This window comes from Pseudomonas sp. NPDC087626 (genome assembly GCF_044743405.1).
GTDB lineage: Bacteria > Pseudomonadota > Gammaproteobacteria > Pseudomonadales > Pseudomonadaceae > Aquipseudomonas.
The window spans coordinates 11,143-98,050 of record NZ_JBIUWJ010000022.1 but is presented as its reverse complement, the minus strand read 5'-3'; the positions used below and the strand labels follow the sequence as shown (position 1 = coordinate 98,050).

General features: G+C 61.8%; 85 protein-coding genes and 4 pseudogenes. 47 read left to right on the top strand and 42 right to left on the bottom strand.

Translation table 11 applies throughout. The features are described 5' to 3' along the window. Positions 1 to 217 precede the first annotated feature (217 nt). The 6 genes from ACIOVD_RS18770 to arcD (ACIOVD_RS18745) form a co-directional block, all read right to left on the bottom strand. The gene (locus ACIOVD_RS18770; protein WP_095169845.1) at positions 218 to 1,726 is read right to left on the bottom strand and encodes a sigma-54-dependent transcriptional regulator; all 1,509 of its coding nucleotides are present in this window, start codon (positions 1,724 to 1,726) and stop codon (positions 218 to 220) included. A 123-nt stretch (positions 1,727 to 1,849) separates the two neighbouring features. After that, positions 1,850 to 2,212, bottom strand: coding sequence for a DUF5064 family protein (locus tag ACIOVD_RS18765; RefSeq protein WP_095169844.1), 363 nt, complete (start codon positions 2,210 to 2,212; stop codon positions 1,850 to 1,852). Between the two features lie 12 nt (positions 2,213 to 2,224). After that, entirely contained in the window at positions 2,225 to 3,154 is a 930-nt protein-coding gene (gene arcC, locus ACIOVD_RS18760) for a carbamate kinase (RefSeq protein ID WP_095169843.1), read from the bottom strand. Positions 3,155 to 3,322: 168 nt separating this feature from the next. After that, the gene (locus ACIOVD_RS18755; RefSeq protein WP_095169842.1) at positions 3,323 to 4,333 is read right to left on the bottom strand and encodes an ornithine carbamoyltransferase; all 1,011 of its coding nucleotides are present in this window, start codon (positions 4,331 to 4,333) and stop codon (positions 3,323 to 3,325) included. A 68-nt stretch (positions 4,334 to 4,401) separates the two neighbouring features. Further along, complete coding sequence (gene arcA / locus ACIOVD_RS18750; protein WP_095169841.1) at positions 4,402 to 5,658, bottom strand: arginine deiminase; 1,257 nt, start codon at positions 5,656 to 5,658, stop codon at positions 4,402 to 4,404. A 37-nt stretch (positions 5,659 to 5,695) separates the two neighbouring features. Beyond that, complete coding sequence (arcD, locus tag ACIOVD_RS18745; RefSeq protein WP_095169840.1) at positions 5,696 to 7,123, bottom strand: arginine-ornithine antiporter; 1,428 nt, start codon at positions 7,121 to 7,123, stop codon at positions 5,696 to 5,698. Between the two features lie 434 nt (positions 7,124 to 7,557). Here arcD (ACIOVD_RS18745) and arcD (ACIOVD_RS18740) point away from each other — a divergent pair, with 434 nt between their 5' ends. Together arcD (ACIOVD_RS18740) and ACIOVD_RS18735 are read left to right on the top strand one after the other, a co-directional pair. Further along, positions 7,558 to 8,985, top strand: a complete 1,428-nt coding sequence (gene arcD / locus ACIOVD_RS18740; RefSeq protein WP_401129562.1) for an arginine-ornithine antiporter — start codon at positions 7,558 to 7,560, stop codon at positions 8,983 to 8,985. Next, the gene (locus ACIOVD_RS18735; RefSeq protein ID WP_401129560.1) at positions 8,982 to 9,860 is read left to right on the top strand and encodes a DNA-3-methyladenine glycosylase family protein; all 879 of its coding nucleotides are present in this window, start codon (positions 8,982 to 8,984) and stop codon (positions 9,858 to 9,860) included. Before arcD (ACIOVD_RS18740) ends, ACIOVD_RS18735 begins: the two co-directional genes overlap by 4 nt. 176 nt (positions 9,861 to 10,036) lie before the next feature. On the opposite strand, the gene ACIOVD_RS18730 is transcribed toward ACIOVD_RS18735, so the two are convergent. The 10 genes and pseudogenes from ACIOVD_RS18730 to gap all read right to left on the bottom strand — a co-directional run bounded on the left by ACIOVD_RS18730 (position 10,037) and on the right by gap (position 20,859). Continuing rightward, the gene (locus ACIOVD_RS18730; protein ID WP_401129558.1) at positions 10,037 to 11,383 is read right to left on the bottom strand and encodes a CoA transferase; all 1,347 of its coding nucleotides are present in this window, start codon (positions 11,381 to 11,383) and stop codon (positions 10,037 to 10,039) included. A 56-nt stretch (positions 11,384 to 11,439) separates the two neighbouring features. After that, positions 11,440 to 11,970: pseudogene (locus ACIOVD_RS18725) on the bottom strand (methyl-accepting chemotaxis protein); the annotation flags it as partial. 375 nt (positions 11,971 to 12,345) lie between these two features. Then, positions 12,346 to 13,437 (bottom strand): annotated as a pseudogene (locus tag ACIOVD_RS18720) (chemotaxis protein); the annotation flags it as partial. Positions 13,438 to 13,733: 296 nt separating this feature from the next. After that, complete coding sequence (locus ACIOVD_RS18715) at positions 13,734 to 14,129, bottom strand: YbaN family protein (protein WP_095169835.1); 396 nt, start codon at positions 14,127 to 14,129, stop codon at positions 13,734 to 13,736. Between the two features lie 81 nt (positions 14,130 to 14,210). Beyond that, positions 14,211 to 14,819, bottom strand: coding sequence for a biliverdin-producing heme oxygenase (locus ACIOVD_RS18710; RefSeq protein ID WP_159997611.1), 609 nt, complete (start codon positions 14,817 to 14,819; stop codon positions 14,211 to 14,213). A 122-nt stretch (positions 14,820 to 14,941) separates the two neighbouring features. Continuing rightward, on the bottom strand, positions 14,942 to 17,530 hold the full coding sequence (locus tag ACIOVD_RS18705; RefSeq protein ID WP_401129555.1) for a TonB-dependent receptor: 2,589 nt from the start codon (positions 17,528 to 17,530) through the stop codon (positions 14,942 to 14,944). A 120-nt stretch (positions 17,531 to 17,650) separates the two neighbouring features. After that, a complete protein-coding gene (locus ACIOVD_RS18700; protein WP_401129553.1) occupies positions 17,651 to 18,622 on the bottom strand; it encodes a FecR family protein in 972 nt (323 codons plus the stop codon). 119 nt (positions 18,623 to 18,741) lie between these two features. Then, positions 18,742 to 19,260, bottom strand: coding sequence for an RNA polymerase sigma factor (locus tag ACIOVD_RS18695; protein ID WP_095169831.1), 519 nt, complete (start codon positions 19,258 to 19,260; stop codon positions 18,742 to 18,744). A 78-nt stretch (positions 19,261 to 19,338) separates the two neighbouring features. Next, positions 19,339 to 19,803: a methylglyoxal synthase gene (locus ACIOVD_RS18690; RefSeq protein ID WP_401129551.1), complete on the bottom strand. Its 465-nt coding sequence runs from the start codon at positions 19,801 to 19,803 to the stop codon at positions 19,339 to 19,341. 54 nt (positions 19,804 to 19,857) lie between these two features. Next, on the bottom strand, positions 19,858 to 20,859 hold the full coding sequence (gene gap, locus ACIOVD_RS18685) for a type I glyceraldehyde-3-phosphate dehydrogenase (RefSeq protein ID WP_159997601.1): 1,002 nt from the start codon (positions 20,857 to 20,859) through the stop codon (positions 19,858 to 19,860). 224 nt (positions 20,860 to 21,083) lie between these two features. On the opposite strand from gap, the gene edd reads away from it, so the two are divergent. The 11 genes from edd to ACIOVD_RS18630 all read left to right on the top strand — a co-directional run bounded on the left by edd (position 21,084) and on the right by ACIOVD_RS18630 (position 34,537). Then, positions 21,084 to 22,910 carry a phosphogluconate dehydratase gene (gene edd, locus ACIOVD_RS18680; protein ID WP_095169828.1) on the top strand — a complete coding sequence of 609 codons (1,827 nt, stop codon included), beginning with the start codon at positions 21,084 to 21,086 and terminating at the stop codon, positions 22,908 to 22,910. Beyond that, positions 22,907 to 23,857, top strand: a complete 951-nt coding sequence (locus ACIOVD_RS18675; protein ID WP_095169827.1) for a glucokinase — start codon at positions 22,907 to 22,909, stop codon at positions 23,855 to 23,857. Before edd ends, ACIOVD_RS18675 begins: the two co-directional genes overlap by 4 nt. 33 nt (positions 23,858 to 23,890) lie before the next feature. Beyond that, positions 23,891 to 24,622, top strand: coding sequence for a response regulator (locus ACIOVD_RS18670; protein WP_095169826.1), 732 nt, complete (start codon positions 23,891 to 23,893; stop codon positions 24,620 to 24,622). After that, positions 24,612 to 26,081 carry an ATP-binding protein gene (locus tag ACIOVD_RS18665; RefSeq protein ID WP_095169825.1) on the top strand — a complete coding sequence of 490 codons (1,470 nt, stop codon included), beginning with the start codon at positions 24,612 to 24,614 and terminating at the stop codon, positions 26,079 to 26,081. Before ACIOVD_RS18670 ends, ACIOVD_RS18665 begins: the two co-directional genes overlap by 11 nt. A gap of 203 nt (positions 26,082 to 26,284) precedes the next feature. Continuing rightward, positions 26,285 to 27,511 carry an AGE family epimerase/isomerase gene (locus ACIOVD_RS18660; RefSeq protein WP_401129547.1) on the top strand — a complete coding sequence of 409 codons (1,227 nt, stop codon included), beginning with the start codon at positions 26,285 to 26,287 and terminating at the stop codon, positions 27,509 to 27,511. Between the two features lie 116 nt (positions 27,512 to 27,627). After that, positions 27,628 to 28,920: an ABC transporter substrate-binding protein gene (locus tag ACIOVD_RS18655; protein ID WP_401129545.1), complete on the top strand. Its 1,293-nt coding sequence runs from the start codon at positions 27,628 to 27,630 to the stop codon at positions 28,918 to 28,920. A 159-nt stretch (positions 28,921 to 29,079) separates the two neighbouring features. Further along, entirely contained in the window at positions 29,080 to 29,988 is a 909-nt protein-coding gene (locus tag ACIOVD_RS18650) for a carbohydrate ABC transporter permease (RefSeq protein ID WP_095169822.1), read from the top strand. Further along, entirely contained in the window at positions 29,981 to 30,826 is an 846-nt protein-coding gene (locus ACIOVD_RS18645) for a carbohydrate ABC transporter permease (protein ID WP_095169821.1), read from the top strand. The genes ACIOVD_RS18650 and ACIOVD_RS18645 overlap by 8 nt, the downstream gene beginning before the upstream one ends. Positions 30,827 to 30,829: 3 nt before the next feature. After that, complete coding sequence (locus ACIOVD_RS18640; RefSeq protein WP_159997595.1) at positions 30,830 to 31,990, top strand: ABC transporter ATP-binding protein; 1,161 nt, start codon at positions 30,830 to 30,832, stop codon at positions 31,988 to 31,990. Between the two features lie 230 nt (positions 31,991 to 32,220). Continuing rightward, the gene (locus ACIOVD_RS18635) at positions 32,221 to 33,567 is read left to right on the top strand and encodes a carbohydrate porin (protein ID WP_095169819.1); all 1,347 of its coding nucleotides are present in this window, start codon (positions 32,221 to 32,223) and stop codon (positions 33,565 to 33,567) included. 115 nt (positions 33,568 to 33,682) lie between these two features. Continuing rightward, positions 33,683 to 34,537 carry a D-hexose-6-phosphate mutarotase gene (locus tag ACIOVD_RS18630; RefSeq protein WP_095169818.1) on the top strand — a complete coding sequence of 285 codons (855 nt, stop codon included), beginning with the start codon at positions 33,683 to 33,685 and terminating at the stop codon, positions 34,535 to 34,537. Positions 34,538 to 34,691: 154 nt separating this feature from the next. Here ACIOVD_RS18630 and ACIOVD_RS18625 read toward each other — a convergent pair whose 3' ends face one another. Beyond that, positions 34,692 to 35,552 carry a MurR/RpiR family transcriptional regulator gene (locus ACIOVD_RS18625; protein ID WP_174244630.1) on the bottom strand — a complete coding sequence of 287 codons (861 nt, stop codon included), beginning with the start codon at positions 35,550 to 35,552 and terminating at the stop codon, positions 34,692 to 34,694. Between the two features lie 228 nt (positions 35,553 to 35,780). On the opposite strand from ACIOVD_RS18625, the gene zwf reads away from it, so the two are divergent. From zwf to ACIOVD_RS18610, 3 genes are read left to right on the top strand one after another with little or no spacing between them, the layout of a single operon-like run. Next, positions 35,781 to 37,250, top strand: coding sequence for a glucose-6-phosphate dehydrogenase (gene zwf, locus ACIOVD_RS18620; RefSeq protein WP_401129541.1), 1,470 nt, complete (start codon positions 35,781 to 35,783; stop codon positions 37,248 to 37,250). Then, entirely contained in the window at positions 37,237 to 37,950 is a 714-nt protein-coding gene (pgl, locus tag ACIOVD_RS18615) for a 6-phosphogluconolactonase (RefSeq protein WP_095169815.1), read from the top strand. Before zwf ends, pgl begins: the two co-directional genes overlap by 14 nt. 17 nt (positions 37,951 to 37,967) lie before the next feature. Beyond that, positions 37,968 to 38,633 (top strand): bifunctional 4-hydroxy-2-oxoglutarate aldolase/2-dehydro-3-deoxy-phosphogluconate aldolase, encoded by a 666-nt coding sequence (locus tag ACIOVD_RS18610; protein WP_095169814.1) that lies wholly within the window; start codon positions 37,968 to 37,970, stop codon positions 38,631 to 38,633. A gap of 92 nt (positions 38,634 to 38,725) precedes the next feature. On the opposite strand, the gene ACIOVD_RS18605 is transcribed toward ACIOVD_RS18610, so the two are convergent. Then, positions 38,726 to 39,907 carry an aminotransferase class V-fold PLP-dependent enzyme gene (locus tag ACIOVD_RS18605; protein WP_401129538.1) on the bottom strand — a complete coding sequence of 394 codons (1,182 nt, stop codon included), beginning with the start codon at positions 39,905 to 39,907 and terminating at the stop codon, positions 38,726 to 38,728. Positions 39,908 to 39,934: 27 nt separating this feature from the next. Further along, complete coding sequence (locus ACIOVD_RS18600) at positions 39,935 to 40,171, bottom strand: DUF3820 family protein (protein WP_095169812.1); 237 nt, start codon at positions 40,169 to 40,171, stop codon at positions 39,935 to 39,937. 203 nt (positions 40,172 to 40,374) lie between these two features. Here ACIOVD_RS18600 and ACIOVD_RS18595 point away from each other — a divergent pair, with 203 nt between their 5' ends. Continuing rightward, complete coding sequence (locus tag ACIOVD_RS18595) at positions 40,375 to 40,842, top strand: PA2169 family four-helix-bundle protein (protein ID WP_095169811.1); 468 nt, start codon at positions 40,375 to 40,377, stop codon at positions 40,840 to 40,842. Positions 40,843 to 41,226: 384 nt separating this feature from the next. Here ACIOVD_RS18595 and ACIOVD_RS18590 read toward each other — a convergent pair whose 3' ends face one another. Next, positions 41,227 to 41,697 carry a MaoC family dehydratase gene (locus ACIOVD_RS18590; RefSeq protein ID WP_338522905.1) on the bottom strand — a complete coding sequence of 157 codons (471 nt, stop codon included), beginning with the start codon at positions 41,695 to 41,697 and terminating at the stop codon, positions 41,227 to 41,229. A 43-nt stretch (positions 41,698 to 41,740) separates the two neighbouring features. Continuing rightward, positions 41,741 to 42,685: a lysophospholipase gene (locus ACIOVD_RS18585; protein WP_401129535.1), complete on the bottom strand. Its 945-nt coding sequence runs from the start codon at positions 42,683 to 42,685 to the stop codon at positions 41,741 to 41,743. A 197-nt stretch (positions 42,686 to 42,882) separates the two neighbouring features. Here ACIOVD_RS18585 and fadD2 point away from each other — a divergent pair, with 197 nt between their 5' ends. Further along, the gene (gene fadD2, locus ACIOVD_RS18580) at positions 42,883 to 44,571 is read left to right on the top strand and encodes a long-chain-fatty-acid--CoA ligase FadD2 (RefSeq protein WP_401129533.1); all 1,689 of its coding nucleotides are present in this window, start codon (positions 42,883 to 42,885) and stop codon (positions 44,569 to 44,571) included. A gap of 330 nt (positions 44,572 to 44,901) precedes the next feature. Continuing rightward, a complete protein-coding gene (fadD1, locus tag ACIOVD_RS18575) occupies positions 44,902 to 46,602 on the top strand; it encodes a long-chain-fatty-acid--CoA ligase FadD1 (RefSeq protein WP_095169808.1) in 1,701 nt (566 codons plus the stop codon). 45 nt (positions 46,603 to 46,647) lie between these two features. Here fadD1 and ACIOVD_RS18570 read toward each other — a convergent pair whose 3' ends face one another. After that, the gene (locus tag ACIOVD_RS18570) at positions 46,648 to 47,025 is read right to left on the bottom strand and encodes a hypothetical protein (RefSeq protein WP_095169807.1); all 378 of its coding nucleotides are present in this window, start codon (positions 47,023 to 47,025) and stop codon (positions 46,648 to 46,650) included. A 199-nt stretch (positions 47,026 to 47,224) separates the two neighbouring features. On the opposite strand from ACIOVD_RS18570, the gene ACIOVD_RS18565 reads away from it, so the two are divergent. From ACIOVD_RS18565 to def, 3 genes are all read left to right on the top strand, one after another. Then, a complete protein-coding gene (locus tag ACIOVD_RS18565) occupies positions 47,225 to 47,416 on the top strand; it encodes a CsbD family protein (protein ID WP_095169806.1) in 192 nt (63 codons plus the stop codon). A 168-nt stretch (positions 47,417 to 47,584) separates the two neighbouring features. Further along, the gene (locus ACIOVD_RS18560; RefSeq protein ID WP_159997587.1) at positions 47,585 to 48,535 is read left to right on the top strand and encodes a YihY/virulence factor BrkB family protein; all 951 of its coding nucleotides are present in this window, start codon (positions 47,585 to 47,587) and stop codon (positions 48,533 to 48,535) included. Between the two features lie 2 nt (positions 48,536 to 48,537). Beyond that, complete coding sequence (gene def, locus ACIOVD_RS18555; RefSeq protein ID WP_095169804.1) at positions 48,538 to 49,077, top strand: peptide deformylase; 540 nt, start codon at positions 48,538 to 48,540, stop codon at positions 49,075 to 49,077. Positions 49,078 to 49,083: 6 nt separating this feature from the next. Here the strand turns inward: def and ACIOVD_RS18550 are convergent, their stop codons facing one another. Next, positions 49,084 to 49,491 (bottom strand): GNAT family N-acetyltransferase, encoded by a 408-nt coding sequence (locus ACIOVD_RS18550; protein WP_401129529.1) that lies wholly within the window; start codon positions 49,489 to 49,491, stop codon positions 49,084 to 49,086. Positions 49,492 to 50,073: 582 nt separating this feature from the next. Between ACIOVD_RS18550 and ACIOVD_RS18545 the strand changes: the two are divergent. Both ACIOVD_RS18545 and ACIOVD_RS18540 read left to right on the top strand, forming a co-directional pair. Next, positions 50,074 to 50,856 (top strand): annotated as a pseudogene (locus ACIOVD_RS18545) (PAS domain-containing protein); the annotation flags it as partial. A 3-nt stretch (positions 50,857 to 50,859) separates the two neighbouring features. Continuing rightward, positions 50,860 to 51,399 carry a methyl-accepting chemotaxis protein gene (locus ACIOVD_RS18540; protein ID WP_371917601.1) on the top strand — a complete coding sequence of 180 codons (540 nt, stop codon included), beginning with the start codon at positions 50,860 to 50,862 and terminating at the stop codon, positions 51,397 to 51,399. A gap of 58 nt (positions 51,400 to 51,457) precedes the next feature. Here the strand turns inward: ACIOVD_RS18540 and ACIOVD_RS18535 are convergent, their stop codons facing one another. Continuing rightward, a complete protein-coding gene (locus ACIOVD_RS18535; protein WP_401129527.1) occupies positions 51,458 to 51,889 on the bottom strand; it encodes a PACE efflux transporter in 432 nt (143 codons plus the stop codon). 120 nt (positions 51,890 to 52,009) lie between these two features. Between ACIOVD_RS18535 and ACIOVD_RS18530 the strand changes: the two genes are divergently transcribed. After that, on the top strand, positions 52,010 to 52,888 hold the full coding sequence (locus ACIOVD_RS18530; protein WP_401129525.1) for a LysR family transcriptional regulator: 879 nt from the start codon (positions 52,010 to 52,012) through the stop codon (positions 52,886 to 52,888). A gap of 9 nt (positions 52,889 to 52,897) precedes the next feature. Here the strand turns inward: ACIOVD_RS18530 and ACIOVD_RS18525 are convergent, their stop codons facing one another. Further along, entirely contained in the window at positions 52,898 to 53,929 is a 1,032-nt protein-coding gene (locus ACIOVD_RS18525) for a LacI family DNA-binding transcriptional regulator (RefSeq protein ID WP_095169801.1), read from the bottom strand. Positions 53,930 to 54,144: 215 nt separating this feature from the next. Here ACIOVD_RS18525 and ACIOVD_RS18520 point away from each other — a divergent pair, with 215 nt between their 5' ends. Continuing rightward, positions 54,145 to 54,678, top strand: a complete 534-nt coding sequence (locus tag ACIOVD_RS18520; RefSeq protein WP_095169800.1) for a gluconokinase — start codon at positions 54,145 to 54,147, stop codon at positions 54,676 to 54,678. Positions 54,679 to 54,760: 82 nt separating this feature from the next. After that, positions 54,761 to 56,113 (top strand): GntP family permease, encoded by a 1,353-nt coding sequence (locus ACIOVD_RS18515; protein WP_095169799.1) that lies wholly within the window; start codon positions 54,761 to 54,763, stop codon positions 56,111 to 56,113. Between the two features lie 56 nt (positions 56,114 to 56,169). Here the strand turns inward: ACIOVD_RS18515 and alaC are convergent, their stop codons facing one another. After that, positions 56,170 to 57,378, bottom strand: a complete 1,209-nt coding sequence (gene alaC, locus ACIOVD_RS18510) for an alanine transaminase (protein ID WP_095169798.1) — start codon at positions 57,376 to 57,378, stop codon at positions 56,170 to 56,172. 150 nt (positions 57,379 to 57,528) lie between these two features. On the opposite strand from alaC, the gene ACIOVD_RS18505 reads away from it, so the two are divergent. From ACIOVD_RS18505 to ACIOVD_RS18495, 3 genes are all read left to right on the top strand, one after another. After that, a complete protein-coding gene (locus ACIOVD_RS18505; RefSeq protein ID WP_401129522.1) occupies positions 57,529 to 58,191 on the top strand; it encodes a LysE family translocator in 663 nt (220 codons plus the stop codon). A 67-nt stretch (positions 58,192 to 58,258) separates the two neighbouring features. Further along, the gene (locus tag ACIOVD_RS18500) at positions 58,259 to 58,747 is read left to right on the top strand and encodes a GyrI-like domain-containing protein (RefSeq protein WP_401129520.1); all 489 of its coding nucleotides are present in this window, start codon (positions 58,259 to 58,261) and stop codon (positions 58,745 to 58,747) included. Between the two features lie 87 nt (positions 58,748 to 58,834). Beyond that, positions 58,835 to 59,332: a GNAT family N-acetyltransferase gene (locus tag ACIOVD_RS18495; RefSeq protein ID WP_095169795.1), complete on the top strand. Its 498-nt coding sequence runs from the start codon at positions 58,835 to 58,837 to the stop codon at positions 59,330 to 59,332. A 43-nt stretch (positions 59,333 to 59,375) separates the two neighbouring features. Here the strand turns inward: ACIOVD_RS18495 and ACIOVD_RS18490 are convergent, their stop codons facing one another. Then, the gene (locus ACIOVD_RS18490; protein ID WP_095169794.1) at positions 59,376 to 59,861 is read right to left on the bottom strand and encodes an N-acetyltransferase; all 486 of its coding nucleotides are present in this window, start codon (positions 59,859 to 59,861) and stop codon (positions 59,376 to 59,378) included. Between the two features lie 141 nt (positions 59,862 to 60,002). Between ACIOVD_RS18490 and ACIOVD_RS18485 the strand changes: the two genes are divergently transcribed. From ACIOVD_RS18485 to ACIOVD_RS18470, 4 genes are all read left to right on the top strand, one after another. Further along, positions 60,003 to 60,437 carry a YybH family protein gene (locus ACIOVD_RS18485; protein ID WP_401129517.1) on the top strand — a complete coding sequence of 145 codons (435 nt, stop codon included), beginning with the start codon at positions 60,003 to 60,005 and terminating at the stop codon, positions 60,435 to 60,437. 67 nt (positions 60,438 to 60,504) lie between these two features. Beyond that, complete coding sequence (locus ACIOVD_RS18480) at positions 60,505 to 60,849, top strand: YciI family protein (protein WP_159997554.1); 345 nt, start codon at positions 60,505 to 60,507, stop codon at positions 60,847 to 60,849. A 39-nt stretch (positions 60,850 to 60,888) separates the two neighbouring features. Beyond that, the gene (locus ACIOVD_RS18475; RefSeq protein ID WP_095169792.1) at positions 60,889 to 61,380 is read left to right on the top strand and encodes an SRPBCC family protein; all 492 of its coding nucleotides are present in this window, start codon (positions 60,889 to 60,891) and stop codon (positions 61,378 to 61,380) included. Continuing rightward, a complete protein-coding gene (locus ACIOVD_RS18470; protein WP_401129514.1) occupies positions 61,380 to 62,621 on the top strand; it encodes an RNA polymerase sigma factor in 1,242 nt (413 codons plus the stop codon). Before ACIOVD_RS18475 ends, ACIOVD_RS18470 begins: the two co-directional genes overlap by 1 nt. A gap of 8 nt (positions 62,622 to 62,629) precedes the next feature. Here the strand turns inward: ACIOVD_RS18470 and ACIOVD_RS18465 are convergent, their stop codons facing one another. Continuing rightward, positions 62,630 to 63,484 (bottom strand): LysR family transcriptional regulator, encoded by an 855-nt coding sequence (locus ACIOVD_RS18465; protein ID WP_401129512.1) that lies wholly within the window; start codon positions 63,482 to 63,484, stop codon positions 62,630 to 62,632. Between the two features lie 89 nt (positions 63,485 to 63,573). On the opposite strand from ACIOVD_RS18465, the gene ACIOVD_RS18460 reads away from it, so the two are divergent. Beyond that, positions 63,574 to 64,008: a multidrug/biocide efflux PACE transporter gene (locus ACIOVD_RS18460; RefSeq protein WP_095169789.1), complete on the top strand. Its 435-nt coding sequence runs from the start codon at positions 63,574 to 63,576 to the stop codon at positions 64,006 to 64,008. 29 nt (positions 64,009 to 64,037) lie between these two features. Here ACIOVD_RS18460 and ACIOVD_RS18455 read toward each other — a convergent pair whose 3' ends face one another. Next, positions 64,038 to 64,955, bottom strand: coding sequence for a LysR family transcriptional regulator (locus ACIOVD_RS18455; protein ID WP_401129510.1), 918 nt, complete (start codon positions 64,953 to 64,955; stop codon positions 64,038 to 64,040). Positions 64,956 to 65,080: 125 nt separating this feature from the next. On the opposite strand from ACIOVD_RS18455, the gene ACIOVD_RS18450 reads away from it, so the two are divergent. The 6 genes from ACIOVD_RS18450 to ACIOVD_RS18425 all read left to right on the top strand — a co-directional run bounded on the left by ACIOVD_RS18450 (position 65,081) and on the right by ACIOVD_RS18425 (position 70,839). Then, on the top strand, positions 65,081 to 65,839 hold the full coding sequence (locus tag ACIOVD_RS18450; RefSeq protein WP_095169787.1) for a 5-oxoprolinase subunit PxpA: 759 nt from the start codon (positions 65,081 to 65,083) through the stop codon (positions 65,837 to 65,839). Positions 65,840 to 65,932: 93 nt separating this feature from the next. Next, positions 65,933 to 66,178 carry an acetyl-CoA carboxylase gene (locus ACIOVD_RS18445; protein WP_095079351.1) on the top strand — a complete coding sequence of 82 codons (246 nt, stop codon included), beginning with the start codon at positions 65,933 to 65,935 and terminating at the stop codon, positions 66,176 to 66,178. 10 nt (positions 66,179 to 66,188) lie between these two features. Then, positions 66,189 to 67,562, top strand: coding sequence for an acetyl-CoA carboxylase biotin carboxylase subunit (locus ACIOVD_RS18440; RefSeq protein ID WP_401129507.1), 1,374 nt, complete (start codon positions 66,189 to 66,191; stop codon positions 67,560 to 67,562). After that, on the top strand, positions 67,559 to 68,431 hold the full coding sequence (locus ACIOVD_RS18435) for an allophanate hydrolase subunit 1 (protein WP_095169784.1): 873 nt from the start codon (positions 67,559 to 67,561) through the stop codon (positions 68,429 to 68,431). Before ACIOVD_RS18440 ends, ACIOVD_RS18435 begins: the two co-directional genes overlap by 4 nt. Continuing rightward, positions 68,428 to 69,402 carry a biotin-dependent carboxyltransferase family protein gene (locus ACIOVD_RS18430; RefSeq protein WP_401129505.1) on the top strand — a complete coding sequence of 325 codons (975 nt, stop codon included), beginning with the start codon at positions 68,428 to 68,430 and terminating at the stop codon, positions 69,400 to 69,402. The genes ACIOVD_RS18435 and ACIOVD_RS18430 overlap by 4 nt, the downstream gene beginning before the upstream one ends. Positions 69,403 to 69,585: 183 nt before the next feature. Further along, entirely contained in the window at positions 69,586 to 70,839 is a 1,254-nt protein-coding gene (locus ACIOVD_RS18425; RefSeq protein WP_401129503.1) for a purine-cytosine permease family protein, read from the top strand. Between the two features lie 48 nt (positions 70,840 to 70,887). Here ACIOVD_RS18425 and ACIOVD_RS18420 read toward each other — a convergent pair whose 3' ends face one another. Beyond that, a complete protein-coding gene (locus tag ACIOVD_RS18420; RefSeq protein WP_401129501.1) occupies positions 70,888 to 71,910 on the bottom strand; it encodes a transporter in 1,023 nt (340 codons plus the stop codon). A gap of 195 nt (positions 71,911 to 72,105) precedes the next feature. On the opposite strand from ACIOVD_RS18420, the pseudogene ACIOVD_RS18415 reads away from it, so the two are divergent. Both ACIOVD_RS18415 and ACIOVD_RS18410 read left to right on the top strand, forming a co-directional pair. Beyond that, positions 72,106 to 72,813 (top strand): annotated as a pseudogene (locus ACIOVD_RS18415) (methyl-accepting chemotaxis protein); the annotation flags it as partial. Positions 72,814 to 72,978: 165 nt separating this feature from the next. Further along, positions 72,979 to 73,746 (top strand): methyl-accepting chemotaxis protein, encoded by a 768-nt coding sequence (locus tag ACIOVD_RS18410; RefSeq protein ID WP_371917600.1) that lies wholly within the window; start codon positions 72,979 to 72,981, stop codon positions 73,744 to 73,746. Between the two features lie 12 nt (positions 73,747 to 73,758). On the opposite strand, the gene ACIOVD_RS18405 is transcribed toward ACIOVD_RS18410, so the two are convergent. Then, positions 73,759 to 74,943, bottom strand: coding sequence for an ATP-binding protein (locus tag ACIOVD_RS18405; RefSeq protein WP_401129499.1), 1,185 nt, complete (start codon positions 74,941 to 74,943; stop codon positions 73,759 to 73,761). A gap of 142 nt (positions 74,944 to 75,085) precedes the next feature. Beyond that, positions 75,086 to 75,406, bottom strand: coding sequence for a PepSY domain-containing protein (locus ACIOVD_RS18400; RefSeq protein ID WP_401129497.1), 321 nt, complete (start codon positions 75,404 to 75,406; stop codon positions 75,086 to 75,088). A gap of 153 nt (positions 75,407 to 75,559) precedes the next feature. Between ACIOVD_RS18400 and ACIOVD_RS18395 the strand changes: the two genes are divergently transcribed. Further along, positions 75,560 to 76,447 (top strand): sterol desaturase family protein, encoded by an 888-nt coding sequence (locus tag ACIOVD_RS18395; protein WP_401129495.1) that lies wholly within the window; start codon positions 75,560 to 75,562, stop codon positions 76,445 to 76,447. Between the two features lie 4 nt (positions 76,448 to 76,451). Here ACIOVD_RS18395 and ACIOVD_RS18390 read toward each other — a convergent pair whose 3' ends face one another. Further along, positions 76,452 to 77,135: a helix-turn-helix domain-containing protein gene (locus ACIOVD_RS18390; RefSeq protein WP_401129493.1), complete on the bottom strand. Its 684-nt coding sequence runs from the start codon at positions 77,133 to 77,135 to the stop codon at positions 76,452 to 76,454. Next, on the bottom strand, positions 77,136 to 78,263 hold the full coding sequence (locus ACIOVD_RS18385; protein ID WP_401129491.1) for a glycerophosphodiester phosphodiesterase: 1,128 nt from the start codon (positions 78,261 to 78,263) through the stop codon (positions 77,136 to 77,138). It lies immediately after the preceding gene. A 236-nt stretch (positions 78,264 to 78,499) separates the two neighbouring features. On the opposite strand from ACIOVD_RS18385, the gene ACIOVD_RS18380 reads away from it, so the two are divergent. Next, positions 78,500 to 78,826, top strand: coding sequence for a DUF2025 family protein (locus ACIOVD_RS18380; protein WP_095169774.1), 327 nt, complete (start codon positions 78,500 to 78,502; stop codon positions 78,824 to 78,826). Here ACIOVD_RS18380 and ACIOVD_RS18375 read toward each other — a convergent pair. Both ACIOVD_RS18375 and ACIOVD_RS18370 read right to left on the bottom strand, forming a co-directional pair. Continuing rightward, entirely contained in the window at positions 78,823 to 79,146 is a 324-nt protein-coding gene (locus ACIOVD_RS18375; protein WP_095169773.1) for an antibiotic biosynthesis monooxygenase, read from the bottom strand. The two genes, ACIOVD_RS18380 and ACIOVD_RS18375, sit on opposite strands and share 4 nt — an antisense overlap. Then, complete coding sequence (locus ACIOVD_RS18370) at positions 79,143 to 79,853, bottom strand: CTP synthase (RefSeq protein ID WP_401129488.1); 711 nt, start codon at positions 79,851 to 79,853, stop codon at positions 79,143 to 79,145. The genes ACIOVD_RS18375 and ACIOVD_RS18370 overlap by 4 nt, the downstream gene beginning before the upstream one ends. 14 nt (positions 79,854 to 79,867) lie before the next feature. On the opposite strand from ACIOVD_RS18370, the gene ACIOVD_RS18365 reads away from it, so the two are divergent. Continuing rightward, entirely contained in the window at positions 79,868 to 80,818 is a 951-nt protein-coding gene (locus tag ACIOVD_RS18365; protein ID WP_401129486.1) for a LysR family transcriptional regulator, read from the top strand. 7 nt (positions 80,819 to 80,825) lie between these two features. Here ACIOVD_RS18365 and ACIOVD_RS18360 read toward each other — a convergent pair whose 3' ends face one another. The 3 genes from ACIOVD_RS18360 to ACIOVD_RS18350 all read right to left on the bottom strand — a co-directional run bounded on the left by ACIOVD_RS18360 (position 80,826) and on the right by ACIOVD_RS18350 (position 83,279). Further along, a complete protein-coding gene (locus ACIOVD_RS18360) occupies positions 80,826 to 81,365 on the bottom strand; it encodes a DUF1003 domain-containing protein (protein ID WP_401129484.1) in 540 nt (179 codons plus the stop codon). A 58-nt stretch (positions 81,366 to 81,423) separates the two neighbouring features. Further along, positions 81,424 to 82,482, bottom strand: a complete 1,059-nt coding sequence (locus ACIOVD_RS18355) for a diguanylate cyclase (protein WP_095169769.1) — start codon at positions 82,480 to 82,482, stop codon at positions 81,424 to 81,426. Between the two features lie 188 nt (positions 82,483 to 82,670). Continuing rightward, positions 82,671 to 83,279, bottom strand: a complete 609-nt coding sequence (locus ACIOVD_RS18350; protein WP_401129481.1) for a TetR/AcrR family transcriptional regulator — start codon at positions 83,277 to 83,279, stop codon at positions 82,671 to 82,673. Positions 83,280 to 83,481: 202 nt separating this feature from the next. Between ACIOVD_RS18350 and ACIOVD_RS18345 the strand changes: the two genes are divergently transcribed. Then, entirely contained in the window at positions 83,482 to 84,537 is a 1,056-nt protein-coding gene (locus ACIOVD_RS18345) for an MBL fold metallo-hydrolase (RefSeq protein WP_401129479.1), read from the top strand. 21 nt (positions 84,538 to 84,558) lie between these two features. Here the strand turns inward: ACIOVD_RS18345 and ACIOVD_RS18340 are convergent, their stop codons facing one another. The 3 genes from ACIOVD_RS18340 to ACIOVD_RS18330 all read right to left on the bottom strand — a co-directional run. Beyond that, positions 84,559 to 84,876: a helix-turn-helix transcriptional regulator gene (locus ACIOVD_RS18340; protein WP_095169766.1), complete on the bottom strand. Its 318-nt coding sequence runs from the start codon at positions 84,874 to 84,876 to the stop codon at positions 84,559 to 84,561. A 166-nt stretch (positions 84,877 to 85,042) separates the two neighbouring features. After that, positions 85,043 to 86,002, bottom strand: a complete 960-nt coding sequence (locus ACIOVD_RS18335) for a hypothetical protein (protein WP_401129477.1) — start codon at positions 86,000 to 86,002, stop codon at positions 85,043 to 85,045. A 206-nt stretch (positions 86,003 to 86,208) separates the two neighbouring features. Continuing rightward, on the bottom strand, positions 86,209 to 86,908 hold a 700-nt coding region (locus ACIOVD_RS18330), incomplete at its 5' end, for a ribonucleotide-diphosphate reductase subunit beta (protein ID WP_401129475.1).

The window sequence follows — 86,908 nt, the reverse complement described above, 5'->3', positions numbered from 1 at the left end:
GGGGCAAGAGCCTTTTGCTTACTTTTGGGCTCCTCCAAAAGTGAGCCGCTGTAAAAGCGGAACCATAGGAGGCCGTTACCGCAAAAATGGATATGCACGCGGTCTAATCCAACATCCCTGACGGCCCACAGGTGCAACGTCGCACCACAGTGGTGTAGATACCTATGCCGCGATGAGGCAGTCCAACATTTGCGGCAGTTCAGATAAGGAGTTGTATTCAGGCCTTGCCGGGAATCCCGTACTTGCGCAGCCGATGGGCGATGGCGGTGTGGGAGGTCTGCAGGCGGCTGGCCAGTTGGCGGGTCGAGGGATAGTTGACGTAGAGCTTTTCCAGCAGGCATTTCTCGAAGCTTTCCATGGCCTGCTCCAGGCTGTCGACCTCGCTGTCGCTCTGGCGCGCCACTGAGGTGCCGGCGATGTCCAGGTCGCCGATGTCCACCAGGCTGCTTTCGCAAATGGCCGCGGCGCGGAAGATCACGTTCTGCAACTGGCGCACATTCCCTGGCCAACGATTACCGAGCAGGGCCGGGTAGGTACCGGGCGCCAGGCGGCAGACCGGACGCTGGATCTGCGCACAGGCCTGCTGCATGAAGTAGCGAGCCAGCAGCAGAATGTCCTGGCCGCGCTCGCGCAATGGCGGGACTTCGACGTTGAGCACATTGAGGCGGTAGAACAGGTCTTCGCGAAAGGTCCCCTCGCTGACCATCTTCTCCAGGTCGCGGTGGGTCGCGCTGAGGATCCGCACGTTGACCTTGACCTCACGGTCCCCGCCCACCCGGCGAAAGCTGCCATCGTTGAGAAACCGCAGGAGCTTGGCCTGCAGATACGGCGACATCTCGCCAATCTCGTCGAGAAACACCGTGCCCTGGTTGGCCAGTTCCATCAGCCCCGGCTTACCACCGCGCTGGGCGCCGGTAAAGGCACCGGGGGCGTAGCCGAACAGTTCGCTTTCGGCGAGGTTTTCCGGCAAGGCCGCACAGTTCAACGCCAGGAACGGCGCGCTGTGGCGGGCGCTGATGGCATGGCAGGCGCGGGCCACCAGTTCCTTGCCGGTGCCGGTTTCACCCTGGATCAACAGTGGCGCGTCGAGGGCGGCTACCCGCTGCGCACGGGCCTTGAGTGTGCGGATCGCCGGCGACTCGCCGAGCAAGGCATCAAAACCTTCGGCGTGATCGTGATGCAGTGCCGAGAGCTGTTCGCCGATCCGGTTGGGTGGATACAGGGTCAGCAGGGCGCCAGCGTCGGTGATCGGCGTGGCGCCCAGCAACAAGGTCTGGCCGTTGACCGTGATTTCCCGCAGCGGCAAGCGAAACCCGTGCTCCAGCAAGGTTTCCAGCAGGGCTGGGTCGGCAAACAGTTCGGCGACGTTTTCCCCGGCCGGTTCGCGGCCGTACAGGGCGATCAACGCCGGGTTGGCCAACAGAATGGTGCCGGCACTGTCGAGGGCCAGCACCGGGTCGGTCATGGCGGCCAGCAGGGCATCCAGTTGCAGGTGGCGGCGTTGTCCGGGAAGGATGTCGACCACGGTCACCGCTTGCACACCACGTACGCTGAACAAGGCATCGCGCAGTTCTTCGAGCACTTGCGGGCTCAAGGTCGGGGCGTCGATGTAGACGTTCGGCGGGACCATTTCCACCGCATCCAGGTTGAGGTTGCGCCCACCGAGCAAGGCCAGGACTTCCTGGGTGATGCCGACGCGGTCGATGAAACTGACGTGGATACGCATGGGGCGTTTGTTGGTTCTGAGGTGCGGAGGGGGGCAAGTATGCCTTGGGGCGGGCGAATGGTGAAAGCCTGCTCGCGATAGCGCTGTGTCAGTCGACAGCGCGCCATCGCGAGCGGGATGGGATTACTCGAAGTGTTCGATATTCACCGGGTCGCCGGATTTCATGTTCAGTTGCACCCGGATGTCTTCAAACATCAGGTCGTAATGCTTGTGCACCGAGCCGATCTGGCTGTGGGTCTTTGGAATGCCGTACTTCTCGGCGATCTTCGTCACGTTGTTGGCAAAGTTGTAGGCCTCCTCCTTGGGCAGGAAGAACGTCTCGCTCATGTCCTTGCCCTGAATGTTGCCATGCATGGTGAACTGGATGCCCTTGTCGCCCTTGGGGCTCTTGCTGACTTCGTAGTCGAGGTGCACGTTGTAGCTGACATCATCCGGGGTCAGTGCATGACGCTCGATGTGCAAATGACCTGGCTCAAACTTTGCCATAGACGTCTCTCCTTACAGGTAAGTAATGCCAGGTTTGGACGTGCTGATTCGGGTGCCGGCCTTGCCCTGGACGATCGCTTCGATGTCCGAGAGTGAACCGATCACCGCGACTTTTCCAGTGTTGCGCGCGAAGTCGCAGGCGGCCTGGACTTTCGGCCCCATGGAGCCTGCGGCGAAGCCGAGTTTTTCCATTTCGTCTGGGTGCGCCTGGGCGATGGCTTTCTGGGTGGGCTTGCCGAAGTCGATGAACGCCGCGCTGACGTCGGTGGCAATCACCAGCAAGTCACCTTCCAGCTGTTCGGCCAGCAGCGCCGAGCACAGGTCCTTGTCGATCACCGCTTCGATGCCCTTGAGCTTGTGGTTCTCGTCGTACATGGTCGGGATCCCGCCACCCCCGGCGCAGATCACGATGCTGCCCTTTTCCAGCAACCACTTGATCGGGCGGATTTCGAAAATACGCTTGGGTTTCGGGCTGGCCACCACGCGGCGGAACTTGTCGCCATCGGGGGCGATGGCCCAGCCTTTTTCCGCCGCCAGCGCTTGGGCTTCAGCCTTGCTGTAGACCGGGCCGATCGGCTTGGTCGGGTTCTTGAACGCCGGGTCGTTGGCGTCGACTTCAACCTGGGTCAACAGGGTTGCGAACGGCACCTCGAAGTCCAGCAGATTGCCCAGTTCCTGTTCGATGATGTAGCCGATCATGCCTTCGGTTTCGGCACCGAGCACGTCCAGCGGGTAGGGGGAAACGGAGGTGTAGGCGGCTGCCTGCAGCGACAGCAGGCCGACTTGCGGGCCATTGCCGTGAGCGATCACCAGTTGATTGCCGGGGTGGATCTTGGCGATCTGTTCGGTGGCGATCCGGATGTTGGCGCGTTGATTGTCTGCCGTCATGGGTTCACCACGACGTAGGAGGGCGTTACCGCCCAGAGCAACGACGATACGCATAATGCAGTCCTTCTTCGAAGAGATATAAGCCGGTACGCGGTCCCCTGTAGGAGCGAGCTCGCTCGCGATAGCATCACCACGGTCTGTCAGAAGCACCGGGGTGCTGCCATCGCAGGCAAGCCAGCTCCCACATTGACTGTGTCCAGTCAGTGGGAGCCGAGTGAGCTGTTACAGATCAGCCAGGGTCGATACCAGGATCGCCTTGATCGTGTGCATGCGGTTTTCCGCTTGCTCGAAGGCGATGCAGGCTGGCGACTCGAACACGTCATCGGTCACTTCGATGCCATTGGCCAGGTGCGGATACTGCTCGGCAATCTGCTTGCCGATCTTGGTATCGCTGTTGTGGAAGGCTGGCAGGCAGTGCATGAACTTGGTGCGTGGGTTGCCGGTGGCTTTCATCAGCTCGGCGTTGACCTGGTACGGCAGCAGTTGCTGGATCCGTTCGGCCCAGGCTTCGACAGGCTCGCCCATCGATACCCAGACGTCGGTGTGGATGAAGTCCACGCCCTTGACCGCGGCTTTCGGGTCTTCGGTCAGGGTGATGCGGGCGCCACTTTCTTCCGCGTATTTTTTGCAGCGAGCCACCAGGTCGTCGAGAGGCCACAGGGCTTTGGGTGCGCAGATGCGTACGTCCATGCCCAGCTTGGCGCCGACCAGCAGCAGCGAGTTGCCCATGTTGTTGCGCGCGTCGCCCAGGTAGGCGTAGCTGATCTCGTGGATCGGCTTGTCGGCGTGTTCACGCATGGTCAGCACGTCGGCGATCATCTGAGTCGGGTGGTATTCATCGGTCAGGCCGTTGAACACCGGTACGCCGGCGAACTTCGCCAGTTCTTCGACGATTTCCTGCTTGAAGCCACGGTATTCGATGGCGTCGTACATGCGCCCCAGTACGCGGGCGGTGTCCTTCATGCTTTCTTTGTGGCCGATCTGCGAGGAGTTCGGGTCGATGTAGGTGACGTTGGCGCCCTGGTCATAAGCGGCCACTTCGAACGCGCAGCGGGTGCGGGTCGAGGTTTTTTCGAAGATCAGCGCGATGTTGTTGCCTTTGAGGTGCTGCTGCTCGGTACCGGTGTACTTGGCGCGCTTGAGGTCGCGGGACAGGTCGAGCAGATAACGCAATTCGCGAGGGGTGTGGTGTTCCAGGCTCAGCAGATTGCGGTTATGAATGTTAAAAGCCATTTTGGATCTCCTTGGGTTTCGGTTATCCCCCTGGCCGCACTCGATAAGTGTCGGCCAGGGTTTATAGGTTAGTAGTCGATAGGGTCGCGGATGATCGGGCAGGTCATGCAGTGGCCGCCGCCACGGCCGCGACCGAGCTCGCCGGCGCTGATGGTGATGACCTCGATCCCGGCCTTGCGCAGCAGGGTGTTGGTGTAGGTGTTGCGGTCGTAGCCGATGACCACGCCTGGCTCCACGGCGACCACGTTGTTGCCGTCGTCCCACTGCTCGCGTTCGGCGGCGAAGCTGTTGCCGCCGGTTTCCACCACGCGCAACGCCTTGAGGTTGAGGGCCTTGGCCACGGTGTCGAGGAAGCTGGTTTCCTCGCGGCGGATGTCGATGCCGCCCTGTTTGCTTTCGTCAGGTCGCAGGGTGAAGGCAACGATCTGATTCACCACTTCCGGGAAGACCGTGACCAGGTCGCGGTCGCAGAAGCTGAACACGGTGTCCAGGTGCATGGCTGCGCGGGACTTCGGCAGGCCGGCAACGATCACTTTCTCGACGGCTTTGTTCTTGAACAGGTTCAGTGCCAGTTGGCCGATGGCCTGGCGGGACGAGCGCTCGCCCATGCCGATCAGGACCACACCGTTGCCGATCGGCATGACGTCGCCACCTTCAAGGGTGGAGCTGCCGTGATCCAGGTCCGGGTCGCCGTACCAGATCTCGAAGTCGGCGTTGGTGAACTGAGGGTGGAACTTGTAGATGGCGGTGGTCAGCAGGGTTTCCTGGCGACGGGCCGGCCAGTACATCGGGTTCAGCGTCACGCCACCGTAGATCCAGCAGGTGGTGTCGCGGGTGAACTGGGTGTTGGGCAGCGGTGGCAGGATGAAGCTGGTGTGGCCGAGGAAGTCGCGGAACATCTGGATGGTCTTGCCACCGAAGCTGTCCGGCAGATCATCGGCGGACACGCCACCGATCAGGTACTCGGCGATGTGCCGTGGCTCCAGGCTGCGCAGCCAGGATTTCACTTCGTTGATCAGGCCCAGGCCCACCGAGTCGGCGGTGACCTTGCGTTCCAGGATCCAGTCCAGCGCTTCGGGGATGGCAACGATGTCGGTCAGCAGGTTGTGCATTTCCAGCACGTCGATCCCGCGTTCGCGCATCTTGGTAACGAAGTCGAAATGGTCACGCTTGGCTTGGGCAACCCACAGCACATCATCGAAAAGCAGTTCGTCACAGTTGTTCGGGGTCAGCCGCTGGTGGGCCAGGCCGGGGGAGCAAACCATGACTTTGCGCAGTTTGCCGGCTTCGGAATGTACGCCGTACTTAACTTTTTCCGTGGTCATTACAGTGATCCTCCAGATGACAATACAAACTTGAGTGTTACAGGGTCAGGAAGCCGTCGTAGAGCCCATAGGCCGCTACCAGCGCACCTATGACTACCGCGGCGAAAATCAGCTTCTCGACGTTGGTGAAAATCGGTTTGCCCAACTCGCGCTTGGCCTTGGCGAACAGAATCACGCCAGGGGCATAGAGCAGGGCAGAGAGCAGCAGGTACTTCAGGCCGCCGGCGTAAATCAGCCAGACCGCATAGATCAGGGCTACGGCGCCGATGAACAGGTCTTTCTTGCGTTCGGCCAGGGCGTTCTCGTAAGTCTCGCCGCGCACTGCCAACAGCAGGGCGTAGGCCGCCGACCAGAGGTAAGGCACCAGGATCATCGAGGTGGCGAGGTAGATCAGCGACAGGTAGGTACTGGCCGAGAACAGGGTGATGATCAGGAAGATCTGCACCATGGCGTTGGTCAGCCACAGGGCGTTGACCGGTACGTGGTTCTCGTTTTCCTTGCGCAGGAACTCCGGCATGGTGTGGTCTTTGGCGGCGGCGAACATGATCTCCGCACACAGCAGGACCCACGATAGCAGGGCGCCCAGCAGGGAGATGATCAAACCAACGCTGATCAGCACCGCACCCCAGTGACCCACCACGTGCTCAAGCACGGCGGCCATCGACGGGTTCTGCAGCTTGGCCAGTTCCGGTTGAGTCATGATCCCCAGCGAGAGGACGTTCACCAGCACCAGGAACAGCAGCACGGTAATGAAGCCGATCACCGTGGCTTTACCCACGTCCGAGCGTTTTTCCGCACGGGAGGAGAAGATGCTCGCGCCCTCGATACCGATGAACACCCAGACGGTGACCAGCATCATGTTGCGCACCTGGTCCATCACGCTGCCCAGGTCCGGGTTCTTGATCCCCCAGATATCGGCAGTGAAGATGTCCAGTTTGAAGGCGAAAATGGCGATCAGGACAAACAGCAGCAGCGGTACAACCTTGGCCACCGTGGTCACCAGGTTGATGAACGCTGCTTCCTTGATCCCGCGCAGGACCAGGAAGTGCACCGCCCACAACAGCACAGACGCACCGATGACGGCGGCGACGGTGTTGCCTTCGCCGAAAATCGGGAAGAAGTAACCCAGGGTGCTGAACAGCAATACGAAGTAACCGACGTTCCCCAACCAGGCACTGATCCAGTAGCCCCAGGCCGAGGAGAAACCCATGTAGTCGCCGAAACCGGCCTTGGCATAGGCGTAGACCCCGCCATCCAGATTCGGCTTGCGATTGGCCAGGGTCTGGAAGACAAAGGCCAGGGTCAACATACCGACAGCAGTGATGGCCCAGCCGATCAAAACAGCGCCGACATCGGCACTGGCGGCCATGTTCTGGGGCAAGGAAAAGATCCCGCCGCCAATCATGGAGCCGACCACAAGCGCGACCAGGGCACCTAGTCGTAGTTTTCCGGGAGATTCTGACATTGCATGACTCCAATGCAGGAGAAGTGAGTTCGCAGAGTAAATCCGCTGACGTTTCAAACAGCTGACTTAGATCAGTTCATTGCCACATTCCATTGTTGATGAATGACTTTCGCCGGTTTGTTAACGCGCTGAGAGGCCTCTCCTAGAGGCTTCCAGGTGGAATTAAAGATAATGCATCGTATTGCAGCAAGGTATGAAGCTAGTTGGTTTTTCAGAATGTGCAAATTTTTACCGGCGGTTCTCAGTACAGAATGGATTTATCGGAAATGCTTCACAAAACTGGCAAAATCTCCCGGCGGCATAGATGAGACAGTTCTAAGCGAAGTCTGATTTTTATCCTTTACTGATAAACGTGTGGCTGCGCTGGATATTTAATTGAGTGAACACTTGTTATGGTTCGCAAACATGACAAAACGTCGATTTGAGAGGTAACGATGTCGCAACCGGCGCAAAAGCTCCGACTCAGTGCCTTGATCGCCTTGGTGGTCGGCTCGATGATTGGCGGCGGGATCTTTTCCTTGCCGCAGAACATGGCCGCCCGCGCCGATGCCGGGGCCGTATTGATCGGCTGGGCCATCACCGCGGTGGGCATGCTGACCCTGGCCTTTGTGTTCCAGACCCTGGCCAACCGCAAGCCTGAACTGGACTCGGGGGTGTACGCCTACGCCAAGGCCGGGTTTGGCGACTACATGGGGTTCTCCTCGGCCTGGGGCTACTGGATCAGTGCCTGGCTGGGCAACGTTGGCTATTTCGTGCTGCTGTTCAGCACCCTGGGTTACTTCTTTCCGGTGTTTGGCCAGGGCAATACGCCGATTGCCATCGGCTGCGCCTCGGTGCTGCTGTGGGCGGTGCATTTCCTGGTGATGCGCGGGATCAAGGAGGCGGCGTTCATCAACCAGGTGACCACGGTGGCCAAGATCGTGCCGCTGGTGATGTTCATCGTGATTGCCGCCGTTGCGTTCAAGGCTGACATCTTTACCCGGGATATCTGGGGTCGCAGCAACCCGAACTTCGGCAGCGTGATGGACCAGGTGCGCAACATGATGCTGGTCACGGTATTCGTGTTTATCGGCATCGAAGGCGCGAGCGTGTATTCGGCCCGCGCGGAAAAACGCTCCGACGTGGGCCGGGCCACCGTCATTGGCTTTATCGGGGTGCTGGCGCTGTTGGTGCTGGTGAACGTGCTGTCACTGGGGATCATGAGTCAGCCGGAGCTGGCCAACCTGCAGAACCCTTCGCTGGCGGCGGTGCTGGAGCACATTGTCGGGCCGTGGGGCGCTTTGCTGATCAGCGTCGGCCTGGCCATTTCGTTGCTTGGGGCATTGCTATCCTGGGCGCTGCTGTGTGCCGAAATCCTGTTTGCCACGGCCCGGGACAAGACCATGCCGGCGTTCCTGAAAAAGGAAAACGCCAACCATGTACCGGTCAACGCGCTGTGGCTGACCAACGTGATGATCCAGCTGTTTCTGCTGATCACCCTGTTTTCTGCTGGTACCTACACCAGCCTGATCTACCTCGCCTCGTCGATGATCCTGGTGCCTTACTTGTGGTCGGCGGCTTACGCGGTGCTGTTGAGCGGGCGCGGTGAAACCTATGAAAACGCCTCGGGCGAGCGCACCAAGGATTTGCTGATTGGCGCGATCGCCCTGGTTTATGCGGTCTGGCTGCTGTATGCCGGTGGGGTCAAGTACCTGCTGCTGTCGGCGCTGCTGTATGCACCGGGGGTGATTCTGTTCGCCAAGGCCAAGCATGAGCAGGGCCAGCCGTTGTTCACCCATATCGAAAAAGGCATTTTCGCCTGCGTGGTTGTCGGTGCGTTGGTGGCGGCCTATGGCTTGTACAGCGGCGTGCTGAGTTTGTGAGGCTGACGCTCGACTATCAGGGGGCCTACGATTGGCCGGCGATGCTCGACTTCCTGGCGGCGCGGGCCATCGATGGGCTCGAGGTGGTTCGCTCCGGGTCGTACGCCCGCAGCTTCTGCCTGCACGGTTTGCAGGGCACGTTTGTCATCAGCCAGGCGCCGGGTCACGGCCTGGCGGTAGAGCTGACCTATGCCGATTCGGCGGCGTTGCCGCAGATTGTGGCGCGCTTGCGGCGGATGTTCGACCTCGATGCGGACTTGCCGGCCATCCACCGGCACCTGGCCACAGACCCGCTGCTGGCGCCGTTGATTGCCCGGCGCCCGGGCTTGCGTGTGCCGGGCACCTGGGACGGCCTGGAGTTGGCGATGCGGGCGGTGCTGGGGCAGCAGATCAGTGTGGCAGCGGCGATCAGGCTAGCGGGCAAGCTGGTGGCGCAATACGGCGCGCCGCTGGTGGGGCCCGAGCCGTGGTTGCCGGGCCTGAGGCAGGTGTTTCCCGAGGCACAGGTGTTGGCTTCGGCGGATCTGGCCACGCTGGGCATGCCCCGCAGCCGTGGGCGCACTTTGTCGGGTGTGGCCCAGGCGTTGCTGGAGAACCCTGGGCTGTTCGACACGCGCGCGAACTTACCGGCGTCTGTGGCGCCGTTGCTGGCGTTATGGGGCGTGGGTGACTGGACGGCCCAGTACATCGCCTTGCGCCAGATGCGCGAGGCGGATGCCTTTCCGCCGGGGGATGTGGGGCTGCTCAAGGCGCTGGCCGCCCTCGAAGGCCAGCCAGTCAGCGCCCAGCACCTGTTGGCCCGGGCAGAAAGCTGGCGACCATACCGGGGTTATGCGGCGCAAGTGTTGTGGACGTCCTTGAGTCGGGGGGATTGAGGTGTAGCAAAGACCGGCTTCGCCGGATTGTGTGGGAGCGGGCTTGCCCGCGATGGACGTCAACGATAACGCGCAGATTCAGGATCAACGCAGCGCTCTTGAGACCATCGCGGGCAAGCCCGCTCCCACAGGATTTTTGGCTGCCAGCAGATTTTGCGGGCACCATCGCTGCCTGTTCACCACCGTGCCCGATGGGCGCCCAGTTCCCCGGCCGGCAGTGACCACTGCAGGGGCGTGCCGCTGATGGTTAGTGGTACCTGCAGCCGATTGGCCGGTCCCCAGGTTGTTTGTTCCAGCACGAGTCCCTGATCGCTGGCCTCTTCGGCACGCAGCGCCGGTTGTGGTGTGGCGGGCTGTTGCAGCAGCAGCTTCGCCGTGCGCGCCAATGACAGGCGGGCGGAGCCGCCGCAGCCGCTGGCCAGGCGCTCGGTCAACAGCTTGAGACAGCTGGCCGCCATCAGGTACCCGGTGGCGTGGTCCAGGGCCTGCACCGGCAGGGGCGTCGGTTGGTCGCTGTGCTGCCAGGCCATGCCGGCTTCGGCGATGCCGGTGCTCATCTGCACCAGGCTGTCGAAGCCCCGGCGATTCTGCCAGGGACCGCTCCAGCCATAGGCATTGAGGCTGACGTCGATCAGCCCCGGCGCCAGCGCCTGGCGTGCCCGGGTGCCGTAGCCGAGGTTTTCCAGGGCGTCGGCGCGGTAGCCATGGAGCAGGATGTCGGCGTCCTTGAGCAGGGCTTCAAACACCTGGCGGTCGCTGCGTTGGTGCAGGTCAAGGTGGGCGCAGCGTTTGCCCAGGGTCATTTCCGCGACCACGCCCGGCTCGTGCCAGTGGGGTGGGTCGATGCGCAGCACATCGGCGCCCAGGCCGGCGAGAAAACGACTGGCTGCGGGGCCGGCAAGGACCCGGGTCAGGTCCAGCACCCTGAGCCCCGCCAGCGGCCTCGCGACTGATCCCGACCAGGCCTGCCGGCGTTGATCCTCAAGGGGCGCCAAGTGCACCAGCGGCTCGGCATTGACCGCCAGCCCCTGGGGATGGACCTGCCATTGCTGCCAGGAGCGCATGACCGCCGCGCAGCCCCCGGCGTCGACCACCGCCTGTTCCAGATCCTCCTTGGCCCACGACGCAACCTTGGCGGCCATCGCGCTGCGGTCGCGGCAGGCACCCAGTACTTTTTCGGCGGCGCGTCGATGATGGGCAGCATTGGTGTGCAAGCGGATCCAGCCATCGCCCGTGGCATAGTCACCGGCGAGCGGATCCCACATCGGCGGCACCTTCCAGCCCAGCGGGCGCAAGGAGGTGGCGAACCAGAAGGAGGCAAGTCGGCGATCAACTTCGAGGGTCGGTAAACGGCCGGTCTGTTGCTGCAGCAGTTCGCTGAGGGCCTGGCCGGCCACCGCAATACTGGCGCTGGCCAGCTCGGTGACGGCAAACGCCGAGGGCAGGGCGCCCTCGGCGGTGAACCGGATGGCAGTTTTCTGCAAGCCCAATGCGGCTTGCAGGGCAGTCAGCAAAGTAGTCATCGAGAGCCCTCCGAAAGAGGGCTCGAGCATAGAACAAAAGCGCTGTGGTGGAGGGCCTAAACCCGGAACTGGTCCATCAGTTTCATCTGGTGGGTGGCCAGGGAGTTGAGCTGGCTACTGATCTGCGCCGACTCGGTGGCTTGCTCGGTCAGGGTCTCGGTGACCGTGCGGATCGCCGAAACGTTGCGGTTGACCTCTTCGGCCACGGCGCTCTGCTGCTCGGCGGCACTGGCGATCTGCAGGTTCATGTCGCTGATCACCGTGACTGCCTCGCTGATCTTGCCCAGGGCCTGTACCGCTTGCTGGATCTGCCCGGCGTTGTTGTGCGCCTGGGTCTGGCTCGAATGCATGGTGGCGACCACGCCGCGGGTGCCGGTCTGGATCCGCTCGATCACCAGGCGGATCTCCTCGACCGAATCCTGGGTACGTTTGGCCAGGTTGCGCACTTCATCGGCGACCACCGCAAAGCCGCGTCCGCTTTCGCCGGCGCGAGCCGCCTCGATCGCGGCGTTGAGGGCCAGCAGGTTGGTCTGTTCGGCGATGCTACGGATCACTTCCAGCACCGAGCCGATCTGCTCGCTGTTGACGGCCAGCGCTTCGACTTCGGTCACTGCCTTGCTGACTTCTTCGGCCAGTTGATTGATGTCGCGGGTGCTGCGTTCGATGATCGACATCCCGTCCCGCGCCGACTGGTCCGCGCCCCTGGCGGCGCTGGCGGCATTCGAGGCGCTGTTGGCGACGTCATGGGCGGTGGCGCTCATTTCGTTGGAGGCGGTGGCGACCTGGTCGATTTCGCGGAACTGCACCTGCATGCCTTCGCTGGTCTGGCGGGCGATTGCCGAGGACTGGTCGGCGGTGCCACGGGCGTCGGTGATGCTTTGCTTGATCTGTGCGATGGTCGGCTGCAGTTTGTCGAGGAAGCGGTTGAACCAGCTCACCAGCTCGCCCAACTCGTCTTGCTTGCTGTAGTTCAGGCGTTGGGTGAGGTCGCCGTCGCCGCTGGCAATCGCCTTGAGCATGGTCGCCACGCTGTTGATTGGCCGGGTCACGCCGGAGGCAGTCAACCACATCAGCAGCAGGCCCAGCAGGCCGGCGCCGATGGCCACGGCCAGGGTCTTGTAGGTGCCAAGGTCCTGCGCCTCATCGAGCACCGTTTGCAGTTTCAGCGAGTCGGCCAGCAGCACTTGCCGGGGCAGGTCGATCACTACCCCCCAAGGCTTGGTGTCGGCAATCGGGCTGACCGGCAACACCGCGCGGATCAGGTCGCCGTGCTGGAGAATCTTCGCGGTGTTGGCGTTGATCAGTTGCAGCACTTCCTTGCCATCGTTGCCCAGGGCCTCGACCAGGTTTTTCCCCAGTTTGCTGGCGTCGACGCTGTAGCCGGCCAGCGCACCGCTGCCAGACACGATCAGCATGTGCCCGGCACCGTTGAACAAGTCCCGCTGGGAGCTGAGGGCGGCGGCTTGCAGGGCGTCGAGGGAGATGTCGATACCGACCACGCCGATGGCCTTGCCATTGACCAGCAACGGCACGGAAATACTGGTCATCAGCATTTCCTTGCCGGCGACGGTGTCGGCATAGGGGTCGAGCAGGCAGGTACGCTTGCTGTCGCGGGGGCAGGTGTACCAGCTGTTGTACGGGGTGCCACTGAGATTGAGGGTGGTCTTGGTCATGTCCTCTTCGGTCATGATGGTGTTTTCCCCGGTCCCTGCGGCACGGCTCCAGTAACTGGCGAATCGCCCGGCTTCGTTGGACAGGCGAGCGGCGTCGTCGACGAAGCCCTGGTCCTGGCCGTCCAGGCCATTGGGTTCGAATGCCAGCCAGATTCCCAGGACCCCGGTGTTGCGCTCGAAAGCGCTCTTCAGGCTCTGGTTCAACTCCTCGCGCAGCGCGCCGGGATCCAGGGCGCGCTTGCCGGCCAGACGACGCAGATCAGCGATCTGGTCGGCCAGGGCGGTCACTACCAGCAGGCTTTCGCCGAAGGTTTTCTGCACCCGCACCGCCTGCTCGGCAGCCTTGGCCTGCAGCAGGTTCTCGACGCTGGCCGTGAGCATCCGGGTGCTGGAGGCGCTGACCAGTTGATCGTTCTGATTGGTCTGGTAGATGTTCATGCCGACGATCAGGCCCACCACGCCCAACAGGCACAGTCCGGACAACAGCACGATTTTCAGGCGGATGGAAAGAGAGTCGAACATGGGGCGATCTCGCGAAGGGATGACTGGTGGGCTGAGGGTCATGAGCGACCCGCTCGCCAAATCCATTCAGCGCCATGTGTGACACATCGGCTTACAAGAGCTGGGCATGAGCGACAGCCGACGAACGGTCGCTGGCGCGGCAGGGACTGGAGATATCAGGAGGCTTGAGGCAGGGACTCCGGGCGCGACCAGATCCACAGGTTGCCCAGGCTCATGCCGGCGATGGCGAGGTAGATCGGCCAGCCGTGGTCGAGCATCACCAGCATCAGGCCGGCACACAGCAGCATGCTCGCGGTGGCGCTGATCTTGGCTCTTCGCGCGACAATCTTGCCGTTGCGCCAGTTTTTCAGGATCGGCCCGAACAGCCGATGGTTTTCCAGCCAGGCACTCAGGCGCGGCGAACTCTTGGTCGCCGCCCAGGCGGCCAACAGGATGAATTCGGTGGTCGGCAACCCCGGCACGACAATGGCGATCAGGCCAATGCCCAGGCTGACGTAGGCCAGCAGGCCGAAGAGGATGCGCGCGAGTTTGGAGGAGGCGAGGCGAGACATGGGTTATTCAGAGGTTGACCGCGAGGTTGGATCGCAAGGCTACAGGTTTGCCCTGCCCAACCAGGTTGGGCAGGGGGTCGGTCAGGCCAGTTCAGGCTCGGTGGCGTAAGCCTGTTCCAGCAATACGGTGAAGCGGTTGAAGGCGTCGATGGCACCTTTATCGACCGCGGCTTCTTCTTCGGCGCTGAATGCCAGGCCGTCGAGGGTCCTGACGAAGTTTTTCCAGCCTTCGGCGCGACCACCGGCCGGCTCGCCCAGGTGGCGGGCACCGAAGGTTTCGCTCAGGCCCAGGCCTACGGCACGCTTGATCAAGAACGCGGCACCGAGTTTCGAGCCTTCGGAAACGAACAGCCAGCCCAGGGCTTCAGCCTTGCTCGGCTGTTGCACGGCGCCTGCCACCGGGGCCGGGACCTGGGTGTCGAGGTCGGCCAGGTCGGCCTTGGCGGCTTCGGCGCGGCAGCGCTCTGCCAGGTCGGGGACGATGGCGATCAGCTTGGGATCGTTGTACAGCGACACCAGTTCCGACTGGAACAGGTACTGGGCCACCACAAAACGGGCGAAGTTGGCCTGGGTTTCAAACGGCGCATGGGCCTTGACCAGGGCGTCGAGCTTGGCATGGGGCTCGTGGGTGATCTGGTTCAGGCGTTGGGAACGCAGGCTCGGGCGTTGAGTAGGATCGGCAGCGGTCATGAAGAAGTCCTTGAGAATGAGATGCGCTTGGTAACTAGACGAACCAGCAGGCGCAGCACAGTAAAAAATCCTCGCTGCGCCTGGGAAAAAGGCGCAACGAGATTTCCATTAGCGGGTAACGATCAGATATCCCAGATCAGGTTGATCGCGAAGTTGCGGCCTGGCTCGGTCAGGCGATCGAGGTTGGCCGGGCTGAGCACGGCGGCCTCGCCGACGCTGTCGTAACCGCGCACGTTGTCCCACTGCCAGTATTTCTTGTCCGCCAGGTTGTACACGCCGGCGCTGAGGGTCACGTCGTCGCTGACCTTGTAGAAACCGGCCAGGTCGAGCACGCCATAGCCTGGGGTCTTGAACTGGCTGCTGACGCCGTCCGGCGACTTGAAGCTGCTGTCGTCCACCAGGTTTTTCTTCTGCACCAGGGTCCAGCTGAGCAAGGCGCCGTAGCTGTCCTGGTCATAGCCCAGGCCGAACACGCCGGTCAGCGGGTTGATCGAGTTGAGTGGCTCGCCAGTGTCATTGTTGCGACCGTGGGCGTAGGCGATCGAACCCTTGGTGTAGAGGCCCTGTGGTGCGCCGAAGGTATCGAGGTTCAGGCGACCCTTGAGCTCCACGCCTTTGATGGTGGCGTGCTTGATGTTGTTGCTCTGGAACGTCAGCTCGTTGTAGCCGGGGGTCACGGCGTCTTCGTTGATGAAGTCGCGGTACTTGTTATAGAACACCACCATGTCGAAGTTGCCCGCCTCGAAGTTGCCGCGCAGGCCAGTCTCGTAGGTTTTGCTTTTTTCCGGTTCCAGGTCCGGGTTCGGCGCCACGCTGTAGCCCGGGTTGACGTTTTCGAAACGACCGTACAAGGCCTTGGCGGTCGGCGTCCGGAAACCTTCGCCGTACTGGCCGAACCAGGTGTAGTTGTCGTCCAGGGCGTAGGTCAGGCCGAACTTGGGCGAGAGCCGATGCCAGGTCTTGTTCTCGTCGCTGACCGTACCCAGGCCATCAGGCGCTACGGTGTTGAGGAACTCCTGGGTGACATGGGGCTTGAGCTTGGTGTAGTCGTAGCGCAGGCCCGGGATGAAGGTCCAGTCGTTCCAGGTGATCTGGTCCTGGGCGAACAGGCTGTAGGTGTCGATGGTCGGGTCCGGGAAGTCGCTGGATTTTTTCAGCACATCGCTGGGGCTGATGGCACCCACGGCGCTGCAACCACGACCTACCGCCAGGCAGGTGCCGCTGCCGGTGCGCGAGCCGGTGACTTTCTGGTGTTTGAGGGTGGTGCCGTAGGTCAGCACATGGCCGGTCTCGCCGATGGCGAATGCCTTGTCCAGTTGTGCGTCGAACACCCACTGCTTTTCCTCGTAGAGGGTTTCGCGCGAGCGCATCACGTTGCGGCTGAACGGGAAGTAGTTTTCCAGGGTGGATTGGCCAGTCTTGGCGATCTGGTAGTTCAGGCTCCACTTCAGGTTGTCCACCAGCAGGGCATCGACGGCGAAGCTGTTTTCCAGGCCAAAACGTTCGCGGCTGACGGTCTCTTCACCGGTGCGCGAGCGGTACATGCCCAGGGGCTGGCCATTGTTGAACGGGCCGCCGACGGCGCTTTGCAGGTCGGCGTCGCGGTGGTCCTTGTACTTCTCGTAGGTCAGGCCCAGGCGGGCGTCTTCGGCGTAGTTCCAGCCAGCCTTGGCCAGCACGTTAGTGGTGCGCACGTCTTCCGGGTTGGCCGCGGTGCGATCCAGGCCGGTGCCGTTGTTTTGGCCGTAGGATTCGGTTTCGTGACCGTCGCGCTGGCTGAAGTGCAGCAAGCCATCGAACTGATCGGCGCGTCCGGCGACGGTGGCGGATTTCAGCCAGCTGTCATCGGCGGAGCTGTAACCGGTTTTCAGGCGGGCGCCGACATCCTGGCCGGGCTTGATGATGTCTTCCGGGTCAAGGGTGAAGTAGCTCACCGCGCCGCCGATAGCGTTGCTGCCGTACAGCACCGAGGCCGGGCCGCGGAGGATTTCCACGCGCTTGACGATTTCCGGGTCAACGTAGTTGCGTTGGGTCTTGGCATACGGGCCGTTGAAGAAGCCGTTGGGAATCTCGACGCCATCGACCTGGGTCAGGATCCGGTCGCCGTCGATGCCGCGAATGTTGTAGCCGCTGATGCCGCCCCGGGTGCCGGTACCGCCGACCGATACGCCTGGCTCATAGCGCACCAGGTCCTTGATGGTGTTGACGTTGTTGCGATCCAGCTCTTCGCGGGTGTGCACGGTCACGGTGCTGGGCACGCTGTCGACGCTCTGCTCCTGGCGCGTGGCGCTGATGGTCATCTGCTGCAGTGCGAGGGTGCCGCCGGCGGTGCGTTTTTCCAGCGCAATGTTGTTGCTGCCCAGCTTGCGATAGCTCAGGTTGGTCCCCACCAACAGGCGATCCAGGGCTTTTTCCGGGCTCAGTGCGCCGTGCACGCCTGGCGAGGCCACGCCTTCTGCCAGTTCTGCCGGCAAGCCGACCTGCCATCCGGTGACGGCGGTGAACTCGTTGAGCGCCGAGACCAGTGGCTGCTGGACAATGGCGAAGCTGTAGTCGCCCATCTGGCGGCTTGGCTGTTGGGCCGGGGTGGCGGCCATCACAGGCGCAGCCTGGGTGCCGGCCAGCAGCATGGCGGCGGTCAGCAAGGACAGCGTGCAGTTGTGCACGCGGGCGGATGGTGAAGAGGACTGGCGGGTAAGGCGAGAGGACATCGATAGCGCTCCGTGTCGCACGAATCTTATAGGTGCAGATTGGCATCAAGGATGCGAATCAATTGCATTGGCTATAACGAGACGTACGGCGAATGACTATCGAGTAAAAATAATTCTCATTCAGTTCAAAATCACCAGCGCCGGGAACTCCTGGAGCTTGGCGGAGGTGATGTGAGCCAGCGACCGGACCACGTCCAGCGGCTGGTCGAGGCGGTAGTTACCGGTGACCGAAACGTTGGCCAACTGTTCGTTGTTGTTGATGATCCAGCCCGGGTAGTAGCGGCGCAACTCGGCCAGGACCTGGTTCAGCGGGCAGTTTTCGAACACCAGGCGGCCCTGGACCCACGCCAGGTCTGTCGCCGGATCGAGGCGGGCCGGTTGATCGAAACCATTGGGCCCGATACGGATACTTTCGCCTGCGCTCAAGCGCACCCGTGCATCGCTGTGGGCGCTGCGCAGGTCGACATCGCCGCGCTGCACCCGCACCTGGGCGACGCCGTCCAGGTAACGCACGGCGAAGGAGGTATCGCGCACGCTGGCGGTGACCGGCCCGGCATCGATTTCCAGGGGCAGGCCACGATTGGCGGCTACCTCGAAATAGGCTTCGCCCTGGAACAGGCGAGCCACGCGTTGTTGATCATTGATGGTGCTGGAGAAGGCCGAGTTGGTGTTGAGCAGGACTTTCGAGCCGTCCTCCAGTTGCAGGCGCTGGCGCTCGCCGACCACGGTCAGGTGATCGGCCTGCAGGCGCATGGGCAGGTTGCTGAAACTGAACAGGCCGAGCAGCAGCACTGCCGCGCTGGCCAGGGGTTTCCAGTGTGGGCGCAAGCGCCCGAGCACGCTGACCTTGCGCTTGGCGCTGTCCAGGGTCTGCGCGCACTGTGCTACTTGCGGGCCGTCCCAGACGGCCTGGGCCATGGCGAAGGCTTCGGCGTTGTGTGGGTCGGCGGCGAGCCAGGCGTGAAATTCACGGCTTTGCTCCTCGCTCGGACTGTCCAGCACGATCAGCCAGTCCAGGGCTTGATCCATCGCCGAGGTGCTGGCTGAATCCCGCGCCGGGGTTGGCGGGTGGGAGTGGTGGCTGTCCGTCACGGGTGTTCCTCGGCCACGTCTGCGCGCGGCTGGTTTTGGATAAGAGTGCTACAAACCTCGGCTAAGGGTAACAAAGCCGACGCCCTGACGCAGGTGTGCAAAACAATGGACCGAGCGACTCATCGGCCGTTGAGACGATCGGCGACACCGACACAGATCGCCATGATCAGCTTCAGGTCCTTTTGCACGGTGCTCAGGGACACGCTGAGTTTCTCGGCGATCTCCAGGTAGCTGTGGCCATGCAGACGGCTGAGGATGAAAATCTGTTGTTGGCGCGCAGTCAGTTGGTTGAGGCTGATGTTCAAGCGTTCGAGCATCTGTTCGGCATGGGCGGCGTCCTCGGCACTGCTCAGCGGCGCGGCAACGTTCTGCACCACCTCCAGCGGTACGTCCTCGAGCATCGTGCGTGACTGGATACGGCGGGCGCGCAGGTGGTCCAGCGCCAGGTTGCGGGCAGTTTGAAAGACGAAGGGTTCCAGGTGGTCGATGGCCCGCTCACTCAACGCCCGGGTCACGCGCAGGTAGGTTTCCTGCAACAGGTCCTCGGCGGTGCTGTGGTTATTGACCATCCGCTCCAATGTGCGCAGCAGCGAGACGCGCTGAGCGAGGAAGACGTGGTTGAAGTGCGCTTGACTCACAGTAGGACCTGATCGATTTCAAGCGAATGATAATGCTTATCATCTATGTCAAAGGTCAAGCGCTTCTTTCTGTAGGAATTATCGGCGACCTTGTAGGTAGGCCGGGTAATCAGGGATCCGGTGGGCGTGTGGCTGATCCAGCAGCGGGCTGCTGAGCAGGTAGTCGGCGCTGCATTCGTTGCAGGCCACTGGAATGTTCCAGACGGCCGCTACTCGCAGCAGTGCCTTGATGTCCGGGTCGTGGGGTTGTGGTTCGAAGGGATCCCAGAAGAACACCAGCAGGTCTACGCGTTGCTCGGCGATTTGCGCCCCGAGCTGCTGATCGCCACCCAGTGGGCCGCTGATCATGCTTTCCACGGGCAGGTCCAGGTGTTGGCTGAGCAACAGGCCGGTGGTGCCGGTGGCGACCAGTTGGTGTTGGGCGAGCTTGTGCTTCTGGCGCTCGGCCCAGTCGAGCAGGAACACCTTGCAGTGGTCATGGGCGACCAGGGCGATACGCTTGCGCGCCGCCATGGTTTTTTCGGTGAAGGTGATGCCGATCATCGGTGGGCTCCAACAAAACCAGAGGGGAGCTGCCGGTGGCAGCTCCCGCATTGCTTATTCGGCGTTGCACAGCGCCAGGCAGTTATCCAGCATGCGGTTGGAGAACCCCCATTCGTTGTCGTACCAGGCCAGCACCTTGAGCAGCTTGCCGCTGACTTTGGTGTGGTTGGCGTCGAAGATCGACGACAGCGGGTTGTGGTTGAAGTCGCTGGAAACCAGGGGCAGGGTGTTGTAGCCGAGGATTTTCGAGTGCTGGCTGGCTTCGCGCAGCAGCGCGTTGACCTCATCGGCCGTGGCGTCGCGCTTGAGCTGCACGGTCAGGTCCACCAGGGAGACGTTGATCACCGGCACACGCACGGCCATGCCGGTCAGCTTGCCGGCCAGCTCTGGCAACACCAGGCCCACCGCTTCCGCGGCGCCGGTCTTGCTCGGGATCATGTTCTGGGTGGCCGAGCGGGCGCGGTACGGGTCGCTGTGGTAGACGTCCGTCAGGTTCTGGTCGTTGGTGTAGGCATGGATGGTGGTCATCAGGCCACTCTCGATGCCCAGCTCGCGGTGCAGCACCTGGGCCACCGGGGCCAGGCAGTTGGTGGTGCACGAGGCGTTGGAGATGATCTGGTGCGACTGGCGCAGGATGTCGTGGTTGACCCCATACACCACGGTGGCATCGGCGCCCTTGGCCGGTGCTGAAATGATCACTTTGCGCGCGCCGGCGCTAATATGCGCGGCGGCTTTGGCCCGGTCGGTGAACAGACCGGTGCATTCGAACACTACGTCGATCTTTTCTGCAGCCCATGGCAGTTCGGCCGGGTTGCGAATGGCGCTGACCGCAATGCGGTCGCCGTTGACCGTCAGGCTCTCCTGGTCGTGTTCCACCTGGGCATCAAACGTGCCGTGCACGGTGTCGTACTTGAGCAGGTGGGCGTTCATCGAACTGTCGCCCAGATCGTTGATGGCGACGATCTGCAAATCCTGACGGTAGCCTTGGGTATACAGTGCCCGCAGGACGTTGCGGCCGATACGGCCAAAACCATTGATTGCGATTCGAAGAGTCATTTGAACAGCGCCGCCGTCGTTTTGTTGTTGGAATTACAAGATTATTCGCATAAAAATAGAAAACAAGCCTTTTTAGTGGCAATATTTTGTTCTATCTACAACGAGTGACCTGAATCAACTGGTCCGATTGGTCAAGAAAACCGTCAAACGCTGCCCGCGTGGACGCCTCTTGATCAGCATAGACACGAACAGGTCGCCATATCCGTTAGCCTGGAGTTCTACACATGCATCCCCGCGTACTTGAGGTCACCGAACGGCTTATCACCCGTAGCCGCGCTACCCGTGAGGCTTACCTTGCATTGATTCGCGGCGCCGCCAGTGATGGCCCGATGCGCGGCAAGCTGCAATGTGCCAACTTCGCCCACGGTGTGGCCGGATGTGGCACCGAAGACAAGCAAAGCCTGCGGATGATGAACGCGGCCAACGTGGCAATTGTTTCGTCATATAACGACATGCTCTCGGCGCACCAGCCCTACGAGACCTACCCGGAACAGATCAAGCAGGCGCTGCGCGAGATCGGCTCGGTTGGCCAGTTCGCCGGTGGTGTCCCGGCAATGTGTGACGGCGTGACCCAGGGCGAGCCGGGCATGGAGCTGGGGATTGCCAGCCGTGAAGTGATCGCCCTGTCGACCGCCGTGGCGCTGTCGCACAACATGTTCGACGCGGCGATGATGCTGGGCATCTGCGACAAGATCGTCCCGGGCCTGATGATGGGCTCGCTGCGTTTTGGTCACCTGCCGACCATCTTCGTCCCGGGCGGCCCGATGGTCTCGGGGATTTCCAACAAGGAAAAAGCCGACGTTCGCCAGCGTTACGCCGAAGGCAAGGCCAGCCGCGAAGAGCTGCTGGAGTCGGAAATGAAGTCCTACCACAGCCCTGGCACGTGCACCTTCTACGGCACTGCCAACACCAACCAGTTGCTGATGGAAGTCATGGGCCTGCACCTGCCGGGTGCTTCGTTCGTCAACCCGAACACCCCGTTGCGTGATGCCCTGACCCGCGAGGCGGCGTTCCAGATCACCCGCCTGACCAAGCAGAGCGGCAACTTCATGCCGATCGGCGAAATCGTCGACGAACGCTCGCTGGTCAACTCGATCGTGGCCCTGCACGCCACCGGCGGCTCGACCAACCACACCCTGCACATGCCGGCGATTGCCATGGCGGCGGGCATCCAACTGACCTGGCAGGACATGGCCGACCTCTCCGAGGTGGTGCCGACCCTGAGCCACGTCTACCCGAACGGCAAGGCCGACATCAACCACTTCCAGGCGGCTGGCGGCATGTCGTTCCTGATTCGTGAGCTGCTGGCGGCCGGCCTGCTGCATGAAAACGTCAACACCGTGGCCGGCCACGGCCTGAGCCGCTACACCCAGGAGCCGTTCCTCGAGGACGGTCAGTTGGTATGGCGCGAAGGCCCGAGCGAAAGCCTCGATGAAAACATCCTGCGGCCGGTGGCCCGGGCGTTCTCGGCCGAAGGCGGCCTGCGGGTGATGGAAGGCAACCTGGGGCGCGGTGTGATGAAAGTCTCGGCGGTAGCCCCGGAACATCAGGTGGTCGAGGCTCCGGCCATGGTGTTCCAGGATCAGCAGGACCTGGCCGATGCGTTCAAGGCTGGCCTGTTGGAGAAGGATTTTGTCGCCGTGATGCGCTTCCAGGGCCCGCGTTCCAATGGCATGCCGGAACTGCACAAGATGACCCCGTTCCTTGGCGTGCTGCAGGATCGCGGCTTCAAAGTGGCACTGGTCACGGACGGGCGGATGTCCGGCGCGTCGGGGAAAATCCCGGCGGCCATTCACGTCAGCCCTGAAGCTTTTGTCGGTGGCGCTTTGGCCCGCGTGCAAGAGGGCGATATCATCCGCGTCGATGGCGTCAAAGGCACTTTGCAAGTGCTGGTGGACGCCGCTGAATTTGACGCGCGTACCCCGGCCACTGGCCTGCTGGATAACGGCATTGGTTGCGGGCGCGAACTGTTCGGTTTCATGCGCATGGCCTTCAGCTCGGCAGAGCAGGGCGCCAGCGCCTTTACCTCTGCCCTGGAGACCCTTAAGTGAAACTAGCGCTGGTCGGTGACATTGGCGGTACCAATGCACGTTTTGCCTTGTGGAAAGACCAGCAACTGGAGTCGGTCCAGGTGCTGGCGACAGCCGACTTTGCCTGTCCGCAAGATGCCATTGGTGCCTATCTCCAGGGTCTGGGCCTGGCGCCCGGAGCGATCGGGGCGGTCTGCCTGTCGGTGGCCGGCCCGGTCAGTGGCGATGAGTTTCGTTTCACCAACAACCACTGGCGCCTGAGTCGCAAGGCGTTCTGCCAGGCCTTGCAACTGGAGCAACTGTTGCTGGTGAATGATTTCTCGGCCATGGCCCTGGGCATGACGCGCCTGCAGCCGGGGGAGTTTCGCCTGGTCTGCGCCGGCACCCCCGAGCCGCTGCGCCCGGCGGTGGTAATCGGCCCGGGCACGGGCCTGGGTGTCGGCACCTTGCTCGATCAGGGGCAGGGGCGTTGGGCGGCCCTGCCGGGTGAGGGCGGGCATGTCGACCTGCCATTGAGCAGCGTGCGGGAAACCCAGTTGTGGCAGCACCTGCATAACGAAATTGGCCATGTCAGCGCAGAAAGCGTGCTCAGCGGCGGTGGTTTGCCACGGCTGTACCGGGCGATCTGCGCGGTGGACGGGCACGCGCCAACACTCGACACCCCGCAAGCCATCACCGCCGCTGGCCTGGCCGGCGACCCGATTGCCCGCGAAGTACTTGAGCAGTTCAGCTGCTGGCTGGGTCGGGTGGCGGGCAACAACGTGTTGACCACCGGTGCCCGTGGCGGGGTCTACATTGTCGGTGGGGTGATCCCGCGGTTTGCCGATTTTTTCCTGGAAAGTGGCTTCGCCCGTTGTTTTGCCGACAAGGGCTGCATGAGCGATTACTTCAAGGGCATACCGGTGTGGCTGGTGACAGCCCCGTATTCCGGCCTGGTGGGCGCGGGTGTGGCGCTCGAGCAAGCATAATCCACCCCCTTCATAACAATAAGGAAGCCGCCCGTGAGCTCAGTCAACAAGTCGATTTTGTTGGTCGATGACGATCAGGAAATACGCGAGTTGCTGGACACGTACCTCAGTCGTGCCGGCTTTCAGGTGCGTACCACGCCTGATGGCGCGGGGTTTCGCCAGGCACTGAACGATGCGCCTTGCGACCTGGTGATCCTCGACGTGATGCTGCCCGACGAAGACGGCTTCAGCCTGTGTCGCTGGGTGCGCCAGCACCCACGCCAGGCCCATGTGCCGATCATCATGCTCACCGCCAGTTCCGACGAGGCCGACCGGGTCATTGGCCTGGAACTGGGCGCCGACGACTACCTGGGCAAACCCTTCAGTCCCCGTGAATTGCAGGCACGGATCAAGGCCCTGCTGCGCCGGGCCCAGTTCGGCCAGGAGCGTTCGGGCGGCGAAGTGCTGGCTTTCGACGAGTGGCGGCTGGACATGGTCAGCCACCGGCTGTTTCACACCGACGGCGAGGAGGTGATTCTCTCCGGCGCCGATTTTGCCTTGCTGAAACTGTTCCTCGATAACCCCCAGGCCATCCTCGACCGCGACACCATCGGCAACGCCACCCGGGGCCGCGACCTGATGCCCCTGGACCGGATTGTCGACATGGCGGTCAGCCGCTTGCGCCAGCGCCTGCGCGACACCGAAAAGCCGCCACGGCTGATCCGTACCGTGCGCGGCAGCGGTTATCAACTGGCGGCCAGCGTGGTCGCCAGCAATGGTCACTGAGTTTTTCGCCCGGCTGCTGCGCAAGGTCCCGGTACCGCGCTCGCTGCTGGGGCGGATGCTGTTGCTGACGTTGCTGGCGGTACTGTTTGCCCAAGCCCTGTCGAGCGTGATCTGGGTCTCGCAGTTGCGCGCCACCCAGCTCGAAGGGCTGGTGACCGCCGCCCGCAGCCTGGCTCATTCGATGAACGCCAGCGTCAGTTACTTCCGCTCGTTGCCGGTGGCCTATCGGCCGCTGGTGCTGGACCAATTGCGCAGCATGGGCGGCACCCGATTTGTGGTCACCCTCAACGACAAGCCCCTGGATATGCAACTGCTGCCCGCCACCCCGCGCAAGCAGGCGGTGCTGGCCGCGGTGGACGAGGTGCTGCGCACGTCGCTGGGGGCCGACACCGATATTTCCGTGCAGTTTGTCAGCCCGGATGATCTGCGGATCTTCAATGGCGGCTTGAAGCTCGATGAATTGCCGCGCTCCTGGGCGCACTACGCGCTGACGCTGGAGCCGGTCAACCCGCCGGTGCTGGTGACCCAGATCAAACTGGCCAAGGGCGAATGGCTGTACATCGCCTCCCTGTTGCCCGAGCCCTACACCAGCCTTGAAGAACAGGGCCTGCCGTCGCAGCAGGTGTGGTTCATCGTGCTCACCAGCGGCTTCCTGCTGCTGTTCATCGGGCTGCTGGTGCATTGGCAAAGCCGGCCGCTCAAGCGCCTGGCGCGGGCAGCGCGGGACATGTCCCTGGGCGCCGACGTGCTGCCGGTGGCCGAGGGCGGCGGCAGCGAAGTGGTCGAAGTGGGCCGTGCATTCAATGCGATGCGCGAACGCATCAGCCGCTACCTGACCGAGCGCAGCCAGTTGTTCAGCGCGATTTCCCATGACCTGCGTACGCCGATCACGCGCTTGCGGCTGCGGGTCGAACTGCTGGACGACGAGCAGTTGCAGGCCAAGTTCGGCCGCGACCTGGACGAGCTGGAGCTGCTGGTCAAGGGCGCGCTGCAATGCGTCAAGGACACCGACATTCACGAGAACATCGAGCCGGTGGACCTCAATCACGTGCTCGAATGCCTGGTCGAACCTTACCTGGCGCCCAACGGCAACGGCCGCGTGACCCAGCAGGGGCGGGCGCTCACGGCGTATCCGGGCAAACCGCTGGCGCTCAAGCGCTGCATCGGCAACCTGATCGACAATGCGCTGAAGTACGGACAGACCGCCCACCTGCACATCGATGACGATGACAGCGCGTTTATCCTGCATGTCGACGACGAGGGCCCGGGTGTGCCGGAGCAGCGCCTGGAGCAAGTGTTCGAGCCACACTTTCGCCTGGCCGGGAAGCAGCAGGGGTATGGCCTGGGGTTGGGGATTGCGCGCAACATCGCCCATAGCCATGGCGGCGAAGTGAGTTTGCAGAATTTGCGCGAGGGTGGGTTGCGGGTGACGCTGCAGTTGCCGCGCAGTGTGGATTAATCAGGGACCGCGTAATAGTTGATCGCGGGCAAGCCCGCTCCCACAGGGACGGATGGTGGATTTCCTGTGGAAGCGGGCTTGCCCGCGATGGCACCCGAAGCCAATGTCACAGCCTGGTGACATAACTCGGCGCCTTCGTTACCTGGCCGTCACGACCTGTTGTTTAGACTGCTGGCAGTCATAACAACAAAAAAAGGTCCACCATGCACTCACCTGCCCACCAACAATGGCTGGCTGCCGAGGGCTTGCGCCTGTTGGCGTTCGCCAAGGCTTCCAGGCTGCCCACAGGTTTCGGCAATCTCGACCAGCGCGGCCACCTGCCGCCGGACGCGCAAGCTGAAACCATGAACACCGCGCGCATGACCCACAGCTTCGCCCTGGCCCATATCCAGGGCTTGCCAGGGTTTGCCGAGCTGGTGGATCACGGTATCCAGGCCCTCAGTGGACCGCTGCGTGACGCCGAACACGGCGGCTGGTTCGCCTCGCCCGAGCACCGCGACGGCAATACCGGTAAAGCCGCTTACCTGCATGCGTTCGTGGCATTGGCCGCGAGTTCCGCGCGGGTCGCTCGGCGCCCTGGTGCCCAGGCGTTGCTTGACGATGCGATCGAGATCATCGACCGGCATTTCTGGTGCGAGGAGGAGGGCGCGATGCGCGAGTCGTTCAATCGCGACTGGAGCGTCGAGGAAGCCTATCGCGGCGCGAACAGCAACATGCACGCCACCGAGGCCTTTCTCGCCCTGGCCGACGTCACCCAGGACAGCCGCTGGCTGAGCCGCGCCTTGCGCATTGCCGAGCGACTGATCCACGGCCACGGCGCCGCCAATCAGTACCTGGTGGTCGAGCATTTCGACCGTCAATGGCAGCCGCTGCACGCCTACAATCAGGCCAATCCGGCCGATGGTTTCCGCCCCTTTGGCACCACCCCGGGCCACGGGTTTGAATGGGCGCGGCTGCTGTTGCACCTGGAGGCGGCGCGGGTCCAGGCCGGCATGCTCACCCCCGGCTGGCTGCTGCGCGATGCGCAGCAACTGTTCGCCAACAACTGCCAGCACGCCTGGCAGGTCGATGGTGCGCCGGGCATGGTCTACACCCTCGACTGGGACCGTCGCCCAGTGGTGCGTCAGCGTTTGCATTGGGTGCACTGCGAAGCGAGCGCGGCGGCCAGTGCCTTGCTCCAGCGCACCGGCGAGGGCCAATACGAAACCTGGTATCGGCGGCTTTGGGAGTACAGCGAGCAGTACCTGATCGACCTCGTCCATGGCAGTTGGCACCACGAACTGGACGCCGACAATCGCCCGAGTGCGCAGATCTGGGGTGGTAAGCCGGACCTCTATCACGCCTGGCAGACGGTGCTGATTCCGCGGCTGCCGTTGGCCCCGAGCATGGCTACGGCGTTGGCGCAGGGCTCTGGGTCACGGGTTATGTAACCATGCGGTGACATTTCGCCGTCGCTTCGTTACCTGCGGCGGATCCCAGCCTGTTTAAACTCGTTTGCAGCGCAAGCACCAGACTTGCATGCATAACAACAAGAAAGGTACTTCAGATGAATGCGATTTCTCGCCTCGCCACAGTCATTTCCCTCGCCTCCATGTTCCCCCTCAGCGCCCTGGCCGCCGACCCCAAAGGTTCCGTGGAGGTTGTGCACTGGTGGACCTCGGGTGGTGAAAAAGCAGCGGTCGACGTACTCAAGGCCCAGGTTGAAAAAGACGGCTTTACCTGGAAGGACGGTGCGGTGGCAGGCGGCGGTGGCGCAACGGCCATGACCGTACTCAAGAGCCGCGCCGTGGCCGGCAACCCACCGGGCGTGGCCCAGATCAAGGGCCCGGATATCCAGGAGTGGGGCAGCACCGGCCTGCTCAGCACCGACGCGCTGACCGAGGTCGCCAAGGCGGAAAACTGGGACGGCCTGCTGTCGAAAAAAGTCTCTGACACCGTCAAATACGAAGGTGACTACGTCGCAGTACCGGTGAACATCCACCGCGTCAACTGGCTGTGGATCAACCCAGAAGTGTTCAAGAAAGCCGGGATCGACAAGGCCCCGACCACCCTCGAAGAATTCTACGTCGCTGCCGACAAGCTCAAGGCGGCCGGCTTCATTGCCCTGGCCCACGGCGGCCAGCCTTGGCAGGACAGCACCGTGTTCGAAGACGTGGTGCTCTCGGTCATGGGCGCTGAAGGCTACAAGAAAGCCCTGGTCGACCTGGACCAGAAAACCCTCTCCGGCCCTGAGATGGTCAAGTCCTTCACCGTGCTGAAAAAACTCATCGGCTACATGGACCCCAACCGTGCGGGCCGTGACTGGAACATCGCTGCCGCCGACGTGATCAACGGCAAGGCTGGCATGCAGATGATGGGTGACTGGGCCAAGAGCGAGTGGACCGCGGCGAACAAAGTCGCCGGCAAGGATTACCAGTGCGTGCCGTTCCCAGGCACTGAAAACGCCTTCACCTACAACATCGACTCCCTGGCGGTGTTCAAGTTGAAAGCCGATCGCAAGGGTGACATCGCCGCGCAGCAGGACCTGGCCAAAGTCGCGCTGGGCAAGGACTTCCAGAAGGTCTTCAGCATCAACAAGGGCTCGATCCCGGTGCGCACCGACATGCTCAACGACATGAGCGCGCTGGGCTTCGACTCCTGCGCCCAGGCCGCGGCCAAGGACTTCCTGGCGGACGACAAGTCCGGTGGCCTGCAACCGAGCATGGCCCACAACATGGCCACTTCGCTGGCGGTGCAGGGGGCGATCTTCGACGTCGTCACCAACTTCATGAACGACAAGGACGCCGACCCGGCCAAGGCCAGCGCCCAGTTGGCCTCGGCGGTCAAAGCCGCGCAGTAATCCTGGACCCTGAGTAACCCTGTGGGAGCGGGCTTGCCCGCGATAGCTGACTGACATTCAACAGCAGTGTCGACTGTTGCATCGCTATCGCGGGCAAGCCCGCTCCCACAAGGGTTCTCCTCGACTCCGACTCTTACTCCTTTCACTTGGATAATCCCGATGAGCTCTGTGGCGGTTTTCAGCAAAGCCTCACCGTTCGATGCACTGCAGCGCTGGCTGCCCAAACTGGTTTTGGCGCCCAGCATGCTGATCGTTCTGGTCGGCTTCTACGGTTACATCATCTGGACATTCGTTCTGTCCTTCACCAATTCCAGCTTCATGCCGAGCTACAAGTGGGTCGGCCTGCAGCAGTACACCCGCCTGCTGGACAACGATCGCTGGTGGGTGGCGAGCAAGAACCTCGCGCTGTTCGGCGGCCTGTTCATCGGCATCAGCCTGGTGCTGGGGGTGTTCCTCGCGGTGCTGCTGGACCAGCGCATTCGCAAGGAAGGCTTCATCCGCACCATCTACCTGTACCCGATGGCGCTGTCGATGATCGTCACCGGTACCGCCTGGAAGTGGCTGCTAAACCCGGGCCTGGGCCTGGACAAGATGCTGCGTGACTGGGGCTGGGAAGGCTTTCGCCTGGACTGGCTGGTGGATCAGGATCGCGTGGTGTACTGCCTGGTGATCGCCGCCGTGTGGCAAGCCTCGGGTTTTGTCATGGCGATGTTCCTCGCCGGTCTGCGCGGGGTCGACCAGTCGATCATCCGCGCCGCTCAGGTCGATGGTGCAAGCCTGCCGACCATCTACCTGAAGATCGTCCTGCCGAGCCTGCGCCCGGTGTTTTTCAGCGCCTTCATGATCCTCGCGCACATCGCGATCAAGAGCTTCGACCTGGTCGCGGCCATGACCGCGGGCGGCCCGGGGTACTCCTCCGACCTGCCGGCGATGTTCATGTATTCCTTCACTTTCAGCCGTGGCCAGATGGGCATCGGTTCCGCCAGCGCAATGATGATGCTCGGCGCGATCCTGGCGATCCTGGTGCCGTACCTGTACTCCGAACTGCGGGGCAAACGCCATGAATAACTCGCTTGCCACCCCGCGCCTGAGCGTCAGCCGGATCGCCATCTACGCGACCCTGCTGCTGGCCGCTGCGGTGTACCTGATCCCGTTGGTGGTGATGTTGTTGACCAGCTTCAAGTCGCCGGAAGACATCCGTACCGGCAACCTGCTGAGCTGGCCGCAAGTGATCGACGGCATCGGCTGGCTCAAGGCCTGGGACAGCGTAGGAGGGTACTTCTGGAACTCGGTGAAAATCACCGTGCCGGCGGTACTGATCTCGACCTTTATTGGCGCGATGAACGGCTACGTGCTGTCGATGTGGCGCTTCCGTGGCTCGCAGCTGTTCTTCGGCCTGCTGCTGTTCGGCTGCTTCCTGCCGTTCCAGACCGTGCTGCTGCCAGCCTCGTTCACCATCGGCAAGCTCGGCCTGGCCAACACCACCACCGGGCTGGTGCTGGTGCACATCGTCTACGGGCTGGCGTTCACCACGCTGTTCTTCCGTAACTACTACGTGAGCATTCCCGATGCCCTGGTCAAGGCGGCACGCCTGGACGGCGCGGGCTTCTTCACGATTTTCTGGAAGATCCTGCTGCCGATGTCGATCCCGATCGTGATGGTCTGCCTGATCTGGCAGTTCACCCAGATCTGGAATGACTTCCTGTTTGGCGTGGTCTTCGCCAGTGGCGACGCGCAACCGATCACCGTGGCCTTGAACAACCTGGTCAACACCAGCACCGGGGCCAAGGAATACAACGTTGATATGGCGGCGGCGATGATCGCCGGGTTGCCGACACTGCTGGTCTACATATTCGCTGGCAAGTATTTCCTGCGTGGGCTGACGTCCGGCGCGGTCAAGGGGTAGAACATGGCAACTCTCGAATTACGCAACGTCAACAAGACCTATGGCGCCGGCTTGCCGGACACCTTGAAAAACATCGAGCTGAAGATCGACGACGGTGAGTTCCTGATCCTGGTCGGCCCGTCCGGGTGCGGCAAGTCGACCCTGATGAACTGCATCGCCGGCCTTGAGAACATCAGCGGCGGGGCGATCCTGGTGGACGACGCCGACATCAGCGGCATGAGCCCCAAGGACCGAGACATCGCCATGGTGTTCCAGTCCTACGCGCTGTACCCGACCATGAGCGTGCGCGACAACATCGCCTTCGGCCTGAAGATTCGCAAAATGCCGACCGCCGAAATCGATGAAGAAGTGGCGCGGGTGTCCAAGCTGCTGCAGATCGAACACCTGCTCGGGCGCAAGCCGGGCCAGCTTTCCGGTGGCCAGCAACAGCGCGTGGCGATGGGCCGGGCGTTGGCGCGGCGGCCGAAGATCTATCTGTTCGACGAACCGCTGTCCAACCTCGACGCCAAGCTGCGGGTCGAGATGCGTACCGAAATGAAGCTGATGCACCAGCGCCTGAAAACCACCACGGTCTACGTCACCCACGACCAGATCGAAGCCATGACCCTGGGGGACAAGGTGGCGGTGATGAAGGACGGGATCATCCAGCAGTTCGGCACGCCGAAGCAGATCTACAACGACCCGGCCAACCTGTTCGTCGCGAGCTTCATTGGTTCGCCGCCGATGAACTTCATCCCCCTGCGCCTGCAGCGCAAGGACGGCCGCCTGCTGGCCCTGCTCGACAGTGGCCAGGCGCGCGTCGAGCTGCCATTGAGCATGCAGGACGCTGGCCTCGAGGATCGCGAAGTGATCCTCGGCATGCGTCCCGAGCAGATTGTGCTGGCGTCTGGCGAAACCAACGGTTTGCCGACGATCCGGGCCGAGGTCCAGGTCACCGAGCCGACCGGGCCGGACACGCTGGTGTTCGTCAACCTGAATCAAACCAAGGTCTGCTGCCGCCTGGCGCCGGATGTGGCTCCCGCCGTGGGCGAGACCCTGACCCTGCAATTCGATCCGGCCAAGGTGCTGCTGTTCGATGCCAAGACCGGTGAACGCCTGGGGACGGCGGGTCTGCCAAGGATTGAAGCTCACAGCGCCAACGTGACCCAATTCAAAGGCCGCTGAAACACAAGACTGTCGTGAACCATGGCGTGCACCGCCTGAACAAACGCGGTGCAGTCGAGACCATCGCAGGGGATGCCAGTTGATAAAAATAAACTGTAGGAGCGAGCCTGCTCGCGATGGACGTGAACGATGGCCTGCACCCGTCTGAATGAACGCGGTGCAGTTGAGACCATCGCGAGCGAGCTCCTACAGGGGATGCCAGTTAATAACAATAAAACGAGGAAGTAGGGATGAAGATCAAGAACAACGCTCAACTCATCTGCCAGCTGTCGGCGGTCGCAGCAATGTGCCTGGCAGCCAACGCGCATGCCGCTGACGCGTTCAGCGCTGACTCCAAGTGGATGACCGGCGATTGGGGCGGCGAGCGTACCCGGCTGATCGAGCAAGGCATCGACATCAAGGCCGACTACGTGGGTGAAGTCGGTGGCAACCTCAACGGTGGCTACAACGACGACAAGACCGCGCGCTATGCCGACCAGTTTGGCCTCGGCGTGGCGCTGGACCTGCAGAAACTCTGGGGCTGGGACAACACCCAGGCCAAGATCCAGCTGACCAACCGCAACGGCGAAAACATCTCCAACGACCGTATCGGCGACCCGCGCGCGGGCACCTTGAGTTCCTCCCAGGAAGTCTACGGTCGCGGCCATATGGTGCGTCTGACCCAGTTGTGGATCCAGCATCAGTTCCTCGACAACAAGCTCGACGTCAAGGCCGGTTACTTCGGCGAGGGCGAGGACTTCAATACCTTCCCGTGCGAGTTCCAGAACCTGGCGTTCTGTGGTTCCCAGGTGGGTAACTGGGCCACCAACATCTGGTACAACTGGCCGGTCAGCCAGGCGGCGATCCGCGTGAAGTACAACATCACGCCAGAGTTCTTCGCGCAGATCGGTGCCTACAACCAGAACCCGTCGCAACTGGAGCACGGCAACGGCTTCAAGCTCAGCGGCAGCGGCACCCAGGGCACCGTGTTGCCGGTCGAATTGGTCTGGTCGCCGAAGGTCAACAACCTGCCGGGTGAATACCGTGTGGGCTACTACAAGAGCACGGCCGCAGCCAATGACGTGCGCGAGGACGACAACGGCCAGGATGCCGCAACCAGCGGTGACAGCTACCGCGAGCACAGCAGCAAGCACGGTTACTGGTTCGTCGCCCAGCAGCAACTGACCAGCCACAACGGCGACGCTTCCCGCGGCTTGAACATCGCGGCCAACGCGACCTTCCACGACAAGGACACCAACGTCGTCGACAACTATCAGTCGCTGATGTTCGTGTACAAGGGCCCGTTCGATGCACGGCCAAAAGATGACGTCGGCATCGGCTTCGCCCGTATCCACGTCAACGAAGACGTGAAGAAAAACGCCGAGCTGGTCAACGCGGCCAATGGCGTCAGCGACTATGCCGATCCGCTGTTCTCGCCATTGCGGACCACCGAGTACAACTACGAGATCAACTACGGCTTCCACGTCACCAACTGGCTGACGGTGCGTCCTAACCTGCAATACGTCACCCACCCGGGCGGTGTCGATGAAGTCGACAACGCGCTGGTGGCCGGCCTGAAAATTCAGTCGGTGTTCTAACGCGGTTGCGATAAGCTCTTCTCCATGTGCGCATTTTTGCGGACAGCCCAGGCTGTCCGCTTTTTTTTGGGGTCGCGCGCCCTCTGGTTACCGCTGATTTTCAGGACCGTGGCACATGCAAGAGCATCCGCTACAACGTTTCTTCAAATCCTTGCGCGAACGTCCGGTGTTTGCGTGGGAGCGCTATCAGAAGCGCGATGTGTTGGTGATCGATCATCCGCTGTGCCAGGCGGTGTTCAGTCGCCAGGGCGCGCAGTTGCTGCATTTCCAGCCCTCGGGGCACAAGCCCTGGTTGTGGTGTGCGGCGAAGTGGCCACAGGTCGGCGCCATCCGTGGCGGCGTGCCGGTGTGCTGGCCGTGGTATGGCCGCCACCCGAGCGAAAACGCCTGGCCGTCCCATGGTTGGGCGCGGCTGATCGACTGGAAGCTGATCGACAGCAGCAGCGATGCCGACGGCGTACGCCTGCACTGGCAGTTGCAGCTGTGTGACTGGCAAGTGGACCTGCACGCGCACCTGGGCGAGCGCATGGAATTGCGCCTGAGCACTGAGCACCAGGACAGCCTGCCGTGCCAGTTGAGCCATGCTTTGCACGCTTACTGGCGTATTGGTGACGTCGGTGAGGTAGCGCTGTCTGGGCTCGATGGCGCCCAGGGTTATGACCAGCTCAAGCGGGAAAATTGCCAGCAGCAGGGCGAGTTGCGGGTCGAGGGCGGCTGTCAGCGGGTGTTCCAGCACGAGGGGGAACTGCAGCTCAAGGACCACGCCTGGCAGCGCCAGTTGTGCATCGACACCGGTGCCAGCGCTGATACGGTGGTCTGGCATCCCGGCTCACGGCCGCTGCTGGGGGTGAGTTGGAACGAGATTTCCGAGTTTGTCTGTGTCGAAGCCGCCAGTGGCGGCACCGACAGCTTGTGCCTGGCGCCGGGGGAGCGGGCGCATTTGAGCCTGCAGGCGTGGGCGGCGGCTTAGTTTAAGAAATTGCGGTGTCTGGACTGGCCCCTTCGCGGGCAAGCCCGCTCGCACAGTGTCCACGTCGAGCACAAAACTTGCGGCTGCCATTGAACCTGTGGGAGCGGGCTTGCCCGCGAAGAGGCCAGATCATTCAACACAGAAGTATCTGGTCTCAGTTGAACTCGTCACCTACCGGATAGCGACTGGCGTTCAAGCTTTCTTTGATCTTGCGCAAATGTGGCTGGAAGTCGACGCCGCGGCGCAGGGTCATGCCGGTGGCGAGGACGTCGAGCACGGTCAGTTGAATGATCCGCGAGGTCATCGGCATGTAGATGTCGGTGTCTTCCGGCAATGGGATGTTCAGGCTCAGGGTGCTGGCCTTGGCCAGTGGCGAGCCCTCGGCGGTCAGACCGAGGACCGAAGCGCCATTTTCCCGAGCGATGCGCGCCACTTCCACCAGTTCACGGGTGCGTCCGGTGTAGGAAATGATCACGAACAACTCGCCGGTGTGGGCCACTGAGGCAATCATCCGCTGCATCAGTACGTCGGCGTGGGCGGTGACCGCCAGGTTGAAGCGGAAGAACTTGTGCTGGGCGTCCAGGGCCACAGGGGCGGAAGCACCGAGGCCGAAGAAGTGGATCTGCCGGGCCTGGATCAACAGGTCGACGGCGCGGCTGATCAGGTTCGGGTCCAGTGCCTGGCAGGCGCTGTCGAGGGAGGCGATGGCGCTGCCGAAGATTTTCTGGGTGTAGGCTTCGGGATTGTCATCGGCCTCCACCGCGCGGCTGACGTAGGCCGCTCCGCTGGCCAGGCTCTGCGCCAGTTGCAGCTTGAGCTCCGGGTAGCCGCTGACCCCGAATGAACGGCAGAAACGGTTGACCGTCGGCTCACTGACCGAGGCGGCCTGGGCGAGGGCGGCGATGCTGAAGCGGGTGGCCTGCTGTGGGTTGAGCAGGATCACTTCGGCGACCTTGCGCTCGGCCTTGTTCAGGTCGGCAAGGCGATTCTGGATCTGTTCCAGTAAGTTCCGCACGCGGTCCATATGAAATTCCTTGGTTCAGCTCTGCAAAGAGGGGGCTTGGCTATGCCAATTGAGACTTTGATCGGGCCCATAACGGTGGCCTATCCTACTGATGGCCCCGACTGACCACCACTCGGAATCTGTATTTTGGAAAAATGTTGTGGTTATTACTACATTTTTCCTTGAGCGATGCCTTGAAAAAAGGTATTTGTAGCTTAACTTGATAAAAGAACAAACATCATGCCTTCGATTACGGTTGAACCGTGCACCTTTGCCTTGTTCGGCGCCCTCGGCGATCTGGCCCTGCGCAAGCTGTTTCCTGCCTTGTATCAACTTGATGGCGCGGGCCTGCTGCATGAGGACACGCGCATTATCGCACTGGCCCGTGAAGCGGGCACGGAGCAGGAGCACCTGGCTTTCATCGCCCGGGAACTGCGGCGCTATGTAGAGGCCAAGGAGCTTGACGAAGCCGTGGTCGAGCGCTTCCTGGCACGCCTGACGTACCTGCACGTCGACTTCCTCAAGGCGGACGACTATGTCGCCCTGGCCGAACTGGCGGGCACCGCGCAGCGGATGATTGCCTACTTCGCTACCCCGGCAGCGGTGTACGGCGCTATCTGCGAGAGCCTGGCGCAAGTGGGCCTGACGGAAAACACCCGGGTGGTGCTGGAAAAGCCCATCGGTTCGGACCTGGAGTCCTCGCGCAAGGTCAACGATGCCGTAGCGCGGTACTTCCCGGAAAACCGTACCTATCGCATTGACCACTACCTGGGCAAAGAGACGGTACAGAACCTGATCGCCCTGCGTTTCGCCAACAGCCTGTTCGAAACCCAGTGGAACCAGAACTACATTTCCCACGTGGAAATCACGGTCGCCGAGAAAGTCGGGATCGAAGGTCGCTGGGGCTACTTCGACAAGGCCGGCCAACTGCGCGACATGATCCAGAATCATCTGTTGCAGCTGCTCTGCCTGATCGCCATGGACCCGCCGGCCGACCTGTCCGCCGACAGCATCCGTGACGAGAAGGTCAAGGTGCTCAAGGCGCTGGCGCCGATCAGCCCGGAAGGCCTGACTACCCAGGTGGTGCGCGGCCAGTACATCGCGGGCTACAGCGCGGGCAAGCCGGTGCCGGGTTACCTGGAAGAAGAGAACTCCAACACCCAGAGCGATACCGAAACCTTCGTTGCGCTGCGGGCCGATATTCGTAACTGGCGTTGGGCCGGCGTGCCGTTCTACCTGCGTACCGGCAAGCGTATGCCGGACAAGCTGTCGCAGATCGTCATTCACTTCAAGGAACCGTCGCACTACATCTTCGCCCCCGAGCAGCGCTTGCAGATCAGCAACAAGCTGATCATCCGCCTGCAGCCGGACGAAGGTATTTCCTTGCGCGTGATGACCAAGGAACAAGGTCTGGACAAGGGCATGCAGCTACGCAGCGGACCGCTGCAGCTGAATTTTTCCGATACCTATCGCAGTGCGCGGATTCCCGATGCCTACGAGCGGTTGTTGCTGGAAGTGATGCGCGGCAATCAGAACCTGTTTGTCCGTAAAGATGAAATCGAAGCCGCGTGGAAGTGGTGCGACCAGTTGATCGCCGGATGGAAAAAATCCGGAGATGCCCCCAAGCCGTACGCGGCGGGGTCCTGGGGGCCGATGAGCTCCATTGCACTGATCACGCGGGACGGGAGGTCGTGGTATGGCGATATCTGAATTAAAACTGCCCGAGGGCGTCAGCGCCCATGCATTCAAAAGCCCGGTGCTGCTGGCCGAGAGCCTGGCGCTGGCAGTGGCCCGGCAACTGGGCGACGCCATCGAAGCCCGGGGCACGGCGACCCTGGTGGTCTCCGGTGGGCGCAGTCCGGTGGCGTTTTTCCAGCATCTGGCCAAGCAGAAACTCGACTGGGCGAACGTCGTGGTCAGCCTGGCTGACGAACGCTGGGTGCCGGTCGAACACGCCGACAGCAATGCCGGCCTGCTCAAGCGTTATCTGCTGCAGGGGCCGGCCGCCAAGGCGCAGTTCCTCAGCCTGTACAGCGCCAGCGCGAACCTTGAGCAAGCCGCCGAACAGGCCGACCGCCTGCTCGCCGAGCTGCCGAAGATTGATGTACTGGTGCTGGGCATGGGTGACGACGGGCATACCGCTTCGTTGTTCCCCAACAGTCCGCATCTGGCCGAGGCCCTGCAGGTCGACGGCACGCGCCGGTGCTGGCCGATGCTGGCGCCGACCGTACCTCATCAGCGCCTGACCATGAGTCGTGCGTTGCTGGCGTCGGCGCAGGTCACGGTTCTTTCGATTTCCGGTCAGTCCAAGCTGGCCACCCTGAGTGATGCACTGGCCGGTGACGATGTCGCCGCAATGCCGATTCGTGCCTTTCTGCAACCTACGTTAGAGATTTACTGGTGCCCATGAGCCAAGGATCAGCCGCTATGAAAAACCCATCCCCGACCGTTTCCATGGCGGACAAAGTTGCCCTGATCGACAGCCTCTGCGCCAAGGCGCGGATCCTGCCGGTGATTACCATTGCCCGCGAGCAGGATGTCCTGCCTCTGGCTGACGCCCTGGCGGCCGGTGGTCTGACCGCCCTGGAAGTGACCTTGCGCTCGCAGTTCGGCCTCAAGGCGATCCAGATCCTGCGTGAGCAGCGTCCGGAGCTGGTCACCGGTGCCGGCACGGTGCTGGATCGCACCACGCTGGCTGCCGCTGAAGCTGCGGGTTCGCAGTTTATCGTCACTCCGGGGATTACCCGTGAGCTGCTGGAAGCCAGCGTAGCCAGCTCGATCCCGTTGTTGCCGGGGATCAGCAATGCCTCGGGGATCATGGAGGGTTATGCCTTGGGTTATCGGCGCTTCAAGTTGTTCCCGGCCGAGGTCAGCGGCGGTGTCGCGGCTATCAAGGCCCTGGGCGGTCCGTTCGGTGAAGTGAAGTTCTGCCCGACGGGTGGGGTGGGTCCGGGGAACATCAAGAGCTACATGGCGTTGAAGAACGTGATGTGTGTGGGCGGGAGCTGGATGCTGGATCCGGAGTGGATCAAGAACGGTGACTGGGCGCGTATTCAAGAGTGTACGGCTGAGGCGCTGGCTCTGTTGGATTGATGGTTTTTGCAGGATCGTTGTAGTTGTTCTGTGTTTTACGGCTATTTGGCGCACTTGGTCGGTGCGCCTTTTTTTTTGTTCTCGTTGGCGTCTCAGCTCAATTCGATCAACGCCTGTGTCAGCAGCCGCATGTCCCGTGCGGTGCTGGTCAGGCCCGGGGTGATGCGGATGCACGGGCCGCAGGCCGAGCCGCTGCGGGCCACAGTGAATAGGTTGTAGTCCTTGAGCAGGCGCTCGACCATCGGTTGCTGATCCGCCTGGTGGGTAAACCGTACGGAGCTGATCGCGCAGTACAGGCGCGGGTCATCCGGGGTCATGACTTCAATCCCCGGTACCTTGCGCACGGCGCTGACCCACAGGTTGCGCAGGTAGTTGAGGCGCGCGCCTTTGGCTGCGGCGCCGCCCATGGCTCGATGCTCTTCGAACACCAGGGGCAGGGTCAGCAGGGCTGGAATGTTCGGGGTGCTGTAGGGCGTGCGGCAGCGGATGTCGCTCGTGGGGAAATGGAACTCGCCCATGTCCGGATCAATCGCGGCCAGGCGCTGCGGCGCGATGTAGATGAACCCCAGGGTCAACGGGCCGCCGATCCATTTGTGCAGGTTGTAGCCGGCAAACTCGATGCCCAGTTCATCCAGGTCGAACTCGATCTGGCCGAGAGCGTGGGCGCCGTCGAGGATTACGTCGATCCCGTGTTCTCGGGCAGCGCTGGCAATGGCCTGGACCGGCAGCACCAGGCCGGTGCGGTGGGTGACGTGAGTCAGGGCCATTAGCTTGAGACGCGGATATTGCTCGAATGCCGCGCGATAGCTCGCCAGCAGGGTCTCGAAACTCGCCGGGTGGGCATGCTGGATTTCAATCACTTCCACGCCACGATGGCGGGCCAGCCAGCGCATCGCACTTTTTACCGTGTCGTATTCCAGGTCGCAGAGCAGTACCTGGTCGCCCGGTTGCAGGCCGTTGTAATTGCGAATCAGCGCTTGCAACCCATCGGACGCGCAGCGGGTGAAGGCGACCGCCTCGGCGGGTACCCGCAGCAAGTCGGCCAGGTGCTCGCGCACGGTCACGCTCTCGAACTGTTCGAAGCGCTGGCGCACATGCACCGAGTTACTGCGGTTGATCAGTTCGATATTGCGCTGGTACTCGTCGATCACCGTACGCGACATACGGCCGAAATAGCCGTTTTCCAAGTTGATCGGACCTGGCTGGACATCGTAGCGATCAGCGAAGGTTTGCCAGAAAGCTTCATCACGGGCGCGTAGCGTGTTATCGGGCATGGGGCGACTCGGTGCGGGTTCAGTGGCTCAGTGACGAGGTTTGGGTTTGCCGTGTTTGGCCCGCAATGGGTCCAGCAGATCGGACAACCCGTTGTGGTCGATTTCCTGCATCAATGCCAGCAGGCCGCCCAGTTCACCGTGGGGGAAACCCTCGCGGGCGAACCAGTTGAGGTAGGGGCCAGGCAGGTCGGCGATGATGCGTCCCTTGTATTTGCCAAAGGGCATTTCGCGGGTGATCAGTAATTCGAGCTTTTCAGGGTTCATCGGTCAGCGGTCCTGGTTCAGACACTTTGGAAAATACAGGCATTCTGCATGCAGGCCAATTGACAGATCATGCAAATAGCGTGGATACAGATTCCATCTAAAATTCTAACTCATTGAAAAATAACGGAAATTTATCAATTCAAAAGCTGGCACACGAGCTGCAACTCCTTATGCAACTCTCTCAACCCGCAAGGAATTGAAAAATGACCGACATTAATAAAGAAGCGATTTCAGTCCTCAACGACTTGATCGAGACCAGCAAGGACGGCCAGGAAGGGTTCAAGACCTGCGCCGAAGACATCAAGCATCCTGAACTCAAGGCGCTGTTTGTCAAACGTTCTACCGACTGCGCCACCGCCGCCGCGGAACTGCAGAGCACCGTGCGTTCGATGGGTGGCGATCCGGAAACCTCCACCAGCGTCAGCGGTGACCTGCACCGTCGCTGGGTCGACCTCAAGTCGCTGGTGACCGGCAAGGACGAAGAGGCGGTACTTAACGAAGCCGAGCGCGGCGAAGATCATGCCCTGAAGGCTTACAAAGAAGCGCTGGAGAAAATCAACAAACACAACCTGGTGAACATTCGTGACCTGGTTGAACGTCAGTACCACGGCGTGCAACGCAATCACGATCAGGTCAAAGCCCTGCGCAACCAGGCGCGTGCTCGCTCGTAAGCGTGTAGCTGTGTAAAAACGCCGCTCGTCCAGCCATGGACGGCGGCGTTTTTTTTGGCCCAGCCACTGCAATCAAGTTGGATTAAATCCGGTCCACAGCCAGACGACTTTTTCACCTTCAATCCGTGGCATCGCAGTGGCGTAGTCGAGCCAGTGTCATGGGCAGTCGGACGGGGCTGTCATGGATGTAAGGTTGTTTTAAGAAGTGGCGATGTACAGGTAGGCGCGGGCTAGCGGTTGGCCTGGATTAATCTCATGGACATAAAAAATCCGCAGGCCTTATCGGGCTGCGGATTTCTCTTGGCATCGCGGATCCGTCAACGCGGACCGCATTGCCCTCAGGCAGACACCTTTGTGGGTGTCAGGGCCTGGTGCGAGGGCGAATCAGCCGATGCTGATTGCGGGCAGGGTTGGCAGGGTCACGGTCTGCTGCTTGCGCGGGGCGAGGATCTCGGCTTCGCCATCGACCACCAGTTCATCACGCTGGTTGAACACTCGAGTGGCGATGCGTACGCGGAACTTTGGCAGTTTTTCGAGGATTTCCAGGCGCACGGTCAGGGTGTCGCCGATCTTCACCGGCTTCTGGAAAGTCATTTGTTGACCGAGGTAGATGGTGCCCGGCCCAGGTAGTTCGCAGGCGACTGCGGCGCTGATCAGCGCACCGCTGAACATGCCGTGGGCGATACGTTCCTTGAACATGCTGGCGGCCGCGAATTCAGGGTCCAGGTGCACCGGGTTGTGGTCGCCGGACATCGCCGCGAACAGCTGGATATCGCGCTCTTCCACGGTCTTGCTGTAGCTGGCGGTCTGGCCGACTTCGAGGGCTTCGTACGGCGTGTTGGTAACCTGGGTCATGTGTCTTGGATCCTGTGACGAGTTAAGTGAAAAAAACCGAAGGTCATTCGGTCCTGGCAGGACGGCGATGGCTCAAGGCCCCGGCCAGCCAGGTGAGCAGGTCCGCAGTCACTTCATCGCGGTTGCTCTCATTGAACAGTTCGTGCCGGGCCTGGGGGTAGATCTTCAGTTCCAGTCCCTGGCTGCCGGCGCGGCGTAGCGCCTCGGCCAAAGAGGTGAGACGCTTGCCCTCACTCACCGGATCACATTCACCGCCGATCACCAGTAACGGCAGGCCCGGATCGATCTGGGCGAGATTGGACGCTTTGCTGATCTGCTGCAAGCCGCCCAGCATGTCGATCCACAGCTGATTGCTGCAGCGAAAGCCGCAGAGCGGGTCGCGGACGTACTTGTCGACTTCGTCGGGATCGCGGCTGAGCCAGTCGAACGCGGTGCGATTGGGCTTGAACGCCTTGTTGAATGAACCGAACGACAACCACTCCAGCAACGCACTGCGCCCGGTAGGGCCCTGGCGCCAGTGTTCGAAACGGGCGATCAGGCGCGCTGCGCGGTACAGCGCCACCGGCTGGAAATTCGAACCGCTGAGGACCGCGCCATGCAGGCTGGCGCTGTGGTGCAGCAGGTACGCCTGGGCGATGTAGCTGCCCATGCTGTGGCCCAGCAGCACGATGGGCACGCCTGGATGCTGTTGGCCGATGTGCTGGTTGAGGCTGGCCAGGTCACCCACCACTTTGCACCAGCCGTCGGCGTCGGCGTAGTGCCCCATGACCCCGTTGGTGGCGGTCTGGCCGTGTCCGCGCTGGTCCAGGGCATACACGCCGTACCCCTGGTTACACAATTGTTCGGCCAGGCGTGCGTAGCGTGCGCTATGTTCCGCCATTCCATGGGACACCAGGATCACGGCCTTGAGCGTACCCTCCGGCAACCATTGGTTGACGAACAGTTGGCTGTGGTCGTTCGCGGTCAACCAGAACGTATCGTGGATCATGGCGATTCCTTTGCGCGGGGTCGCAGCATTGTATAGCGCAACAACCCGGGGACGGGTAATGCGCAAAGCCCGCGGCAGCAAGATTCACGCGATCAATGACGCCGGTGCTGATATTTGCCTGATTCACCATAACTGCTAGTGTCCCAGAAGCTCCGCTCAGGCGGCCCGGATTGGCTCAGGTATAGAGGACAATAATAATGCAAGCTGATTTCTGGAATGATAAACGCCCGGCCGGCGTACCCATCGATATCGACCTGGGTGCCTACAAGTCGGTGATCGAGGTGTTCGAACGTTCCTGCAAGAAATTCGCTGATCGTCCCGCGTTCAGCAACATGGGCGTGACCCTGACCTACGCTGACCTCGAACGCTACAGCGCAGCGTTCGCCGGCTTCCTGCAAAGCCAGACTGACCTGGTGCCCGGCGATCGCATCGCGGTGCAGATGCCCAACGTCCTGCATTACCCGATTGCCGTGTTTGGTGCCATGCGCGCCGGCCTGATCGTGGTCAACACCAACCCGCTGTACACCGCGCGCGAGATGCGCCACCAGTTCAAGGACTCCGGTGCCCGGGCGTTGGTGTACCTGAACATGTTCGGGCAGAAAGTCCAGGAGGTGCTGCCCGACACCGAGATCCAGTACCTGATCGAAGCGAAGATGGGTGACCTGATGCCTACCGCCAAGGGCTGGCTGGTCAATACCCTGGTGGACAAGGTCAAGAAGATGGTCCCGGCTTACAATCTGCCCCAGGCGATCTCCTTCAAAAGTGCCTTGCGCATGGGCCGTGGGCAGAGCATCAAGCCGCTTCAGATCGGTCTCGATGACGTCGCCGTGCTGCAATACACCGGCGGCACCACGGGCCTGGCCAAGGGCGCGATGCTGACCCACGGCAACCTGGTCGCCAACATGCAGCAGGCCCGTGCCTGCCTGGGCCAGTTCGGTCGTGACGGACAACCGCTGTTGCGCGAAGGCCAGGAAGTGATGATCGCGCCGCTGCCGCTGTACCACATCTATGCCTTCACGGCGAACTGCATGTGCATGATGGTGACTGGCAACCATAACGTGCTGATCACCAACCCTCGGGACATCGCCGGCTTTATCAAGGAACTGAAGAACTGGCGCTTCTCGGCCTTGCTTGGGCTCAACACCTTGTTCGTCGCGTTGATGGATCACCCGGACTTCAAGACCCTGGATTTCTCCAGCCTGAAGCTGACCAACTCCGGCGGCACGGCACTGGTCAAGGCCACCGCCGAGCGCTGGGAAAAGCTCACCGGTTGCCGGATTACTGAAGGCTACGGCCTGACCGAGACGTCGCCGGTGGCCTGCACCAACCCCTATGGCGACCTGTCGCGCATCGGCACCGTGGGCATGCCGGTACCGGGCACCACGCTGAAGGTGATCAACGACGATGGTGTCGAGCAAGCCATGGGCGAGCGCGGCGAGTTGTGCATCAAGGGCCCGCAGATCATGAAGGGCTACTGGCAGAAACCCGAGGCCACCGCGGAGGTGCTGGATGCCGAGGGTTGGTTCAAGTCGGGTGACATTGCGGTGATCGATCCGGATGGTTTTGTGCGCATCGTCGATCGCAAGAAAGACATGATCATCGTCTCGGGTTTCAACGTGTACCCCAACGAGATCGAAGACGTGGTCATGGCCCACCCCAACGTTGCCAATTGCGCGGTAATCGGTGTGCCGGACGAGCGTTCCGGGGAAGCGGTGAAGCTGTTCGTGGTGGCGCGTGAAGCCGGGGTCAGCCTGGAAGAGCTCAAGGCCTACTGCAAAGAGAACTTCACCGCCTACAAGGTGCCCAAGCACATCGTGCTGCGAGATTCGTTGCCGATGACCCCCGTGGGCAAGATCCTGCGGCGGGAGTTGCGCGATATCGCGTAATGAATTGTTAGCGATGCAGCAGCAAGAAGGGGCGCTCGAGTTGGAGCGCCCCTTTTTTTGTCCCAGTAAAAGCGCGCGGAGCCCTGTAGAACGGGGCTTTCACGGCATATAGAATTTTTACTCTAAAAATGACCATTGATTGGTCTTGAGTCATTATCGTGACCGTAGAGCCTTCGTTTGGCTCTAGTAGGCCCTTGGCAAAGCTGCTACTCTCGGCGCGCTTTGTGACTTCTCGGCCTTGAGTAAAAGCCAGATTCACCAAAAAACACACACCAATAATAATCGCATCAAATGCGGTGAAGAATTCGCGTTGCTGAGGAGTGGGCTTCCATGATCGAAGACTTTTGGAAGGATAAGTACCCAGCTGGGATTGCTGCCGACATCAATCCAGACGAGTATCCGAATATTCAGGCAGTGTTGAAGCAATCCTGCCAACGCTTCGCCAACAAACCGGCTTTTAGCAACCTCGGCAAGACACTCACCTACGGTGAGCTGTACGAACTGTCCGGGGCATTTGCCGCTTATCTGCAACAGCATACCGATTTGCAGCCCGGTGATCGAATCGCCGTACAGTTGCCTAACCTGTTGCAATACCCGATCGCCGTGTTTGGTGCCATCCGCGCCGGCTTGATCGTGGTCAACACCAACCCGCTGTACACCGCGCGGGAAATGGAACACCAGTTCAACGATTCCGGGGCCAAGGCCCTGGTCTGCCTGGCGAACATGGCGCACCTGGCCGAGGCCGTGGTACCCAAGACCGGCGTCAAGCATGTGATCGTCACCGAAGTGGCGGACCTGCTGCCGCCACTCAAGCGCCTGTTGATCAACAGCGTGATCAAGTACGTGAAGAAGATGGTGCCGGCGTTCAACCTGCCCAAGGCCATCAAGTTCAATGACGTGCTGAGCAAAGGCCAGGGGCAACCCGTGACCGAGGCCAACCCGGCCAGCAGCGACGTCGCCGTACTGCAATACACCGGCGGCACCACCGGCGTGGCCAAGGGCGCAATGCTGACCCACCGCAACCTGGTGGCGAACATGTTGCAGTGCAAGGCGTTGATGGGCTCGAACCTGCACGAAGGCTGCGAGATCCTGATTACCCCGCTGCCGCTGTACCACATCTATGCCTTCACCTTTCATTGCATGGCAATGATGCTGATCGGCAACCACAACATCCTGATCAGCAACCCGCGCGACCTGCCGGCGATGGTCAAGGAACTGTCGAAGTGGAAGTTCAGCGGGTTTGTCGGCTTGAACACTTTGTTTGTCGCGCTGTGCAACAACGAAGCCTTCCGCAAGCTGGACTTCTCGGCGCTCAAGGTCACCCTGTCCGGTGGCATGGCCTTGCAACTGGCCGCCGCCGAACGCTGGAAAGAAGTCACCGGCTGCCCGATCTGCGAAGGCTACGGCATGACCGAGACCAGCCCGGTGGCCACGGTCAACCCGATCCAGAACATCCAGATCGGTACCATCGGGATTCCGGTTCCTTCGACGTTGTGCAAGGTCATCAACGACGAGGGCGTCGAGCAGCCGCTGGGCGAAATCGGCGAGCTTTGCGTGAAGGGGCCGCAGGTGATGAAGGGCTACTGGCAGCGCCAGGACGCCACCGATGAAATGCTCGACAGCGAAGGCTGGTTGAAGACCGGTGATATCGCGCTGATCCAGCCGGATGGCTACATGCGCATTGTCGATCGCAAGAAAGACATGATTCTGGTCTCCGGTTTCAACGTCTATCCGAATGAACTGGAAGACGTGCTGGCGACTCTGCCAGGCGTCCTGCAGTGCGCAGCCATCGGCGTGCCGGACGACAAGTCGGGCGAGGCGATCAAGATTTTCATCGTTGCCAAACCTGGCGTGACCCTGACCAAGGAACAGGTGATGACGCACATGCGTGCCAACGTCACGGGTTACAAGGTGCCCAAGGCTGTCGAGTTCCGCGATGCGCTGCCGACCACCAACGTCGGCAAGATCCTGCGTCGCGAACTGCGGGACGAAGAGCTGAAGAAGCTCGGTTTGAAGAAGGTCAGCGCCTGACCCATAAAAAACCCCGCCGATGCGGGGTTTTTTGTGGGTGGAACGTTACTGCTGGAACTGCGCGAAATTCACATTGGTGCCGGCCGGACGCATGTCCTGCAGGTACGAGTCCTTGTCGGCACTCAGCTCCAGGCTCAGGGCAGCCTTGCGCTTGCCTTCGTTGCGCACTACCAGGCCTTCGAGTTTTTCCCGCAGGAACACGGTTGGCACTTTCAAGTGCAGCAACTGGTCGGTGTCCGGGGTGTGCATCAGCAGGTGAATCCACTCGTACTGACCCACGGCCAGGCGGGCCACCGGGATATCGAACCACCAGATGTTGCGGTTGCGGTTCAGTTCAGTGAAGTGGCAGTTGTTGACGCCAAGCACGGCACCACCCAGTTCCTGGTTTCTGCGGGCAATGGCCTGCTTTTTATCGAGTTTCATAACGTTCCTACGGGATTGGACGTTCAGCGCCAAGGCCTGAATACGTTGCGCATTCTCCCGGCAAAGCCCACAAACATAAAGCCCAACCTGCATCTGGCGATGAAATGACGCAGTGAAAATAAATGAAACTCCGCCTGACGCCCGCCGGTCAACCTCTACGTAACGACACTGACCTTTGAATGTTCACAGGAGCAAGACCATGAGCAGCACTGGCGATAAAGCGAAAGGTTTGGCCAACGAAGCGATCGGCAACATCAAGCAGGGTGTCGGTAAAGCCACCGATAATCCCAAGCTGCAGACCGAAGGCAAGATCCAGGAAAAGAAAGGTGAGGCCCAGCAAGCGCTCGGCGACGCCAAGGACGCAGTCAAGAAAACAGTCGACAAGGCCTGATAGCCGCAAGGCAGGGCAACGGCCATCCGCGGGTGGCCGTTTTTTTGTCGACTAAGGTTAAGCAACGCGTGGAAATTGTTTCAAGGTCGCCAAACAGGTTACCTTGTTGTAGAAAACGGCCCCTGAGTCGCCCCCGACTACAACCTGATTGCGGCGAAAGGAGACGCTATGATTTTCCCGGATTTGAAAGGCTTGCCCCTGCATCGCGTGATGATGCGCACGGTCACCGAGTTCGTCGACGACGAAATGTCGACCTATGCCTCGGCGCTGGCCTATCAGATGCTGTTCTCGCTGTTTCCTTTCATCCTGTTCCTGATCGCCCTGATCGGGTTCCTGCACTTGCCGGACTTCTTCTCCTGGCTGCGCCTGCAATCGGAATTGGTGTTGCCGCCCCAGGCCCTGGAACAAGTGAACCCGGTGATTGACCAGTTGCAGCAATCCAAAGGCGGGTTGCTCTCGGTGGGTATCGTCATCGCCCTGTGGACCGCCTCGGCCGGTGTGCGGCTGATGATGAGCGCGATGAATGCCGCCTACGACGTGGTCGAAGGACGGCCGATCTGGAAGCGCTTCCCGCTGTCGATTTTCTACACCGTCGGTATCGCCGGCATGCTGCTGGTGGCCGCGGCCTTGATGGTGCTTGGCCCGCAGGTGATGGAATGGATCGCATCGCAGATTGGCATGCAGGAATTCATCGTCACGGTCTGGACCATTCTGCGTTGGCCGGTGATCGTGATTCTGCTGATGATCGCGGTGGCCTTGATCTACTACGTGATGCCCGACGTAAAGCAGGAGTTCCGCTTCATCACCCCAGGTTCGGTGCTGGCGGTGGTGGTGTGGATCATCGCTTCCCTGGGCTTTGGTTTCTACGTGAAAACCTTCGCCAACTACAACGCCATGTATGGCAGTATCGGCGCGATCATCGTGCTGTTGCTGTACTTCTATATCTCCGCTGCAGTGCTGTTGCTGGGGGCAGAGATGAATGCGGTGATCGAACACATGTCGAGCGAAGGCAAGGACCCTGGCGAAAAGGTTCCGGGCGAGCACGACCACGCACATAAACACCACGTTTCGGGACTGGGACGGGACCACTCGCTCAAACCGACCACTGACGAAGCCTGACCATGATCCGTGAAATTCTCAAAATGGGCGATCCGCGCCTGCTGCGTATTGCCCCGCCGGTTCCGGCGCAGATGTTCGACAGCCCTGAGTTGTGGCAGTTGATCGACGACATGTTCCAGACCATGGAAAGCGTCGGCGGGGTCGGCCTGGCCGCGCCGCAGATTGGCGTCGACCTGCAACTGGTGATCTTCGGCTTTGAACACAGCGAGCGATACCCCGACGCGGAAGCCGTGCCGCAGACCATCCTGATCAACCCGCTGATCACCCCGCTGGAGCCCACCCTGGAGGAGGGCTTCGAAGGTTGCCTGTCAGTGCCCGGGTTACGGGGTGCGGTGCAGCGCTACCAGCACATTCGTTATGAGGGCGTCGATCCCAAGGGCGAGCCGATCGTGCGTATGGCCTCGGGGTTTCATGCCCGCGTGGTGCAACACGAATGTGATCACCTGATCGGCCGTCTGTACCCGTCGCGGATCAGCGACTTTGCCAAGTTCGGCTTTACCGAGGTGATGTTCCCCGAACTCGACCCAGCGGCGGACGACTGATCCCGATCAGCTACGCCCCATGGCAATCATCGGCTTGCTGCGGCTGTAGCGCAGCAGGCGCTCGGCCAACGCATAGGGCAGTTGCGGGCCGGCGCTGAAGCCGTTGCCCTGATAGAACTCACGCAGGTCCGGGTGGCACAACAGCCACACCGGCTGGGTGACCGTTGCCAGCGCCTCGGCCATCAATGCCGCTGCCACGCCCTGGCCGCGACAGGCCGGAGCAACCAGCAGGCCCGTCAGCCATAACCCTTCGGCCATGGGTCGCAGACACAGGCCGGCGACTATCTCATCACGTTTACCGACCCACAATTGTGCATCCCGTACCGCTTTCATCGATGACTGATGACGGCGGTAGAACTTGTTCATCAAGGGCCACAGCGCGTCATCTAGCTGTGTGTACTGGGTGTGGGGCATGAAAGAGGCCATCGGTGCGCAAAGCCGTGGATTATAAAAGAACGGGCGCTCTGCGATAGGTGTATACCTGAACTCACATCCTGTATGAGTGGAGTAAGTATCATGGCCAAAGGCATGGATTCAAAAAAAGCCGCGAAGAAAAAACCGGCAAAAAGCGCCGATGAAAAACGCGCAGACAAGAAAGCCAAGAAGGTCGGTATATTCGGCCACTAGTCAGACCCGTCTCGACGGAGCCCGGCAAGCGGGCTCCGTATTCAGCTCCAAGCCAACAACCCCTCGCTGCCAGATTTTCCTGCGCTGATGTACTGACGTCGGGCGGGTGCTGAACCGATTTTGTCCTCGATGGTGGCTTATTAGTGGCCTTGCATCCATGCCGAGCCTGTCTATGCTCAGCACTGATCTTCCTGATCAGGATGTCCGGGCCAGAACGCTGTCCCCACGGACTCTCCGATTACCCATCATTTATCACCTTATCTGTCCTTGCGCTGGAGGAAGGCGTGTACCTGTTCCATGGAACGTTGTGGTGGATCCGTTGAAAGACCGAAGTACTTTCATCAATCAAAAGACCGCGCTTAGGGTGATATGACCATGTTTAACCTACATCACAAGTCTGACCTGCTCGAAATCCAACGCTTCAGTTGTGCTTTGAGCGAGGCCAACGCCAAGCTGGCGGCGGTCAGTCGCTCGATGGCGATGATCGAGTTCGACCCTGCCGGGGTGATCCTCGATGCCAATGAAAACTTCTGCAAGGCAATGGGTTACTCCCTCGAAGAAATACGCGGCAAGCACCATCGGATCTTTTGCGAGGGCGATTACGCCAAGAGCGAGGAATACCAACGCTTCTGGCGTGAACTGGAGCGTGGCGAACCCAACAGCGGGACGTTCCAGCGCCTGGACAGGCAAGGGCGGGAGGTTTGGCTCGAAGCCAGCTACATGCCGGTGATCGGTGCCGACCGGCAGGTGCACAGCGTGATCAAGGTGGCCACGGACATCACCGCCCGAATCATCAAGGAGCATGAGAACCAGGCACTGGTGAATGCCTTGGGCCGGGCGATGGCGGTGATCGAGTTCTCCCCCGACGGCAAAGTCATCAGTGCTAACGATAACTTCCTGCAGACCATGCATTACTCCGCGGGCGAAGTGATGGGCCAGCACCACAGCCTGTTCTGTCACCGTGCGGAAAGCGAGTCGTCGGCCTACAAGGCATTCTGGGCCTCGCTCAACCGTGGCGAATATCACTCACACCGCTTCGAGCGGGTCGACAAGTTCGGGCGCATCGTGTTTCTGGAAGCCTCCTACAACCCGATCTTCGACGCCAAGGGCCGGCTGTACAAGGTGGTCAAGTTTGCCAGCGACATCACCCAGCAGGTGACCACCCTGCAATCTGCCGCCGAAGCCGCGCATTCGACCTCGGTGCAAAACGACGCCTGTGCCCAGAAGGGCTCGCAGGTGGTGCAGCAGACGGTACAGATCATCGAGCAGATCTCCCAGGATCTGAACGAGGCTGCGCTGAGCATCGATGCGGTCAGCAAGCAGTCAGACATCATCGGCACCATCGTGCAGACCATTCGCGGCATCGCCGACCAGACCAATCTGCTAGCCCTCAACGCCGCTATCGAAGCCGCGCGGGCCGGCGAGCATGGACGCGGATTTGCCGTGGTGGCCGACGAAGTGCGCAGCCTGGCGGCGCGCACCAGCAAGGCGACCCTGGAAATTGTCGACGTGGTGCGCAAGAACCACGACCTCTCGTTGAGTGCGGTGTCGAGCATGCAATCGAGCTTGAGCCGTACCGGGTTGGGGGTGGAGTTGGCCAACGAGGCCGGCGAGGTAATCCTGGAGATCCAGCAGGGGTCACGGCATGTGGTGGATGCCATCAGCCAGTTCAATGAGACCCTGCAGTTGCACTGACGGGTGAGGGGGGCGAAGGCTGCGCAAGTGTTCGCCAGCCTTGTCCGCACCTCTGGCTTCAGGCTGGGTCGGGCAGTGCCGAGGTTGGCAAACCAAAGGTGCGGTCGAATAGCCAGTTGAAGGCAAAGGTGTAGCAGGGGATGAAGATGATCAGCGCCAGGTCCAGCAGGAAGGCCTGCACCAGGCTGATGTGCATCCACCAGGCAATCAACGGGATCAGGAATACGATCAACGTCAGTTGAAAACCGATGGCGTGGGCGATCCGCCGTTTGACGGTGCGGGTACGTGATGCCTGGCGGCTTTCCCAGCGCTCGAACAGCGAGGTGTAGATGAAATTCCAGCTCACCGCGATGCTGGTGATGATCACCGCCAGCGGCCCGGTGCTGCCTGGCGAAGTGCCGGACAGCAAGGCCAGGCCGAGGGCGGAGAAGGTCATGCCGATCACCTCGTAGAGTGAAACGTAGACCAGTTTGCGTTTGACGCCTTGCATGGGGTTGCCTCTTTTTCAGTGCTTGATGGCCAGTGGGGCTGGCGCAGGCGACGAAAGATAGCTTCAATGGAGATGACAGAAAAAGTCAGTAGCTTTCAGTTTTATTGATAGGTTGATCCAGTGAACTTCAACAGCGACAGCATCGAACTGTTTCTCGCCGTGATTGAGCGCGGCTCTTTTTCCGCGGCCGCCCGGGCCCTGGGCAGGGTCCCTTCGGCGGTGAGCATGGGCATTGCCAATCTGGAGGCAGAGCTCGGTTATCCATTGTTCGACCGCAGCCACCGCGAACCCCAACCCACCGCCATGGCCAATTCGCTGGTGCCCCACGCACGGCTGATTGCCGGGCAGCTCAAGCAATTGCAGGTGCACGCGGTGCAGTTGTCGCTGGGGCTGGAAAGCAAGCTGTCGATTGGCGTGGTCGCGGACATCGATCGGCGCCGCTTGCTGGCGGCGATCAAGGTGCTTGCCGAGCGTCATCCGTTGCTCGACATCGAAGTGCTGACGGCGCCGCAGGATGACGTGCTGGCGATGCTGCACAGTGGGCGCGTCAGCCTGTGCCTGGCGTTTGCCGGGTTGAGCATGAATGTGCTGGAGCGCTTTCAATTCGTCGGCAGCGAACGCATGATCGCCACGCTGGCGGCGGACAGTCCGATGCTGCAGGGACAGGATCTGTTTCTCGAGGACCTGGTGCACGTGCGGCAGATTTTCGTCGCCAGCCGCGATCTGCCGATCAGCGAGACCCGGCCGCTGGTGGCCGAATCCTGCTGGCGCACCGACAACCTGGAAACGGCACTGGAGATGGTCGAGGCGGGGTTGGGCTGGGGCAATTTCCCGCTGTCGGTGGTGCAGGCACGCCTGGATTCAGGGCGCTTGAAACGGCTGAACTTCCGCAATATCGAAAACGGCCTGGTGCTGCCGGTGCATGCGGTATGGCTCAAGAGCCAGCCGCTGCAAAAGGGCGCATTGGCCCTGGTCGATCTGCTCGGCCAGACGGTGTAGGCGCCAGTCTCAGCTGCTTTCGCGAATCTTCAGCTCAAACCCCATGTCTTCCACCGGCCGCGCCACCTTGTTGCCCGCCATCAACGTCAGCATCTGTTCCGCCGCGCGCCGGCCAATGGCTTCGCGGGGGGTATAGATGCTACTCAGGCGCGGCACCATGTGCTCGGACATCGGCAAGTCGTTGAAACCGAGAATCGCCACCTGCTGGGGAATCTGGATGCCATGGCGCAGGGCCTCAAGCAATGCGCCCTGGGCCAGGTCGTCGTTGCCGAAAAAGATCCCGTCGACATCCGGCTGGGCCGCCAGCAGTTGCAGGAACAACTCGCCGCCCAGGCCCACGGATGACGCGCGTGGGGTGAGCACTTCCAGGTCCGGGTCGTAGCGGCCGGCCTTCTGCAAGGCCCGGCGGAACCCTTCACCGCGTAGCAGGGTGCGTTGATCCAGCTGCGCGCCGATGTACGCCAGGCGCTTGCGGCCCCGGGACAACAAGTGCTCGGCTGCCGTTTCGCCCGCGCTGAGTTGGGAGAAACCGACGCAGTTCACCCCGGCGGCGTGGTCCAGTTCCATCATGTACACACAGGGGATGTTGCTGGCCTCGATCATCCGTCGCGAGCTTTCGGTGCGATCAAAGCCTGTCAGCAGCAAACCGCGTGGCTGATAGGCCATGTAGTTGCGCAGCAGGTTTTCTTCTTCGTCACGGGAGTAGTGGAAGTTGCCGATCAGCACTTCGAAGCCTTTTGGCCGCAGTACCTGGTGAATGGCTTCCAGGGTTTCGATGAACAGCAGGTTCGACAGCGAGGGCACCAGCACCACCACCGAATGGCTCTGGGCCGAGGCCAGCGCACGCGCGGCCGGGTTGACCACATAATTGAGTTCGAGGGCTGCCTGCTGGACCTTTTCCACCAGTTCGGTGGCCACCGTACTGACCCCACGCAGGGCGCGGGAAGCGGTGATCGGGCTGACCCCCGCCAGGCGGGCAACTTCATTGAGGGTAGGGCGGCCAGTGGTGCGGGGATTTTTATCGTTTTTAGTGGAGGTCATCGGGCGGCTTGCCAAACAAAATTCAAGGCACTAAGGTAGCGCTGTCTCGATGCGGCTGCAAATGAATGAGCGGGGGTTGCCTGATCCCTGCTATTTGGCGTTGAGCAAGAACGTGCTGCAACCCATAAAAATGACAAGAAGACGTCGACGATGGCTGCGTTTGCACTAGAGTCTCAATGAGCAAAGGTAGCGCTGTCTTCGCGCTGAGGTGTTACATGAGTCAACCAATCTCCGCCCTGGTCATCATGGGCGTGGCCGGCTGCGGCAAGTCCAGCGTCAGCGAGGCCTTGTGCCAGCTCAGCGGCGCGACCGGCATCGAAGGCGATAGCTTTCACCCTGCGGCCAACATCGAAAAGATGAGCGCCGGCATTCCCCTGAATGACGACGACCGTGCCGGCTGGCTCGACAGCCTGTGCGCCGAATTGCGTCGCGTCGACGCCACGGGCCAGCGCCCGGTGCTGACCTGTTCGGCGCTCAAGCTCAGCTATCGCGAGCGCTTGCGTAGCGCCTTGCCGGGCCTGGGCTTCGTGTTCCTGGAACTGACCCGGGAAGTGGCCGCGGATCGGGTGTCCCACCGTCCGGGCCACTTCATGCCGTCGACCCTGATCGACAGCCAGTTCGCCACGCTCGAGTCCCCGGTCGGCGAAGCGCTGACCCTGGCGCTGGATGCTTCGACCCACAGCGTCGAGCAATTGGCCGCGCAAGCCCACCATTGGTGGCTTGGGCATGGCCTGAAGCTCGCCGTATGAGTTTTGTTTTTAAAGGTAGCGCTGTCCTGATGGCTTTCGAATTACCCGCTTTAATAACAACAACAACCAGGAGTCACCCCTAATGTTCGGCATGTCCCACGACTCGTTCCTGCTGCTTGATGCAGTGGTCACGGTGATCGGCTTAATTGTCCTGATCACCAAGTTCAAGTTCCACCCCTTCATTGCGCTGATCATCGCCGCGGCGTTCCTCGGCCTGACATCGGGCATGCCGATCGGCACCATCATCAAGGCGTTCCAGGACGGCTTTGGCGGGGTACTGGGGTTTGTCGGCATCATCCTGGCGCTGGGGACCATGCTCGGCAAAATGATGGCCGAATCGGGCGGGGCCGACCAGATCGCCCAGACCCTGATCCGCTCGTTCGGTAAAGAGCGAGTGCAGTGGGCGATGATGTTTGCCGCGTTCCTGGTGGGCATTCCGCTGTTCTTCGAAATCGGCTTCGTGCTGCTGATCCCGTTGGTGTTCATCGTGGCCCGGCGCACGGGCGTGTCGATCATCAAGATCGGTATCCCGCTGCTGGCTGGCCTGTCGGCGGTGCACGGGCTGGTGCCGCCACACCCGGGGCCGTTGCTGGCCATTGGGGTATTTGGCGCCGACATCGGTAAAACCATTCTGTACGGCCTGATCGTGGCTCTGCCGACGGCGATCATTGCCGGTCCGATCTACGGTACGTTCATTGCCAAGTACATCCCCGGTCACCCTAACCAGGAACTGGTGGATCAACTGGCCCGCGAACCGGATTCGGCCAGCCTGCCAAGCTTCAGCATCACCCTGTTCACCGTGCTGTTGCCGGTGTTCCTGATGCTGCTCAAGACCTTCGCTGACGTCGCGCTGCCGGACGGCAACTTCTTCCGCACCTGGATGGACATGATCGGTCACCCGATCTCGGCGCTGCTGCTGGCATTGCTGCTGTCGCTGTATACCTTCGGCCATCGCCAGGGCATCGACTCCAAACGCATCCTCAAGCTGCTGGATGCCAGCCTCGCACCAACCGCCGCGATCATTCTGATCATCGGTGCCGGTGGTGGCTTCAAGCAGATGCTGGTGACCAGCGGTGTGGGTGATGTGATCGGGCATATGGCCGTAAGCGCTCAGATTTCGCCGATCCTGCTGGCGTGGCTGGTGGCGGCAGTGATCCGTATCGCGACCGGTTCGGCGACTGTCGCAACCATTACCGGTGCGGGCATCGTGGTGCCGGTGGTGGGGATGATTCCAGGGGTCAACCGTGAGCTGCTGGTGCTGGCCACCGGTGCCGGCTCGCTGATCCTGTCCCACGTCAACGACGCGGGTTTCTGGCTGGTCAAGCAGTACTTCAACATGACCGTGGCGGAAACCTTCAAGACCTGGACCGCGATGGAAACCATCCTGTCCATCGTCGCGCTGGGCTTTATCCTGCTGTTGTCGTTGTTCGTCTAAGCGTTTCGCAGCCACAAAAAAACCGCAGCGATGCGGTTTTTTTGTGGCTGATCGTCTTACTTAGTGACTAACCCATCCGCGCGGAACATCCCGCGAATCCCCCGCACTGCCTGGCGAATCCGGTCCTGGTTCTCGATCAAGGCGAAGCGCACGTGGTCGTCGCCGTACTCACCAAAACCCACCCCGGGCGATACACAGACCTTGGCCTCGGCCAGCAGCTTCTTGGCGAATTCCAGCGAACCCAGGTGGGCATAAGCTTCGGGGATCTTCGCCCAGACGTACATCGAAGCTTTCGGGTTCTCGACCATCCAGCCCAGTTCATGCAGGCCCTTGACCAGCACGTTGCGGCGTTGCCGGTATTGCTCGGCGATGTCCTTGACGCACTGCTGGTCGCCTTCCAGTGCCGCGATAGCGGCGACTTGCAGCGGGGTGAAGGTGCCGTAGTCGTGGTAGCTCTTGATCCGCGCCAGGGCGTTGACCAGTTCCGGGTTGCCGACCATGAAACCGATGCGCCAGCCCGCCATGTTGTAGCTCTTGGACAGGGTGAAGAACTCCACGGCAATGTCCTTGGCGCCTGGTACCTGCATGATCGACGGGGCTTTCCAGCCGTCGTAGACGATGTCGGCGTAGGCCAGGTCGTGCACGACGAGGACGTCGTACTGCTTGGCGAGGGCGATTACCCGCTCGAAGAAATCCAGCTCCACGCACTGCGCGGTAGGGTTGGACGGGAACCCGAGGATCATCATCTTCGGTTTCGGGATCGAACCACGAATGGCCCGCTCCAGCTCTGCGAAGAAGTCCACGCCCGGAATCAGCGGCACCGAACGCACCTGGGCACCGGCAATCACGGCACCGTAGATGTGGATCGGGTAGCTCGGGTTGGGCACCAGTACCGTGTCGCCCTGGTCGAGGGTGGCGAGCATCAGGTGCGCCAGGCCTTCCTTGGAACCGATGGTGACGATGGCTTCGTTTTCCGGGTCGATGTCGACCTCGTAGCGATCCTTGTACCAGCGGGAAATAGCCCGGCGCAGGCGGGGAATGCCTTTGGACGTGGAGTAGCCGTGGGTGTCTTCGCGCTGGGCGACGGTAACCAGTTTGTCGACGATGTGGGGCGGGGTCGGGCCGTCGGGGTTGCCCATGCTCAAGTCGATGATGTCTTCGCCACGACGACGGGCGGCCATCTTCAGCTCGGCAGTGATATTGAATACGTAAGGGGGGAGTCGATCTATGCGCGCAAAGCGGCGCGGCGAACCTTGGTCTGCCATTGTTGCCTCTGATAACGTGAGCGCCCGGAACCGTCCGAGCGACGCCGACCACTGCGGTGGTCTGGGCGCACGATAAGGGCGCCGATGGCCGCTTGTCCAGAGGCACCCAGCAACTTTTTTCCCCGGCACTGACAGCAACAGGATAAAAAAATGGAGTTTTCCAGCGGCTTTTTACTGAGCCTTTCGCTGTGCCTGGATATCGGCGTGGCCAACATTGCAATGATCACCCTGGCCATGCAGCGCGGCTATTTCCAAGGGTTTGCCCTGGGCCTGGGCACCTGTGTCGGCGACCTGGTCTACGCGGTGCTGGCGCTGGCCGGCATGACCGTTCTGCTGCAGTACTCGGCGGTGCGCTGGGTGTTGTGGGTCGGCGGTTCGCTGCTGTTGCTGTACTTCGCGGCGAAGATGATCTACTCGGCGATCCACCACAGCGCCGCCCTGGCGCAGACGGCAGAGGTCAGTGGCGGCTCCCATCGTCGGGAGTTCTTTCGCGGGATTTTCCTGGCGATGTCCTCACCCAGCGCCATTCTCTGGTTCGCCGCGGTGGGCGGGACCCTGATTGCCCGCGCAGGCGGCAGCAGCCTGGCCAGTGCCGGGTTGTTCCTGGCCGGGTTCTTTTGCGCCGGAATTCTCTGGTGCCTGGCCTTGTGCCTGGCTGCGACCCAGGGCGGCAAGTTGCTGGGCGATAAACTGCTGCGCTATAGCTACCTGGCATCTGCAGCGATCTTCTGCTATTTCGCGGTCTACGTGATCCTATCGGGTTACCATGAGTTTATCGGCGCGGCTGGCGTGGCAGAACTTCCTGGGCTTTGACTGGGGGAATCCGGTTTCGCTTCTATACTCCCAGCCGAACCCAATTTTCAGTGGCAGGAGGTGATTCGTGGATCAGCCAAAACAGCAGGTAGCGGCACAGCCGCGCTTCGAAACGGGGCATTTTATGCTGATCGCCGGACTGGGCGGACGATTTGCCGTGGACGCCACCGAGGGCATTCCCAAGCTCTGGGAGCGTTTTATTCCGCACATCGGCAAGGTGCCGGGGCAAACGGGCGACTTGACCTACGGCGTGTGTTGCAACCCGGATGGCAAGGGTGGTTTCGAGTACGTCGCCGGGGTCGAAATCAGCAAGCTCGACGACCTGCCCGAGTCCTATCGCTGGGTGGAAATCCAGCCCCAGCAGTATGCAGTGTTCACCCATCAAGGTGGCCTCGACAGTCTGGCGCAAACCTTTGAGTACATCTGGAAAAGCTGGCTGCCGGCCTCAGGCCGCGAGGCCGCGGATGCACCCGAGTTCGAGCGTTACAGCGCCGACTTCAACCCGCAAACCGGGCAGGGCGTGCTGGAGATCTGGGTACCCCTCAAAGCCGCTTGAGCCACGCGAGAACGGGGCGCAGGATCGATATGCGCGGCGGATTGAATTATGCTTGCGCCCCCTTTTTTCGCTGACTGGACCCCCGCCATGAACGCTCCCACGACTGTCATTCGCCAGGTCACGCCGGCTGATCTGGACCGCTGTTTCGCCATCGAAACCGAGGCCTACGAGGGCGATGAAGCGGCCACCCGGGAGAAAATCGCCACCCGCATCGAGACCTGGCCACAGGGTTTTATCGTGGCCGAGGTCGAGGGTGTCGTCGCAGGCTTCATCAACTCCGGCGCCGCCTACCAGGTGGAAATGGCCGACGAAGCCTTCAAGGAAATGATCGGCCATGACCCCGACGGTCCGCAGGTGGTGATCATGTCGGTGGTGGTGCACCCGGACTTCCAGGGGCTGGGCCTGGCCAAGCAGTTGATGAGCGCGTTTATCGCGCACATGCGCGAGCTGGGCAAGATCCGCATCAACCTGATGTGCCGCGAGCAGCACGTTGGCCTGTATGCCGGGTTCGGTTTTGCCTACCTCAAGGAGTCCGCCTCGGAGCATGGCGGGTTGGCCTGGCACGAGATGGCGCTGGACCTGTAGGGACTGGCGTCCGCATCAGTGACGCACAGCACGTGTGGTTGATTCAGAAGGCCAGGGCCATGCGCCGCTCATAGCCGATCCGGCCTTTGTAGGCGTCCCCGCTGTCGATCCAGCCCTGCTTGAGATAAAGCCCCAGCGCCGCCTCATTGTGGGTATCCACGGACAATTCCAGGCCATTGATCTCGGGCCAGGCCTGCCGCGCAACCTCGGGCAGGGCTTGTAGACAGGCCTTGCCGTAGCCCTGGCCCTGGCAGCGACGGTCGACCTGCAAGGCATGCAGGGTGGCGGTGTCCTGGCTGGCCCAGGCCGGCAGGAAAGGCGGGCGCTTGAGCAGCAGGAAGGCCACGGGGATGTCGTCGGCGACCAGCGCAAAACCGCGGATGGCATCGCCTGCGGCTGCGCTCAGCGAGTGCAGCGCGCCATGGATATCGCCGGCGAATGACTTCTGCAACGGATCGATCTCGATGCATTCCACCTGTTGGCGTTGCAGCGCCGAAAGCTGTTGGTAGGGCACGAGGTGCGTGGCCATTGGCGGGATCCCTGCGGCGAAAAACTGAGGCTCGGATTTTAGCCAGTTTGGCGCAGTCGCAATTATTTTTTTTGGCCTGTCGATTTGCCTTTGCACCAGTCGACTATGAGTGTCTTCACAGTAAACACTCGGAGTTGCGTCATGAATGCGTTAACCGAAAGCACTGAGATCCAGACCCTGATCGAACGCTACCGACAAGCGATAGTCGCCAAGGACCTTGAGGCGCTGATGGGCTTTTATGCCGACGACATCGTCTCGTTCGATGCGGTCAAGGCCCTGCAATTCAAGGGCAAGGCGGCTTACCGCGCACACTGGGAAGAGTGCCTGAACTATTGCCCGGGACCGCACCTGTTCGAGTTCGCACAACTGCAGGTGGCGCAAGGCCAGGACCTGGCTTTCGCCCACTGGCTGGTGCACTGCGGCGGGGCGGATGAGCAGGGTCAGGTCAAGGGCAGTTGGATGCGTGCCACCGCCGGCTATCAGCGGATCGGCGGGCAATGGCGAATCGTCCACGAGCATTGGTCGGCGCCCTTCGACATGGCCAGTGGCGCGGCGTTGTTCGAACTGCAGCCCTGATCGTCGGGTTTTTTACCCAACCTGCAATCTGCAGCCATAGTTGATCAGCCTGATGTGGGAGAGCCTGATGAAATATCTATGCCTGGTCTACAGCGACGAGCGTGTGCTGCACAGTTCACCTGACAGCCCCGAAGACGCTGAGTGTATGGCGTATGCCGAGTCGGTCCAGGGCAGTGGGCGGATGCTCGCCGCCGAGGCCTTGCAGCCAGTGCAAAGCGCCACCACGGTGCGCCTGCGGGGCGGCAAGCTGTCGATCACCGACGGTCCGTTCGCCGAAACCAAGGAGCAATTGGCCGGTTTCTACCTGATCGAGGCCAAGGACCTCAATGAGGCGATCCAGGTGGCCGGGAAGATTCCGGCGGCCCGGGTCGGCAGCGTGGAAGTGCGTCCGGTACGCCAGCTGAATCCCTGATCACCCCCCTAAGAACAATAATCAAGCAGGAGTCTATGTATGAGCATCCCTCACGCTGGCGCCCAGCCAGCAGCCTTCGAGTTGTCCATCAGCCGCCTGATCGATGCGCCGCGCAGCAAGGTGTTCCGTGCCTGGACGGAGCCGCAGTGGCTCGCCCAATGGTGGGGGCCGCACGGCATGACCACGCCGGAGTGCGAAATGGACCTGTGGGTCGGCGGCCGGTTTCGCACCCTGATGCGCGCACCCGATGGCAGCGAGTACCCCACCAGCGGGGTGTTCCTGGAGATTCATGCGCCGCAGCGGCTGGTGTTCACCGATGCCTATGCACCTGGCTGGATTCCTTCGGGCAAACCGTTCATGACCGCTGAAGTGACCTTTGACGACGTCGACGGCAAGACCCTCTACACCGCACGCGCCATGCACTGGAGCGAGGCCGATCGGCAGGCCCACGAGGGCATGGGTTTTCATGACGGTTGGGGCCAGAGCCTCGACCGGCTGGAGGCCCTGGTGACCAGCGGCATGCCGGACTGATGCCGGACGAGGCGGTCAAGGCGCTGGTCGAGACGGTCTACCGCAACGACTCGCGGCGTATCCTCGCCACCCTGATTCGTTTGCTGGGGGATTTCGACCTGGCCGAAGAGGCCCTGCAGGAAGCCTTCTTCGTCGCGGTCGAACGCTGGCAGCGGGACGGGGTGCCGGACAATCCGCGGGCCTGGCTGGTGTCCACCGGGCGCTTCAAGGCCATCGATGGCCTGCGTCGACGGGCCCGGTTTGCCGCGTCCCAGGCACAATTGGTGGCGCAACTCGAAGAGCTCGAGGAGGCGCAATGGAGTGTCGAGGACGTGCAAGACGATCGCTTGCGCTTGATCTTCACCTGTTGTCACCCGGCACTGGCCGCCGATGCGCAAGTGCCGCTGACGCTGCGTGAAGTCTGCGACCTGACCACCGAAGAAATTGCCCGCGCCTTTCTCGCCGCGCCGGCCACCATTGCCCAGCGAATCGTGCGGGCCAAGGCGAAGATTCGCGACGCCAGGATCCCCTATCAAGTGCCGTCCCTGGCTGAGTTGCCCGAGCGCCTGGACAGCGTTCTGCGAGTGATTTACCTGGTGTTCAACGAAGGGTATTCGGCCTCGGTGGGCAGTGAGCTGACCCGCGAAGACCTGACACGCGAGGCGATTCGCCTGGGGCGCCTGCTCCTGGAGTTGCTGCCGGAGCCGGAGGTGATGGGGTTGCTGGCCCTGATGCTACTCAACGAGTCGCGGCGCCCGGCGCGCACTTCGGCCAGCGGAGAGTTGATCGTGCTCGATGAACAGGACCGTTCGCTGTGGGACGCGCAGATGATCGCCGAGGGCTGTGCCTTGATCGAGCATGCGCTGGGCCGGGGGGAAATCGGCCCGTATTGCCTGCAGGCGGCGATCTCGGCGGTGCATGCCGAGGCACCCACCGCCGGGGACACGGATTGGGCGCAGATCGTCGGTTTGTACGACGTCTTGCTGCAGGCGCTGCCTTCGCCGGTGATTGAACTCAATCGGGCCGCCGCGCTATCCCGGCGTGACGGGCCCTTGGCGGGGTTGACCCTGGTCGATGGGATTTTGCAGCGTGGCGAGTTGCTCGATTACCACCTGGCGCATTCGGCGCGTGCCGAGTTCTGTCGGCAATTGGGTCGCGTTGCGGAGGCGAGGGCGGCCTATCAGCGTGCGCTGGAACTGACCCAGCAAGTGCCGGAGCGCCGTTTCATCGAGCGGCGCCTGGCCGAGTTGGCGCGCACCTGAGGCGGGCGTCACTCGAGCATCCTGTCCAGCAACCAGCGGCCTGCCGGACCCGGCGGGTGCAAGCGTGACCAGAGCGCATCCACCGAGACCGGTCGGGGCCAGCCGCGAACCTTGAGCTCCTGCAAAGTGCCGGCGCCAAAACGCTCGACCAGCCAGCGCGGCAGGGGTGCCCAACCGAACCCACCCTGGGCCATTTCCAGTAGCATCAGGTAACTGGGGGCCGACCAGACCCGCCCCTGGGCCCGGACCTCATACGGATTGATGATGGTCGCCAGGCGCAATTCGCGGTGTTGTTGCAGGGTTTGCCGATCGATTTTCTGCAGGCTCGCCAACGGGTGTGTGGGCGCGACGAACAGGGCGATCTCGGTGTGCTCATCGACGGTGGCGCTGTCCAGGTCCGGCGGGTAGCGCTCCTGCATTTCGGCGAAGGCCAAGTGCGCGCGCCCGCGTTGCACCAGGGCAACCAAGTCGTCGCATTCGGCGATCAGGCATTCCAGTTCGAGGTCCGGATAACGCTGTTCGAAAGCCTGCAAGGCGGCTTCGAAGCGATCCGATTGGTAGGTGTCGGAAAGCGCGACGGTGAGCTTCGGTTCAACCCCCAGGGACAATTGCGCGGCGCTCATTTCCAGGCGGCTGGTGGCGGCGAGGATGTCCTCGGCGCGTTGCAACAACACATGCCCGGCCAAGGTCAGGGCGGGCTTGCGGCTGCTGCGGTCGAACAGTGTCAGGTCGAGGTCGATTTCCAGGCTGGCCACCGCCGCGCTGATGGTCGACTGGCTCTTGCCCAGCTTGCGCGCCGCCGCGGAAAACGAGCCTTGGGTGGCTGCCTGGACGAATGCCAGCAGGACTTCATGTGAGGCCATGAACTATCGCCTTGATCGATGGTTAATGGTTATGAAGTATCGGTGCTGTGCCGGATGATGGCAACACATTCACCCACCGGAGCCGGCTCATGAGTCCTCATAAATCCCTCACTGAACGTGTGTTGCAAGCCATCGGTTTTGAACTGTTGGCGGTCATGCTGTGTACGCCTTTGCTGGCGTGGCTGATGGACAAGCCGCTGGTCGACATGGGTGTCGCGACCATTGCCATCGGCCTGATTGCCCTGGCCTGGAACGTATTGTTCAACGGACTGTTCGACCGCTTGCTCAAGCGTCTGGCGCTGGTGCCCAGTGCCGCGACCCGGGTGTTGCATGCCTTACTGTTCGAGGGCGGCCTGGTGGCAATCAGTGTGCCGCTGATTGCCTGGTGGCTGAACGTCAGCCTGCTGCAGGCGCTGATTCTCGACATCGGGGTGCTGCTGTTTTTCCTGCCGTACACCTATGTCTACCACTGGGTTTATGACGTGCTGCGGGAGCGGATGTTGCTGGCACGGGCAGTGTCGTGATTGACCTGATCTTGCAAGTGCGTCCCAACTCAGCGTCTGCTCGACAGTTGTTGCGGGGCCAGGAACGCATCGTGGAAGTAATCCCGGAACGCCTGCATCGCCGGGGTAAATGCCCGCTCGCGGTGCCAGGCCAGGCCCACACTCATGGGGGTCACTGGATCGGTGATGGTGAGGGTCTCGATGCGCTTGCCCTCCAGTGACCAGGGGCGGTGCACCAGGTCCGAAAGGATCGCCACGCCGCTGCCATTGGCGACCATGCTGCGCACCGCTTCCACGGAGCTGGTGCGCACCCGCACTTTCGGTTGCTGGTGGGCGTGTTCCCAGTAGCGCATTGCCGCCTGCTCGGCCTCGTCGACGGTCAGCAGGATGTAGGGCTCCTGGGCCACATCAGCCAGGCTGACAGCCGAGCGCTCGCACAGCGGGTGATGGCTGGGCAGCCACAGGCGTCGCTCGGAGTTGAACAGGATTTCCGAGACGATATCGGGGTGCGTGAGGTTCGCGGTCAGCACCACCGCCATGTCGAAACGTCCCTCCAGCAAGCCTTGTTCGATGGCCTGGCGCTCCTGTTCGTGGACTTCGATGGCGACATCCGGGTGCCAGTGTTCCAGGCGTTGCAGATGGTGGGGCAGGAAGTAGCCGATGACCGTGTAGCTGGCTGCCAGGCGCAGCCGGCCGCTGGCACGCACATCCGGCAGCGGGCTGTTGAGGGCATCATCGACGCTGCGCAGAATCACGTAGGCGCGGTTGAGAAAATGCCGGCCGGCATCGGTCAGGCTCATGCCCTGGGCCGAGCGCTGGAACAGCAGGGTGCCGAGCATGCCCTCCAACTCCTTGATCGCGGTGGTCACCGCTGACTGCGAGATATTCAAGTGAATTGCCGCTTGGGAAATCTGCCCAATCTCGGCGGTGGCGACGAAATAGCGGACCTGGCGCAGGGTCAGTGACATTGAGACTCCGATCGAACAGGTATCTGTTTTTCAGAAGATACCCTATCTGTTAATAGATCTTCCCAAGGGGGTGAGCGGAATTTAACGTGGCCTGCATGAAGTCACAAGCGTCAGGAGCACGTGTCATGCAGGCAGTAGATTTCAATTCGGACATGGGTGAAGGCTTCGGCCCATGGACCATCGGCGATGGTGTCGACACTGAGCTGATGGGGTTCATCAGTTCGGCCAATATCGCCACCGGATTCCATGCCGGCGACCCCGGCACCATGCGCCGCACCGTCGAACAGGCCAAGCGCCTCGGCGTGGCCATCGGCGCACACCCGGGGTTCCGCGACCTGGTAGGTTTCGGTCGCCGGCACATCAATGCACCGGCCCAGGAGCTGGTCGACGACATGCTCTATCAACTCGGCGCCCTGCGCGAACTGGCGCGAGTCCAGGGCGTGGCCCTGCAACACATCAAGCCCCACGGCGCGTTGTACATGCACCTGGCACGGGACGAGGAAGCGGCTCGGTTGCTGGTGGAAAACCTGCAGCGCCTGGAGCCCGACCTGCTGCTGTATTGCATGCCCGGCTCAGTCATCTGGCGCGTCGCGACAGAACTCGGCCAGCCGGTGATTCGCGAGTTCTACGCCGACCGCGAGTACGACCTCAGCGGCTCCATTGTCTTTACCCGCAATGTGCGCGCCCACGATCCGGACCAGGTCGCCGCGCGGGTGCTGCGTGCCTGCCAGGAAGGCCTGGTGCGCACGGTCGAGGGCCAGGACCTGGCGATCGACTTCGACTCAATTTGCCTGCACAGCGATACGCCGGGTGCCCTGGCGTTGGTCGAGGCGACACGCAAGGCGCTGGACGCAGCCGGGATCACGGTGCGCGCCCCTCGCTGAAGCTGGGTTTGGTACCGGGCGCTACAGACGTCCGGGCTGCCCATCGATGAATTTTTTGCCTGCCTTTCTACAACTATTCCAAAAGGAACAGACATGGCCGAACACACAGTTATCACCCCACTCCCAGGGACCTTCTATCGCAAAGCCACGCCGGAGTCGGCGAACTTCGTCGAGGTCGGTGCGCAGGTTAGCGCCGACACGGTGATTGGCCTGATCGAGGTCATGAAGCAGTTCTCCGAACTGACCGCCGGGACGGCTGGTCGCCTGAGCGCATTCCTGGTAGAAGACGGCGATCCGGTGGAACCGGGTCAGGTCGTCGCAACACTCGACGACGAGTGAGGGCACGATCATGACCCAAGGCATCACGAAACTGCTGGTCGCCAACCGTGGCGAAATCGCCGTGCGGATTATCCGCGCCGCCCAGGAACTGGGGATTCCCACCGTAGCCGCCTGTAGCGAGGCGGACCTCGACTCCCAGGCCGCGCGTCTGGCCGACGAAGTACACCTGCTCGGCCCGGCCCGCGCCGACAAAAGCTACCTGAATGTCGAGGCCCTGCTGGGCGCCTTGAAGGCCACCGGGGCCAACGCGGTGCACCCAGGCTATGGGTTTCTCTCGGAGAACGCCGACTTCGCCGAAGCGGTCCAGGCCGCCGGGGCAATTTTTGTCGGGCCCAGCCCACAAACGATCCGCCGTATGGGCGACAAGGCCGAGGCGCGACGCACCGCACAAGCGGCTGGCGTGCCGGTGGTACCGGGTTCACCTGGTGAGTTGTTCGACGTCGAGGCCGCACTCGCGGCAGCCGAGCTGGTGGGTTTCCCCCTGCTGATCAAAGCCTCGGCCGGTGGTGGCGGACGGGGTATTCGCCTGGCGGAGAGTCCCGCGCAACTGCGTGAAGAGTTCCCCCGTTCCCAGCGCGAAGCCCAGGCGGCCTTTGGCAATGGCGCGGTGTATCTGGAGCGTTTCATCAGCCGTGCCCGGCACATTGAAGTGCAGGTGCTGGGCGACGGTAAACACGCGGTGCACCTGTTCGAACGCGAGTGTTCGCTGCAACGGCGGCGGCAGAAGATCTTCGAGGAAGCGCCGTCGCCGGCCCTCGATCAGCAACAGCGCGAAACCCTCTGTGCCAGCGCCGTACGCTTGACCGAGTCCCTCGGCTATCAAGGCGCCGGGACCCTGGAGTACCTGTATGACGACGCCAGCGGCGAGTTCTTCTTCATCGAGATGAACACGCGGATTCAGGTCGAGCACCCGGTCAGCGAGCTGATCACCGGCATCGACCTGGTTCAGGCGATGTTGCGAATCGCCGGCGGCGAGCCATTGGGCTTGCGCCAGAGTGATATCCGACTCAATGGCGCGGCCCTGCAAATGCGCCTGAATGCCGAAGACCCGGCGCGGGACTTCTTCCCCAGCCCAGGCCTGGTCGAAGCGTTGTCGTGGCCGCAAGGTCCGGGCGTGCGGGTCGACAGCCATCTGTATCAAGGCTATCGGGTGCCGCCGTATTATGATTCGCTGCTGGCCAAGCTGATTGTCCACGGTTGCGATCGTGCACAAGCGTTGGCCCGGGCGCGGGTTGCCGTGGCCCAGACCCGCCTGACGGGCATGGCGACGACCCTGGCGCTGCATGCCGAGCTGCTGGAGCAACCCTGGCTGCACGACGCCGACTTCCACACCGGCACCCTGGAAACCTGGCTGGCCGCGCGCCGCAGTGGAGGTGCAGCATGAACAAGCCGATCCGCTACAGCTTTGGCGCCGATGAACATCTGTTCGCCGAAGTCAGTGACAGCATGTCCCTGGAAGCATTCTTCAAGGGCATGGCCGTGACCCGTGCGGTCGAGCGCCTGGCCCTGGATGGCGTGCTGGATGTGTGCCTGGCCAACGCCTCGTTCCAGATCCGCTTCGATCCGGACCGCATCGCGCCCCATGACCTGCTCGAAGCGGTCAAGGGCGCAGAGGCCGAAGCGATTGCCGAACGCACCCTGCACACGCGGATCATCGAGATTCCGGTGCTCTACAACGACCCCTGGACCCACGAGACCCTGATGCGTTTTCGCGACCGGCATCAGGACCCGAGTGCCACGGACCTGGAGTACGCGGCGCGGATCAATGGCCTGGCGGACGTCGATGCGTTCATTGCCGCCCACAGTGGTGCGCCCTGGTTCGTCTCGATGGTCGGCTTTGTCGCCGGCCTGCCGTTCATGTTCCAGATGGTCGAGCGCGAGCGCCAGTTGCAGGTACCCAAGTACCTGCGGCCGCGCACCGACACGCCGAAGCTGACCCTGGGCCACGGCGGCTGCTTCGGCTGTATCTACTCGGTGCGTGGCGCCGGTGGTTATCAGATGTTTGGCGTGACGCCGGCACCGATCTACGATCCGCAGCAGAACCTGGCGTACCTGAAAGAGCACATGGTGTTTTTCCGCCCCGGCGACATCGTGCAGTTCAAACCCATGGACCGCGCGGCCTATGACCAGGCCGTGGCCGAAGTGGATGCGGGGCGCTTCGACCTGCGGATTCGACCGGTGGAGTTTTCCCTGGACGCGTTCCTCGCCGACCCCGTTGGTTATCCCAAGTCGTTGCAGGAGGTGCTGGCATGATCAAGGTACTCAAACCCGGTCTTGCCACCTCGGTACAGGACCTGGGCCGCGAAGGTTACTACCACCTGGGGATTCCGCCCTCCGGTGCGCTCGACCAATACGCCTTGAGCGCCGCCAACCAGTTGGTCGGCAACCCAGCCGGGGCGGCGGCGCTGGAGTGCACGCTGCTGGGGCCGGAGCTGGAGTTTGCCGAAGATGCGTTGGTGGCGGTGTGCGGTGCGCACATGACACCACGGGTCGATGGCGTGGAAATGCATGCCGACACCGCGTTCACGGTCAAGGCCGGCCAAGTGCTGCGTTTTGATTTCCCCAAGGCCGGTGCCCGCGCGTACTTGGCGGTGGCTGGTGGCATTGATGTGCCGCTGGTGTTGGGTAGTCGCTCAACCTATGCGTTGGGGGCGCTGGGCGGGTTCCAGGGTCGCCGCTTGGTGGCCGGTGACGAGTTGCCGGTGGGTGTTGCCAGTGGCAAGAGCCGTGCGGGGGCCAGTCTGCCCATGGCCTTGCGGCAGTCGCTGGGGGGCGAAATCAGCTTGCGGGTGGTGCCGGGCCTGTACTACGAGCGCCTGAGCGAAGCGGCGGCCAGCAGCTTTTTCGCTGAATCCTGGACGGTCGGCTCGGAGGCGGACCGCATCGGCTATCGCTTCAAGGGTGGCAGCGCCTTGAGTTTCCAACCCCGAGAGCAGCCGTTCGGGGCCGGCTCCGATCCGTCGAACATCGTCGACAGTTGTTACCCGATCGGCTCGATCCAGGTTCCGGCCGGGCTCGAACCGATCGTGCTGCACCGCGATGCGGTGTCCGGTGGTGGCTACGCGATGATTGGTACGGTGATCAGCGCTGACCTCGACCTGATCGGCCAGATGCAGCCCAACCAGAAGGCGCGGTTTGTCGCGGTGACCCTGGAGCAGGCGCTGGAAGCACGACGATCCTACAAGAAAAAACTCAGCTGCCTGAGCAAGCTGTTCCCTTCCTGATTCTGCCCGCCGCATCGCGCGGGCCATGCCAAACGGTACGCCAACGCCGCACTTCGGTGCGGTGACGGCTGCCCGCGCTTCAACCTTTGACTGGTTCTGGAGTTCACGCATATGGCTGCTTTATCGCAATCGAGTCAAACCGGGCAGGACCCGGCCAACCACCCGGTCCCTGCTGGAGCACGCATGGGCCGACTGTCCCTGACCATGGCCTGGTGGGCCGTGTGCAGCGCCATGTTCTACATCGTGGTCGGCGCGTCGCTGGCTTTATCCTATGGCACCCGCAATGCGCTGATCGGCATGCTCCTGTCGGTGCTCAGCTACGGGCTGATCAACAGTGTGCTCAGTCGGTTTGCGATTCGCAGCGGCCTGTCCGTGGCGCTGTTTTCGCGGTTGTTGTTTGGCAGCACCGGTGCCTGCCTGGCGACGCTGATCTTCTTTTCTACGGCGATCTACTACGCGGTGTTCGAGGGTTCGGTGATCGCCGTGGCGCTCAACCACTTGTACCCGGAACTGGTCTACCCGCTGGCCGCCTTGCTGGTGGTGCTGTACAGCGTGCCGATGATCCTGGGGAGCGTGCAGCACTGGCTGGACAAGCTCAATGGCGTGTTATTGCCGATCTATCTCGGCGGTCTGCTGGTGGCGGTGGGTTTGTCCATCAGTCGCTACGGTTACCAGCCGCAGTGGCTGGATTTCGGGCCGGCCAATCCCAGTGCATTTGGCTGGTGGGATTGCTTCGTCGCGTACATGGGCGTCTGGGTGTTGATGCTGTTCACCTTCGACTATGCCCGCTTCGGCAAGCCCGAGGATCAGACATACCACGGCCGTTGGAACTTCGGCATGCCGTTCTACGCGGTGACTTTTTTGCTCAATGGCGCGGCGGGGATTTACCTGGTCAGCAGCATTCCCCATGAGGGCGCGTTGAACGAAGTCTCGGTGGTAATGGCAATCCTGCAACTGATGGGGCTGTGGGGCTTGTTGTTTGTCTGGGCCACGCAGACCCGGATCAACACCGCCAACTACTACCTGGCGACGCTGAACATGCAGGCGTTTTTCGGCCGGTTCGGTGTACGGGGTTCGTACCTGGTGTGGGCGCTGGCGGTGGGGGTGATCGTCTACGCCCTGATGCTGGCCGATGTGTTTGCCTACCTGCTGAAGGCGCTGGCCTATCAAGGGATTTTTGTGGTGGCCTGGGTCGGCGTGGCGCTGGCGCAGATCCTCTATGGGCGCAGTGATGTGGCGTCGCTTGCGCGTGTCTCGGCCTACAACCCGGCAGGTTTGGTGGCGTGGTTTGGCGGCACGGCGCTGGGGCTGATGCTGATGTTTGCCGGTCCGGGGCTGAGCAGCTTCTCCGCGCCGTTGACCGGGGTGCTGGCGTTCGGGTTGCAGTTCGCACTCTCGCGCAGGCAGGCGACAACCGTGTTGACCCCAACCTTGTAGCTGTCGAGCCCGCGAGGCTGCGTTAACGGCCGCAGTGCACAGACGGCGTCAGCAATCCCCACGCTTGCGAAACGCCCAGCGTCCGGCAATCACGGTAAAGCTGGCGACCAGCGCCACCAACACCCAGAATCCGTGCGGGTCGCCAGACAGCGGTACGCCGCCGACGTTCATGCCGAAGAAGCCGGCAATGATGTTGATCGGCAGGGCCAGTACGGTGACCACGGTCAGGGTGAACAGGGTGCGGTTGCTCTGTTCGTTGAGGTTGGCGGCGATTTCCTCCTGCAGCAGCTTGATCCGCTCGCCCAGGGCCGTGAGGTCGTTGATGATCAGCGCAAATTCTTCGGTGGATTTGCGCAGCTCCTTGACGTCGTCCTTCTGCAACCACTGCGGCGGACGGTTGAGCAGGCGGAGCAGGGAACCGGGTTCCAGCGCCAGCAGGCGTTGCAGGCGCACCAGCACGCGACGGTTGGCACCGAGTTCGGCACGGTTGGTGGACAGTCGCGAGGACAGCAACTGGTCCTCGACCTGATCCACGCTGAGGCTGGTCTTGCGCACGATCTGGGTCAGCACCTCGCCCTGGTCGCGCAGCAGATGCACCAGCAACTCCAGGGGTGAGCGAAAGCACTCACCGGCCTTGACCGAGGAGCGCAGTTTGTCCACCGAGTGCAGCGGTTGCAGGCGTGCGCTGATGATCAGCCGACTGCGGGCGCAGACCCACAGAGTCGAGACATCCGATGACACCAGGTTGCTGAGGTTGAACACCACATCGTTGACCACCGCCAGCAAGGCCGAGTCGACGTGCTCGATGCGGGTCGAGCGCGAGCCCTCATGCAGGGCTTCGAAGAATTCTTCGGGTAACGCCAGGTGCGCTTTCATCCAGCGCTCGCAGGCCGCGTGGGCCAGGTTCAGGTGCAGCCAGAGAAACTCATCGGCACTGTCGGGCTGTTGCAGGCGCTGCAGGGCCTGGGCCGAGGTGATTTCCCGAGCGGGTTCGCCGGGGCGAAAGCTGAACCCGTAGAGCAGGCCAAAAAGATCGGCGTCGCGGTGGCGTTGGTCGATGCTGTGGTTCATGGCGTCTCCGGCCGCCATGCAATTCACAGCGGCGCTTGAGCGGCATCATGGCAAGCCAATCTGACCGTTTCGTGACGCTTTGACGAACGGCGGCAGAGGCTCTAAACCGCTGGTCAGCGCGGCTCAAGAAATCCTCGTCAGGGCCGATGACGGCTAGGCTGGTCTGCGCACTTCGGTGTCCGCCTTATTCCTGTCATGAGATATCACTCGATGTTTTTGCAAAAATCCCTGAGAGCCAAAATCCTCGCGTTGCTGAGCGGTAGCCTGTTGGCGATGTTGTTGATCGCCCTGGCCAGCTTTCACTTCCTCTCCGTCGGGGTGCAGAGTTACCGCAACCTGATCGAAGGTCCCCTGCATACCTCGCAGTTGATCGACGAGGCCAACCTGCAATTCAAGGTGCAGGTCCAGGAGTGGAAAAACGTGCTGTTGCGCGGCAAGCAACCGGCTGAAGGGGACAAGTACTGGGCGCAGTTCCAGGCGCGCCAGGGCGACGTGCAGAACATCCTTGGCGAACTGGTGCGCCAACCCGGGCTCGAGCCCGCGCTGAAGGCGCGCATCGACAGTCTGCGCGAGGCCCATCGAGTCCTGGGTGGCGCCTACCAGCAAGGTCGCGCGGCGTATCTGGCGGCGGGTGCCGATCCAGCCGCCGGCGACAATGCGGTCAAGGGGGTGGACCGTGCCACCAGCGAGCAGATGAGCGAGCTGGTCAGTGAGTTGCGCCAGCGCGGCAACCAGCAATCACTGCAGATCAGCGCCAGCGCCGAGCGCACCGTGTTGCTGGGGATGGTGGTGATGCTGTTCTCGGCGCTGCTGATCGGGCTGTTCAGCCTGTGGCTGGTCAATCGTCATCTGGTGGAGCCGATCCGCCAATTGATCGACTATGTTGCCCAGTTGAGCCAGGGCCGATTCAGCGCCCGGGTCGCCAGTGATCGGCAGGATGAGCTGGGTCGCCTGGCGGTTGCCGCCAACACCCTGCGCGATTTTCTCGCTGAAACCTTTGCCCGCCTGCAGCGCAGTGCCACGGACCTGGACAGCGCCAGCGGCGAACTCAATTCCATCGCCGGGCTGATGTCCCAGGGCACCAACGAGCAGTTCAGTCGTACCGATCAGGTGGCGACCGCGATGAACGAAATGTCCGCCACCGCCCAGGAGGTTGCGCGCCATGCCGCCGCTGCCGCGCGCGCGGCGGATGATGCGGACCAGTCGGCCCAGCAGGGGGAGCTGGTGATGCAGAGCACCATTGATTCGATCACCCAGATGCGCGGGGAAATTGCCAACACCGCCACCGTGATCCGCCGCCTGGAAACCGACAGCGGGCGTATCGGCAAGGTCCTGGAAGTGATCCGCGGGATTGCCGAACAGACCAATCTGCTGGCGCTCAACGCGGCCATCGAAGCGGCGCGCGCCGGTGAAGCCGGGCGCGGTTTTGCCGTGGTCGCCGATGAAGTACGCAGCCTGGCCCAACGCACGGCGGCCTCGATCATCGAGATCAACCAGATCATCCAGAGCGTGCAGACCGGTGCCGTGGACGCGGCGCTGGCGATTGAAAGCGGTCAGTCGCGCAGCAACGAGAGCGTCGAGCAGGTGACCCAGGCCGGGCTGATGCTGGAGCGCATCACCGAGTCGGTGGAAGCGATTCGCGACATGAACCGCCAGATCGCCACCGCAGCCGAGGAGCAGACCTCGGTGGCCGAGGATATTTCACGCAACCTGACCGAGATCACCAGCATCGCCAGCACCAACCTGGACAACGTGCAGCGCACTGAAGCGGCGAGCAATAACCTGCACGGTTTGTCTGGCCAACTCAATGCAGTGACGGCGCGCCTGAGTGCCTGAGGCGTTGGCCGCTCAGTGCTGGGCAGTGAGCGGCAGGCTGAAGGTGAACAGGGTGCCGTCCTGTTCAGAGGAGGTCACCTCGAGGTCGCCGGCATGGGAGCGGGCGATCTGGCTGGCAATGTACAAGCCCAGGCCGAGGCCGGCCTGGGGTGTTCCGCTGGCCGGTCTGGAGTAGGGCTGGAACAACTGGGGCAGGACTGATTCGGCAATCTCGCCCTGGTTTTTCACCTGGAGCACAAAACGTCCCTGCTCGACCTGTGCGCTGACTTCAATGGTGCCATCGGCGGCGCCATGGACGACCGCGTTGGCGACCAGGTTGGAGAGCAGTTGTGCGACTCTTTCGCGGTCACAGTGAATGGCTGTCAGCTCGCCAAAACGGGCGACGATCTGGCGCTGCGGATGGACGCAACGCACTTCGCTGATCACCTGCTGCAGGGTTTGTTCGAGGTCCGGGCAGGCGGCGATCACCACCGGAATCCCGCCACCCATGCGCCCACGGGCAAAGTCGAGGATGTCCTCGACCAGCTGCGAGGCCCGGCGTCCGCTGTCGAGGATGTGTTGGAGCAGGGTGTCGGTGGTCGGGTTGGGATGTTTGTGCAACACGCGTTCGGCAGCCATGGTGATGGCAAACAGCGGGTTGCGCAGGTCATGGCCGAGCACGGCGATGAACTGTTCACGCAACTCGGCCGAGTGGCGTTCCTCGCGTAGCTGGGCCTCGGTTTGCTGCAGGTTCTCTTCGGCCTCGATCTGCAACGACAGCAGGCGCGCAAAAGATTCCACGGTGCTCTGGATGGTGCTGGACCTGAGCTCGGCGGGATTGGGGTCGAGTGCGCAAATGGTGCCGAAGAAACGTCCATCGGTGCGGAACACCGGCACCGAGATGTAACTTTCGAACTGGTACAGCCTGGGGGTGTGGTGCTGGCAATACAGGGGATCGTCACTGGCCTTGTCGATCACCACCGGCAGATGGCTGGCGCGAACCTGGTGGCAGAGGGTGCTGGCAATGTCCAGTTCGCCGCCCACCAACAGGCCGAAATCCAGCTGGTCGAGCACCGCACAGGCGGTCCAGGAGGTTCCGGTGACCCGCGCCACCGCCGCGAAACGCAGGCCCGTCATGTCTCGAATGACCTGGAGCATGGCGGGCACTGCACTGATGCGACCGATGGTCGCGATATCGGCTGCCACTGTTGGGCTCATGGGCCAAGGGTCTCTGCAAAGGGGGGCTGGTCGGAGTCTAGCCAACCAGCGTACGCCTTGTGCAGTTTTGAGGTGTGGCTATTTCGTCCACGTAAAAAAGCCGCACATCCCAAAGGTTGTGCGGCTTTTTTGCAGCGTGTTTTTACTTGTCTTGCACGTTGCTCAGGACTGCGCCGGTCTTGGCGTCGAGCTTGACGTCCCACTCGACATTCTTGGCATCACGGATTTCCACTTCGTAGACATAGGCGCCGGTGGTGGCGTTATGGTCCAGTTCGGTGTCGGTGATGTTGGCCGCGGTGGTGCCTGGGTGTTGGGCGAGGGCCGCCTGGTTGAGCTTTTCAAAGTCCATGATGGTGCCGGCCTTGAGCAGCCCCGGGATCTGGTCCGGGCGCACGTCAGCCATGGCGAAACCGGCGGTCAGGGTCAGGGCAGCGGCGGTGAACAGGGTGGTCAACTTTTTCATGGGGTCATTCCTTGGTTGAGCTGTTTAAGTGGGATCAGGTTAACCGGCGCAACTTAATTGATCCTTAATCCACGCCGGCCGCGCTTTGCGCCATTTGTTCAATCCTCGCATATCAAAGCGTTTCATGCTGGACCCACGTCAAGGGAGGTTCATATGAAACGCTGGTTAACAACGCTGTATGCCCCGGTTTTCCTGGGTGGATTCCTCGCTCTCGGTATCGCTGTAGTCGGTGTCGCAGGCCGTTCGCCCGGGTGGCTGCTGGTGATTTTTCTCTGTGCCCTGCTGGTGTCGTTCCTGGCCGAACGGGCGCTGCCGTATGAACCGCAGTGGAACCGCAACCAGGGTGATGGCTGGCGCGATGTGGCCCATGCACTGGTCAACGAAGCCTGCAATGGGCTGGCGTTGCTGATTTTACCGGGGCTGGTGGCGCTGTTGTCGTTCGAGGGCCTGTGGCCCGGCAGTTGGCCGCTGTGGGGGCAGTTGCTGCTGGCGATCGGGATTGCCGATGCGGGCGTCAGCCTGACCCACCACGTCAGTCACCACGTGCCCTGGATGTGGCGGTTGCATGCGGTGCATCACAGTGTCCAGCGGCTCTATGGCTTCAACGGCTTGATGAAACATCCGCTGCACCAGATGCTCGAGGCGGCGGTGGGGTTTTTGCCCTTGATCGTGCTGGGTATTCCGCTGGACGTGGCCTTGCTGCTGGCGTTCGCCATCAGTCTGCAGTTGCTGTTGCAGCACTCCAACGTCGACATGACCCCGGGAGTGTTGTCCCAGGTGTTCGCCTGGGCGCCGGTCCACCGCCTGCACCACATGAAGTACGGTGCAGCGGGCAATGTGAATTTCGGTCTGTTTTTCAATCTGTGGGACCGTTTGCTCGGCACTGCCCTGCACGCCGGCGCGTATTCGATCAGGCAGGGTGAGCTGGGGATTGGCAATCGCGCGGATTATCCCCAGGGGTATGTCGAGCAACTGCTGGAGCCGTTCAAGCCCGAGCAATTCAGTGACGAGCCGCAGGTGCCAGAGGCGTTGCGTCGCTAACGGCTCAGTCGAGCAGGCGGATATCCAGGCCGTTCAAGCCCTGGCTGGCGGTCACCCCGAAGATTTTCTTCAGGCTGCGCGACAGGTGCGCGGCGTCGGCGAACCCCGCATCGTGGGCGGCCACTGTGAGATTGCTGCCAGACAGCATCAGCGCCATGGCCAGGCGCAGACGGCGCCAGAGCACCAGGCGCCGAACGGGTAGACCAACCTGGCGGGCGAACAGCCGCTCCAGTTGGCTCAGGGAAACATGGGCCTGCGCGGCCAGGGACGCCGCCGAGACCTTGCCTGCCAGCAAGCCATCCAGGGCCTGCAGGGCACGGCCGATGCGTGGGTCGTTGAAAGGGCGCCGTGGGCACTGCAGCACAGCCTGGGCAATGGCCGGCAAGGACGGCTCGACGTCGGCCAGGCAGTCCTGCAGGGCCTGGGCCTCGAACATCAAGGGCTCGGCGTAGATACACAGGACGTTGTCCGAGCCGTGCATGATGGCGTGCGTGCGCAGCGATTCGATAAACAGCCGGCCGGTGACCTGGGGGGTACCCTCCAGGCTGACCTGCAGCGGTTGGCCGCCAGCGATGATCAACTGATGGGCGTAGTGCGCATGGGGCGCGGTGCGCCCCAAACTGCCGTGGACCAGGCCATAGTCGCGGCCCAGCCACAGTTGGCCTTTCCACTCGTGCTCGTTGCTCACTCAGTAGCCGTTGCGTTCAAGCAACTGGGCCACGCTGCCGGTTGCCGGGCGCTGGTAGTACTTGAGCAGTTCGCTGGCGCGGTTGGTGAAGATGCCGTCGACTCCGGCGTCCATCACTTTCTGGAAGTCGACGTCTTCGTCGATGGTGTAGACGTGCACCAGCAGGCCCTGGTCGTGGGTGTACTGGTTCATCCAGGGCTGTACGAGGTTGGCATAACTCTGGTCACCGAGGTGCGTCAGGGTCGCGGACGGGCCCGTGCCGATTGCGCCCTGGGCCTTGGCGTAGTCGACCCATTGCTCGAAGGCGGCGTGGTCCTTGGGTTGCTGCCTGGCATAGAAGGTGGCCTTGTCCTTGTCCCCGGACTCGGCGAACTTGACCTTGGACTTGGGCTCGATGCTGCCCTCGGCGACCCACAGCAGCAGGATCTTCGGCACCTGGGGCATTTCCTGGTGCAGCATCTGCAGGCTGTTTTTGTCGAAGGTCTGCAGCACGACCTTGCCTTTGCCCTGGCCCACACCCAGCGCGCTCTTGGCCAGCTTGGAGCCGGCTGGGCTGAGCCAGCCGCGGTCTTGCAGCTTGTCCTTGAGGTCGCGTTCGATCCCCGGGAATTGCTGGGGCTCCTTGGTCTCGATGTATAAGCCGGGTTTGTGCAGCGGGTTGCCTTGGGCGATGTCGATGACTTCGTCCAGAGTCAGGATTTTCAGGCCTGCATACGCAGGGCGGGCGCGATCCGGGTAGGCGCTGTTGAACCAGCTGCCAGCATCGAGGGTTTTCAGTTCGGCGAGGGTGAAGGCGTTGGCCGGGCTGTCCTTGCGATCAGGGAATTTTCTGGCAACGTCGGTGGTGCGTTGCAGGTCGTCGTCGTGCAGGGCGAACAACACGCCGTCCTTGCTGCGCTGCAGGTCCAGTTCCAGGTAGTCGGCCCCCAGGTCGCGCGCCAGTTTGTAGGCGGCGGCGGTGGATTCCGGGGCATCGAAGGAGGCGCCGCGGTGGGCGATCACGGCCGGGTGCGGGATGCCGTTGGCGGTGGCCAGCGCGTTCGGACCGGGTTGGCTGAGAGCCTGTGCCTGGCCGACGCCGAGCATCAGGCTCAGCAGCAGGGCGCTGTGGGTGAAGTTGACAGGCATGGTCGAGGTCCTTTCGTCAGTCGTTTTGCAAAGGACTACCTTTTAACAACTGAGCGACAGTTGTGCTATCGCAGCACCGACATAAACCCCGCTCCAGACGCTTTTTCCGCGCTTTTGTGCGCGACTTTGCAGTATTCTTGGCCCCGGCAGTTTCCCCGGCAGAGGGAAACCCGGATGCTTGCCCTGCGTGTAAACCATTGATCAGCGGTCCATTGGGACCTTTCGTGAGGTTTATCATGCGCATCACTTCGCAACTCATCTGCCAGGCCGCCGACCAACTCCACGGCTTTGTCGGCCTCAACCGCAAGACTGGCCAGTACATCGTGCGCTTCAGCGAAGACTCGTTCGGCATGGACGTCGCCGATGACGGCATCATCCCCACCAGCGAGTTCGTCTGGGCCCCAGGCCCGGATCAGGCCATGACCCTCAAGCGCCAATTGATCCAGCTGTTGCTGGATCAGAACATCGACGACCGAATCAACATCAGCGAACCCCTGCGGGTATACATGCGCCGCGCCGATGTGCCGGAGATTTCGGCGCTGCGCCAGCGGGTGCCGGCTTAGGTTGCGAAGGCATACGAGCGCTCGACCTTGCACACCCGGGTGTGAAACGCCTGATACCAGGTGGCGCGACCTTGCTCGCGGACGGCACTGTGTTCGGCGTGGCGCTTCCAGGCGAGGATCGCCGCTTCGTCGCTCCAGTAGGAAACCGTGATGCCCAGGCCATCCTCACCACGTGCTGATTCCACGCCGAGAAACCCCGGTTGCTCGCGGGCCAGCTCGACCATGCGCTGGGCCGCCTGGTCGTAGCCTTGATCGCCTGCCGTGCGCAGCGAGGTAAAGATCACCGCGTAATAGGGGGCGGCTGGGGTGCTGGCGATCATCGCGGATTCCTCGCGCAGGCCTCGACAAAGGCGTTGACCAAGGGCGGTAACCGGCCCTTGAGCGCAGCCCGTTCGGGTTGAAACAGGCTGGCGACGAAGAACGGATGGCCCTGCAATTCGATGACCCGCAGATCACCTCCAGAGTCATGGCCCGTGGCGCGCAGGCCGTGGCTTTGCAGGGCGTCGGCGAACTCGGGGTTGATCCCGTAGCGGCAGCGGTAGCCTTCGCTGATGTGCTGGCTGGCGTAGGCCGCGGCAATCAGCGAGCCCTCGCGCAACTGGATGCTGTCGACGGCCTCGACCAGGGCGCAAGCCAGGGGCGTGATCACGGCGCGCGTGGCTTCGGGCGAGGTTTCGCCATGCTCGGCATCGGTCCAGCCCAGGACATGGCGGGCGAACTCCAGCACCGCGTGTTGAAATCCACCGCAGGTGCCAAGGAACGGCCGCTGCGCTTGCCGGGCAAACTGAATCGCCCGCAACGCACCGTCGGTGTTGCGGTAAGGGCTAGCGGGCACGCACCAGAAGCCGTCGAAGTCGCTGAAGTGGGTCTGGCTGTCGATCCGCTCGGTGGCCAGCCACTGCGACTGTACGTCCCGCCCCAAGTGTTGGGCGGCCAGGTTCAGGGCCAGGGGAATGGCCTGGTGGGCGAGGACCTGCGGGTCGTAGTCGCCGATCAGGGCAATGCGCAGGTGGGCTGGATTGGACATGGCGTCTCCAAGACTTGTCGGTGGTTGGGGGGTACTATAGATTGGCGTTCACGCAATCAATATTGGCGTTTACCCAAGTGATCAATGCAGCTACGCACTATCAACTGGACTACCCCGACCTGGTGCTGGTCCTGGCGTTGGTCCGCGGCGGTTCGCTGGCCCGGGCCGCCGCGTTGCTCAAGGTTGACGTCTCGACGGTGTTTCGTGCGGTCCGGCGCCTGGAAGCCGGCTTGGGCCAGGCGCTGTTCGAGAAAAGTCGCGCCGGCTACCTGCCCACCAGCCTCGCGCAAACCCTGGCCGAGCAGGCCGAACGTGCCGAACAGGCGCTGGATGCGGCGCGGGTCGGGGTGGAGCAAGGCGGCGAAGTCATCAGCGGCACGGTGCGCTTGACCTGCACCGACTCGGTCTTGCATGCCTTGTTGCTGCCAGCCTTGGCGCAGTTCATGCCGGGTTATCCGGCGTTGACCCTGGAGCTGAGCACCTCCAACGACTTTGCCAACCTCAGCCGCCGCGATGCCGACATTGCCCTGCGCCTGACCCGGGCGCCACCGGAGCATCTGGTGGGCCGACGCCTGGCGACCGTGTCCTATCGGGTGTGCGCCAGCGTGAATTACCTGCAGTCGGTCGATCCGGGCGACCTCGCACGCCTGAGCTGGATCGCGCCGGATGACTTCCTCCCGGACCATCCCACCGTCACCTGGCGACGCCAGCAACTACCGGGCGTGCAGCCGAGCTATCGCTGCAACAGCATGCTCGCGGTGACTGAGTTGGTGCGGGCGGGGTTGGGGGTCGCGGCCTTGCCGGACTTTCTGATCGATCCAGGCCAGGGGCTGCGCCCGCTGACCGAACCCTTGATGGGCTACGACACCAGCCTGTGGTTGCTGACCCGTCCGGACTGCCGCGCGCTGCGCTCGGTAGTGACCCTGTTCGATGAGCTGGCGCGGGCCATTCGTTTGCCCGCCTAGGGTGGCGTCAGGCTTGGGGTGGTTGCTGGCCCAGGACGTGCTGATGCACCTGTGAGGTGAGGTTTTCAATGCGCTCGGTCAGGGTCTTGGTCATTTCTGTGAGTCGGGTGTTTTGTTCCAGCAGTTCCAGCAATTGGGCGGCATTCTGCGCCGCTTGCGCCTGGCGTTCGGCATTGGCCACGGCCAGCGCCTCTCGGTGTTGCGCGTCGGCATCGGACTGGGCCTTGTCGCGCGCGGCCTGACGGGTTTGCGCCAGCAGGATCAAAGGCGCAGCGTAGGCCGCCTGCAGGCTGAATGCCAGGTTGAGCAGGATGAATGGGTAGACATCGAAGCGGGTCCCCCCAGTAACGTTGAGGACGATCCAGGCGGCGACGATCAGGGTCTGGGCACCGAGAAAGGTCGGCGTGCCGAAAAAGCGCGCAAAGGCCTCGGCTTTCAAGGCGAAGGTATCGTTACCGAAGGTCGCGGCCAGATGCGCGTGGGGACGGTGAAAACGCAGGTGGTCGACGGGTGCTGCGGGGGATGTCGGCGTTTTGGTTGGGTTCATGAGGGTCTCTGCAGGGCCGGGGGGACTGAGGTTCACTATAACCCTCACGGTGCTGCACTCATGCCGGATCTGTGGTGCTGGCGTGGGCGCTGCTGGTTCTGTTGCGACCATTGCTCTTGGCACTGTACAGCGCCTTGTCGGCAGCCTCGAGCCACTGCCCGGCCTCGCTGAAATTCGTCTGATAGGTGGCCAGGCCAATGCTCAAGCTGACCTTCAACTGCGCGATGGCAGGGTGGCGATAGTCGGCGAAGACCAGGCGTAGACGCTCCATCACCTCGATGGCCTGGTCCTGTGGCAGGTTCGGCAGAATCACACAGAATTCATCGCCGCCGTAGCGTCCCGCCAGGTCGTTTTGCCGCAGGTTGAGCTTGAGTTCGGCGCTGAGTTGGCGCAATACGCCGTCGCCGACAATATGCCCGTAGGTGTCATTGATGGCCTTGAAGTGATCGATGTCGATCAGGCCAATGGTGGCCTGGACTTGTTGCCGTTGGCACTCGTGGAAGCTGTCCTGAAGCAGGTCTTTCCAGGCGCCGTGATTGAGCAGGCCGGTCAGGCTGTCTGTGCGGCTCAAGGCACTCAGGGCGCGTTTGTGCTCGGACAGCTTGATCGTCAGTCGATAGCAGACCATGCCCACCGCAAGCGGGTAGAGGGTCAGCATCGGCAGGCAGGCATACACCTGGAGCTGGCTGACTTGCGGTGAGAAGCCGGCCCCCAGCAGCGCCCATGAAATGCCGATGCCCAGCAGTTGGGCGAGGCTGCCCTGGACCAACAGGCGCACCCCACCGGCGGCCACATTGTTCATGGCCATCATCGAGAGGATGGTCACGGTGGCCAGCGGGTTGAAGTGCATGGTCGCGGCCCAGAAACCGCCCAGCAACGAGTCGACCAGCAGGTTGCGACGTTCCGCCTGGTAGGGGAACGCGGAGCGGGTCGCCAGATGATAGGCCAGGTGCGCCCAGCACACGGCATTGAAGCCCAGCAGTACCCAGACCCAGGTGGGCACTCCCAAGGGATAAAGCGCCGCAGCGACACTGATGCAGCCAATGCCCAGGCCAATAATCCGCGGTTTATAGATACGTTTGGCAAATGACAGGCCTTTGCCACGTTGATTTTGCATAGCTCACTGCGCTCATGTCGCCCTGAAACACTTTGTGGTGTTTTACCCTGGGCTGCGATCCATCGAAGAAACAGGTCAATAGTGTCATTTATTGCAGATGCGATCATCAGCCAGATGATGGCCAGGTGCACGCACCCGGCACTTGCCCGCGGCATGACAGCGTAGTACAGGGTAGCTGGCGCGGCGGATCAGCGCTGATAACAGGCCAGGAACATGTCCAGCGCCGACTCGATGACAGTGCTCTGCATCTCGGCGGACAGAACTGGCTGGTTCATGGAGATCTGTGGCCAGAAGGCGAAAGCCTTGAGCATCCCATGCAACTGCTGGGCGGCGAAGTCGGGATCGACCGGCTTGAGTGTGCCATCAGCCTGTGCCGCACGAATCCAGGCGGTCAGGGCTTCCTCGCGTTCGCCGATGCGCAGGACAATGTCCTGGGCACGCTCGGGTGAGTGGATAGTGGCGGCGATAGCCACTCGAGCCAGGTCGAGGAAGCTGTTGTCTGCCAACAGCGCCAGCTTGCCGTGCAGTAGCTGCCCGAGTTGCTCACGCAGCGGTTGTCCGGGACTGTAGACGCTGTCTTCCTGGGCGCAAATGTTGGTCCACAAACGCTGGAGAATTTCGGCGAACAACTCTTCCTTGCTGGCAAAGTGGTTGTACACGGTGCGCTTGGATACCCCCGCCGTCGCCGCAATCTTGTCCATGCTGGTGATATCGAAACCGTTGCTACGGAATTCGTTGATCGCCGCCTGGACAATGGCTTCGCGTTTACGGTCGGTCAGGCGCTGGGGAGCTGTCATAAATACGCTTCGGCAGAGTGGGTGAGCACTTACACTCAGCAGTTTACTTATTCCAGGGTTTGTTGCAATCTTGAAACTACACCGTGCAGTGTAGTTGTGCGGTTAAAATTAGAGTTTGCGGCTGACGCGTGCGTGCATTGGCCCTTTATTGTCCGAAAAAGAAAATCACCGGCTACAGCGGTTTTTCTGGAGTCATTTGAACATGGCCACTTTCTCTTACCAGGCGGACAGCGCCACAGAACTGAAAACCTCCCGCCAGGAGCAGGGCCGCTACCGCAACCCTACAGCGGTACGCCAACCTGGCTTGCGCAAGACTGTGCAAATCTTCTGGAACATGTTGTTCAACAAACCGCGTAACACTCGGCCAGTCGGAGCGATTCCGGTGCAAGGCCTGACCCGCGAGCAGTTGCACAGCGCGCCCAACCACAGCGTGTTCCGGCTAGGCCACTCCACTGTCCTGCTGAAGTTGCGCGATAAGTTCTGGCTCACCGACCCGGTCTTCGCTGAGCGTGCTTCCCCGGTTCAGTGGGCCGGACCCAAGCGCTTTCATCAGCCGCCGATCAGTCTTGATCAGTTGCCTGAGATCGAAGCAGTAATCCTGTCCCACGATCACTACGATCATCTCGACCATCAGACCGTCATCAAGCTGGCAGACAAGACCCGCCACTTCATCACACCGTTGGGCGTAGGTGAGACCTTGATCAAGTGGGGTGTCGATGCCAACAAGGTGCGTCAACTCGACTGGTGGGAAGGCACGCAGATCGACGGGATTCACTTCATCGCCACACCGTCCCAGCATTTTTCCGGTCGCGGCCTGTTCGATGGCAACAGTACCCTCTGGGCTTCATGGGTGATCATCGACGGCGACAAGCGCATCTTCTTCAGCGGTGACACCGGCTATTTCGACGGCTTCAAGGCGATCGGTGAACAGTTCGGACCCTTCGACCTGACGCTGATGGAAACTGGCGCCTACAACGTCGACTGGCCACTGGTCCACATGCAACCGGAACAAACCCTGCAAGCCCACTTCGACCTCAAGGGGCGTTGGCTGTTGCCGATTCACAACGGCACCTTCGATTTGTCGATGCACGCCTGGCACGAACCTTTCGACCGTATCCTGGCCCTGGCCTGGGAACACAATGTGTCCATCACCACCCCACAAATGGGTGAAGCCTTCAACCTCAGCCAGCCGCAACACGGGCAGGCTTGGTGGCTTGAGGTTGAAGAGCAGGGTGAGCAGGCGGTTGCCAATGGCTAGGGCTGGCAATACTTGAGTTGATCACTCGATCATCGCGAAATCCGCTCGCCCCACCGGATCCGGTGCCGATCCTCTGACGCTCATGCCCCGACCTGGGGCAAAACCGGGAAAGAACACCAGGCCCTCGGCCTCCAGCCTGTAGGCCAGGGCCAGGCGGGTGACGTCGAGCACTTCGGCGCCGGCTTCGAACCGCGCTATCGCTTCTACGCTGACCCCGGACTCGCGGGACAATTGCTCCAGTGACCAACCCAGCATCGCACGGGCCTGGGCGCTGTGTTTGGGGGTGAACTGGAACAGGGCGATACGTTCCAGGGTGATTTTCATCGCAATAGAGGCCATGGGGTTTCTCCGGGCTCGAGAGTGGCAAATCAATTAGCACTGTGTTTTTGTACAGTTGTTTTGCGCCCGGATCAAACTCATTTTTTTGATTGATGCGATATCGTGCGGTCGAGGCAGGCGCTAGACGCTTGTGCCGGTATTCGATGAATTGAGCGTCACGCCACGACTACTTGGCGTGCAACTGCGGCGCTTGCCGAATGATGAAGTGATCCAGATTCTCGATGTTGGCACTGAACACCCCGAACGTCTGCTCGGGGTTTTTCTTGCTTGGCACCTGCTTCAACTCCGGCGTCACGCCGTAGAAAAAGCAATACAGCTCCTGCTCGCTCTCGATGGCGTGCTTGATCTCCTCGAGGAACGCCTGGCGCTTGCGGTAGCTGTCGATCAGCTTCTTGCCCAGGTACAGGGTCACCGAGTAGGGCTTCTTCTCGATCCAAGCCTTTTTCTCGAAGTCGATGCGAAAGCTCTGGGTGTAGTCCTTGATCTCCTTGATCCTGCCCCAGTAAATCAGGCCCTTGTTGTCCTGCAGGTATTCGATCTTCTTGAAGAACGAGGCGTAGGACGCCGTGTGCTCGCCAATCTTCAGCGGCATGCGCTTGAGCAGGTCCTTGTTCTCGAAATTGGAAACGAAACACTCCACCGGATGGGCAAACACGCTGGTCTTGTCTGGCGTTGACTCTGCTATCGGGTGCTCGCCCTGGCTGATGTACGGAGTCGCTGGCATCTGATCCTGCACCCTGTCGGCAGTCACCTCGGTGCTAGCGGGCATGCGCACATACTGACGCCGGGTCAGCAACAGTTCTGACGGGAAATGCTCCTCAATCCCGTCATCCGTTTCCACTCCCTCGGTACTCGACGTCTTCAGGCTGACATATGGACAGCCCTCCACATGCCGGGTGCTGGGCACATTCTTGAAATGCGGCGTGCGGATGTAATTCACGCTCTTGGCATTGATCGTCCCCAGCACATTGGTGGTTCCAAAGGCCAAGCGGCAGGCATCGTTGGGGCACTGGAAGTGTTCCTTCGCAGAGTCGAACGCCATCGTCTCGTCAAAATTCAGGTCCCGCACGTCATAGATCGACAGCTTGGCGTCGAGGCTGATGCAGTAGGCGAGGTCGAATTTCATGGCGGCGCGAGTCCTGGAGGGGAGAGGTATTAATAGCGGGATGCGCTGATGGTTTTCAACCCTGGTGCACCGATGTAGGAGCAAGGCTTGCCCGCGGTTGCCGTTATCAGTGGAGCAACCAGTAAAGGCTCACAAAAAAGCCCTGGAGGCATTACGCATCCAGGGCTCTTTAAGATCATCGACTCAGCAGTGATGAGCGTCAGGAATCAATCCCAGCTCAATGCCCCACCAGTCTGATATTCAATAACCCGAGTCTCGAAGAAGTTCTTCTCTTTCTTCAAGTCCATGATCTCGCTCATCCATGGGAATGGGTTGGTGGTGCCTGGGTACTCTTCCTTCAAACCGATCTGCGACAGGCGACGGTTGGCGATGAACTTGAGGTAGTCCTCCATCATCGCCGCGTTCATGCCCAGTACGCCGCGCGGCATGGTGTCGCGTGCGTATTCGATTTCCAGTTGGGTGCCCTGCAGGATCATCTGGCTGGCTTCTTCCTTCATCTCGGCATCCCACAGGTGCGGGTTTTCGATCTTGATCTGGTTGATCACGTCGATGCCAAAGTTCAGGTGCATGGATTCGTCGCGCAGGATGTACTGGAACTGCTCGGCGACGCCGGTCATTTTGTTGCGCCGACCCATGGAGAGGATCTGGGTGAAGCCGCAGTAGAAGAAGATGCCTTCCAGAACGCAGTAGTAGGCGATCAGGTTACGCAGCAACTCTTTGTCGGTTTCGACGGTACCGGTTTCGAACTTCGGATCGGAGATCGAACGGGTGTACTTCAGGCCCCAGGTGGCTTTTTTCGCGACCGATGGGATCTCGTGGTACATGTTGAAGATCTCGCCTTCATCCATGGCCAGCGATTCGATGCAGTACTGGTAGGCGTGAGTGTGGATCGCCTCTTCGAACGCC

Bases quoted from the DNA above. Each gene is read 5' to 3' on its own strand.
- ACIOVD_RS18770 (WP_095169845.1), bottom strand. From the start codon at position 1,726: ATGCGTATCCACGTCAGTTTCATCGACCGCGTCGGCATCACCCAGGAA.
- ACIOVD_RS18765 (WP_095169844.1), bottom strand. From the start codon at position 2,212: ATGGCAAAGTTTGAGCCAGGTCATTTGCACATCGAGCGTCATGCACTG.
- arcC (WP_095169843.1), bottom strand. From the start codon at position 3,154: ATGCGTATCGTCGTTGCTCTGGGCGGTAACGCCCTCCTACGTCGTGGT.
- ACIOVD_RS18755 (WP_095169842.1), bottom strand. From the start codon at position 4,333: ATGGCTTTTAACATTCATAACCGCAATCTGCTGAGCCTGGAACACCAC.
- arcA (WP_095169841.1), bottom strand. From the start codon at position 5,658: ATGACCACGGAAAAAGTTAAGTACGGCGTACATTCCGAAGCCGGCAAA.
- arcD (WP_095169840.1), bottom strand. From the start codon at position 7,123: ATGTCAGAATCTCCCGGAAAACTACGACTAGGTGCCCTGGTCGCGCTT.
- arcD (WP_401129562.1), top strand. From the start codon at position 7,558: ATGTCGCAACCGGCGCAAAAGCTCCGACTCAGTGCCTTGATCGCCTTG.
- ACIOVD_RS18730 (WP_401129558.1), bottom strand. From the start codon at position 11,383: ATGACTACTTTGCTGACTGCCCTGCAAGCCGCATTGGGCTTGCAGAAA.
- ACIOVD_RS18715 (WP_095169835.1), bottom strand. From the start codon at position 14,129: ATGTCTCGCCTCGCCTCCTCCAAACTCGCGCGCATCCTCTTCGGCCTG.
- ACIOVD_RS18710 (WP_159997611.1), bottom strand. From the start codon at position 14,819: ATGACCGCTGCCGATCCTACTCAACGCCCGAGCCTGCGTTCCCAACGC.
- ACIOVD_RS18705 (WP_401129555.1), bottom strand. From the start codon at position 17,530: ATGTCCTCTCGCCTTACCCGCCAGTCCTCTTCACCATCCGCCCGCGTG.
- ACIOVD_RS18690 (WP_401129551.1), bottom strand. From the start codon at position 19,803: ATGATCGGCATCACCTTCACCGAAAAAACCATGGCGGCGCGCAAGCGT.
- gap (WP_159997601.1), bottom strand. From the start codon at position 20,859: ATGACTCTTCGAATCGCAATCAATGGTTTTGGCCGTATCGGCCGCAAC.
- edd (WP_095169828.1), top strand. From the start codon at position 21,084: ATGCATCCCCGCGTACTTGAGGTCACCGAACGGCTTATCACCCGTAGC.
- ACIOVD_RS18665 (WP_095169825.1), top strand. From the start codon at position 24,612: ATGGTCACTGAGTTTTTCGCCCGGCTGCTGCGCAAGGTCCCGGTACCG.
- ACIOVD_RS18660 (WP_401129547.1), top strand. From the start codon at position 26,285: ATGCACTCACCTGCCCACCAACAATGGCTGGCTGCCGAGGGCTTGCGC.
- ACIOVD_RS18655 (WP_401129545.1), top strand. From the start codon at position 27,628: ATGAATGCGATTTCTCGCCTCGCCACAGTCATTTCCCTCGCCTCCATG.
- ACIOVD_RS18650 (WP_095169822.1), top strand. From the start codon at position 29,080: ATGAGCTCTGTGGCGGTTTTCAGCAAAGCCTCACCGTTCGATGCACTG.
- ACIOVD_RS18645 (WP_095169821.1), top strand. From the start codon at position 29,981: ATGAATAACTCGCTTGCCACCCCGCGCCTGAGCGTCAGCCGGATCGCC.
- ACIOVD_RS18640 (WP_159997595.1), top strand. From the start codon at position 30,830: ATGGCAACTCTCGAATTACGCAACGTCAACAAGACCTATGGCGCCGGC.
- ACIOVD_RS18635 (WP_095169819.1), top strand. From the start codon at position 32,221: ATGAAGATCAAGAACAACGCTCAACTCATCTGCCAGCTGTCGGCGGTC.
- ACIOVD_RS18630 (WP_095169818.1), top strand. From the start codon at position 33,683: ATGCAAGAGCATCCGCTACAACGTTTCTTCAAATCCTTGCGCGAACGT.
- zwf (WP_401129541.1), top strand. From the start codon at position 35,781: ATGCCTTCGATTACGGTTGAACCGTGCACCTTTGCCTTGTTCGGCGCC.
- pgl (WP_095169815.1), top strand. From the start codon at position 37,237: ATGGCGATATCTGAATTAAAACTGCCCGAGGGCGTCAGCGCCCATGCA.
- ACIOVD_RS18610 (WP_095169814.1), top strand. From the start codon at position 37,968: ATGAAAAACCCATCCCCGACCGTTTCCATGGCGGACAAAGTTGCCCTG.
- ACIOVD_RS18605 (WP_401129538.1), bottom strand. From the start codon at position 39,907: ATGCCCGATAACACGCTACGCGCCCGTGATGAAGCTTTCTGGCAAACC.
- ACIOVD_RS18600 (WP_095169812.1), bottom strand. From the start codon at position 40,171: ATGAACCCTGAAAAGCTCGAATTACTGATCACCCGCGAAATGCCCTTT.
- ACIOVD_RS18595 (WP_095169811.1), top strand. From the start codon at position 40,375: ATGACCGACATTAATAAAGAAGCGATTTCAGTCCTCAACGACTTGATC.
- ACIOVD_RS18590 (WP_338522905.1), bottom strand. From the start codon at position 41,697: ATGACCCAGGTTACCAACACGCCGTACGAAGCCCTCGAAGTCGGCCAG.
- ACIOVD_RS18585 (WP_401129535.1), bottom strand. From the start codon at position 42,685: ATGATCCACGATACGTTCTGGTTGACCGCGAACGACCACAGCCAACTG.
- fadD2 (WP_401129533.1), top strand. From the start codon at position 42,883: ATGCAAGCTGATTTCTGGAATGATAAACGCCCGGCCGGCGTACCCATC.
- fadD1 (WP_095169808.1), top strand. From the start codon at position 44,902: ATGATCGAAGACTTTTGGAAGGATAAGTACCCAGCTGGGATTGCTGCC.
- ACIOVD_RS18570 (WP_095169807.1), bottom strand. From the start codon at position 47,025: ATGAAACTCGATAAAAAGCAGGCCATTGCCCGCAGAAACCAGGAACTG.
- ACIOVD_RS18565 (WP_095169806.1), top strand. From the start codon at position 47,225: ATGAGCAGCACTGGCGATAAAGCGAAAGGTTTGGCCAACGAAGCGATC.
- ACIOVD_RS18560 (WP_159997587.1), top strand. From the start codon at position 47,585: ATGATTTTCCCGGATTTGAAAGGCTTGCCCCTGCATCGCGTGATGATG.
- def (WP_095169804.1), top strand. From the start codon at position 48,538: ATGATCCGTGAAATTCTCAAAATGGGCGATCCGCGCCTGCTGCGTATT.
- ACIOVD_RS18550 (WP_401129529.1), bottom strand. From the start codon at position 49,491: ATGCCCCACACCCAGTACACACAGCTAGATGACGCGCTGTGGCCCTTG.
- ACIOVD_RS18535 (WP_401129527.1), bottom strand. From the start codon at position 51,889: ATGCAAGGCGTCAAACGCAAACTGGTCTACGTTTCACTCTACGAGGTG.
- ACIOVD_RS18525 (WP_095169801.1), bottom strand. From the start codon at position 53,929: ATGACCTCCACTAAAAACGATAAAAATCCCCGCACCACTGGCCGCCCT.
- ACIOVD_RS18520 (WP_095169800.1), top strand. From the start codon at position 54,145: ATGAGTCAACCAATCTCCGCCCTGGTCATCATGGGCGTGGCCGGCTGC.
- ACIOVD_RS18515 (WP_095169799.1), top strand. From the start codon at position 54,761: ATGTTCGGCATGTCCCACGACTCGTTCCTGCTGCTTGATGCAGTGGTC.
- alaC (WP_095169798.1), bottom strand. From the start codon at position 57,378: ATGGCAGACCAAGGTTCGCCGCGCCGCTTTGCGCGCATAGATCGACTC.
- ACIOVD_RS18505 (WP_401129522.1), top strand. From the start codon at position 57,529: ATGGAGTTTTCCAGCGGCTTTTTACTGAGCCTTTCGCTGTGCCTGGAT.
- ACIOVD_RS18495 (WP_095169795.1), top strand. From the start codon at position 58,835: ATGAACGCTCCCACGACTGTCATTCGCCAGGTCACGCCGGCTGATCTG.
- ACIOVD_RS18490 (WP_095169794.1), bottom strand. From the start codon at position 59,861: ATGGCCACGCACCTCGTGCCCTACCAACAGCTTTCGGCGCTGCAACGC.
- ACIOVD_RS18485 (WP_401129517.1), top strand. From the start codon at position 60,003: ATGAATGCGTTAACCGAAAGCACTGAGATCCAGACCCTGATCGAACGC.
- ACIOVD_RS18480 (WP_159997554.1), top strand. From the start codon at position 60,505: ATGAAATATCTATGCCTGGTCTACAGCGACGAGCGTGTGCTGCACAGT.
- ACIOVD_RS18475 (WP_095169792.1), top strand. From the start codon at position 60,889: ATGAGCATCCCTCACGCTGGCGCCCAGCCAGCAGCCTTCGAGTTGTCC.
- ACIOVD_RS18470 (WP_401129514.1), top strand. From the start codon at position 61,380: ATGCCGGACGAGGCGGTCAAGGCGCTGGTCGAGACGGTCTACCGCAAC.
- ACIOVD_RS18465 (WP_401129512.1), bottom strand. From the start codon at position 63,484: ATGGCCTCACATGAAGTCCTGCTGGCATTCGTCCAGGCAGCCACCCAA.
- ACIOVD_RS18460 (WP_095169789.1), top strand. From the start codon at position 63,574: ATGAGTCCTCATAAATCCCTCACTGAACGTGTGTTGCAAGCCATCGGT.
- ACIOVD_RS18455 (WP_401129510.1), bottom strand. From the start codon at position 64,955: ATGTCACTGACCCTGCGCCAGGTCCGCTATTTCGTCGCCACCGCCGAG.
- ACIOVD_RS18450 (WP_095169787.1), top strand. From the start codon at position 65,081: ATGCAGGCAGTAGATTTCAATTCGGACATGGGTGAAGGCTTCGGCCCA.
- ACIOVD_RS18445 (WP_095079351.1), top strand. From the start codon at position 65,933: ATGGCCGAACACACAGTTATCACCCCACTCCCAGGGACCTTCTATCGC.
- ACIOVD_RS18440 (WP_401129507.1), top strand. From the start codon at position 66,189: ATGACCCAAGGCATCACGAAACTGCTGGTCGCCAACCGTGGCGAAATC.
- ACIOVD_RS18435 (WP_095169784.1), top strand. From the start codon at position 67,559: ATGAACAAGCCGATCCGCTACAGCTTTGGCGCCGATGAACATCTGTTC.
- ACIOVD_RS18430 (WP_401129505.1), top strand. From the start codon at position 68,428: ATGATCAAGGTACTCAAACCCGGTCTTGCCACCTCGGTACAGGACCTG.
- ACIOVD_RS18425 (WP_401129503.1), top strand. From the start codon at position 69,586: ATGGGCCGACTGTCCCTGACCATGGCCTGGTGGGCCGTGTGCAGCGCC.
- ACIOVD_RS18420 (WP_401129501.1), bottom strand. From the start codon at position 71,910: ATGAACCACAGCATCGACCAACGCCACCGCGACGCCGATCTTTTTGGC.
- ACIOVD_RS18410 (WP_371917600.1), top strand. From the start codon at position 72,979: ATGTCCCAGGGCACCAACGAGCAGTTCAGTCGTACCGATCAGGTGGCG.
- ACIOVD_RS18405 (WP_401129499.1), bottom strand. From the start codon at position 74,943: ATGAGCCCAACAGTGGCAGCCGATATCGCGACCATCGGTCGCATCAGT.
- ACIOVD_RS18400 (WP_401129497.1), bottom strand. From the start codon at position 75,406: ATGAAAAAGTTGACCACCCTGTTCACCGCCGCTGCCCTGACCCTGACC.
- ACIOVD_RS18395 (WP_401129495.1), top strand. From the start codon at position 75,560: ATGAAACGCTGGTTAACAACGCTGTATGCCCCGGTTTTCCTGGGTGGA.
- ACIOVD_RS18385 (WP_401129491.1), bottom strand. From the start codon at position 78,263: ATGCCTGTCAACTTCACCCACAGCGCCCTGCTGCTGAGCCTGATGCTC.
- ACIOVD_RS18380 (WP_095169774.1), top strand. From the start codon at position 78,500: ATGCGCATCACTTCGCAACTCATCTGCCAGGCCGCCGACCAACTCCAC.
- ACIOVD_RS18375 (WP_095169773.1), bottom strand. From the start codon at position 79,146: ATGATCGCCAGCACCCCAGCCGCCCCCTATTACGCGGTGATCTTTACC.
- ACIOVD_RS18370 (WP_401129488.1), bottom strand. From the start codon at position 79,853: ATGTCCAATCCAGCCCACCTGCGCATTGCCCTGATCGGCGACTACGAC.
- ACIOVD_RS18360 (WP_401129484.1), bottom strand. From the start codon at position 81,365: ATGAACCCAACCAAAACGCCGACATCCCCCGCAGCACCCGTCGACCAC.
- ACIOVD_RS18355 (WP_095169769.1), bottom strand. From the start codon at position 82,482: ATGCAAAATCAACGTGGCAAAGGCCTGTCATTTGCCAAACGTATCTAT.
- ACIOVD_RS18350 (WP_401129481.1), bottom strand. From the start codon at position 83,279: ATGACAGCTCCCCAGCGCCTGACCGACCGTAAACGCGAAGCCATTGTC.
- ACIOVD_RS18345 (WP_401129479.1), top strand. From the start codon at position 83,482: ATGGCCACTTTCTCTTACCAGGCGGACAGCGCCACAGAACTGAAAACC.
- ACIOVD_RS18340 (WP_095169766.1), bottom strand. From the start codon at position 84,876: ATGGCCTCTATTGCGATGAAAATCACCCTGGAACGTATCGCCCTGTTC.
- ACIOVD_RS18335 (WP_401129477.1), bottom strand. From the start codon at position 86,002: ATGAAATTCGACCTCGCCTACTGCATCAGCCTCGACGCCAAGCTGTCG.